The sequence below is a fragment of the Salipiger sp. PrR002 genome (assembly GCF_010500775.1).
In the GTDB taxonomy this organism is placed as follows: Bacteria; Pseudomonadota; Alphaproteobacteria; order Rhodobacterales; family Rhodobacteraceae; genus Salipiger.
The window spans coordinates 1-83,899 of sequence record NZ_JAAGOU010000020.1 but is presented as its reverse complement, the minus strand read 5'-3'; the positions used below and the strand labels follow the sequence as shown (position 1 = coordinate 83,899).

The 83,899-nt window shown below is 64.7% G+C and carries 84 protein-coding genes, 2 tRNA genes and 1 pseudogene; 38 read left to right on the top strand and 49 right to left on the bottom strand.

Annotation, left to right across the window (positions count from 1 at the left end; all coding sequences use genetic code 11):
* Positions 1–71 precede the first annotated feature (71 nt).
* From G0A00_RS18195 to G0A00_RS18115, 16 genes and pseudogenes are all read right to left on the bottom strand, one after another.
* A complete protein-coding gene (locus G0A00_RS18195) occupies positions 72–1,028 on the bottom strand; it encodes an ATP-binding protein (RefSeq protein WP_164185249.1) in 957 nt (318 codons plus the stop codon).
* Entirely contained in the window at positions 1,025–3,178 is a 2,154-nt protein-coding gene (locus tag G0A00_RS18190; protein WP_164214221.1) for a Mu transposase C-terminal domain-containing protein, read from the bottom strand. Before G0A00_RS18190 ends, G0A00_RS18195 begins: the two co-directional genes overlap by 4 nt.
* Positions 3,175–3,975 carry a hypothetical protein gene (locus G0A00_RS18185; protein ID WP_164185251.1) on the bottom strand — a complete coding sequence of 267 codons (801 nt, stop codon included), beginning with the start codon at positions 3,973–3,975 and terminating at the stop codon, positions 3,175–3,177. The genes G0A00_RS18190 and G0A00_RS18185 overlap by 4 nt, the downstream gene beginning before the upstream one ends.
* Before the next feature lie 182 nt (positions 3,976–4,157).
* Entirely contained in the window at positions 4,158–4,394 is a 237-nt protein-coding gene (locus G0A00_RS18180; protein ID WP_095881164.1) for a helix-turn-helix domain-containing protein, read from the bottom strand.
* 80 nt (positions 4,395–4,474) lie between these two features.
* Positions 4,475–4,687 carry a hypothetical protein gene (locus G0A00_RS18175; RefSeq protein ID WP_164185252.1) on the bottom strand — a complete coding sequence of 71 codons (213 nt, stop codon included), beginning with the start codon at positions 4,685–4,687 and terminating at the stop codon, positions 4,475–4,477.
* An 8-nt stretch (positions 4,688–4,695) separates the two neighbouring features.
* The gene (locus G0A00_RS18165) at positions 4,696–5,745 is read right to left on the bottom strand and encodes a hypothetical protein (RefSeq protein ID WP_203595429.1); all 1,050 of its coding nucleotides are present in this window, start codon (positions 5,743–5,745) and stop codon (positions 4,696–4,698) included.
* Positions 5,742–6,065, bottom strand: a pseudogene (locus G0A00_RS18160) (DUF3883 domain-containing protein); the annotation flags it as partial. The pseudogene G0A00_RS18160 and the gene G0A00_RS18165, both read right to left, overlap by 4 nt.
* Before the next feature lie 81 nt (positions 6,066–6,146).
* A complete protein-coding gene (locus G0A00_RS18155) occupies positions 6,147–7,796 on the bottom strand; it encodes a DUF262 domain-containing protein (protein ID WP_164185254.1) in 1,650 nt (549 codons plus the stop codon).
* A complete protein-coding gene (locus tag G0A00_RS18150; RefSeq protein ID WP_164185256.1) occupies positions 7,787–8,782 on the bottom strand; it encodes a hypothetical protein in 996 nt (331 codons plus the stop codon). Before G0A00_RS18150 ends, G0A00_RS18155 begins: the two co-directional genes overlap by 10 nt.
* Complete coding sequence (locus tag G0A00_RS18145) at positions 8,779–10,035, bottom strand: AAA family ATPase (protein ID WP_164185258.1); 1,257 nt, start codon at positions 10,033–10,035, stop codon at positions 8,779–8,781. The genes G0A00_RS18150 and G0A00_RS18145 overlap by 4 nt, the downstream gene beginning before the upstream one ends.
* Before the next feature lie 304 nt (positions 10,036–10,339).
* The gene (locus G0A00_RS18140) at positions 10,340–10,894 is read right to left on the bottom strand and encodes a metallophosphoesterase (RefSeq protein WP_164185260.1); all 555 of its coding nucleotides are present in this window, start codon (positions 10,892–10,894) and stop codon (positions 10,340–10,342) included.
* 196 nt (positions 10,895–11,090) lie between these two features.
* Positions 11,091–11,165, bottom strand: a tRNA-Gln gene (locus G0A00_RS18135).
* A gap of 75 nt (positions 11,166–11,240) precedes the next feature.
* On the bottom strand, positions 11,241–12,353 hold the full coding sequence (locus tag G0A00_RS18130) for a GGDEF domain-containing protein (RefSeq protein ID WP_235953349.1): 1,113 nt from the start codon (positions 12,351–12,353) through the stop codon (positions 11,241–11,243).
* Complete coding sequence (locus G0A00_RS18125) at positions 12,350–12,958, bottom strand: heme NO-binding domain-containing protein (protein ID WP_164185262.1); 609 nt, start codon at positions 12,956–12,958, stop codon at positions 12,350–12,352. Before G0A00_RS18125 ends, G0A00_RS18130 begins: the two co-directional genes overlap by 4 nt.
* Before the next feature lie 185 nt (positions 12,959–13,143).
* Complete coding sequence (locus G0A00_RS18120; protein ID WP_164185264.1) at positions 13,144–13,857, bottom strand: HAD family hydrolase; 714 nt, start codon at positions 13,855–13,857, stop codon at positions 13,144–13,146.
* Entirely contained in the window at positions 13,854–14,135 is a 282-nt protein-coding gene (locus tag G0A00_RS18115) for a DUF3572 domain-containing protein (RefSeq protein WP_066107822.1), read from the bottom strand. Before G0A00_RS18115 ends, G0A00_RS18120 begins: the two co-directional genes overlap by 4 nt.
* 219 nt (positions 14,136–14,354) lie before the next feature.
* On the opposite strand from G0A00_RS18115, the gene G0A00_RS18110 reads away from it, so the two are divergent.
* Positions 14,355–15,746: a diguanylate cyclase gene (locus tag G0A00_RS18110; protein ID WP_164185272.1), complete on the top strand. Its 1,392-nt coding sequence runs from the start codon at positions 14,355–14,357 to the stop codon at positions 15,744–15,746.
* Positions 15,747–15,788: 42 nt separating this feature from the next.
* On the opposite strand, the gene G0A00_RS18105 is transcribed toward G0A00_RS18110, so the two are convergent.
* The 5 genes from G0A00_RS18105 to hisD all read right to left on the bottom strand — a co-directional run bounded on the left by G0A00_RS18105 (position 15,789) and on the right by hisD (position 19,586).
* Positions 15,789–16,325: a periplasmic heavy metal sensor gene (locus G0A00_RS18105; protein WP_164185266.1), complete on the bottom strand. Its 537-nt coding sequence runs from the start codon at positions 16,323–16,325 to the stop codon at positions 15,789–15,791.
* Positions 16,326–16,327: 2 nt separating this feature from the next.
* The gene (locus tag G0A00_RS18100) at positions 16,328–16,699 is read right to left on the bottom strand and encodes a hypothetical protein (protein WP_083191314.1); all 372 of its coding nucleotides are present in this window, start codon (positions 16,697–16,699) and stop codon (positions 16,328–16,330) included.
* Positions 16,692–17,285 carry an RNA polymerase sigma factor gene (locus tag G0A00_RS18095; RefSeq protein WP_164185446.1) on the bottom strand — a complete coding sequence of 198 codons (594 nt, stop codon included), beginning with the start codon at positions 17,283–17,285 and terminating at the stop codon, positions 16,692–16,694. The genes G0A00_RS18100 and G0A00_RS18095 overlap by 8 nt, the downstream gene beginning before the upstream one ends.
* Before the next feature lie 74 nt (positions 17,286–17,359).
* A complete protein-coding gene (locus G0A00_RS26565) occupies positions 17,360–18,079 on the bottom strand; it encodes an EF-hand domain-containing protein (protein WP_235953376.1) in 720 nt (239 codons plus the stop codon).
* Positions 18,080–18,299: 220 nt separating this feature from the next.
* A complete protein-coding gene (gene hisD, locus G0A00_RS18085) occupies positions 18,300–19,586 on the bottom strand; it encodes a histidinol dehydrogenase (protein ID WP_164185447.1) in 1,287 nt (428 codons plus the stop codon).
* 146 nt (positions 19,587–19,732) lie between these two features.
* Here hisD and G0A00_RS18080 point away from each other — a divergent pair, with 146 nt between their 5' ends.
* Positions 19,733–20,701 carry a LysR family transcriptional regulator gene (locus G0A00_RS18080; protein WP_164185449.1) on the top strand — a complete coding sequence of 323 codons (969 nt, stop codon included), beginning with the start codon at positions 19,733–19,735 and terminating at the stop codon, positions 20,699–20,701.
* A 214-nt stretch (positions 20,702–20,915) separates the two neighbouring features.
* Here G0A00_RS18080 and G0A00_RS18075 read toward each other — a convergent pair whose 3' ends face one another.
* Positions 20,916–21,680, bottom strand: coding sequence for an alpha/beta fold hydrolase (locus G0A00_RS18075; RefSeq protein ID WP_164185450.1), 765 nt, complete (start codon positions 21,678–21,680; stop codon positions 20,916–20,918).
* Between the two features lie 137 nt (positions 21,681–21,817).
* On the opposite strand from G0A00_RS18075, the gene G0A00_RS18070 reads away from it, so the two are divergent.
* Positions 21,818–22,183, top strand: a complete 366-nt coding sequence (locus tag G0A00_RS18070; RefSeq protein WP_164185452.1) for a hypothetical protein — start codon at positions 21,818–21,820, stop codon at positions 22,181–22,183.
* Here the strand turns inward: G0A00_RS18070 and G0A00_RS18065 are convergent.
* The 3 genes from G0A00_RS18065 to G0A00_RS18055 form a co-directional block, all read right to left on the bottom strand.
* A complete protein-coding gene (locus tag G0A00_RS18065) occupies positions 22,162–22,896 on the bottom strand; it encodes an NUDIX hydrolase (protein ID WP_164185454.1) in 735 nt (244 codons plus the stop codon). The two genes, G0A00_RS18070 and G0A00_RS18065, sit on opposite strands and share 22 nt — an antisense overlap.
* A gap of 53 nt (positions 22,897–22,949) precedes the next feature.
* Complete coding sequence (locus G0A00_RS18060) at positions 22,950–23,351, bottom strand: DUF983 domain-containing protein (protein ID WP_224906167.1); 402 nt, start codon at positions 23,349–23,351, stop codon at positions 22,950–22,952.
* A 293-nt stretch (positions 23,352–23,644) separates the two neighbouring features.
* A complete protein-coding gene (locus G0A00_RS18055; protein ID WP_235953378.1) occupies positions 23,645–23,992 on the bottom strand; it encodes a hypothetical protein in 348 nt (115 codons plus the stop codon).
* 429 nt (positions 23,993–24,421) lie between these two features.
* Between G0A00_RS18055 and lepA the strand changes: the two genes are divergently transcribed.
* Entirely contained in the window at positions 24,422–26,224 is a 1,803-nt protein-coding gene (gene lepA / locus G0A00_RS18050; protein ID WP_164185457.1) for a translation elongation factor 4, read from the top strand.
* A 127-nt stretch (positions 26,225–26,351) separates the two neighbouring features.
* Entirely contained in the window at positions 26,352–27,050 is a 699-nt protein-coding gene (locus tag G0A00_RS18045) for a hypothetical protein (RefSeq protein WP_164214220.1), read from the top strand.
* A gap of 82 nt (positions 27,051–27,132) precedes the next feature.
* On the opposite strand, the gene G0A00_RS18040 is transcribed toward G0A00_RS18045, so the two are convergent.
* Positions 27,133–27,582: a DUF4168 domain-containing protein gene (locus tag G0A00_RS18040; protein WP_164184313.1), complete on the bottom strand. Its 450-nt coding sequence runs from the start codon at positions 27,580–27,582 to the stop codon at positions 27,133–27,135.
* 448 nt (positions 27,583–28,030) lie between these two features.
* Here G0A00_RS18040 and G0A00_RS18035 point away from each other — a divergent pair, with 448 nt between their 5' ends.
* On the top strand, positions 28,031–28,699 hold the full coding sequence (locus tag G0A00_RS18035; RefSeq protein WP_164184312.1) for a class I SAM-dependent methyltransferase: 669 nt from the start codon (positions 28,031–28,033) through the stop codon (positions 28,697–28,699).
* Between the two features lie 38 nt (positions 28,700–28,737).
* On the opposite strand, the gene G0A00_RS18030 is transcribed toward G0A00_RS18035, so the two are convergent.
* From G0A00_RS18030 to G0A00_RS18020, 3 genes are all read right to left on the bottom strand, one after another.
* Positions 28,738–29,505: an SDR family oxidoreductase gene (locus G0A00_RS18030; RefSeq protein ID WP_164184311.1), complete on the bottom strand. Its 768-nt coding sequence runs from the start codon at positions 29,503–29,505 to the stop codon at positions 28,738–28,740.
* Positions 29,502–30,239: a GntR family transcriptional regulator gene (locus G0A00_RS18025; RefSeq protein WP_164184310.1), complete on the bottom strand. Its 738-nt coding sequence runs from the start codon at positions 30,237–30,239 to the stop codon at positions 29,502–29,504. Before G0A00_RS18025 ends, G0A00_RS18030 begins: the two co-directional genes overlap by 4 nt.
* A gap of 582 nt (positions 30,240–30,821) precedes the next feature.
* Positions 30,822–31,691, bottom strand: a complete 870-nt coding sequence (locus tag G0A00_RS18020) for a MurR/RpiR family transcriptional regulator (protein ID WP_164184309.1) — start codon at positions 31,689–31,691, stop codon at positions 30,822–30,824.
* Positions 31,692–31,882: 191 nt separating this feature from the next.
* Here G0A00_RS18020 and G0A00_RS18015 point away from each other — a divergent pair, with 191 nt between their 5' ends.
* The 10 genes from G0A00_RS18015 (at position 31,883) to G0A00_RS17970 (ending at position 43,787) form a co-directional block, all read left to right on the top strand.
* Positions 31,883–32,614, top strand: coding sequence for an N-formylglutamate amidohydrolase (locus tag G0A00_RS18015; RefSeq protein ID WP_164184321.1), 732 nt, complete (start codon positions 31,883–31,885; stop codon positions 32,612–32,614).
* Positions 32,607–33,203 (top strand): TRAP transporter small permease subunit, encoded by a 597-nt coding sequence (locus G0A00_RS18010; RefSeq protein ID WP_066107875.1) that lies wholly within the window; start codon positions 32,607–32,609, stop codon positions 33,201–33,203. Before G0A00_RS18015 ends, G0A00_RS18010 begins: the two co-directional genes overlap by 8 nt.
* The gene (locus G0A00_RS18005) at positions 33,203–34,528 is read left to right on the top strand and encodes a TRAP transporter large permease subunit (RefSeq protein WP_164184308.1); all 1,326 of its coding nucleotides are present in this window, start codon (positions 33,203–33,205) and stop codon (positions 34,526–34,528) included. The genes G0A00_RS18010 and G0A00_RS18005 overlap by 1 nt, the downstream gene beginning before the upstream one ends.
* Positions 34,529–34,585: 57 nt before the next feature.
* Positions 34,586–35,623 (top strand): TRAP transporter substrate-binding protein, encoded by a 1,038-nt coding sequence (locus G0A00_RS18000; RefSeq protein ID WP_164184307.1) that lies wholly within the window; start codon positions 34,586–34,588, stop codon positions 35,621–35,623.
* 116 nt (positions 35,624–35,739) lie between these two features.
* Complete coding sequence (locus G0A00_RS17995) at positions 35,740–37,104, top strand: glutamine synthetase family protein (protein ID WP_235953254.1); 1,365 nt, start codon at positions 35,740–35,742, stop codon at positions 37,102–37,104.
* Between the two features lie 10 nt (positions 37,105–37,114).
* Positions 37,115–38,494 carry an aldehyde dehydrogenase family protein gene (locus G0A00_RS17990; RefSeq protein ID WP_164184306.1) on the top strand — a complete coding sequence of 460 codons (1,380 nt, stop codon included), beginning with the start codon at positions 37,115–37,117 and terminating at the stop codon, positions 38,492–38,494.
* Positions 38,491–39,636, top strand: a complete 1,146-nt coding sequence (locus G0A00_RS17985) for an iron-containing alcohol dehydrogenase (RefSeq protein WP_164184305.1) — start codon at positions 38,491–38,493, stop codon at positions 39,634–39,636. Before G0A00_RS17990 ends, G0A00_RS17985 begins: the two co-directional genes overlap by 4 nt.
* Positions 39,637–40,106: 470 nt before the next feature.
* Positions 40,107–41,348, top strand: coding sequence for an FAD-binding oxidoreductase (locus tag G0A00_RS17980; protein WP_164184304.1), 1,242 nt, complete (start codon positions 40,107–40,109; stop codon positions 41,346–41,348).
* Positions 41,345–42,394, top strand: coding sequence for a hypothetical protein (locus tag G0A00_RS17975; RefSeq protein WP_203595428.1), 1,050 nt, complete (start codon positions 41,345–41,347; stop codon positions 42,392–42,394). Before G0A00_RS17980 ends, G0A00_RS17975 begins: the two co-directional genes overlap by 4 nt.
* A complete protein-coding gene (locus G0A00_RS17970) occupies positions 42,372–43,787 on the top strand; it encodes an FAD-binding oxidoreductase (RefSeq protein ID WP_164184319.1) in 1,416 nt (471 codons plus the stop codon). Before G0A00_RS17975 ends, G0A00_RS17970 begins: the two co-directional genes overlap by 23 nt.
* A 54-nt stretch (positions 43,788–43,841) precedes the next feature.
* Here G0A00_RS17970 and G0A00_RS17965 read toward each other — a convergent pair whose 3' ends face one another.
* The 7 genes from G0A00_RS17965 to truA all read right to left on the bottom strand — a co-directional run bounded on the left by G0A00_RS17965 (position 43,842) and on the right by truA (position 50,076).
* On the bottom strand, positions 43,842–44,171 hold the full coding sequence (locus G0A00_RS17965) for a GYD domain-containing protein (protein ID WP_066107904.1): 330 nt from the start codon (positions 44,169–44,171) through the stop codon (positions 43,842–43,844).
* Positions 44,172–44,320: 149 nt separating this feature from the next.
* Complete coding sequence (locus tag G0A00_RS17960; protein WP_164184303.1) at positions 44,321–44,725, bottom strand: hypothetical protein; 405 nt, start codon at positions 44,723–44,725, stop codon at positions 44,321–44,323.
* A 96-nt stretch (positions 44,726–44,821) separates the two neighbouring features.
* Entirely contained in the window at positions 44,822–44,983 is a 162-nt protein-coding gene (locus G0A00_RS17955; RefSeq protein ID WP_164184302.1) for a hypothetical protein, read from the bottom strand.
* A gap of 231 nt (positions 44,984–45,214) precedes the next feature.
* Entirely contained in the window at positions 45,215–46,615 is a 1,401-nt protein-coding gene (gndA, locus tag G0A00_RS17950; RefSeq protein WP_164184301.1) for an NADP-dependent phosphogluconate dehydrogenase, read from the bottom strand.
* Positions 46,616–46,897: 282 nt separating this feature from the next.
* Positions 46,898–47,824 (bottom strand): ornithine carbamoyltransferase, encoded by a 927-nt coding sequence (argF, locus tag G0A00_RS17945; RefSeq protein WP_164184300.1) that lies wholly within the window; start codon positions 47,822–47,824, stop codon positions 46,898–46,900.
* Between the two features lie 94 nt (positions 47,825–47,918).
* Complete coding sequence (locus tag G0A00_RS17940) at positions 47,919–49,097, bottom strand: aspartate aminotransferase family protein (RefSeq protein ID WP_164184299.1); 1,179 nt, start codon at positions 49,095–49,097, stop codon at positions 47,919–47,921.
* Between the two features lie 208 nt (positions 49,098–49,305).
* Entirely contained in the window at positions 49,306–50,076 is a 771-nt protein-coding gene (truA, locus tag G0A00_RS17935) for a tRNA pseudouridine(38-40) synthase TruA (RefSeq protein WP_164184298.1), read from the bottom strand.
* Positions 50,077–50,295: 219 nt separating this feature from the next.
* Here truA and G0A00_RS17930 point away from each other — a divergent pair, with 219 nt between their 5' ends.
* The 4 genes from G0A00_RS17930 to G0A00_RS17915 all read left to right on the top strand — a co-directional run bounded on the left by G0A00_RS17930 (position 50,296) and on the right by G0A00_RS17915 (position 54,051).
* Entirely contained in the window at positions 50,296–51,723 is a 1,428-nt protein-coding gene (locus G0A00_RS17930; RefSeq protein ID WP_164184297.1) for a YcjX family protein, read from the top strand.
* On the top strand, positions 51,720–52,199 hold the full coding sequence (locus tag G0A00_RS17925) for a GNAT family N-acetyltransferase (RefSeq protein ID WP_368667713.1): 480 nt from the start codon (positions 51,720–51,722) through the stop codon (positions 52,197–52,199). Before G0A00_RS17930 ends, G0A00_RS17925 begins: the two co-directional genes overlap by 4 nt.
* On the top strand, positions 52,196–53,233 hold the full coding sequence (locus G0A00_RS17920) for a YcjF family protein (RefSeq protein ID WP_164184296.1): 1,038 nt from the start codon (positions 52,196–52,198) through the stop codon (positions 53,231–53,233). Before G0A00_RS17925 ends, G0A00_RS17920 begins: the two co-directional genes overlap by 4 nt.
* A 119-nt stretch (positions 53,234–53,352) precedes the next feature.
* Positions 53,353–54,051 (top strand): VIT1/CCC1 transporter family protein, encoded by a 699-nt coding sequence (locus G0A00_RS17915; protein WP_164184295.1) that lies wholly within the window; start codon positions 53,353–53,355, stop codon positions 54,049–54,051.
* A 231-nt stretch (positions 54,052–54,282) separates the two neighbouring features.
* Here the strand turns inward: G0A00_RS17915 and G0A00_RS17910 are convergent, their stop codons facing one another.
* Positions 54,283–54,534 (bottom strand): hypothetical protein, encoded by a 252-nt coding sequence (locus G0A00_RS17910; protein ID WP_164184294.1) that lies wholly within the window; start codon positions 54,532–54,534, stop codon positions 54,283–54,285.
* Positions 54,535–54,990: 456 nt separating this feature from the next.
* Here G0A00_RS17910 and ileS point away from each other — a divergent pair, with 456 nt between their 5' ends.
* Positions 54,991–57,909 carry an isoleucine--tRNA ligase gene (ileS, locus tag G0A00_RS17905; RefSeq protein ID WP_164184293.1) on the top strand — a complete coding sequence of 973 codons (2,919 nt, stop codon included), beginning with the start codon at positions 54,991–54,993 and terminating at the stop codon, positions 57,907–57,909.
* A 121-nt stretch (positions 57,910–58,030) separates the two neighbouring features.
* Here ileS and G0A00_RS17900 read toward each other — a convergent pair whose 3' ends face one another.
* The 3 genes from G0A00_RS17900 to G0A00_RS17890 form a co-directional block, all read right to left on the bottom strand.
* Positions 58,031–58,531 (bottom strand): hypothetical protein, encoded by a 501-nt coding sequence (locus G0A00_RS17900; protein WP_164184317.1) that lies wholly within the window; start codon positions 58,529–58,531, stop codon positions 58,031–58,033.
* Between the two features lie 295 nt (positions 58,532–58,826).
* Positions 58,827–59,348, bottom strand: coding sequence for an acyloxyacyl hydrolase (locus G0A00_RS17895; protein ID WP_164184292.1), 522 nt, complete (start codon positions 59,346–59,348; stop codon positions 58,827–58,829).
* Between the two features lie 134 nt (positions 59,349–59,482).
* Positions 59,483–59,938 carry a low molecular weight protein-tyrosine-phosphatase gene (locus G0A00_RS17890; RefSeq protein WP_164184291.1) on the bottom strand — a complete coding sequence of 152 codons (456 nt, stop codon included), beginning with the start codon at positions 59,936–59,938 and terminating at the stop codon, positions 59,483–59,485.
* A 76-nt stretch (positions 59,939–60,014) separates the two neighbouring features.
* On the opposite strand from G0A00_RS17890, the gene G0A00_RS17885 reads away from it, so the two are divergent.
* The gene (locus tag G0A00_RS17885; RefSeq protein WP_164184316.1) at positions 60,015–60,704 is read left to right on the top strand and encodes an NAD-dependent deacylase; all 690 of its coding nucleotides are present in this window, start codon (positions 60,015–60,017) and stop codon (positions 60,702–60,704) included.
* A gap of 3 nt (positions 60,705–60,707) precedes the next feature.
* On the opposite strand, the gene G0A00_RS17880 is transcribed toward G0A00_RS17885, so the two are convergent.
* The 5 genes from G0A00_RS17880 to G0A00_RS17860 all read right to left on the bottom strand — a co-directional run bounded on the left by G0A00_RS17880 (position 60,708) and on the right by G0A00_RS17860 (position 66,265).
* Complete coding sequence (locus G0A00_RS17880; RefSeq protein ID WP_164184290.1) at positions 60,708–61,145, bottom strand: copper chaperone PCu(A)C; 438 nt, start codon at positions 61,143–61,145, stop codon at positions 60,708–60,710.
* Between the two features lie 202 nt (positions 61,146–61,347).
* Positions 61,348–61,638, bottom strand: coding sequence for a 50S ribosomal protein L28 (rpmB, locus tag G0A00_RS17875; RefSeq protein ID WP_066107943.1), 291 nt, complete (start codon positions 61,636–61,638; stop codon positions 61,348–61,350).
* A gap of 117 nt (positions 61,639–61,755) precedes the next feature.
* Positions 61,756–62,757: a methylmalonyl Co-A mutase-associated GTPase MeaB gene (gene meaB, locus G0A00_RS17870; RefSeq protein ID WP_164184289.1), complete on the bottom strand. Its 1,002-nt coding sequence runs from the start codon at positions 62,755–62,757 to the stop codon at positions 61,756–61,758.
* Between the two features lie 120 nt (positions 62,758–62,877).
* Positions 62,878–65,325, bottom strand: a complete 2,448-nt coding sequence (hrpB, locus tag G0A00_RS17865) for an ATP-dependent helicase HrpB (RefSeq protein ID WP_164184288.1) — start codon at positions 65,323–65,325, stop codon at positions 62,878–62,880.
* Between the two features lie 139 nt (positions 65,326–65,464).
* Positions 65,465–66,265, bottom strand: a complete 801-nt coding sequence (locus tag G0A00_RS17860; protein WP_164184287.1) for a lytic transglycosylase domain-containing protein — start codon at positions 66,263–66,265, stop codon at positions 65,465–65,467.
* Positions 66,266–66,824: 559 nt separating this feature from the next.
* Here G0A00_RS17860 and G0A00_RS17855 point away from each other — a divergent pair.
* The 12 genes from G0A00_RS17855 (at position 66,825) to G0A00_RS17800 (ending at position 77,768) form a co-directional block, all read left to right on the top strand.
* Positions 66,825–67,016: a Flp family type IVb pilin gene (locus G0A00_RS17855; RefSeq protein ID WP_164184286.1), complete on the top strand. Its 192-nt coding sequence runs from the start codon at positions 66,825–66,827 to the stop codon at positions 67,014–67,016.
* Between the two features lie 173 nt (positions 67,017–67,189).
* On the top strand, positions 67,190–67,375 hold the full coding sequence (locus G0A00_RS17850) for a hypothetical protein (protein WP_164184285.1): 186 nt from the start codon (positions 67,190–67,192) through the stop codon (positions 67,373–67,375).
* Between the two features lie 334 nt (positions 67,376–67,709).
* Positions 67,710–68,567, top strand: coding sequence for a Flp pilus assembly protein CpaB (gene cpaB, locus G0A00_RS17845; RefSeq protein WP_164184284.1), 858 nt, complete (start codon positions 67,710–67,712; stop codon positions 68,565–68,567).
* A 236-nt stretch (positions 68,568–68,803) separates the two neighbouring features.
* Positions 68,804–70,222, top strand: coding sequence for a type II and III secretion system protein family protein (locus tag G0A00_RS17840; protein ID WP_164184283.1), 1,419 nt, complete (start codon positions 68,804–68,806; stop codon positions 70,220–70,222).
* A gap of 37 nt (positions 70,223–70,259) precedes the next feature.
* Positions 70,260–70,886, top strand: a complete 627-nt coding sequence (locus tag G0A00_RS17835; RefSeq protein WP_235953255.1) for an OmpA family protein — start codon at positions 70,260–70,262, stop codon at positions 70,884–70,886.
* Positions 70,887–71,089: 203 nt separating this feature from the next.
* Positions 71,090–72,331: an AAA family ATPase gene (locus G0A00_RS17830; RefSeq protein ID WP_164184281.1), complete on the top strand. Its 1,242-nt coding sequence runs from the start codon at positions 71,090–71,092 to the stop codon at positions 72,329–72,331.
* Between the two features lie 12 nt (positions 72,332–72,343).
* Positions 72,344–73,792, top strand: a complete 1,449-nt coding sequence (locus G0A00_RS17825) for a CpaF family protein (RefSeq protein WP_164184280.1) — start codon at positions 72,344–72,346, stop codon at positions 73,790–73,792.
* A gap of 5 nt (positions 73,793–73,797) precedes the next feature.
* Positions 73,798–74,763, top strand: coding sequence for a type II secretion system F family protein (locus G0A00_RS17820; protein WP_164184279.1), 966 nt, complete (start codon positions 73,798–73,800; stop codon positions 74,761–74,763).
* A gap of 9 nt (positions 74,764–74,772) precedes the next feature.
* The gene (locus G0A00_RS17815; RefSeq protein WP_164184278.1) at positions 74,773–75,744 is read left to right on the top strand and encodes a type II secretion system F family protein; all 972 of its coding nucleotides are present in this window, start codon (positions 74,773–74,775) and stop codon (positions 75,742–75,744) included.
* Between the two features lie 4 nt (positions 75,745–75,748).
* Positions 75,749–76,333: a tetratricopeptide repeat protein gene (locus G0A00_RS17810; RefSeq protein WP_164184277.1), complete on the top strand. Its 585-nt coding sequence runs from the start codon at positions 75,749–75,751 to the stop codon at positions 76,331–76,333.
* 57 nt (positions 76,334–76,390) lie between these two features.
* Entirely contained in the window at positions 76,391–77,251 is an 861-nt protein-coding gene (locus G0A00_RS17805) for a lipopolysaccharide assembly protein LapB (RefSeq protein WP_164184276.1), read from the top strand.
* 10 nt (positions 77,252–77,261) lie between these two features.
* Complete coding sequence (locus G0A00_RS17800; protein WP_164184275.1) at positions 77,262–77,768, top strand: prepilin peptidase; 507 nt, start codon at positions 77,262–77,264, stop codon at positions 77,766–77,768.
* 10 nt (positions 77,769–77,778) lie between these two features.
* Here G0A00_RS17800 and G0A00_RS17795 read toward each other — a convergent pair whose 3' ends face one another.
* Positions 77,779–78,702, bottom strand: coding sequence for a pyrroline-5-carboxylate reductase (locus G0A00_RS17795; RefSeq protein ID WP_235953250.1), 924 nt, complete (start codon positions 78,700–78,702; stop codon positions 77,779–77,781).
* Between the two features lie 65 nt (positions 78,703–78,767).
* Here G0A00_RS17795 and G0A00_RS17790 point away from each other — a divergent pair, with 65 nt between their 5' ends.
* From G0A00_RS17790 to G0A00_RS17780, 3 genes are all read left to right on the top strand, one after another.
* Positions 78,768–80,075, top strand: coding sequence for an ATPase (locus G0A00_RS17790; RefSeq protein ID WP_164184274.1), 1,308 nt, complete (start codon positions 78,768–78,770; stop codon positions 80,073–80,075).
* A gap of 102 nt (positions 80,076–80,177) precedes the next feature.
* Positions 80,178–80,254: transfer RNA gene (locus tag G0A00_RS17785), tRNA-Met, on the top strand.
* Positions 80,255–80,528: 274 nt separating this feature from the next.
* Positions 80,529–80,735 (top strand): AlpA family transcriptional regulator, encoded by a 207-nt coding sequence (locus tag G0A00_RS17780; RefSeq protein ID WP_164184273.1) that lies wholly within the window; start codon positions 80,529–80,531, stop codon positions 80,733–80,735.
* Between the two features lie 9 nt (positions 80,736–80,744).
* Here G0A00_RS17780 and G0A00_RS17775 read toward each other — a convergent pair whose 3' ends face one another.
* The 3 genes from G0A00_RS17775 to G0A00_RS17765 form a co-directional block, all read right to left on the bottom strand.
* A complete protein-coding gene (locus G0A00_RS17775) occupies positions 80,745–81,110 on the bottom strand; it encodes a hypothetical protein (protein WP_164184272.1) in 366 nt (121 codons plus the stop codon).
* 95 nt (positions 81,111–81,205) lie between these two features.
* Positions 81,206–81,562, bottom strand: a complete 357-nt coding sequence (locus tag G0A00_RS17770; RefSeq protein WP_164184271.1) for a hypothetical protein — start codon at positions 81,560–81,562, stop codon at positions 81,206–81,208.
* Between the two features lie 105 nt (positions 81,563–81,667).
* Entirely contained in the window at positions 81,668–82,072 is a 405-nt protein-coding gene (locus tag G0A00_RS17765; protein ID WP_164184270.1) for a hypothetical protein, read from the bottom strand.
* 538 nt (positions 82,073–82,610) lie between these two features.
* Between G0A00_RS17765 and G0A00_RS17760 the strand changes: the two genes are divergently transcribed.
* A complete protein-coding gene (locus tag G0A00_RS17760; protein WP_164184269.1) occupies positions 82,611–83,867 on the top strand; it encodes a hypothetical protein in 1,257 nt (418 codons plus the stop codon).
* Positions 83,868–83,899 lie beyond the last annotated feature (32 nt).

Here is an 83,899-nt window from a genome sequence, read left to right as displayed (position 1 = left end):
CCTCGCGATCAGCGACGCTCACGGCTTCCTACACCACGCCGCGGGGCACTATCCCTTTTGTAATTGCACGTTCATAGCCCCCTTCGCCCGTCCAAGCTGACATCTGTGGGTATGCTGACGAAATCTTCGGCGATGAACGGATTCATCTCTGCCAGGCAGTCGAAGCGTTGCGCATGGGTGGACCGGAAATGCTCAATCTCTAGCACCTTGTCGCGAGCGACCAAAGCCGCTTTTAGAGCCAAGATGCAGATTTCACAAAGTTCGCCGAAGGCGTAATAGGAGGCGTGAAGCAACCTCTCGGCAAAGTCCCGTGTCTTCACGCTTTTGCCGAGCTCTAGCCCCATCCCCCGACAATAGCGCGCCAGAACCTTTATTGCCCGAGACGCATCGATGCCGGGATCGAGATCAGTCATGTGCACAACACTGTACCGGCGCTTGAACTGCTGGTCCGAGTTGAGGATTTCCGCGAACTCCGGGGTGCCGATCAGGATGGGGATGACCTGTCCTTTCTGAGGCTGCACCAGTGATTTCAATGCGTCACGCATGGACTGGCGGTCCTTGGCGCCTGCGGCACGCACATGCTGGATTTCGTCCAAGACCAAAACTTGCGTCTGTAACCTCTCGATGTAGGCGGCAACGTACTGCCATATGTCCTCGGCGGAATCGCGAGCCTTTGGCGTCCAACCATATTCCAATGAAATCAGCATGCGGAGCTTGCGAAGGGTTACATCGTCCCGGAGCGGAACGAAAACATGGCCGCGCGGAGAATGACCTACGGCCGTTCTGTGTAGACCGAGGGTTTCGAGCGAATGCAGGACGCTCTTGGTCTTGCCGGTCCCGCTCCGGCCTAAAACAACGACGCCTCTGGCGTCGAAGGGGTGTCCAAGTTCTTTCGCCGCAAGGAACTCCCGAAGAGAACCTTCTATCTGACACGCGATGCGTTGCGCGTCAGAATTCTCGATGAAGATGTCGCGGCGCAATGCCTGGACACTGCGATCGACGTCGCTCGGCTGAAGGACGAGTGTCATAGATCACCTCCTTCCTGCCACCAGGTGGTGTCTTCGTCCGGATCTCCGTCATCGTCAGGAACATCAGTAGAGGGAGAAAGAGCTTCGACCGATGGTGCATCACTTTGTCCGACGTCAGGATCGCCTATGATGTAGCCGATCCCGTCAGTGGAGCGTTCCAGCCCCTCCAAGTCCGGCCCCTCGTTTTCGATGACCGAGAGCCCGAGGTAGAGCTCCTTTTCCAGGCGCTCCACGTCCTCTGCGGTGGTCTGTTGCGGCAGCACGCCCATGATACGCATGGCTTCATTCGCCCGAGAGCGCATTGCCTGAAGCGCATCCCATATGGTGTCGGCAGCAAGGGCCGCCTGCCCAGCGTAACGGCGTCGCAGAATCCGTCCGACGGCAACCCATTCGTCGAGTTTCACCCCGTGAAAATTCTCGACGCTGCACTCAACCTCAAGCCATTCCTTGTCGGTCCAGACGCTGATCGTGCCAATGTCATTGGGGTCCAGATAAAGCGCAACTTTGGCGTTCTGAGGCCGACGACGCAGCTTCTGAAGCATCCCAGAGTTGTAGGCAACCCCGAGAACCGAGAGGCCTTTGGCTGTTACCTTTCGCTCCAGCGATATTCCGAAAGCCCGGCGCCGCATGGTGGCGGGCAACTTTGGCGGAAGCCCGACTGTGCCGCCGAGACGCTCCAAGGCCGCCGCAGGCGTTTCCCCAAGGAGGCCAGTGTGAGGTGTGTTGTGATAGACATCGACAATGTAGCGGATGAAGAGCAGCGCCAGTTGGTCGTCAGTTAGAACGGCCGTTTCTTCTGTCGGATAATCGCCGCGCTCTTTCGGGTTCGAGAAAGTCCTTCCCGGCACATAGGGCATGGCGCGATGCGCCAGCGTCAGAAAAGATCGCTCGATTACCCCTCGTAATTGAGGCTCGCCGACGTTGGGGTAACTGTAGGAGGCGTATGTCTCATTGACCGCTCGAGTCGTCGCACCTGCGCGGAAGGCAGATCCGGTATCGCTTTCGATGCCTTCAAACGGAAATCCTCGCCAGGCGGACTTCGCGCCTGCGGCAGCTGCCAAATCCGACTTATCTCGTGTCGACATTTCCAGCGCCCGAATGGCTAATGCTGAACTCTGTGTCGACGCGATGAGCAAGCCCACGATGTATCTGGTCGCGACGTCCAGGACGACGTAAAGCCATCGACGCCCGCGTGGCAGCCGGTCGATCGTCTTCTGATCAAGCCCCTCTCTGATGGGCCCATTCAAGATAATCGTACGCGCATCCATCTCCCACTCGTCCACTAGGAATCCCTGACCAGGGCGGGTTGCCCGATTGGTCTTGCCAACACCCAAGTAACGGCGCTTTGCGATCGCGCGGCCCTCACGGCCAGCGTCGACCTCCAAACGATCAAAACGCTTCAGCCATTCCCACAGTGCTGTCTTGCCACGCGTTTGGAGCAGCGGAAGCATGGAGGCCTCTCGTCGTTCGTTTTCCCGACGCACCGCGTTGATCGTGTTCTCAACGACTTCACGGCCCGTGTGGCGCTGGTTCTGCAGATACTCTCTGAGGTGTCGTTGGATGAAAAGGTAGCTTTCCTGGTCGATATCGACCTTGGAGGCCCTCCCGCGCTTATCGATGAGCGCATCCATGCGGCCACCCGCTTTTTGGACAGCGCGATACCACCGCAGGATGCTTGCCGGGGATGCGTCGAAACCAAAGCCGTTGCCGTTGGAACTAAAATACTTAGCCCTATAGATCTCGTGGAATGTCTTCCACTCCTCTGCGGCATAGGCCTTGATCTGCGGGTAATGCTGCTCGACGCTATAAGGACGAAGGATAAGACCGCCCTCGGAGTACCTCTTGGCCAGGCCACAAACGAAAAACCACCGATTGCAGACGAGCGTCTGGTTCGTCGGCGTTAACGCTGAGAGGCAAGTATAGGGCTGAGGCCGAGACTTTGCTTCATCCACGCTTTTGGGAAGCTTTTCGTAATTCCAGTCTGGTCGCTTCATGATGTCATGCAGGGTGGCCCAAGAAAACCTCTCGACTGCGGCCGACCCGTCATCTCGTCGGAAGAACGCGTGCTGGTCGTCGGCCTCCTGGAAGAAATATGGGACCGAGTTGATGTGGTAGCGTGTGACCCTGCCGAAGTTCATTCGGATTGTCATTGCGGCCTCCGAACGATCGAGTGAAGGTTGATGCTTCCGCTGCTAATCAAGCCCAAGCGCTGTTCAAAGATAGCTCGGTACGCAGCACGGAAACCCCGTGAGCCGGTACGGCTGAGAATTATCAGATCAGCGATGGTTAGCTCCCCGTCGAGCTTTGCCACGGTCTCTCCAAGGCGCGCGTCAGCATCAGCATCCGGGCACAGCGCAAAGCGTAGATAGGTGGCGGCGTTCACCGCTGCAGTACGGGAGAAGCACTGCTCCGTCACCAAGCGCAGTTCATCCGCCACTTCGGGCACCGCTGCGCATCGGATTCGCGTTAAGTCGGACAGGAAACGGCCAGATGCCAAGCGTGACGTGGGCTTCACCGCCACAGCGACTTTACGCCCGGTTTTGTGGGTGATCACCAGATCTAAATAGTGGATGCCTATGGACCCGTCTCCGCGACGGAACCTGACCGGACCCACTTGCTCCCGAACTTGAAGAACCGACGGGTTAGTGAGCGTTAGAGCAAGATGATGATACTCGGTTTGGCTGTCCAGGCCATAGATCCGCGGCAAGCGCGTCTCAAGGTCGGGAAACACCGCAAAAATACGGCAGGCATTTCTGGATCTCGGATTGATTGTACGCTGACCTCGGTAGCCAAGCACGGGGCTATCTTCACGGAAGATTTCCCCGAGATCATCCGGAAACGCTTCTGTCGGGCCATAGGCCCTACGGAAGGCTTCTGGCATCCCGGAGAGGTCGCGACCGACCGGCGTGACCGGCGCGTATAGACTGCGTTCGATTGGCATATTCATGGCAAAGCATCCCTGTTTCCGGGCCGTTCGGCACCGGATTGCGAGGACACGCAGGAGCAAGCCGCTCACGCGTGCCTGTTGACTTTTCGCTGGTGTGGTGGGATGAAAGAAGGGACCAACCTACCAAGGGCTCTGCACGCTTCGCGCTGCGGGGCCTTTGTTCTTTCATCGAGATCGATGGTTTAGGTCATTGAGGCTTCTCCTTCGGGTTGGGCGAGAAGCGAAGCCAGTTCCTCGGGGTCCTCGCCAAGCAGGCGCGCGATTTCAGTTATGACCGGAAGGCTCTTCCGGTGACCGCCAATGACCAGGCTGATCGTAGAAGGATTGCGCCCGAGATGGGCCGCAAGTTCTTTGATCGTAAAGCCTGCCTCTATCCGCAGACGACATTTGATGATCTCGGCTGCGCCGTGGATTTTCATGTGCGAACCTTGGGCAATTCTAATTGACGGATGCCCGAATCATGTGGGTTCGCGATTCGCAAGTCAACTGGGGGAGCGAATCATTCCTGTTTGTTTTCAATGGGATGTCTAAAGTCATTTTGACATTTAACATGTCTACCGGGTGAAAGCAGAATTTGCTTGGCCGATCCGCGACATTCGATGAAAAATCGAGCACCACCGACCAGGCGTGACATTGACCGCTTCATGTCGAGAAGGTGGTCGCGGACATTCGCGCTGTTGTCGCCCAGCCCGCCATGCTGCGCGTAAGCCATGATGCCACCTAGCTGATCGGGAGACCTGGGCGTCCGGCTCCACAAACGGGGCAACGGCGCTGGAAAATATCAGACCCGTTTGCCCCGTACCGATGGTCGCAGCTTTGGCACCTTAAGATATAGGTGACCTGATTATGGTCGTTTCCCGGCAGGTCGGTGCGCGTCACGACCTCCTGCAGGTTGCGATTTATGAAGCCAGGCTCTGTCGTTTTGCCCCCGGAAGCGGTGCGCTTCTTGCGTGGTTCGCTCTTGGTCATCTGTGGCGGCCAAGATGCTCCCAAGATCCATCCCTCCACCAACCCGGTAGCTGCAATCGGATCAGGCATGGGAGCCGCCAGCGCATTGACGATCTCACCGCACTGATCTGCCTCCTGTAACCAGCGTGCAATCGCATAGGCATCATGCTGGTCCGGGGTTCGCTCCTCCTTGGGGTAAGCGGCGCTCCAAAGCCTCGGATAGGCCTCGGCGATCACTGACGTGCCCGCAGCCGGGGTCCATCCATCGAAGGGCCAGAAGTGTAACTCGGGCCGCTTTGCCCGAATTTGCCGCAACCATGGAATGCCCGCGTGGGTCGACTTGGCGACCGCCCCCTGCACATCGAAATGAAACACAGACTTGGCCGAACCAGTCGCTTCTTCCGTCAACCGGCGCCAGCGTCGTTCGCCCGTCCGCGCACCACCATTTCCGACATGCCCGTGCCGGACGAAATCAACATAGGTGTGGGGTTGATCGGTGGGCCAATGCAGGCAGAAGTCATCAAGGAAGGCTGGCCAATCCGGCTCCAATCCATGGCGCTCGAAATAACGCATCGGGAAAGAGAAGGCGTGATCGATGCCGACGATCGTGGGACAAACGCTATCAAGCTCTTGTTGTAGCCACTCCGCCAGCCCTCTTCGGGTCCAGTATTTCTTGGGACCCGGTGGAGGCAAGACTTCATGCGCCTCGCCGTCGCCGACGGTTTCATAGACCCTCAAGCCCTTCAGGCTGGCCTCGGCGGTCTCAGCCCCCGAATAATCAATACCGATCGTGCGGGCGAACATGCGGTGGCTTTGCGTCATTGAAAACTGGCCTGGAAGTTGGTGGCGGTGAGCGTGACATGAGCGTCGAGCGGCGGCCTCAGCTCAAAGGCCTGAGGAGCGCGCGCGAAATCGTAGAGACGGAACAGATACCAGTCGTCGCGGCGCTCGGCGGCGACCTCCAGCTCGTTCCGTGAGATGTGGAATGGCGTGCGCTCCCACCCATTGGTCGTCTTTACCTCGATCAGACGTTCGCGCCCCTCCGGGCTGAAGCTCGCGATATCATAGCCCGCGCCGTCGCCATCCTCCTTTGCGACCCAGCGAACACGCCATGCCAAATCGTCACGATGGTGATGCTTGAGCACTTGGAGCCTGATGGGAAACAAGGTTTTTGAACGCGGAGCCGCATTGAAAAACAGGTTCATACTTTTAGCCTGTCAGTATTACGGCGTTATAGAAACTCCCATTTCGATAAGGTGCGGCTGATAGAAGTCCTTTTCAACCGACGAAATCTTTTCCTCCCTAAGAGCGACGAATTCTTGGTGGCGTCCGTTTTTAACCGCAGCCAACATCTCTTCAGAAAGCAAAAGTTTCGAAGCTGTCGTCTCAGAAATACTGGCAGAGTTTAGCTCATCTCTCAACTTTGCTGCGTCTGCCGGAGCTACGAGGAACCGATTTGCATAGCTCGAATAAATTATCTTCTTGGGATCAGTTCGCGGCAGCAGCTGGACCAGAGCTTCCCTACCGTACCTCGTAAGCAGTTCGTGCCCCTTCAGCCCGGCTTCGGTGCGCCCCAGATCTGACCAAGTCACGGAGTAGGCCTCCGCTAAACGTTGAGCAAAAGCCTTGGCTCTCACTGACCTAAAGTCAAATTTTCGATTTAGCCTTTTAACTTCGAATGGATCGAAGCTGCTCAGCTGCCACACGTCATCAGCCAAGCCCCTTTCAAGGTCTTGTCTAGCTTTCTCGATTCGGTCTCCAGACATGCCCGCAAAATACTCGCAATAAGTTGTCGTCCAAAACCATGAGGTTAAACGTTCCACTTGACGATCAGAAAGGATAGGAAAGTTGCGGAATGAGTTTGTTATCAGGACTAACTGAAAGGCGTAGGGTAGGAGATCAGGCCTGCTAATACCACAGTGCTCTTTAAGAAACTGTATCGATCTCTTGCAAGCCGTACCTACGCGAGCGACAACGTCTGGATCATCTTTAAGCGCCGCGCCAATTTCGTCAGCATTTTTAACATATACGCCGAACCCCAAAGCAATCTTGCATGCTTTCAGTAAGATATCATCGTCTAGGCCAGACCAGCCTAATTCCGATAGATCAGCGCTTTTAACTTCCCGTATTCTCGCATTAAGATCGAAATTCTGGCCCCAGCTAAGCGCATGAATCATATGGGCTTCGCTCATTGCCCTACCTTGACTATTCAGTCTCTGGAATGTCCTCGTTGCCATCTCGATGTCTTCAGTGACAATCGGTATAACTGGAACCTTATAATCTCTAAACGCGGAAACTAAGCGGTCACATTTCTCGAGATTTTCGTCCACTTCTGCGTCCGTACCCTTTAAGCCTCTCTGGAAACGCAGCATCCCTACACTGTCAAAGAGTAGGTTAAGTGGCAAAGTTTCGCCATGACGAGAGAGATGCAGATCCTCAGACTTAACAAAATCATCGACAGAGAAGTCGTAGTGAACCTCAAAGTTCTCTGTCGGCGGCTCTCCATCTGGAGACAAAAACTCATCAGCTTCGACGTCAATGTCGGTCACTGGCGAAAGAGCACCAAGCAAAGTCGAAAGCCTTTGGACTCCGTCAAGAAGATACTGAGGGATCGATGATTTGGAGCGAATCTTGAACGGTCCTAAATTCTCATAGCATTCAAGCTTCTGCTCGTTGGCCCTCCAAACCATTACTGCACCCATAGGGATGCCATCCCTAATGCTACGCAGTAACTCAAGGCGATCCTCCCAACTCCATACGAGTGGGCGTTGAAACTTGGGAACTTGGATGGTTCCTTCGCGAATCTCCTCGAGAAGTTTGCTTAAGAAGGTGACGTGCGGGTCGGAATGATAGCTTGGAGTTCTCATCTGCATTGCACCAGAATTTCATTTATCATACCGTTGACCTCTCCCCAAGCGTCAGAGTCATTAACTGTCTGAGCGTTTTGCACCCAATCCGCAGCGTATAAATCCCCAGCTAAGTTATCGCCAAAGCCCTCATTAAGTGTGCAGAGGTCGCCATCCGAAACGTCACTGTAGAGGGTAATAGCTCCGGCTTGGATTCCATCTTTGTCCACTTTTAGGCCGCGCTTCATATGGAAATGACTGCGCTGCTCAAGGTTGAGTTTGCAATAAGAGGTAAATATTTTCTTCTTATTGCTCCTGGCCGACTTTGGTGACTTATTCACCCACGTATTCAGCCAGTCTCGTGACAGGTAATTCTCGATCGCACGGCGCCGCAGCACGTGTGAAAACACACCATGCCTGTCACATACATCCTTTGCTATCATAGCCTCTTTCGAGGCCGCATCTGGGGAGGGCGCATCGGAGTCGAAGACTGCAGAGCAATTCAAGTAATTTACTCTTCTCTCATTGGCGTAATATTCCACCTTCTTAGGAAGTTCCGTAATCCCGCCGCAGTGCTCGAATGAGAATAAGTTTGCCGCTTCCAGCTCGCGAATTTTATTAAATTGATCATGGGTGGAAAATGTAAGTAAGAAATCTCGGTCCGCACCATTGTTCTCGACAAAGACTTTAAACGGCTCGTAAATGAGACGCTCGGCGGCACTCAAGTCAAGTACCAAGCTCTCGCGATCGTAGCATTGATCAGTATCATTACAAACCAGCACGCTGTATTTCGCCGACTCAAGCGCTTCAAGACTTATGCTTGTATCTAGTGCTACTCGCCAGTTCTCTTGGAGGGATGCTCCGAGGCCTTCAAACCATTTTAGATATGCTTCATCTTCTGGATGGCACACGTACAGGCGATGGCGGCCTTTGAGAGCTATATTCGCCATGAAAATGAGTGACATTGTGCCGTTATCGCTAACAAAGCAACTCCTGTTTAGCTCAAAAATCATCTTTCGATCTTCTTACGTGTTTCAAAGATTTCACGCGCTATTTTCGAATTCTTTCGATAGACATCAATGGGCCAGTTATCTTTAATCGGGCGTGCACCTTCATCAAGCTCGATAACTTCAACGACAGCTCCCATTTCTGTGCCGCGTACCCAGTGAATCGCGATGTCATTCGGGCTGACCTCGCCCCTCGCAACCGCTAGCTGCAATCCGAGCAACAGGTTCTCAGAATGAGTCTCGACCAAAATGCTGCAGTTCTCATTCTCTGAAATTACTCGACAAAACAGGTCCGCAAGGTGTGCGTGAGCGTCTGGATGGATATGAAGCTCAGGGTGCTCCAGAGAGATAACAGGATTTGATCCCAAGACATTATGCTGCGCAAGGGTTAGCAGACTGACCACAGGAAGGACTTGCCCCATGCCTTCACCGGTATCGATGATGTCTACGTCAATATTTAGATCGGCATTTGGATGAAGCGTAAAGCGATGTCCGGATTGGTTTCCTATAGTTATCTCACTCCGTACAAATAAGTACCCTGTCGCCTTCTGGTACCAATTCGAAATATCGGCGATCACATCATCATCGGCGGATTGAAGTCTGGAAACCACTCCATCACCGCGATATGATATTTTCCTCGCAGGCGTGGTTTCGGTATGAAATCTACCCGGCACGGTGCAATCAGGTGCGAGGGATACGAAATTTCGACTGAATTTCCTCAGCTCGTGTGCTAGCGGCGCTAGGAACGGCGCAAGCCGCTCCGAGTACTTCAGCGGAACAAGACCATCAAATGTGATTTCTTCGTCGAAGATCTTCTCTTGATCGTCGAAAAAAGCGTAACTACTCAAAGCATTTTCAAGAGGAAGCCCATAGGGGTTCCAATCTAAAACAATAGATTTAGAGTTTTCAAATGCATTAATCTCAAGCCTCTGAATGATCTGAGAGTTCTTTTCCCGCACCTCAAATACAGTGAAGTTGACTTCAAAATGCTCAAAAGCCAAGCCAAACTCGAGCCTTTGAGAAGAGTTATATTTCGACAAAATGCTTTGAAAATTGGATCCTCGGATAGCGTCCGACCCTAAGTTAATTGGCGCGAAGCTCGTTCCATCCGTCGAATCCGCGAGTATCTTCAAAAATCTCAATGCCGCACTTTTGCCCGCACTGTTGTACCCGTAGAAAAGAGTAATTGGGCGGATTTTGAACTCAGCTCGCCGAGCAAAGGCTTTATAATTTTCTAAATCAAGACACTTTATGGACATTTTTGATTGGTCACTTCTTGCTCAGGAGACGCATATCCACCCTGTACGACAAAAAAGAACTGAATCTTTCAGAACATCACCAATGAGTATCTACTTGCACACCCAGATGGTCGACACTTCTATCTTCAGCTCCGCGTGGATGGAAAGGGTTCCAGATTACGCGTTTTACTTTCCATTCAGCACGATAGACACTTACAGTAGTTTCACAGCTCGCACCAGAGTACTCGGCTGCGAAAGAGCCGCCGATGTTTTGCACTAGAAGCATTGGGAAACGGTGCTTGGGCCGCTCTGCAAGATGCAATTGTTAGCCGAGCTCCTTTCCATGTTCGACATCCGACCAGTGCTTGTTGACGGGCATACGGGCTGCCCGCTTTGCCATTTCTTCAATCTGGATGGGTCGAAAACCCCACTGATCGACGCCCACGTTCACGCTGTTTCGCGATCCCGCCCATTGGTCATGGACATGGCCAAACAGCTGCAGGGCGCCTCTGCGTGCGCCGTTCCAAGTGATCATCGGATAGTGGCACAGGACGAGGCTATGTTCGCCGTCCTGGATCCCGGCCATGTACTCTGTGCTGGCCCAGGGGAGCGAGATTACTGCTTCGTCGTCGTGATTGCCGATGATCAGATGCTTGCGGCCGGGCAGGCTGTGAAACCAGCTCTCAAACTGCGCCGTATCGTCAGCGCGACCGAAGGCGAAATCTCCCAAGATCCACAGGTCATCATCATGCGCGACGCAGGCCTGGAAGTTGGCGATCAGGGCCGCGTTCATCTCCGCGGTTGAGGCGAAGGGGCGCTTACAGAAGTCGATGATGCGGTGGTGGCCGAAGTGCAGGTCGGCCGAATACCAGTTGGCCATACCTATGCCCTCCGTGTTCGTCACCGCTCAGTTTAGAGGCGAGATCACACCGGCGCAAATGCCTGTTAGTTCGGAAGGATTCTGGACGGTGAGACGTTCGGAATGTCAGCAGATGCCAGTCTTGCCCGGGCAAGATGCCAAGTAGAACCGGATAGGTTCCAATCTTCGGCGAACGTCACACACTTTCTGAGGGAATTGGCTGGGGCGGTAGGATTCGAACCTACGGTGCGCGGTACCAAAAACCGGTGCCTTACCACTTGGCTACGCCCCAACCGTGGCGCGGGATTTACGCCAGAGGTCGGAGGGGCGCAACCCCCTTCTGGAAAATTTCTTGGTCTTTTTTACTTCACCTAGCGGCAACCCCATCGCGACCCTCTGGCTTTGGCCCGTCGCGCCCGGGATCGCGCTCTGGCGCGCCCCTCAGCGCATTGCCGTGCCCGCGGGTGGCACCCTCCGGCGGGCGCCGAAAGAACGCGTGCTGTCCGCGGCCCGCGCGCTTGGCGGCGTAAAGCGCTGTGTCGGAATCCTCGAGCAGCGCGCCGGCGCTGCCATAGCGCGCAGCCTCCCCATTGGCAGCGATTCCGATGCTGGCCGAGATCTGCGCGCGATCTTCTCCCAAGGCCACCGGCGCCTCCAGACGACGGATCAGATGCTCGGCCAGATCCGACAGCCGCTCGGCGTCGGTGAGCCCAACGAAGATGATGATGAATTCATCGCCCCCCACTCGCGCCACCGTGTCGTCACGCCGCGTGAGCTCAAGCATGATCCGCGCCACCTGCTGCAGCACGCGGTCCCCTGCCCCATGGCCCAGCGTGTCATTGACCTGCTTGAAGAAATCGAGGTCCACATGCATCAGCGCGAATTCGGCATCCCGGCGCAGCAGTTCTGCCAGCGCGTGGGTCACCGCGCGGCGATTGCGCAAGCCGGTCAGAGGATCGGTGAAGGCGCGCTGCTCGGCAGCCAGCATCGCCCCTTGCAGACGCCGGTTGAGCGTGCGCGAGGCCTCCATCGCGGCGGATTTCGCCTCGACAAGATAGAGCATGTCTATGGCCAGATCGGTCGGGGCGAAGTCGCTGCTGGTCAGCGCGTGATCGCGCACCGCCTCGACCACGCCAATACCGAACGACAAGTTGAGCACCGCCCCGCCGCCCGTGTCCGGCAGCGCAAGGCCGCGCAGACTGCCACGGCGCTCTTCGGCGCGACCGGTGAAGCGAAGATGCAGCTTGCGTCCAGACGCCGCGTGAAGCTGGGTGATGTCGGTGATCCGGCGCGGACGGAAAATCTCGAGGATGCTGCTGAAGTGCTGGCCGCTGAAGTCTGCCCCCATCCGCTCTGTGCCCCCGCGCAGCACGCGGCGCAGGGTCGGACCCAGCGCGACGATCCGGCCGCTCGCATCCAGACGCAGGTGCATGGGACAGAGCGCATCGAGCGTGGTCTGTGGCAGGCTCAGCTCCATCATCGGCGGCGCCCTGCCCCATGCGCGCCCAGATCGAACCGGCGCCCCTCGGCAAAGGCGGTCTCGATCACCGTGATGTCGATGAGCTCACAGCTTCCGCTTCCGTCGCGCAGATCAAGCAAGGCGAGCGCGCCGTAATCATCCGCCATGGCGCGCAGCACACCAGCCATGACATGGGAAAACCCGGTGCTCGCGGGCGGCCTGCAGTGACAGATCAGCGTGAACTGCCGGGAGGCCACATCGCGCAATTCCAGCATCGGCAGATCAAGGTCAGGCACCGCGAGTCGCGCGCGCCCCGGCAGTTCCTCGAGCGAGTGCAGGAAGTCGATGAAATCCTCACCGCCGTAGCGCATCAACCGGCGCAGTCCCTCGTTGTTGGGATGGGTGATGAGATAGGTGCCGATGTCCTCGAGCATGACATTGCGCGATTTGCCGAGTTCGGCTTCGGCGGCCTGCAGAACGCGCCCGACAAGCTGCGCCTCATAGTCGAGCATCGCCTCGAAATCCGGCAGTTCGAGACGCGCGCGGGTCGCGATCTCTCGCCAGAGGTCGGGCCCATAAGTGTCCTGCAAAAAGCACTGGAGTGTGCGGGCGACCAGCCCGTGCATCCGCCCATCCTCCTGTCTTTGGGGTTTCCATTGCGATCCTTGACGGCGATCCTTGAGGGCGATCCTCGAGCGCGATTGTCGAACCCGTCTCAAAGCAGGCCTGCCACCAGACAGGCCCGCCAGAACTTTAGCGCAGAGAGATTAATGGAGCGGTAAACCGTCAGGGACTGGGCAGATGTCCCTGATCAGGCGACCTCAGACTTCAGCCACATGGGCAGATGGCCGATATCCGGCAGCACCACATCGGCGTGGGGAGAAAGATCGTCAGCCTCCGCAGGACCGGTGAGCACGGCAACGGTCATCATTCCCGCAGCCCGTCCGGCCTCGAGATCATGGGTGCTGTCACCGACCATGACCACCCGCGCAGGCTCCAGCCCAACAGCCGTGGCAAAAGCCAGCAGCGGCTCTGGCGAAGGTTTCGCGCCATGGCCGCTGTCAAAACCGGCGATGAAGTCAAAACTCTGCGCCACCCCTGCCCCGCGCAGTTGCGCCAGCGCCGAGGTCTCGCTGTCGTTGGTCATGACCCCAAGCCGCAGACCCTCGCGCGCCAGCCCTTCGAGCAGCGGCAGCAGCGGCACGGCCTCCGACAGCGGCGCGCGCGCCGCCTCGGCCGCGAGATAAGCCTCGATCTCGCCGACATCGGCACGCCCCAGCCCGCGGGCCAGACATTCGGCGGCCTCGCGATTGGTCCCGGCAATCACCGGGCTGTCCTTGAAGAAAGACTCGGTCTCGAGGTCAAAGCGCAACTCCCGCGCCATGGCGGAGATGAACGCGGCCTCGCCCCCGGCAAGCTGCCGCATCACCGTCAGCGCCCAAGCGTTCCAAGTGCGGGCAAAATCGAACAATGTGCCGTCCTTGTCGAACAGCACCCCGTCGGCGCGGCGGCGCAACGGGCTCATGTCCAATGCACTTCGCCGCCGCCGGGCATATGCTGGCGCGCCTGAAACGGCACATCATAGGCATGGCCGCTTTCGTCGCAGAACGCCCGCACCCATGCGTCGTCCATCAGCAGGAAATCCAGCACGGCGCCCTGAAAGCCCGGATCGGAGAGATTCGAGCGAAAGTCGTCGATCGAGGCCCCGGTCGCCCCGAGGAAGACCGGCAAGAGCTCGTCATTGGCGGCCAGCCATGCGGCGGCCTGCAAGCCGATCAGTTCTGCTTGGTCGCGGCCCAGCATCTTCGCGTCTCTCCCGGATTTCGAAAGGCTTTTTTAACCAGTTTTCATAAAGACTGAGCGCGCATTCGGATGCAAGCCCCGCCCGCGACGCGCAGGTGCGGGCGCTTCTTAGGGACCCAACGGGACGAATGGAACCATGCCCCGCGCTGGCTGGAGGAGGCCGCGGGCGGGCATTAGCGCGAAGGGCGCCGCGCCGCGGCAGGAGAACGATTGGACGAGATGACAGGACGGATCCTCATCGCCGAGGCGACCGCCGAGCAGCGCATCCTGCTGCGGGCCAAGCTGGCTTCAGCCTTCTATACGGTCACCACCGCCGAGAGCGGCGCCGAAGCGCTGCGGCTCGCCGCCGCGACCCCGCCCGATCTGGTGATCGCGGGCAGCATGCTGCCGGATATGTGCGGCACCAGCTTCTGCACCCGGCTCCGGGCGCTTGGCGGTCACCGCGATACGCCGCTTGTGCTGCGCTCCGACGAGGACCGCCCCGAAGAGCGGCTGGCGCTGCTCGCCGTCGGCGCGGACGATGTCATTGCCCGCAGCGATGGCGAGGTGCTGCTGGCCCGGTTGCGCAATTTGCTGAGCCACGCCCGCACGTGCGACGAAATGCGGATGCGCGACGACACCCAGCGCGCCTTGGGTCTGGCCGAAGCGCCGCAAGGGTTCAGCAGGCCGCCCAAGATCACGCTGCTTCCGCTCACAGCCGACCCGGCCCTCGATGCCACCGCGGCGCAGCTTCGTATCGCGCTCGACGCGCAACTGCGCACCGCCGAGCCGGCGCGGATCTTGGCGGCGCGCGCGCCCGCGTCAGAGGCGATCATTCTCATCGACACCGGCTGCGGCGCTGGCAGCGGGCTCGCGCTCTTGTCGCAGCTGCGCATGCAGCGGCGCGGGCACCCGCCCTGCATTGTCTATGTCACCGGACCCGGTCAGCCGGAGATCACCGCCAAGGCGCTCGACCTCGGGGCCGACGATGTGATGTCGGGCGGGCTCGATCCGTTGGAACTGGCCCTGCGCCTGCCGCGTCTGATCAGCCGGGCGCGGCGGGTCCAAAGCCACCGAAAGGCGCTGCGCAAAGGGCTGCGCGCCGCGGTCACCGATCCGCTCACCGGGCTCCACAATCGCCGCTATGCGCTGCCGCATCTGGCACGAATGCTGGAACAGGCGCAGCAGCAGGCCGAGCCGCTGGCGATCCTTCTTGCGGACCTCGACCATTTCAAATCGGTGAACGACCTCTGCGGGCACCCGGTGGGCGATCAGGTGCTCGCGGCCACGGCGCGAACCTTGGCGCGCGATCTGCGAAGCGCCGACCTCGTCGCGCGCTTCGGGGGCGAGGAATTCCTCATCGCGCTGCCGAACACCGATGCCGCGCAAGCGCTTGCCACCGCAGAGAAGCTGTGCAGGCGGGTCGCGACACAGCCGCTTTGCGCCCCGCAGGTCACCATCAGCATCGGTCTGGCCCTCAGCTTCGGACCGGACACCGCGGAGGATGCCCTAAAACGAGCGGACCAAGCGCTCTACCGTGCCAAACACGCCGGGCGCAATCAGGTGCATCTGGGCCGCCCCGCGCTCGCGCGCCCTACCCTGCAGGACGCGCCGCGCGCCCTGCGGCGCTGACGGGGCGTTTATGCCGGACAGAACCGCCCGTCCGGCGCGCGATCAGTCGCGCTTTTTCGGAGGCAGGCGTTTCGCCAACTCGTCGAGTTTCAACTCAAGCCGATTGGCATAGGCGGCGCGCTCGTCGGGCGACAGCCCCGAGACATAGTCCACCAGCACCTGCTGGCCCATCTTCTGGCGTTCCGCCGCCCGCGCATCCTGCTGGCTGAGCAGCTGCTCAAAGGCCGCCCGGTCAAAAGGCTCGGCGCGCAGCAGTTCCAGCGTGTCGCGATAGGCGCGGAACGGTGCCGGGCGCTGCTCGTCACCATGCTTGCGCTCGAAGGAGGCGAAAAGCTCGCGCCCCAATTCGCGGCGCTGCGAGTCAGAGAACGCAGACGTATAGGGCGCGATAAAGTCGCGGCCGCGCGGCGGCCCGTTGCGATCGGGTCCGCCGTGGCGCAGCACGCCGCCCGCGACGATCCCCACAACCGCGAGGTTCAGCGCCAGCGAGCCGAGCAGCAGCCAGCGCATCCAGCGCGGCGAGCGGCCAGTGCTGCCGCCAGCCTGCGAGCTCGCCGGTTTCGGTGTTTCAGATGCCATTCTCAAAGTCCCAACATCGCGTAGTCAAAGCCGCTCGACGGGTCGAGCGCCGAGAGTGTGCTGCTGGTGTCGTAAGAGATCAGCGTCGACATCGCATCGGGCGAGGCAACGCCGATCCACACACCTGCAGCGCAGGCCGCCGCGAGCCCGGCCATCGCGGGCCAGCCTCCGAAGGCGCGCAGCGCGGCGCGCCAGCCGCCGCCGCGAGAGGCAGCAGCACGGGGCACGTCAGCCGGGCGCGGAGCGGGCTGCTCGGCGAGCGCCAGCGCCTCCATACGCGCCATCCAGTCGCCCGAGGGCAGCGCGGCGTCGCGCCGTTCCGCCTCGAACAGGGGGCCGAGATCCCCTTCTTCTATCCTGCGCTCGTCAGTCATCGTCGTACCCCAGCTCTGCGCGCTTTCCGGCCAGCAGACCCTCGAGCGCCTTGCGGCCACGCGCGGTAAGGCTTTCCACCGCGCGCACGCCAATCTCCATGATCCCGGCGATCTCGGGGTTCGAAAGCCCCTCGAGATGCCGCAAGACCACCGCCTGCCGCTGCCGTTCCGGCAGCGCGTCCAGCGCTTCTTGCAGGGCGCCTTCGCGGGCGCGGCCCTGCAGCGCTGCCTCGGCCCCGGGGGCCGGATCGGCAGGCTCGGCGATCTCGTCCAGATCCACCGTTCCGCCGCGGCGACGACGAATCCGGTCGATGCAAAGATTGGACACGACCCGGTAGAGCCATGTCGAGACCTTCGCTTCGCCGTCGCGCCAGCCCGGCGCGGCGCGCCACAGCCGCAACAGGGCCTCCTGCGCCACATCTTCCGCCTCGGCCCGGTCGCCCAGCATCCGGACGGCATGGCCAAAGGCGCGCGGCGCAAGGCGCTGAACCAGCGCCCGTGCCGCGGTCTGATCACCGGCGGCATAGGCCGCCAGCAACGCCTCGTCGCTTGCTTCGCTCATGGCATCAAAGGGCATCCGGTCCATTCCTCTGCGCTAGCCCGAAGCGCCGGGCTGCGCAATGGCCGGGGGGCCGCAACACGCGGCCCGCCCGGTTCCGTTCAGTACTGCCAGAAGTCCTGCATGCCGCCGCCGCGCGGACCTTCGCCGCCATGCGGGCCGCTGCCGTCCTGCGGGCCGCGCTTGAAGCCCATGCCCTTCTGACCGCCGTGGCCGCCGGGGCCGCCATGGCCCTGCTCGCCGCGGAACTGGCCACCCTGACCGCCGTCATGGCGCATCATCCGGTCGTTGCCGCCGCGCGGACCTTCGCCGCCGGGGCCCTGACGCATCGGGCCAGCCTGTGCCAGTTCGTCCTGACTGACTTCGCCGTTCTCATCCGCATCGAAGCGGTCGAAGAAGCCCATCGGCCCCTGCGCCTGCATCTCTTCGAGCGTCAGTTTGCCATCTTCATCAGCGTCGAACCGCTCGAGCATGCGCTGCTCCATGCGCGCCTTGCGCATCTCCAGCTGCTGCGCTTCGCGCGCCGCCTTGCGGGCATCGGCAAAGGCGATCAACTCGTCGCCTTCCAATTCACCGTTGCCATCGGCATCCGCCACCGCATAGGCGTCGGCAAAACCTGCCGCCGGGCCATTGGCCGCGAATTCGTCGCGGCTGATGCTGCCGTTGCCATCGGTGTCGAAGGTCTCGAACATCTGCGTCATGGGCGCCGGGCGATCGCCACGGGGGCCCATCGGCTTGGCGTCGGTTGCAGCAAAGGCAAGGCTCGCCGTGCCCAGAACCACAAGGGCGGCACCGGTCATCAGTTTGTTCATGCGTGTCATCGCTGCGATCTCCTCATTCATCGCTACTTTCGCCGGAGGCCTCAGTGCCTGCCGATCACAAGCTTTTACGCAGCGCCGGAAAGGTCCCGTCGCTGCGAGAGAAGAAATTTTCGCGGGTTTATGCGGGCCGGGCAAAGGGATGCCATAAATACACTATTTATCAGCATCTTGGAGGCACATCACAGGGCCGTGACTGGCGCCATCTATCTGCGCCGCCCCCTCATCCGACCGCGCGCAGCGGTGCCGGCGCGAGCCGCGCCTCGGCGCTGCGGGCATGGCCTTCCATCCCTTCGGCGCGGGAAATTCCGGCGCTGGCGCGGGCGAGATCGGGCAGCGCCTGCGGGTCCGCTTCCTGCCATGTCACGCATTTGAGGAACTTATGCACCGACAGCCCGCCTGTGTGCCGCGCCGCGCGGCCCGTGGGCAGCACATGGTTTGGCCCTGCCGCCTTGTCGCCGAAGGCAACCGTGGTCTGAGCGCCCAGAAACAGCGAGCCATAGGCGCGCAGCCGCGCGCGCCACCACGGCAGGTCGCGGGCCTGCACATGCAGATGCTCGGGCGCATAGTGATCCGACAGCGCCGCCAGTTCCTCACGGCCCGGCACCAGCATCACCTCGCCAAGCTGCGCCCAGGCCTCGCGCGCGGCGCTCCGGTTGGGGTCGGGCAGCGTCTGCGCAAGGCGCGGCAGGCGCTCGATCACCGCTTCGGCCAGCGGGCGGTGATCGGTGGCCAGCCAGACCGGCGAATTGCCCCCATGCTCGGCCTGCCCCAAAAGATCGAGCGCGACCAGATCCGGATCGGCGGAGGAATCGGCAAGGATCATCACGTCGGTGGGCCCGGCGACCATGTCGATGCCCACCGGCCCGAACAGCTGCCGCTTGGCCTCTGCGACGAACTGATTGCCCGGCCCCGCAAGGATATCCGCCTCTGGCTGGCCGAAGAGGCCAAAGGCCATCGCGGCGATGCCCTGCACCCCGCCAAGCGTCAGCACCTCGTCCACCCCCGCCACATGCAACGCATGAAGGATCGCCGGATGGATGCCCTCCGGTCCCGGCGGCGAGCAGGCGATGACCGTCTCGACCCCGGCGGCCCGCGCGGTGGTCACCGTCATCAGCGCCGAGGCGATATGCGCATAGCGCCCGCCCGGCACGTAGCATCCGGCACAGCCCACCGGGATCAGCCTTTGCCCGGCGCGCAGGCCGGGGCGCAGTTCGACCTCGAACTCCTGAACCGAGGCACGCTGCGCCTGCGCAAAAGCGCGGATGTTGGCATGGGCGTAGGCGATATCTTCCAGCAGCGAGACCGGCAGCGCCCGCTGCGCCTCGGCCAGCCGCGCGGCGGGAACGAGGATCTCACCCTGCCAGCCGTCCAGCCGCGCGGCGTAGTCGCGCGCCGCCTCGGCACCTTCGCTGCGCAGCCGCGCCAGCATGATCTGTACGATGTCGGCGGTATCGGCGGCAGAGCGCGGCGGCAGGCCGGGAGCGGATTTGAGATAGGTTACGGACATGGGAGGAATCACTGGCCTGTCGCTTGGGAGTTTCGGATTTTGTAAATCTGTGCGAGGGTCGACCCGAGCCCGGGCCGCGCCCGGACCAAGCCATGGCGCAGTCGGGCACCGGCACAGCGGCGCCACAGCGAATGAGGGACGAGCCGATGCTGATGAAGGGGATCACCCTGCGCGGGCTGGAGGTGTTCGAGGCGCTGGCCGCCAGCGGCTCGGTGGCGCAGGCCGCCGAACGCACCGGGCTCAGCCAGCCTGCAGTGAGCCAGCAGTTGCGCAATCTCGAAACCGCGCTTGGTGCCGATCTTGTCGATCACGGACGCAGGCCGATGCAGCTGACCCCGGCGGGACGCTCGTTCCTGATGCGCACGCAGGCGGTGTTGGGCCAGCTGCGGCTGGCGCAGAACGAGCTGACGGTGATGGATCTGACCCATCTGTCGCAGCTCAACCTCGGCGTCATCGACGATTTCGACAATGATCTGACGCCGCAGTTGGTCACCATTCTGGCCGAGAATATGACCCGCTGCCGCTTCAAGCTGGTGACCGCGCCAAGCCATGAGATCATGCAGGCGATGACCGATCGCCACCTGCATATCGCCATCGCTGCCAGTCCCGGCACGGCGGCGCAGGGGGTGATCGAATACCCGCTGGTGCGCGATCCCTTCGTGCTGGTGGCGCCGCGCGGCAAGGCGCGCGAGGCGGGCGGCACCGAGGCGCTGATGTCGGCGCTGCCGCTGCTGCGCTACGACCGCGACCAGTTGATCGGACGGCAGATCGAAACGCATCTGTCGCGGCTCAAGCTCGACTTCCCCGAGCGGTTCGAGATCGGCGCCCATCTGTCGCTGATGACGCTGGTGGCACGCGGCGTCGGCTGGGGCATCACCACGCCGCTCGGCTTCATGCGCGCGGCGCGGGTGCACGACCGGATCGAGGCGCATCCGCTGCCCATCAAGCCCTTCTCGCGCACCATTTCGCTTTTCGCCGCCGCCGATTGGGCCGACCGTGTGCCGCGCGACGTGGCGCGCACCATGCGCCAGTTGGTCTCGGATCTGGTGATCAGCCCCGCGCTGCGCCAACTGCCCTGGCTCGACGGCAGGCTGCACCTGCTCGAAAGCGACTGAGGGCTGCGCGCGCATAGGGGCTTTCCTTTCCGAACATAAGGCTTTCGGAAACTACAAGCCGCCCCGCCCTCCCCTGAGCAAGGGAAAGACAGGGATTTTTCGGAACGGGAATGCCTAGATTTGGGAAATCCGAATTCCCGACCCGCAGCGCCCGCAAATCGGGCAGCGAGCCGCGCCTCGGGCGATCAGATCACAGGCGGCTCTCAGACGATTTTCAGGCGGTCAGATCGAGGAAAGCCCGCACCGCCGCTTCGAACTCGCGCGGTTTCTCGGCGTGCAGCCAATGACCGCAGCCCGGCAGCTTTGCGAATTTCGCGTTCGGAAACAGCTCTTTGATCCGCGGCCTGTGCTCGGCCTGCACGTAGTCCGAGTTCGCCCCCGACAAGAACAGCGCCGGCCCGTCGAACTGACCGTCGATCTGCGGAAACCCGATGATCTTCGGCATTTCCGCGTCCAGCACGTCGAGGTTCAGCTTCCAGCGCTTGTTCTGCAGGTCGAGCGACTGGGTGAAGAAGCTGCGCAGCGTCGGATCGGAGATATGCGCCGCCAGTTGGTCGTTCGCCTCGGACCGCTTCTCGACCTGCGTCAGGTCCACGGCGCGCATGGCCTCGATATTTCCTGACTGGCTGTGCGTATAGGTCACCGGCGCGATGTCGGCGAGAATGGCCCGGTTCACCAGATCCGGGCGGGTCAGCGCCAGCACCATGACCGCCTTGCCGCCCATGGAATGGCCCAGCACGTCGGCCTTGCCGCCAAGGCTCTCGATCACCTCGGCGATGTCAGCGGCCATGTCGGGATAACTGTGGCTCTCGCTGCGCGGGCTGTCGCCGTGGTTGCGCTGGTCCACCGCGATCACCTCCCGCCGGTCCGACAGCCGCTTGGCGATCACGCCCCAGTTGCGGGCGGAGCCAAAGAGCCCGTGGACGATGACGAGCGGCGGAAGGTCGGTGGCAGAGCCGTGGCGGATCATGTTCAGCATGCGCCCTGTCTAAGCCGCGGGCGCGGGTGGGAAAAGGCCAAAAGCGTTGGGTCCGCGCCGCCAAATCTCTTCGAAGAGATTTGCAACTTCCTTCGAAGGACGTTGCGCGGGCCCGGCAAATCTCCGACTGTGCGCCTATGGATCAGGACCTTCAAATCGGCGCACGTCTGATGCCGCTCTTCGAAAGCCGCCTCGGGCTCGGCAAGGGCAGTTTCGAGAAGCGCGCAAGCCGCGCCGCGCATCGCCTGCCGCGGTGGGCACGGCGTGATCTGGCGCAGCTGCGCGCGGCGCAGGGCATGACCGGCCACCCCAAGCTCGCCAAACAGATCGATATGCAGGCGCTGCGCCGGGCCGAAACCCGCGTCGCCGCCCACCTTGAAGGCATCGACGCTAAGGCCCGCCGCCGCTACTGGCAGCTGGGCGTTCTGGGCGGGCTGATATTCAACCTCGCCCTGCTCGCGGCGCTGCTTTTTGCGGGATATTACCTTCTGATACGCAGCTGACGGCGCGGACGGTCGCTTTCGGGCTGATCCGGCGCGCGACCCCGTAGGCGCAGGAAGAGGCTTTCCTCGTCATCATTGCGGAAGAACGGCACCGAGCGCGGCGGCTTGCGATCTTCGACGCGGGCGGCAACCTCGGCCAGCACCACCTCGGTGATGAACGGCAGATCGAAGCGGCGCACCTCGTCGAGCGGCACCCATTGCAGGTGCGACAGCTCATCAGAAGCGGCAGAGAAATCATCGGGATCGCTGCACAGCGCCTCGGCCTCGACAAGGAAGAAGCGCGCGTCGAAACGCCGGGGGCGGCCCGGCGGGGTGATGGCGCGGAACACGAATTGCAGCGCCGAGGCGTCGGGGCGGTGGCCGGTCTCGGCAAACCCTTCCCAGCCCTCCGGCGCAACCGGCCATTTGCCCGGCCAGCCAAGGATCTGCCCGGTCTCTTCCCAAAGCTCGCGGATCGCCGCCGCCGCCAGCGCATTGGCACGGCCCGCGGGCGCATCCTCGGCCAGCCGCGCAGCGCAGAGCGCGGGCAGCGGACCGGCCAGTTTCACCTCGGCGTCGACCTCGTCCACCGCGCCGCCGGGAAACACGAACTTGTTGGGCATGAAGGCCGCCGCCGCGCCGCGCTGGCCCATCAGGATGCTGGGGCGGCTGTCCCGGTCGCGCAGCACGATCACCGTGGATGCGTCGCGGATCGCTGTCTTGTCGCTGCTCATGCCTCTGCCCTGCCTTCCTGCGGTCTTATCGGCGGGGACGTCGTTGCGCGGGCTCAGGGCTCGCGCGCAAAACCATGCATCTCGCGCGCCCATTGGAAGCCCACGATCGCCCCCTTCAGTCGCGGCAGAAGGTAGAGGGAAAGCCCGATGCAGCCAATAAGGAAGATCGTGATCAGGATCAGCGGCTCGGGCCGCCACGTGGTGAACACCCAAAGCAGCGCCGGCGCCATGATGTGGCCGACGATGAGGATCGTCAGATAGGCCGGGCCGTCGTCGGCGCGATGGTGATGCAGGTCCTCGCGGCACACGGGGCAATGATCGCGCACCTTGAGATAGGAGCGCAGAATCGGCCCGTTGCCGCAGCTCGGACAGCGCCGACGAAAGCCGCGCCAGACGGCGGGCCATGTCTCACGCTCGGCGCTCGCGGTGGCGGAGCCGGCGGGTTTGGCCGGCATGCCGGTCTCCGGCGGCAGATGGGACATAGGAGGCACCTCGGTTTGCATCGCACAAAGGTGGCGCATGGGCCCTCACGTTTAAAGAGGACAGAGGCGCGCAGCGGCGTGTTGTCGCAAATGTCGGGCCGCAGATGCAGCTTTCCAAGGGTTTTGCCGGGTGGGCCGGGTGGCGCGGTCGCGTAGAATGCGAAGCGTTCAGGGGCGTCAGCGTTTAGCGCCGCGCCCTGAGGTCAGAGGTCACAATGCATTGGACGTTGAGCCCGTTCAGCCCCAGCCACCGCGCCTACGGGCGATCAAATCCCGCGGCACAGGCTTTCGGCGCGATTGACGAAGGCCGAATAGCGCTTCCAGAAATCGCGGTCCGAGCTGCGGTCGGACTGGCGCACTTCCTGCGCGCGATGGGGATCGCGGTAGAAACCGACGGCCTTGCGCTGATCACCGGAACTGAGTTCGGTATCCGCCGCTGCCTGCACGCACCCGCAGAGCGCCCGACTGCGCGCCTTGCGATCGGAATTCATGCACGCCTTGCTGACCGGTCCGGTCGCAAAGCGCGTCACGTCATAGTCGCGCGAGCCGCCGCCGCAGCCCGCCACGAACGCGAGAATCGTCACCAGATAAATTGGCTTCATCCGCCTGCCCATTCGCTGCCCTTGCCTGTGCCTCCGGGGCTTTGCGCCCTCCTCATCGAGGCTTTGCACCAGAATGCCCCATGTGCACGGGTTTTTCAATTCACCGATTCGTTGCTGGACGCAGCGATCATTGGCCCTAATGCGATTGTCCTGCCGCTGTTTTGGGGGGGCGCTGCCCCCTCTTGGCCTGCGGCCAATTCACCCCCGGCGTATTTACCAAAGAGAAGAAGGGGCTAGCCTTGCGCCATGGGGGTTTGCGCCCATGCAGAGCGTGTGGGAGCGGGTGCCGATGTGCTGCGCGAGCAATGCTGAAACGGCGGGCGATCGCGTGCCGAGACGACCGGGCCGGCAGCGCGTCGCCACCACGAGGGGCGTGACGCCGCGCAGGCCCGCGCGCGCGGGCTTGACCGGGCGCGAAAACCCTTACATATCGACCCAATCATGACCGATCTCGCGCATATCCGTAACTTCTCCATCGTTGCCCACATCGACCACGGGAAATCCACCCTGGCCGACCGGCTGATTCAGCTCACCGGCACCGTCGCCGAACGCGACATGCAGGAGCAAATGCTCGACTCGATGGATATCGAGCGCGAGCGGGGCATCACCATCAAGGCCAACACCGTCCGCATCGAATATCCGGCGCAGGACGGAGAGACCTATGTGCTGAACCTCATCGACACGCCCGGCCACGTCGACTTCGCCTATGAAGTCGCGCGCTCGATGCATGCGGTCGAAGGCTCGCTGCTGGTGGTCGACGCCACGCAGGGGGTCGAGGCGCAGACGCTGGCCAATGTCTACACCGCCATCGACGCCGACCACGAGATCGTGCCGGTGCTCAACAAGGTCGACCTGCCCGCCGCCGAACCCGACCGGGTGAAAGAGCAGATCGAGGATGTGATCGGCATCGACGCCTCCAACGCCTGCCTGATCTCGGCCAAGACCGGCGTCGGCATCCCCGACGTGCTGGAAGCCATCGTGCAGCGCCTGCCCGCCCCCAAGGAAGGCGACCGCAACAAGCCGCTGAAGGCGATGCTGGTGGATTCCAAATACGACCAGTATCTCGGCGTGATCTGTATCGTGCGGATCATCGACGGCGTGCTGAAGAAGGGCGACCGCATCCGCATGATGAAGACCGGCGGCACCTATGATGTCGACGATGTCGGCGTCTACCGCCCCAAGATGACCAACGTGCAGGAACTCGGCCCGGGCGAGATCGGCTATCTAAACGCCTCGATCAAGCAGGTCCGCGACACCCGCGTCGGCGACACGATCACCCATGAGAAGAAGCAATGCGCCAACCCGCTGCCGGGCTTCAAACCCTCGGTGCCGGTGGTGTTCTGCGGACTCTTCCCGGTGGATGCGAATGACTTCGAGGACATGCGCGACGCCATCGAGAAGCTGGCGCTGAACGACGCGTCCTTCACCTTCGAGATGGAAACCTCGGCGGCGCTCGGCTTTGGCTTCCGCTGCGGCTTCCTCGGGCTGCTGCACCTTGAGGTCATCCGCGACCGTCTCGAGCGCGAGTATGGCATCGAGCTGATCACCACCGCGCCGTCGGTGATCTACCACCTCTACACCAAGGACGGCGAGCGCCGCGACCTGCACAACCCCGCCGACATGCCCGACATGTCGACCGTGGATCACATCGAAGAGCCGCGCATCAAGGCCACCATCATGGTGCCCGATGAGTATCTCGGCGACGTGCTGAAGCTGTGCCAAGAGCGCCGCGGCCTGCAGATGGACCTGACCTATGTGGGTGGGCGCGCGATGACGGTCTATGACCTGCCGCTCAACGAGGTGGTCTTCGACTTCTACGACCGCCTGAAATCGGTGACCAAGGGCTATGCCTCCTTCGATTACGACATGATCGGCTATCGCGAGGACAACCTCGTGAAGATGTCGATCCTGGTGAACGACGAGCCGGTCGACGCGCTGGCGATGATGGTGCACCGCGAGCGCGCGGAGATGCGCGGCCGTGCCATGTGCGAGAAGCTCAAAGAGCTGATCCCGCGCCACATGTTCAAGATCCCGATCCAGGCAGCGATCGGCGGCAAGGTGATCGCGCGCGAGACCCTGTCGGCGATGCGCAAGGACGTGACCGCCAAATGCTACGGCGGCGACGCCACCCGGAAGAAGAAACTGCTCGAGAAGCAGAAGGCCGGTAAGAAGAAGATGCGGCAGTTCGGCAAGGTCGAGATCCCGCAGGAGGCCTTCATCTCCGCACTCAAGATGGACAGCTGACCCGGGGCAAACCCGGTTTGGTTTGGAACGGCAGGCCGGGGCGAATGCGCCCCGGCCTTTCACGTTGGGCCCCGCGCGGGGCCGCGCTACATCCCCTCTTCACCGCCATCTGCATGGAAGCTTTCCGATGCCCGCACCGAAGATCCTGAGACCCTGCATGGGCGCCACCGTGGCGCTGCTGGTCTCCACCGCCTCCCTGTCCGCCGCGATCTGCGACTACCGGCCCAGCCGGCTGGTCGGCGACGCCGTGGGCGATGCTGCGCGCGCCGCGACCGATGCGGCCCGGCAGGTGACCGGCACGGCAGGCGAAGGCGGCTTTTACACGCTGGTCAATGCCACCAGCGGGCTCACGCTGCTGGGCGGCAAGCTGGCCGCCTCGGGCGGCGCGGCGGGGCTGCTGGAGGGTGGCGGCGCGGCCGCAGCCGCGGCGGCGGCCAACCCGGCGATCTGGGTTCCGGCGCTGATCCTCGGCGCGGGCGGCGCGGGCTATGAGGCCACCTGCGCCTATTTCGTCGACGAGCGCATCACCGATTACGACACGGTGCTGATGATCATGCGCGATTTTGAGGCCCATGCCGACCCGCGCTTCTTCCGTCTCGAAGAAGACACGCTGACGCCCTTCATCGAGGTGCAGGACGAGACCGGCACACGCGCCGCCTATAAGATCGAGGATCTCTACATCGTCGACGGCATGCTCAAGCACCGCAACTGGGGGCCGAACCGCAAGATCGGCCGGGTGGTCTTTGTGCCTGATGATGCGCCCAGCGAAACGCTGCCCGAGGCGCAGATCGAAACGCAAACCGAAGAGGCCGCGCCGCTAGAGTGAGGCGCAGCCAAATGCGCCTTCCCCCGCACGAAAAGAGCCGCCCCCGAAGGGACGGCTCGCAATGACCGGTATGTGAGGGGGGTCACTCAGTCATTGTCTCGGGGCTGGCGGGCGTGCGCTCCTGCAGCATCGCCATGATGCGCTCGTTGAGCTGCGGGTCGGCCTGCGCCGCCTGACCGATCTCGTTGTAGGTGTTGACGTCCATGCCGTCGGTCTCGTTCACCGCGTCGGCCATCTCGGCCTGCGCTTCCTCGACCAGCTTCTGCTTCCCTTCGGGCTCTTCCACGCCCTCGATCTGCATCATGTAGTCCTGCTGCACCGCCTGCACCTGCGTGGCGGCATCGACAAAGGCGGTCAGCTGCTCGTCGCTGAAATCAGCCGCCGGTGCCGGGGTCTCGACCGGAGCCTGGCTTTGCGCCGGGGCTTCTGCGGGGGCTTCGGGCGTGGCGGTCTGCGCCATCACCGGAGCCATGGGGGCCGCAACCAGCGCTGCGATGACAGTGGACTTGAGCAGGGTCGACTTGAGTTTCATAGAAGTCTCCTTCCGTTTGCCTGTCGACGCGGGGGTATCCCGCGGCGTTGAGGCTGAGCTAGGCGTCAAACCCGGTCGTTTCAAAGCCCGCCGCGCCAAAACCCGATGATGCGGCAAGGACTTGCCGTCAGGCCGCCATGGCGGCGGCGGCGCTCTGCCCGTCAAATCGCGCTTGCGGAACATCGCCGTTCGAACAGCGAAGAACGGGCGGTGAGACGCCCAGTGGATCACAGCCGCTTGAGGCACCCTTTCATGCGGAGCGTGGACACCCAAAGAGGCGACATTCGCGCTGAAACGCGCATCCCGCGCCGCCAGCGAGGCGGGCCGCCGCACCCGATCGCGGGCACGCCTCTGCCAAATCGCGGTCCTGTGCCTCGCGCCCCGGCTAACGCCATGTTATGCCCTGACTGTCCCGCGTGTTTCGGGACGGTGATGCAGGGAGGGCATCTTGGATCCACGCGCCGCCACAACCGTCTACGCCCGCTGGGCCCCGATCTACGATCAGACGTTCGGAGCCATCACGCAGGCCGCGCGCCGCGCCGCCTGCCGCCGGGTCGAAGGGCCCGAGGGCACCACGGTTCTTGAAGTCGGGGTCGGCACCGGTCTCTCGCTGCCGCTGCTGCCGCGCCACATGAAGGTGACTGGCGTCGATTACAGCGCCGAGATGCTGGCGCAGGCCAAGCGCCGCGTCGCCCGGATGCAGCTTCCGCATATCGCCGCCCTGCAGCGTATGGATGCGCGCGAGCTTGAGTTCGCCGACGGCAGTTTCGACCGGGTGGTGGCCATGCATATGATCTCGGTGGTGCCCGAACCCCAGCGCGTCATGCGCGAGATGGTGCGGGTGCTCAAACCCGGCGGTCAGCTCATCATGTCGAACCATTTCGCCCGCAAACAGGGGCCGCTGGCGCATCTGTCCCGCCGCACGGCGAAATTCGCCGACCGCATCGGCTGGCACTCGGATTTCGACATTTCGGTGGTGCTGGACACGCCGGGGCTTCGGCTGGTCGAGCGGCGGGCACTGCCGCCGGTGGGAATGATGACCCTGCTGGTGCTCGAACGCACCGAAGAGGCGATTGCCCCCTGCCCGGCCAATACGGCAGCCCAGCCCCAGGGGTAAACCGGGGCTGAACTTTCGGAGCTGAACCGCAGCCCGCGTTACGCGAGCATCTGGCAATCGCCGCAGATCGACACCGCCTGCCCCGAGATGGTGCGCCCGCGCGGGCTGGCGAGGAACAGGATCTGGTCGGCGATCTGCTGCGGCTCCACGTATTCCTTGAGCGAGGTATAGGAAAACGCCGCCGCCTCGACCTCGTCGAAGCTTTTGCCAAGCCGCTGCGCCTTGGACTCCAGAACCCGGCGCTGGCGGTCACCGGCGACGATGCCCGGCAGGATCGCATTGGCCCGGATGCCGCTGCCGCCAAGTTCGATCGACAGCGACTTGGTAAAGCCGATCACCCCCCATTTCGCCGCCGCATAGGGCGTGCGCAGCGCAAAGCCGACGCGCCCGGCCATGGACGACAGGTTGATGATCGAGGCATTGCCGCTTTCGCGCAGCGCCGGCACCGCGTGCCGCACGCAGTGGAACTGCGAACTGAGACAGACCGTCAGGCAGCGCTCCCATTCCGCCGGATCGATCTCCTCTACCGGCCCCGTCGGTCCGGCGATCCCGGCGTTGTTGACCAGCACGTCGAGACCGCCAAGCTCGGCGATGGCCGCCTGCATGAAGCTCTCGATCTGCGCCGGATCCGAGACGTCGCAGCGCTGGCGCCAGACCTCCTCCGGCAGCGCGGCAAGCGCCGCCTCGTCGATGTCGCAGGTGGCCACACGCGCGCCTTCGGCCAGAAACCCCTCGACGATGGCCCGCCCGATGCCCTGCGCGCCCGCGGTCACGATGACCCGCGCGCCTTCAAGTTCCAAATTCACGGTAACAACCTCCTCCTGCTGTCTTCCAATTCCTCCTCCGCGCGCGCCCGGATCAGTTCCGAGGCCACGCGGATGTCTTCGGTCACCGCCAGCGCCGCCGCCTCAGCGTCGCGCGCCTCCAGCGCCTCGCACAGTTGCCGGTGGTGGCTGCGCGAATGGTGCGTGCGCGAGCGCGTCATCTCCTCTTCGAGCGGCAGGCTGTTCACCCCGATGTCGTAGTTGATGATCGGCCCGGCCTTGAGCCAGAGCATGCGGATCACATCCATAAGCACCGGCGATCCCGCCGCGCGATACAGCGCGAAATGCAGGTCCTTGTTGGCCGCCACCGGCTCGGCGGTGCCATAGGCGCTGTCGAGCAGTTCCTCGAACCGCGCCGCCAGCGCCAGAATCTCTTCGATCTGCTCGGGCGTGGCGCGCTCTGCCGCGAGCCGCGCCGCCTGCCCTTCGGTGAGCATGCGCATCTCGGTCAGATCCTCGAACTCCGCGGCACTGATCAGCGGCACCTGCACCGCGCGCTTCGGCTCGACCAGCAGCGCGCCACTGGCGGCCAGCCGACTCACCGCCTCACGCACCGGCATCATCGACACGTCCAGCCGCTCGGCCAGATCGCGCAGCGAAATGCGATCGCGCGGCTTGAGTTGGCCCGAAAGCAGCATTTCGCACAGCGTTTCATGCACCTGATCGGCCAAGGTGCGCGGCCGTTGCTGCGGCGGATTCTCTGAAATTTGCCCCATGTCCCCTAACTCCCCGTTGACTCTTACCAAGCCCTTCTGCAACTGTGATCTCAGATCACACCAGAACGGACAAGACCGCAACTGTAGATCGCGTGGCAAGGGAGGAAAGACTGCCGCACGAACTCGGGTCACCAGAATCTGGTGTGATCTCTTCAAAGACGCGCGGGGGAGGACATCGCCGCGCCCTTACGCAGACTTGAGGCACATCCAGATTTGGCCGGACGCCGCAAGGTGACCATCACTTGCGCCGCGATCGGGACGGAGGCTTTGGCCTTCCCACACGGCCCGCATGGCACACCCCAAGGGAGCCTGTTTCTCCCAGCCTGCCCCCGTCGCCCCTCACAGCGCCGGGGGCTTCTTTTGTCTGGGGTAAGAGCCGGGCGAGCGGCGGGCGAGCGCCTGCCCGGAACAAGGCCGAAGGCCGCCGGGCCAGCGCCGGCCCGTCCCCACGGGCTGGCGCTTTGCCACCTTGCACGGCGCTCGGAAGTCACGCGGATTTGGCAGGGATAAAGCGCAGACCTCAAGCGTTGCGGCGCCAACCCACGGACCAGCACCGGCCCGGCTATCGTTGCGCCCTCCCCCTCACGGCTTCCTGAACAGCCGCGTCAGCTCGAACAACTCGTCCAGCCGCTCGAACCGCTCGCGCGCATCGGGCCAGCGCTCTTCCTGCGCCGCGGCGACCAGCGCCTCGACCAGCGACAGCGTGGAGATGTTCGAATCCCACGCCGAGGGGATCTCGACCCAGCAATTGAACGCGTGATCGGCGACGCTGGAGATCGGGCTCGCCCATTGATCGGTGATCAGGATCACCTGCATGCCGCGCGCCCGCGCGATTTCGGCGAGCCGCAACAGGTTCTCTTCATAGCGGCGGATGTCGAAGATCAGCAGCGTGTCGCCTTCGGTCATGTCCAGCACATAGTGCGGCCATGTGGCGGAAGAGGAGGTCAGATGCGTCACCCGCGCGCGGATCGCCTGAAAGTGGGTGAAGGCATATTCCGCCAGCGACCGGGTGATCCGCCCGCCAACCACGTAGAGCCGCCCGTCGGTCGAGGCCAGCCGCTTGGCCGCCGCATCGAACTGGGCGGCATCGATATTGGCGAAGGTCTGGCGCAGGTTCTGCGTCACCGCCTCGGCAAACCGGTTGAGCAGATGCGACTCGGGCGCCTCCGAGGCCCAGACCGCGCGGCGCGCCTCGGGGCCCGAGACCTTGGCCTGCAGTTCCGACAACAGCGCCGCATGGAAGGCCGGATAGCCCTTGAAGCCCAGCTTCTGCACCATCCGCGCCACCGTCGGCGTCGAGACCCCGGCGTTGGAGGCCGCAGCGGTGATCGAGGCGATTCCCGCGCCGGGATAATCGTCGAGCAAGGCCTGCGCGAACTTGCGCTCCGAGTTGGTCAGATGCGCGTAATGCTCACGAATGAGCTGGCGCACGGTGCCTGTCGGGCTGGTCAACGGCGGCTCCTCTTCGTCTGAGGTCCAAAATTTGAGCAGATATTCAGGGCCCTTCGCGCCCCCCCGGTGTTGCGGGAACCCGCTCTGAAAAAATATTGACGCATTACGAGCCTCGTGGAAAGGTTTTTCCAAACACGAGGGGGACAGCCGTGCAGCAAGAGGACGCGACCGCATTCGAGGTGCGCAGGGCCATGGGAAAAGGCCCGGCCCTGTTCCTGTGCGAACACGCCTCCAACGCCATTCCCGCACGCTACGACGGGCTCGGCCTTTCCGAGGCCGACCGGCTGAGCCACGCCGCATGGGATCCGGGCGCGCTGGCGCTTGCCGAGCGGATGGCCGAGGCGCTGGATGCGCCGCTGGTGGCAGGCGCGGTCTCGCGGCTGGTCTATGATCTCAACCGCCCGCCCGAGGCGCCCTCGGCGATGCCCGAAAAGACCGAGACCGTCGAGGTGCCCGGCAACCGCTCGCTTGATGAGGCCACCCGCGCGCAGCGCGCACGCGACATCTACGACCCGTTCTGCGCCGCCGTGACCGGCGCCGTGGTCACCCGCAAGACGCTGGGCACGCCCTTTGCCCTTGTCACCGTGCACAGCTTCACACCCACATGGTTCGGCATCCAGCGCGAGGTCGAGATCGGCATCCTGCACGACGAAGACAGCCGCCTCGCCGATTACATGCTCGAAGAAGCGACCCGCCTGCCCGGTCGCCGCATCGCCCGAAACGATCCCTATGGCCCCGAGGACGGGGTGACCCATTCGCTGAAACTGCACGGCATGGGAAATGATTTGCCGAACGTGATGATCGAGGTCCGCAACGACCTTCTTGCCGATGAGACCGGCATCGAGACCATCGCCGGCGAACTGCTGACCCTGCTGCGCCCAGCGCTGGCGGGACTAGGACTTACGGAGACGAACAATGCCTGAGGCCATGGTCTCTTATGTCCGCATCATCGACCGGATGAACCGCCTCATCGGGCGGTTCGCCATGTATCTGATCTTTGTACTGATCGGCGTGCTGCTCTGGTCGTCGGTGTCGAAGACCTTCTTCACCCCCACGCTTTGGACGCTGGAGACCGCGCAGTTCATCATGGTCGCCTATTACGTGCTGGGCGGGCCCTATTCGATCCAGATGGGCTCGAACGTGCGGATGGACTTTTTCTATGGCGACTGGTCGCCGCGCCGCAAAGCGATGGTCGATGTGATCACCATCTGGTTCCTGCTGTTCTACCTCGGCGTGCTGCTCTGGGGGGCGATCAGCTCCACCGCCTACAGCTTTGGCTATTTCGGCACCGAGCCGTTCAAGTTCTTCGGCCAGCTGATCTGGGCCTTCGTCACCGGCGGGCCGGACGCGGCGGGTGAGCTCATGGGCTATCTCGAGCGCAGCCCGAGCGCGTGGCGCCCCTACGTCTGGCCGGTGAAAGTCATCCTGTGCTTCGGGGTCACGCTGATGATCCTGCAATGCGTCGCCGAGTTCTTCCGCGACATCGCCCGCATCCGCGGAGAGGAAATCTGATGTCGCAAGACCTGATCGCTATTGTCATGTTCTCGGGCATGCTCGGCCTTCTGCTGACCGGCCAGCGCGTGTTCGGCGCCATCGGCTTTGTTGCCGTGCTGGCTGCGCTGTTCCTCTGGGGGGATCGTGGCGGCTTTGATCTGGGCTTTGCCGCCTCGATCAAGCTGATGAAATGGTATCCGCTGCTGACGCTGCCGATGTTCATCTTCATGGGCTATGTGCTGTCGGAATCGAAGATCGCCGATGACCTCTACAAGATGTTCCACGTCTGGATGGGCGGGCTGCCCGGCGGTCTGGCGGTGGGCACCATCGGGCTGATGGTGCTGATCTCGGCGATGAACGGCCTTTCCGTGGCGGGCATGGCCATCGGTGCCACCATCGCCCTGCCCGAGCTGCTGAAACGCGGCTACGACAAGCGCATGGTCACCGGGGTGATCCAAGCCGGGTCAAGTCTGGGCATCCTCGTGCCGCCCTCTGTGGTGCTGGTGCTCTACGCAATGATCGCGCGCCAGCCGGTGGGGCAACTGTGGCTGGCCGGGATCATTCCGGGGCTGGTGATGGCCGCGGGCTTCGTCATCTACATCATCATCCGCTGCCGCCTGAACCCCGCGCTCGGCCCGGTGCTGCCCAAGGCAGACCGCGATATCCCCATGTCGGAAAAGCTGCGCCTGCTAAGCGCGGGCCTGCTGCCGCTGATCATCTTCGCGGTGATGATGGTGCCCTTCGTCAACGGCTGGACCTCGCTTGTGGAAAGCTCGGCCATCGGTGCCATCGCCGCCTTCCTCGCCGCGGTGATCAAGGGCCGGATGACCCGCGAGGTCTTCGAGACCTCGGTGCGGCAGACGCTCGGCGTGTCGTGCATGTTCATGTGGATCATCCTTGCCGCCCTCGCCTTTGGTGCGGTGTTCGACGGGCTGGGCGCGGTCAAGGCGATCGAGACGCTGTTCACCGAAAAGCTGGGCCTCTCGCCGTGGATGATCCTCATCCTGATGCAGCTGAGCTTCATCGTCATGGGCACCTTCCTCGACGATACGGCGATGCTGGTGATCGTGGCCCCGCTCTATGTGCCGCTGGTGGGGGCGCTCGGTTTCGATCTGGTGTGGTACGGTGTGCTTTACACGATCACCTGCCAGATCGCCTATATGACACCGCCCTTCGGCTATAACCTCTTCCTGATGCGCGCCATGGCCCCGCCCGAGATCGGCCTGCGCGACATCTATACTTCGATCATCCCCTTCGTCGGTGTGATGACCGTGGTGCTTGCCATCATCATGATCTTCCCCGAGCTCGCCCTTTGGCTGCCGGACCTGGTTTACGACAAGTAAAAAAGAGACCCCCGCAAAGAGGGGCGCATACTTCAACCATCCAACAGGAGAGACAAGATGACCCTGACACGACGCAAGATCCTCAGCGGGGCCGCCCTCGCCGCTCCGGCGGCGCTGGCAGCGCCCTCCATCGGCCGCGCACAGGAACCGATCAAATGGCGCTTCCAGACCTACGCGGGCGCCGCCCTCGGCGAGCAAGTGACCAAGCCGATCATCGACTACATCAACACCGCCGCACAGGGCGAACTGGAGATCGAGCTTTACTACGCCGACCAGATCGTGCCCACCGGCGAGCTGTTTCAGGCGCTGCAGCGTGGCACCATCGACGCCGTGCACTCGGATGACGACTCCATGGCCTCGCCGACCCCGATGCGCGTCTTCGGCGGCTACTTCCCCTTTGCCACCAAGCACATCCTCGACGTGCCGGTGCTTTTCGAGCAGTACGGCCTCGCCGACATCTGGCGCTCGGAGTATGAAAAGGTCGGCGTCACGTGGCTCTCGGCCGCCGGTCAGGACCCGTGCAACTTCAACACCAAGAAAGAGATCACCAGCCTTGCCGATCTCGACGGGCTGAAGCTCTACACCTTCCCCACCGCTGGCCGCTTCCTGAGCCAGTTCGGCGTGGTGCCGGTGAACATTCCCTATGAGGATGCCGAAGTTGCCGTGCAGACCGGCGAGCTTGACGGCATGGCGTGGTCGGGCATCACCGAAGACTACACCGTGGGCTGGGCGGAAGTGACCGACTACTTCCTCACCAACAACATCTCGGGCGCGTGGATCGGTTCGATCTTCGTCAACCAGCAGCGTTGGGCCGACCTGCCCGAGCACCTCAAGACGCTGGTGATGTCCGCGATCAAGGCCGCCGACACCTACCGCAACCAATGGTACTGGGGCGGCGAAGCCAAGCTGCGCGCCACCGGCGACAAGCTGCAGCTGCGCTCGGTGCCGCCGGAGGAATGGGCCGAGGTCGAGAACGCCGCCAAGGAGTTCTGGAAAGAGATCGCGCAGGAAGGCGAAGTGCACGCCAAGGTCGTGTCGATCTTTGAAGAGTACAACGGCGTGATCAACCAAGCGGGTCCGCCCTACACCTTCTGATCCACTTCCCTTACGACACCCGGCCTCCGCGCATCTTGCGCGGGGGCCAGCTCTGTAGAACCAAGAGACGACGATGCCGCGATACCGTCGCGGCCTGCCCAGCAAGGAGCCCCGGAATGGCTGCCCCAATGACTCTCGACCAACTCAAGGATGCCGCCAAGAGCGGTGAGATCGACACCGTGCTTGCCTGCATCATCGACATGCAGGGCCGTCTGCAGGGCAAGCGGTTCCACATCTCGAACTTCCTCGAGCAGGCGATCAACGAGACCCATTGCTGCAACTACCTGCTGGCGACAGACCTCGTGATGAGCACCCCCGAAGGCTTTGCCTCGACAAGCTGGGCCTCGGGCTACGGCGACTATGTGATGAAGCCCGATCTCGCGACGCTGCGCCCCGTGCCGTGGCTCGAGGGCACCGCGATGATCCTGTGCGACGTGATGGATCACCACACCCACGCCCCGGCCTTCGAGTCGCCGCGCCAGATCCTGCAGGCGCAGATCGCCCGCGCCGAGGCCATGGGCCTCACCCCGATGATGGCGACCGAGCTGGAGTTCTTCCTCTACGCCCGCTCCTTCGACGAGATCCGCCACAGCGGCTGGCGCGATCTCGAGACGCTCTCGCCCTACAATCAGGATTATTCGATCCAGCTCACCAGCCGCGAGGAATACGTGCTGCGGCCGATCCGCAACCATCTCTATGCTATGGGCGTGCCGGTGGAATGCACCAAGGGCGAGGCCGAGACCGGGCAGGAAGAACTCAACATTCGTTACGCCGACGCGCTGGCCTGCGCCGACCATCACGCGCTGGCCAAACACGCGGTCAAAGAGATCGCCCATCAGCACGGCCATGCCGCGACCTTCATGTCGAAGTGGCAGGCCGACAAAGTCGGCAGCGCCGCGCATATCCACCAGTCGCTGTTCGCGGGCGATGACAACGCCTTCTACGACAAGGACGGCGCGCATGGCATGTCGCAGACCATGAAGCATTACGTCGCGGGCTTGCTGAAATACGCGCCCGACGTGACGCTGTTCATGGCGCCCTACATCAACAGCTACAAACGCTTCACGCCGGGCACCTTCGCCCCCACCAAGACCGCGTGGAGCATCGACAACCGCACCGCCGGGTTCCGCCTCGTCGGCGAGGACAGCAAGGGCGTGCGCATCGAATGCCGCATCCCCGGCTCGGACATGAACCCCTATCTCGCCTGCGCCGCGCAGCTGGCGGCGGGCCTTGCGGGGATCGCAGAGAAGCTCGAGCTGCCCGACCCGGCACAGGGCGATGTCTACGGCATGGACGATGTGCCCGACGTGCCCAGCACCCTGCGCACCGCCATCCTCGCCTTTGACGGCTCGAAGATGATGCGCGACGCCTTCGGTGATAAGGTGGTGGATCACTACGCCCATGCCGCCAACATCGAGCAGCAAGATTTCGACCGCGCCGTCACCGACTACGAGCTGGCGCGCGGCTTCGAGAGAGCGTGAAGAGGACACTATGACAACGCTGAACTGCATTTCCCCCATCGACGGCTCGGTCTTTGCCTCGCGCGAGACCCTTTCGCTGGAGATGGCCCGCGAGGCCGCGGCATCGGCCCGCGCCGCGCAGGCCGCATGGGCCGCCCGCCCGCTGGCCGAGCGTATCGAACTGGTGATGAAGGGCGTCGCCGAGATCGGCGCGCAGAACGATCAGATCGTGCCCGAACTGGCGCAGATGATGGGCCGCCCGGTCCGCTACGGCGGCGAGTTCGGCGGCTTCAACGAGCGCGCCTCGCATATGGCAAAGATCGCCGCAGGCGCGCTGGCGGACATCGAGGTTGGCGAGGATGCCACCTTCAAGCGCTACATCAAGCGCGTGCCGCATGGCGTGGTCTTCGTGGTCTCGCCGTGGAACTACCCCTATATGACCGCGATCAACACCGTGGCCCCGGCGCTCATCGCGGGCAACAGCGTGGTGCTGAAGGGCGCGACGCAAACCCTGCTGGTCGGCGAGCGGCTGGCCAATGCGTTTCACCAGGCGGGCGTGCCCGAGGCGGTGTTCCAGAACCTCTATCTCGACCATGACACCACGTCCGAGCTCATCGCCGAAGGCGCCTTCAACTTCGTCAACTTCACCGGCTCGGTCGGCGGCGGCAAGGCCATCGAACGCGCCGCGGCGGGCACCTTCACCGGCCTCGGGCTGGAGCTTGGCGGCAAGGATCCGGGCTATGTGATGGAGGATGCGGATGTGGACGCGGCGGTCGATACGCTGATCGACGGCGCCATGTTCAACTCCGGCCAGTGCTGCTGCGGGATCGAGCGGATCTACGTGCACGAAAGCCTTTTTGACGCCTTCGTCGAAAAGGCCGTGGCGGTGGTCAAAGGCTACAAGCTCGGCAACCCGCTCGACGAGGCGACCACCATCGGCCCGATGGCTAACGTCCGTTTTGCGGATGAGGTGCGCGCGCAGATCAAAGAGGCGCTGGAGATGGGCGCCAAGGCGCATATCGCCCCCCTCCCCGAGGATGACGGCGGCGCCTATCTGACGCCGCAGATCCTCACCGATGTCAGCCACCAGATGCGGGTCATGCGCGACGAAAGCTTCGGCCCGGTCGTCGGCATCATGCCCGTCAAGGACGATGCCGAGGCCATCGCCCTGATGAACGACAGCCCCTTCGGCCTCACCGCCTCGCTCTGGACGCAGGACGTCGAGCGCGCGCAGAGGGTTGGTGATGCCATCGAAACCGGCACCATCTTCATGAACCGCGCCGACTACCTCGATCCCGGCCTGTGCTGGACCGGCTGCAAGCAGACCGGGCGCGGCGGCGGCCTGTCGGTCATCGGCTATCACAACCTCACCCGCCCCAAATCCTACCATCTCAAGAAGGTGACGAAATGAGCCTCACCGCCAATTGGTCCTACCCCACCGCCATCAAGTTCGGCGCGGGCCGCATCGCGGAACTGCCCGCCGCCTGCGCGCAGGCGGGCATCACCAAGCCGCTGCTGGTCACCGACCGCGGCCTTGCTGCCCTGCCGGTCACCGAAAGCACCATCGCGGTGCTGGAAACCGCGGGCCTCGAATGCGGGCTTTTCGCCGACGTCGATCCCAACCCCAACGAGCGCAACCTCGCTGCGGGCGTCGAGGCCTATAACGCGGGCGGCTATGACGGGGTGATCGCCTTCGGCGGCGGCTCCGGCCTCGACCTTGGCAAATGCGTGGCCTTCATGGCCGGGCAAAGCCGCCCGGTCTGGGATTTCGAGGATATCGGCGATTGGTGGACCCGCGCCGACGCCGCCGCCATCGCCCCCATCGTTGCCGTGCCGACCACTGCAGGCACCGGCTCGGAAGTCGGGCGCGCGGGCGTGCTGACCAATTCTGAGACCCATGAGAAGAAGATCATCTTCCACCCCAAGATGCTTCCCGCCGTGGTGATCTGCGATCCCGAGCTGACCGTCGGCATGCCCAAGGCGATCACCGCCGGCACCGGGCTCGACGCTTTTGCCCATTGCGTCGAGGCGTTCTCCTCGCCGCACTACCACCCCATGTCGCAGGGCATCGCCCTTGAGGGCATGCGGCTGGTGATCGACTACCTGCCCCGCGCCTATGCCGATGGCACCGACATTGAGGCGCGCGCGCAGATGATGAGTGCCGCCGCCATGGGGGCCACCGCCTTCCAGAAGGGCCTCGGCGCGATCCACGCCATGAGCCATCCCATCGGCGCGCATTTTGGCACCCACCACGGCACCACCAACGCGGTCTGCATGCCCGCCGTGCTGAAGTTCAACGCGGACGCGATCCGCGAGCGCTTCGACAAGGCGACGGGCTATCTTGGCCTCGAGGGCGGCTTTGACGGGTTCTGCGCCTTCGTGGACGAGCTCAACGACAGCCTCGGCGTGCCCAAGGGGCTGACCGCGCTCGGCGTGACCGAAGCGTCGATCCCCGAACTGGTGAAAGGCGCGATCAAGGATCCCTCCTGTGGCGGCAACCCGATCGAGCTGACCGAAGAGAACCTCGAGGCGCTGTTCCGCGCGGCGATGTGAGCGGGCTAAGTGACCGGGGTCAGGTGAACTCCAAGGGCCGGGGCGAAAGCTCCGGCCCTTTGCGTTTCTCACACGACGAAAGAAGGCGCCGGGCGAGCGATGGCCCGTGGGGTGGCGCCGCCACGATTGAGGTCGGCGCTTTATTCCGGCCAAGCCCGGAAGACACCCGAACGTTGTGCTCCGTGACCAAAGCGCCAGCCCGCCCGGACGGGCCGTCGCTCGCCCGGCGCCTTCGGCTTGATTCCGGGCGACAGTACCAACTCCAGCCCCGATCTCTTGCGCTACACGCACGCCACCGACGGAAGGGACAGCCATGCATGCGCCCATGCCCTTCATCCTCATAGCTCGCCCCCGCATCGGTCCCACACGCGCCATTGCCCCCCTTGCACAAGCTGCCGCAACGGCGCCTTATGGCGCGCGATGAAATCACCACCCCCAAGGGCGGCGAACACGGGCGCAGGGAGCCGAAGATGAAGAAGACGGTGGCAGTGATCGGTGCGGGGATTGTCGGCGTCAGCACCGCGATTGCGCTGCTGCGCGATGGCCACGAGGTTGTGCTGATCGATCGCGAGGGCCCGGCCACGGGCACCAGCCACGGCAATGGCGGCGTGCTGGCGGCGGCGGCGGTGCTGCCGGTGCCCGGCCCCGGTCTCTGGGCCAAGGCCCCGAAAATGCTGCTCGATCCCGACCAGCCGCTGTTCCTGCGCTGGCCTTACCTGCCGAAGCTGCTGCCATGGCTGCGCCGCTACATGGGCGAGGCCAATGCCGAGGCCGCGCTGCGCCGCGCCCGTGCCATCGCGCCCCTCATCGGCGACAGCCTTGCCGACCACCAGGCGCTCGCCACGGGCACCCCCGCCGAGAAATGGCTGGTGCCGGGCGATTACGTCTACGCCTACCCCGACCGCGCCGCCTTCGAGGCCGACGCCTTCACATGGCAGACCAAAAGCGCGCTCGGCTTTGCCCATGAGGTGCTCGAAAACGGCGCCTTCCAGCGCTACGATCCGGCGATGAGCGAGAGCTTTGCGCTGGGGGTGCGCCAGCCGGATCATGGCCGCATCACCGACCCCGGCGCCTATGTGAAGGCGCTGGCGACCCATGCCCAAAGCCTCGGCGCGCGGCTGGTGATCGGTGAGGTCACGGATTTCGCCGAAGAGAACGGCGCGCTGACCGGCTTGCGCATCGGCGGCGAGACCCTGCCCTGCGATGCCGCCGTGATCACCACCGGCGTCTGGTCCGGCCCACTGGCCAAGCGTCTGGGCGTCGCGGCCCCGCTGGAGAGCGAGCGCGGCTATCACCTCGAACTGTGGGATCCCTCGATGATGCCCCGCGCCCCGGTGATGTTCGCCGCGCAGAAATTCGTCGCCACCCCGATGGAGGGCCGCCTGCGGCTGGCGGGCATCGTCGAGTTTGGCGGGCTCGACGCGCCGCCCTCGAAGGCGCCTTTCGAGCTGCTGCGCCGCTGCATCGCCAAGGCGATGCCCGAACTGACGTGGAAACATGAGGTCGAATGGATGGGCCATCGCCCCTCGGTCTCGGACTCGCTGCCGCTGATCGGCGCGGCGCCGGGGCTCAGCGGCGCGTTCCTTGGCTTTGGTCATGACCATGTGGGGCTGACCGCCGGACCCAAGACCGGCCGCCTACTGGCGCAGCTGGTCAGCGCGCAGCGGCCCAATATCGACATCGCGCCCTTCTCGCCGGACCGTTTCGCGTGAGCCCACTGCCCTTTCTTGCCCGTCACGCACGCTGGCTGATGCTGATCGGTCTGACCTTCGGCATCGCCGTGCCGGAAGTGGCGCATCTTGTGCGGCCTTGGCTGTCGGAACTGGTGGCGGTGATGCTCTTCACCGCCGCCCTGCGCATCGGCCCGCGCGCGGCGCTTGGCGCGGCCCGGCACCTGCGCGGCAACCTTGGCGCCACGCTCGCATTCCAGCTGATCGCGCCGCTGGCGCTGGTGGCGCTTATGGCGCCCTTTGGCCTGCTGGACAGCCCCGCCGCGCTGTCGGTGATCCTGATGCTCGCCGCCGCGCCGCTTGCCAGCAGCCCCAATCTGACGCTGATGGTCGGCGGCGATCCCGGCCCGGCGCTGCGGCTGCTGATCTTGGGAATGCTGGTGCTGCCGCTGACCACGCTGCCGGTCTTTGCCCTGCTGCCCGCGCTCGGCGGCGCGACGGGCATCCTCGGCACGGCGCTGAAACTGCTGGTGGTGATCCTGCTGGCCACCGGCATCGCCTTCGCCCTGCGCCCGTGGCTGCTGCCCGATCCCGGCCCCCGCGCCTTGGCACAGCTCGACGGAGCCTCGGCGCTGCTGATGACGGTGATCGTGCTGGCGCTGACCTCGGAAATCCGGCCCGCCCTGCTCGAGCGGCCCGGCGAGCTGTTGGCGTGGCTGGCGCTGGCCTTCGTCGCCAACCTCGGGCCGCAGGTGCTGGTGGGCTGGGCGCTCGCCCGTGCGGGCCGCCGCGAAGGGCTCGAGGCGCTGGCGATGATCGCCGGCAACCGCAACATCGGGCTGTTCCTCGTCGCCCTGCCCACCGGCGTCACCGACCCGCTGCTGCTGTTCATCGGCTGCTATCAGGTGCCGATGTTCCTGACGCCGCTGCTGATGGCACCGCTCTACCGCCGCTTCGCCCGCATCGCGGCAACCCGCGCAGGGCTTGGCATCGCCGGTGAGCGCGGTATCACGGGCGCAGGAAACGGAGACCGCAATGCCCCAGACTGCAATTCCCCTGTCCGACATGCCGCTCAATGCCGCCGATGACGGCTTTGCCGAAACCCTGAGCCGCGCGCTGCCCAAAGACACGCTTCGCCGCGCCGAGCCGCGCTACCTCGAAGAGCCGCGCGGGCGCTGGCAGGGGGTGTCGCGCTGGGTGGCGCTGCCGCGCACCGTCGAAGAGGTCTCGACCATCGTCCGCGCCTGCAACGCGGCGCGCGTCGGCGTGCTTCCCTATGGCGGCGGCACCGGGCTGGTGGGCGGGCAGATTGCCCCCGACGGCCCCGCGCCACTGCTGATCTCGCTGGAGCGCATGTCGGCGGTGCGCGCCGTCTACCCGCAGGAAAACGTGCTGGTCGCCGAGGCGGGCGCGGTGCTGGCCGATGTGCAGAGCGCCGCGCAGGACGCCGGTCGGCTGTTCCCGCTCTCGCTCGCCTCAGAGGGCACCGCGCGCATCGGCGGGCTGCTCTCGACCAATGCCGGCGGGCTCAACGTGCTGCGCTACGGCAACGCCCGCGAGCAGGTGCTGGGGCTGGAGGCCGTGCTGCCCGATGGCTCGATCTGGCACGGGCTGAAGCGGCTGCGCAAAGACAACACCGGGTATGATCTGCGCGGGTTGCTGGTCGGTGCCGAAGGCACGCTGGGGGTGATCACCGCCGCCGCGCTGAAACTGTCTCCGATCCCCGCCAGCACCGGCACCGCGCTGCTGGCCGTCGAAAGCCCCGCCGCCGCGCTGGACCTGCTGGCCTTGGCCCGCGAGCAGCTTGGCGAGATGGTCAGCGCGTTCGAACTGATCGGGCGCATGAGTTTCGATTTCCTCGCCGAGGCCCTGCCGGGCCTGCGCCAGCCGTGGCCCGAGGCTCCGGCTTGGTGCGTTCTCGTCGATCTGGGGCTGGCCCAGGGCATGGACCCCGAGACGGCGCTCGAGACGCTCTTTGCCGCCGGGATGGAGGCGGGGCTGGTCAGCGACGGGCTCGTCGCGCAGTCGCAGGCGCAGGCGCAGCAGTTCTGGGACATCCGCGAGCGCATCCCCGAGGCCAACCGCCATATCGGCGCGATCGCCAGCCATGACGTCTCGCTGCCGCTGAGCGCCCTGCCCGAGTTCATCGAGACCGGGCTGGACCGGCTGGCGCAGCTTGGCGATTTCCGGGTCAACTGCTTTGGCCATCTCGGCGACGGCAACCTGCATTACAACGTCTTCCCGCCGAAGGGCCGCAAGAAGCAGGAGTATGAGAGCCAGCGCGCCGACGTGCAGCGCTGCGTGCATGATCTGGTGAACGAGATGGGCGGCTCGGTCAGCGCCGAGCATGGCATCGGGCGGCTGAAGGTGCCCGATCTGGAGCGGTACTCCGACCCTGCGAAACTGGCGGCGATGCGGGCGATCAAGGCGGCGCTCGACCCTGCGGGCATCATGAACCCCGGCGCCGTTCTTCGGGCTTAATAAGGCGCCCCAAAGCAGGGGCGGCACAGCGCCGCCCCCATCATGCGCGCCGCCTCATCCCGGCGATTTGTAGCTCTGCGCCGCCTTCCCGGCCTTCTTTTGCATGTCCATGAGTTCTTCGGCGGAAAACGCCCGGACGGTCTGGATGTTGCTCACCATCCCCGAGGCTCCAACCCCCATCAGGCTGGCCAAAAGATCGTGCACGTCAGACACGTCGACGATCACCATCCAGTCGGTCGCGCCGGTCGTGGCGTAATAGGCAAGCATCTTGCCACCCGTGGCCTCGACCACCGAACGTGCGCCCTCGGCGCGGTCGCTGGGCTCGGCGATCATGCCTTTCAAGGCCGCCGCCGTGTAGCACCCTGTCACTATGAATGTTGGCATAACGACTCCTCCGGGGAAGGACCCGCGGGTCGTCCTTATGCACTATGCAGACCGGTCCGGCCCGCATCCTCCCTGCCTTGGTTATACCACAGTTGCGCGCCCGGCGACATCAGCGCCGCGGCACCGCCGACCCCAGAGCGCCCCGCGGGTCAGCCGCAGCTGCGGCTTCCGCTGCGCGCCGCACGTTGCGCGCGGATGCTGTCGAGCGCGTCTTCGATCTGCGTGCCAGACTGCACCGCCTCTTCGGCGGTCACATCGTCGCGCGCGTTGCGCTGGCGCAGCACGCTGGCCGCATCCATGGTCCGCCCGGCATTGCGCAGCAAGATCACCCGCTGTAACTCGCTGGCGCTGGTGCTGCCGCCGCGCGCCGCCTCGGTACTGGCGAGCGTGGCCAAGGCCTCGTCATGGCGGCAGGCGATGGCAAGCTCGGTGGAGGCATCAAAGCTCTGAGGCTGCGCCACCACCGCGGGATCGGTGCAGGCCGCAAGCAGGATCGGAAGGGCAAGCACGGCCCCTTTCAGGCCGGTCACCCCGGAGGTCAGGCGCGAAAACATGGTCTTTATCCTCGTTACTCGGGGCCCGGCCGGAACACCCGCAATGCAGTTCTCAACATCACCGGGCACAAGGCAAGCGCACGCGCCGGGACGGGTCTATTGCGGCCCGAAGACGTCGTAAGAGACCGTCTCGCGCGCCGTCTCGATCGTGGCGCTCAGCGCCAGACGCTCTTTTTCAGAACCGGGCTGCACCAAAATCACGAAGAGCGCGCCAAGCAGACCCAGCCCGCCCAGCAGCTCGTATTTCATCGACAGCATCGGCTCCGCCTCATCTCTTGCCCGGGGCCTGCCTTGGTCAAACTGGCCCGATCAAACTGGCCAGATTATGTCGGCCAGACCACCTCGGCAGAAATGCTGCGCGGGAAGCACGCTCAAATCAAGACCGCGCTCCGTGAAAAGGCAAGCTAGGCCGGAAACCGCGAGCGGCAACGCCGCGCTCCGGTCAGACACGTCCCGCGCACAGGCAGAGCCCCAGACGCGGGCAGCGGGTCAGTCCCACCAAGGGCCGTGATGCGCGTCCTGTCCGTCGACCCGGTCAAACCCGTGGCGCCCGAAGAAATCACGCTGTGCCTGAATTAGCGCCGCGGTGCCGCGCGGCTGGCGCAGCGTGTCCCAGAAGGCCAGCGCAGAAGAGAGAACCGGCAGCGGATAGCCCGCCGCGATCCCCTGCGACACCAGCCGCCGCAGCGCCGGGATGCCCGCCTCGAAGACCTCGGCAAAGCGCGGCGCGAGGAAAAGCTGCCCCTCGGGCGCGCCGTCGCGGAAGGCGCTAGCGATATCGTCCAGCAGCCTTGCCCGAATGATGCAGCCCGCGCGCCAGATCTCGGCGATACGGGCAAAATCAAGCTGCCAGTCATAGTCCTCCGAGGCCGCCGCCAAGATCCGAAAGCCCTGCGCATACTCAAGGATACGCGCCGCCAGCAGCGCCGCTTCCAGATCGTCAGGCTCGGGCGAAAACGCCTCGCGGTCGCTGCCGAGCGCCGCCCCGGCCAGCTCGCGCAGCGGCTTTTCCGCCGACCACGCCCGCGCCGCCACCGCGCCCTCGATCATCGTCGCCGACTGGCCGAGCTTGACCGCCTCGATCGCGGTCCAGCGCCCGGTGCCCTTCTGTCCGGCGCGGTCGAGGATGGCATCCACCACCGGCCCCGCGCCCAGCGCATCCTCATAGCCCAGCACCGTGCCGGTGATCTCGAAGAGGTAGCTTTCCAACGGCCCTTCGTTCCAGCGGGTGAACTGCGCGCCGATCTGCGCCGGCGCGAGCCCCGCGCCATTGCGCAGCAGGTCATAGACCTCGGCGATCATCTGCATGTCGGCATATTCGATGCCATTGTGCACGGTCTTGACGAAATGCCCGGCGCCATCGGGCCCCATGCGGTCGACGCAGGGCGCGCCGTCGAAACGGGCAGCGATCTTCGACAGGATCGGCTGCAGCCCCTGCCAGCTGTCCATCGCGCCACCGAACATCATCGACGGGCCATGCCGCGCCCCATCCTCGCCGCCCGACACGCCAAGGCCGACGAAATGCAGCCCATGCTCGGCCAGTTGCGCGGCGCGGGCGCGGGTCGCGTGGAAATCGGCGTTGCCCGCGTCGATCACCGTGTCGCCCGCCGCCAGCAGCGGGATCACATGGGTCAGAAACTCATCCATGGGCGCGGTCGAGGGGATCATCGCCAAAAGCAGCCGCGGCTTCGGCAGCGCCTCGATAAGCTGCTCCAGCGTGTCCAGCGCCTGCACCTGCGCCGCGAAGGGTTCGGCACGTTTCAGAAATGCCGTTATGGCATCTGCGCTGCGGTTCGAGACGGCGATGGAAATGCCATTGTCGGCCATGTTGAGCGCCAGCGCGGCCCCCATCGTGCCCAATCCGTAAATGCCGATCTGCGGGTCTGCCATGGAAGCCTCCTATGCGTTCTGCGCGAAAGGTAGCGATAACAGCCGCCATGACAAGCGACCAAGGCAAGCGCCCGCCCGGCGCCGCCGATGCACATGGGCTGTGCATGCCCAGTGCATGACTTGTGCCCCCTGCAAAAACCAAAAAAGCCGGGCGCTGCCACCCGGCTTCTTCTCTTTCAAAATACGCCGGGGGAGACCGCCGTCAGGCGGGCGGGGGCAGAGCCCCCTCGCCCAAGCATACGGCCCGAGCATACGGCCCAAACAAGCGGCCCGGGCCCGATATCAGCCGCCGACGCACCAGCGCATGATCGCCTTTTGCGCGTGGAGACGGTTTTCGGCCTCGTCCCAGATCACCGACTGCGGCCCGTCCATGACCTCCGAGGTCACTTCCTCGCCACGGTGCGCGGGCAGGCAATGCATGAAGAGCGCGTCCTTGCCCGCGGCCTCCATCAGCTTTTCGTTCACCTGATAGGGCCGCAGCATGTTGTGACGCCGCTCGCGGGCGCTTTGCGCGTCATGCATCGACACCCACGTGTCCGAGACCACCAGATCGGCACCCTCGACCGCCTTGAACGGGTCGCGTTCGATGGTCACCGTGGCGCCTTCGTTGCGCGCCAGCCCGACGAATTCCATCTCGGGATCAAGCTGCACCGGGCCGGTGAAGGTCAGATCGAAGCCAAAGCGTCCGGCGGCATGCAGGAAGGAGGCGCAGACGTTGTTGCCGTCGCCGCACCAGACCACCTTCTTGCCCTTGATCGGGCCGCGGTGCTCTTCGAAGGTGAGGATATCGGCCATGATCTGGCACGGATGGGTGCGGTCGGTCAGGCCGTTGATCACCGGCACGGTGGCGAACTCGGCCATCTCGGTCAGCACCGCTTCGTCGAAGGTGCGGATCATGATCATGTCGACGAAGCGCGACAGCACCCGGGCGGTGTCGGCGATGGTCTCGCCGTGGCCAAGTTGCATGTCGCTGCCCGAGAGCACCATGCTCTGCCCGCCCATCTGCCGCACGCCCACGTCAAAGGACACGCGGGTCCGGGTCGAGGGCTTCTCGAAGATCAGCGCCACCATGCGGCCCGCAAGCGGGGTTTCGTCATCGGCCATAGCCTTGGGGCGACCGTTGCGGCTGTCCTTGATGGCTTTGGCGCTGTCGATGATCGACCGCAGGTCCGCCGGGTCGGTTTTATGGATATCGAGAAAATGGTTCATCTGTCGGGTCTTTGTTGTTGGGCCGGGAGGTGGGGGCGCTGCCCCCGCCCGCCTTACGGCGGACTCCCCCGGGATATTTTTGCCAAGAGGAAGATCAGGCGGCGGCCTCCAGAGCGGCAGCCGTTGCGTCCAGACGGGCAACTGCCTCGGCGATCTCCTCCTCGGTGATGTTGAGCGGCGGCAGCAGGCGCACGATATTGTCGGCGGCGGGCACGGTGATCAGCTCCTGCGCATAGCCGGCCTTGACGAAATCGCCCGGGGCGACCTTGGTCTTGAGGCCGATCATCAGCCCCTGTCCGCGCACTTCCTCGAAGATGTCGGGATGGGCCGCGACGAGGCCTTCGAGCTTTTGGCGCATGAGGCCCGCCTTGCGGCTCACCTCGTCGAGGAAGCCCTCGGCGCAGATCACGTCCATCACCGCACCGCCGACGGCGCAGGCCAGCGGGTTGCCGCCATAGGTCGAGCCATGGGTGCCCGCGGTCATGCCCGAGGCCGCCTCTTCGGTGGCCAGCACCGCGCCCAGCGGGAAGCCGCCGCCGATGCCCTTGGCGACCATCATGATGTCGGGGGTGATGCCCGCAAACTCATGCGCGAAGAGACGCCCGGTCCGGCCCATGCCGCATTGCACCTCGTCGAGGATCAGCAGCACGCCGCGCTCGTCGCAGAGCTTGCGCAGCGCCTTGAGCTGGTCATCGGGCAGCGGGCGGATGCCGCCTTCGCCCTGCACCGGCTCGATCAGGATGGCGCCGGTGTGCTCGTCGATCGCTGCCTCGAGCGCCTCCATGTCGCCGAAGGGCAGATGTTTGAAGCCCGGCAGGATCGGCCCGAAGCCTTTGACCATCTTCTCGCTGCCCGCGGCGGCGATGCCCGCCGAGGACCGGCCGTGGAACGAGCCGGTGAAGGCGATGATGTCGGTCTTCTCGGGCTGGCCCTTCTCGTACCAGTATTTGCGCGCCATCTTCACCGCCAGCTCGCAGCTTTCGGTGCCCGAGTTGGTGAAGAACACCGTGTCGGCAAAGGTCGCACCCACCAGCTTGTCGGCCAGCGCCTGCTGCTGCGGGATCTCATAGAGGTTCGACACGTGCCACAGGTTGTTTGCCTGCTCGGTGAGCGCGGCCACCAGCGCCGGATGCGCGTGGCCCAGAGCGTTCACAGCGATGCCGCTGCCCATGTCGAGAAATCGGCGCCCGTCCTCCTCGATCAGCCAGCAGCCTTCGCCCTTCACGAAGTGAAGCGGCGCGCGCGAATAGGTCGGCAGGACGGAGGGGATCATTGGGTCTTCCTCTGCAATGAGGCCCGATTGGTGCCAAGGGCCCGGGGCCAAGTCAAGTTTTCAAAGGGGATGTCAGACGGACAAGCGTATGCGGCGCGCCCGGATTGGGCACGAAGGGAGGAGCTCAGGCTCGTCGGATTCGGATCACTTGCGTCATGGCGCTGCTCTTGCCGGGTTTCGCGGCGTAAATCAAGCACCTTACGCGGGCTCAGCTGCCGAAGGGATTGTCGGGATAGCCGACACCCATCAGATAAAGCCCATCGGGCGGGCACACTGGGCCGCAGGCGGCGCGGTCGGCGGCCTGCAGCGCCGCCTTCACATCCTCGGGCTGCCAACTGCCCGCGCCGACGCGCTCCAGCGTGCCGACAATCGAGCGCACTTGATTGTGCAGGAAGCTGCGGGCGCGCAGGTGGAAGTGGTATTCGGTGCCTCCGCCGGTCTCGACCGCTTCGATCCGGCATTCGTCCAGCGTCTTCACCGGCGAGGCAGCCTGACACATGGTCGAGCGGAAGGTGGTGAAATCATGCAGGCCGATGAGATGCGCCGCGCCCTCGCGCATCGCCTCCAGCGACAGCGGGTTCATCACCCGCCAGACCTGCCCCTTCTCCAGCGTCGCGGGCGCGCGGCGCACCAGCACCCGGAAAAGATAGCGCCGCTCCATGGCCGAGAAGCGCGCGTGCCAGTCATCCGCGACCGCGGCGCAGGCGCGGATCGCGACCGGCGCGGGCTTGAGATGGAAGTTCAGCGCCTCGCCCAGACGGAACGGATCCCAGACCTTCTCCATGTCGCAATGGGCCACCTGTCCGCGCGCGTGCACACCCGCATCGGTGCGCCCGGCGGCGGCGATCGTATGATCGCGCTTTTCGAGTTTCGCCAAGGCGGCTTCGATCGCCCCCTGAACCGAGGGCTGATCCGCCTGACGCTGCCAGCCCGCGAAGGGCCCGCCATCATATTCCACCAAAAGCGCGTATCTGGGCATGGCTTGCCCCTTACCCCGCCGCCGCGCGCCCAGCAATCCCCGCAAACCCACGCCACTTCCTCTTGGCACAAATATCCCGGGGGTGAGGCGCATAGCGCCGAGGGGGCAGCGCCCCCTCCACCCAGACCTACCCAAACCTGCAACCTCGGCCTGCAACACTGGCAACCGGGCGCATCCGCCTCTATCTGTTACATCAAACGCAGAACGAGGGGCTCCACTTTGGTCATCGGAACCATTGCCGACACGCTCAGCCGCAGCGTCGGCAACGTCAGTGACACGCTGTCTGAAACCTTCTTCGAGCCGGTGATCCGCCTCGGCGTCACCGGGCTGTCGCGGGCGGGCAAGACCGTCTTCATCACCTCGCTGGTGGCCAATCTGCTCGACCGCGGGCGCATGCCGCAGCTGGCTGCCGAGGCCGAGGCGCGCATCCTCGCCGCCTATCTGCAGCCCCAGCCCGACGACACGGTGCCGCGCTTCGACTATGAGACCCATCTCGCCGCGCTCACCGCGCGCACGCCGCATTGGCCCGAAAGCACGCGCGCGGTTTCCGAACTGCGGCTCTCGCTCAAGGTTCGACCCACGGGCATGCTGGCGGGGCTGCAGGGGCCGCGCACCCTACATCTCGATATCGTCGACTACCCGGGCGAATGGCTGCTTGACCTCTCGCTGCTCGAACAGAGCTTTGAGGCGTGGACCGACGCGACACTCAAACGCCTGCCGCAGCGGCCCGGCGCCGAGCCTTTTCTTGCGCTGATCGGCGGGGTCGATCCCAACGAGGAGTTCTCCGAGCCGAAAGCCAAGGCGCTGGCCGCCTCTTTCACCGAGGCGCTGAACATTGCCCGCGAGGCGGGGTTTTCGGACTGCACGCCGGGGCGCTTCCTGTTGCCCGGCGAGAAGGAAGGCAGCCCGGCGCTGACCTTCGCGCCGCTGCCCAAGCCCGAAGATCCCGCGCGCCGCGGGCTCTGGCGCGAGATGGAGCGGCGGTTCGAGGCCTATAAGTCGCAGATCGTCAAACCTTTCTTCCGCGATCACTTCTCGCGCATCGACCGGCAGATCGTGCTGGTGGATGCGCTTGGCGCGATCCACGCCGGGCCGCAGGCGCTGGAGGATCTGCGCCGCACCATGGCCGGGATCCTCGGCGCCTTTCGTCCCGGCCCCAACGCGTGGCTGACGCAATTGCTGCGCGGACGGCGGGTGGAGAAGATCCTTTTTGCCGCCACCAAGGCCGACCACCTGCACCACAGCCAGCACGGGCGTTTGACCGCGATCATGGAAGCGCTGACCCGCGAGGCCCGCGACCGTGCGCGGTTCGCCGGAGCCGAAACCTCGGCGATGTCCATGGCCGCGCTGCGTGCCACCGTCGAGCAGACGCTGCCGCATGAGGGGCGCGAGCTTGACTGTGTGCGCGGCACGCTGCTGAACCCCGACGGCACGCGCGGGCGGCAGGCGGCCTTCTACCCCGGTGCGCTGCCCGAGGATCCGGCGCATCTGCTGACCCCGGCGCGCGAAGGGGCCGAACAATGGCTGGGCGATGACTATGAGATCATGCGCTTCGCCCCGGCCCCGCTCACGCTGAAACCCGGCGAGGGTCCGCCGCATATCCGCCTCGACCGCGCGGCGCAGTTCCTCTTTGGGGACCGGCTGTGAGCGCGCCTGTCCCCACCTTGCGCGCGGCGCGCTCCACCGATGCGGGCCAGCTTGGTGCGATGATCTCCGACGCGGTGGCGGCGCACCCGTGGAAGCCGGTGCTGCACAGCGGCGCCGAAGACATCGCCCACGCCGGGCAGATGATCGCGCGCGGCTGGGTCACCGTGGCCGAGGCCGAAGACGGGCGGCTGCAGGGCTTTCTTGCCCGCGAGGAGGGCTATGTGCACGCGCTTTTCGTGACGCCGCAGGCGCAGGGAAGCGGCGTCGGACGGGCGCTGCTTGATGCGGCGAAAGAGGCCGCCGAACGGCTGGAGCTCTGGACCTTCGTTGCCAACACGCAGGCCCGGCGGTTCTACGAGCGCGCGGGTTTTGCGGTCATGCGCCGCGGCGACGGTTCGGCCAATGACGAGGGCCTGCCCGATCTTTTCTACGTCTGGGAGGCGCAGGCCTCCCCCAGCATGGAGGCCCGCGGATGAGCGACCTGCCCCCGAACAAACCGCCGCGTCAGGGCCCGATCCTGATTGATCTCGACGAGGATCAAGGACCGGCGGCCAGCCCGTCCGAGGCACCGCCGGTGCCCGAGCCCGACCTTCCCGGCCCGCAGGGGCAGGCGATGACCACCGCCGCGGCGCTCGCCGCCCGCCGCCCCTCGAAGCTGGCGCGCTGGTTCTGGGCTCTGGCGGGCACGCTGTTGACCACGCTGATCTCGATCGCCGCGTGGCGCTTCGTGACCGATCTCATTGCCTCGGTGCCGCTGCTGGGGCTGGCGGTGACGGTGCTCATTGGGCTTTTTGTGCTGGTCGCGCTGGCCATCGTGGTCAAGGAACTGGCGGCAATCTCGCGGCTTGCCAAGGTGGACGCGCTGCACCGCGCCGCCGATGCCGCGCTGGCTGCCGAAGACCTCAAGGCCGCGCGCAAGCTGGTGGGCGATCTGTCGTCGCTCTACGCGGGTCGCGAGGACACGCGCTGGGGACGGCAGCGGCTGAAGGAGCGCGGCGAGGAGGTCTTTGACGCCTCGGGGCTGATCGGACTGGCCGAGACCGAACTTCTGGAACCGCTCGACCGCGCCGCCCGGCGCGAGGTCGAGGCGGCGGCGCGGCAGGTGGCGACGGTGACCGCGCTGGTGCCGCTGGCGCTGGCCGATGTGATCGCCGCGCTCTCGTCCAACATCCGCATGATCCGCCGCATCGCCGAGATCTACGGCGGGCGCTCGGGCACGCTGGGCAGCTGGCGGCTGACGCGGGCGGTCATGTCGCATCTGGTGGCCACTGGCGCGGTGGCGATCGGGGACGACATGCTCGAGCCGGTGCTCGGTGGCGGCCTTTTGGGCAAGCTCTCGCGCCGCTTCGGCGAGGGGATGGTGAATGGCGCGCTGACCGCGCGGGTCGGCGTCGCGGCGATCGAGGTCTGCCGCCCCCTGCCCTTCATCCGCCGCAAGCGCCCGCCGGTGCGCGACATCATCCGCACCGCGCTGGCCGGACTGGTGATGAAGGACAGCAGCAAGGGCTGAGCGCGCCATCTGGCAGCTCCGTCCATCGCGGCGCAGGGTGATCAAAGGCAAGTTGATCAAAGACAAGGCGCGCGCGCTGCGGCAGGGTCACTCTATGCCCGCAAGCAGGAGCCAGCCGCATGACCAGCCAGCCCGACATCTCTACCGACCTGCCGCAGCCCGAGGGCCACGGACGGCTGCGCGACATCGTTTACGGTGCCATCGACGGCTCGGTGACCACTTTCGCCATCGTCGCCGGGGTGGCCGGGGCAGAGCTGTCGCCCTTCATCATCCTCGCGCTTGGCTTTGCCAATGTGCTGGCGGACGGGTTCTCGATGGCGGCGGGCAATTATTCGGGCACCAAGGCGGAACTCGACGATCTGCACCGGCTGCGGCAGGCGGAATGCGCGCGCATCGACACGGCTCCAGAAACGGCCCGCCGCGACCTGCGCGCGCAACTGGCCCGGCAGGGTCTCTCCGGTGAGGTGCTGGAGGCGGCGACAGCGCAGATCGCCGCCAACTCCGAGCATTGGTGCACGCAGCTGCTGGCCGGGGATCATGGGCTGTCGTCGGTGGACCCGCAGCCGATGCGCGCCGCGCTGGCCACGTTCGCCGCTTTCCTCGCCGCCGGGCTGGTGCCGCTTCTGCCCTTCGTTCTCGGGCTGGGGAACGCTCTGGAGGTGGCGACCGTGCTGACGCTCGCCTGCTTTTTCGGGATCGGCGCCTACAAGAGCCGCTGGTCGCTCAGCCCGTGGTGGCGCTCGGGCCTCGAGACGCTGGCCATCGGCGGCGTGGCGGCGGGCATCGCCTTTGTCGTCGGGCGGCTCTTCGCGCTTTGACGGCGCGCTTTAAGGGCGGCCAGCGCCGCGACAGCCCCCGAAGAGATCACGAAACCATCACCGGCGGCGCTGGCCTGAACAAACCCCGTTACGCGGGGCCAGTCGAAAGAGAAAGCCCCTGCCCATACCATCCGTGAGTGGCAGCGAAGCCGCTGCGGCTGGACAGGGGCGCACCAAACGCCAGCCACAATTGGCCAGCGCACGCAGGAAGCCGGCAGCGCCGGTGCCGCCTCACTCCCCCGGAACGGAGCTTATGGCTCCGCCCCCCGGCGCGGTGGCGGGGGCGTCCCCATCCCCGTGCACGCGCAGGGTTCCGATCCCGACCATCAGGCCGAGCACAAGCAGGACCGCCACCAGAAGACCCCCGGCAAAATTACCGAAGGCGCCGGTCTGCGGCGGCTCTGCAATACGCAAGGTCGGCTCTGCCCTCAGGGTCGAGCCATAGGCGCCGCCACGCGGCAGATCTTCGTCACGATAGGCCATCGAGCCTCCATGGGTTCGCTATGGGCGCATCCGGTTCGGGCCGCGAAAGCCCGGCGTGCGCCGCGTCTGCCCGTAACAACCTCATTTTGGTCCGGCGGGTCCTTCACTTCCTTCGTGATCGCGGAATTCGGCGCGCAGCCGCCAAATCACCCTTGGGGCATTGGCCGATCCCCGCCAGCGCCTCGGGCCAGGCGGCGCCAGAGCGCCGGACTGCCGCAGCGTCACCGGGGGATTTCCGCCCATGGCGTGTATTTCGGCACCAGCCTTGGGCACCGCGCGCAAGCTCTGGACCATCGCGAGTCGCTTGCCTATAAGGCGCGCATGATGCCCCGCAATGCGATCATCATTCGAATTACATGCCCGGCGCTCTGATCAATAGAGCCGCCGGGACAAGGCGTATGGACCGCCGCGCCGACCTTTCTCAGACATCCGACATCATTTCCGGGACCGCAGAACATGTGCGCCGACACCACCACCCAGACGCCTGACTACAAGGACACGCTGAACCTTCCGAAGACCGAATTCCCGATGCGCGCGGGCCTGCCCAAGCGCGAGCCGGAATGGCTGGAGCGTTGGGCCAAGATCGGCATCTACGACCGGCTGCGCGACAAGGCCGAGGACGGCACGCGCACGCCCTTCACGCTGCACGACGGCCCGCCCTACGCCAACGGTCACCTGCACATCGGCCACGCGCTGAACAAGACCATCAAGGACATGATCGTGCGCTCGCACCAGATGATGGGCCATGATGCGCGCTATGTGCCGGGCTGGGACTGCCACGGCCTGCCGATCGAGTGGAAGATCGAAGAGCAGTACCGCAAGAAGGGCAAGAACAAGGACGAGGTGCCGGTCATCGACTTCCGGCAGGAATGCCGCAAGTTCGCCGAAGGCTGGGTCGACATCCAGCGCGACGAGTTCAAGCGCCTCGGCATCACCGGCAATTGGGACGATCCCTATCTGACCATGGCGTTCCACGCCGAGCGGGTGATCGCGGAAGAGTTCCAGAAGTTCCTGATGAACGGCACACTCTATCAGGGCTCGAAGCCGGTCATGTGGTCGCCGGTCGAAAAGACCGCGCTGGCCGAGGCCGAGATCGAGTACCACGACCACAAGTCGCACACGATCTGGGTGCCGTTCAAAATCGTCTCGGGCGGCGAGCTTAATGGCGCGCGCGTGGTGATCTGGACCACCACGCCCTGGACCATCCCGTCGAACAAGGCCGTCGCCTATCACCCCGACATCGAATACGGCCTCTACGAGGTCACCGGCACCCCCGAGGAATGCTGGTGCTCGGTCGGCGATCTCTACGTCGTGGCCGACAAGCTGGCTGGCGACGTGTTCAAAGCCGCCCGCCTTGAGCCCGAGATGGTCTCGCGCAAGCGCAGCGTCTCGGCCGATGAGCTGTCTGGCATGACCCTCGCCCACCCGCTGCGCGGCGTCGACGGCGCCGAGGGCTTCTGGGACTACGACGTGCCGATGATCGACGGCGACCATGTCACCGACGACGCGGGCACCGGCTTTGTGCACACCGCCCCCAGCCACGGTGCCGACGACTATGAATGTTTCGTCAAGCGCAACTGGATCGACCGGATGACCCACAACGTGGGTGAAGAATCCGAGTTCCTGCCGCATGTGCCGTTCTTTGCCGGGCTGCGCGTGTTCGATCAGAAGGGCAAGGAAGGCAAAGCTAACAACGCCGTGATCGCCAAACTGGTCGAGGCTGGCGGCATCATCGCGCGTGGCCGCGTCACCCACTCCTACCCGCACAGCTGGCGCTCGAAAGCGCCGGTGATCTTCCGCAACACGCCGCAGTGGTTCGCCGCCATCGACCGCGACGTGCAGGACGGGCAGGACGAGAACGGCAAGACCATCCGCGATCGCGCCCTCACCTGCATCGATCAGGTGAAATGGACGCCGCAATCGGGCCGCAACCGTCTCTACTCGATGATGGAAGCGCGTCCGGACTGGGTGCTCTCGCGCCAGCGCGCCTGGGGCGTGCCGCTCACCTGCTTCACCAAAAAGGGCGCGCTGCCCACCGACGAAGGTTTCCTGCTGAAGGACCCGGCGGTGAACGCGCGCATCTGCGAGGCCTTCGAGACCGAGGGCGCCGATTGCTGGTACGCCGATGGCGCCAAGGAGCGCTTCCTCGGTGCGGATTACAACGCCGATGAATGGGAGCAGGTCTACGACGTGCTCGACGTGTGGTTCGATAGCGGCTCGACCCATGCCTTCGTGCTGCGTGACCGCGCCGATGGCACCAAGGACGGCATCGCCGACGTCTACATGGAAGGCACCGACCAGCACCGCGGCTGGTTCCACAGCTCGCTGCTGCAGTCGGTCGGCACCACCGGTCACGCGCCCTATCGCAACGTGGTCACCCATGGCTTCACGCTGGACGAGAAGGGCAACAAGATGTCCAAATCGCTCGGCAATACCATCGTGCCCGAAGAGGTGATCAAACAGTATGGCGCGGACATCCTGCGCCTCTGGGTCGCCCAGACCGACTACACCGCCGACCAGCGGATCGGGCCGGAGATCCTCAAGGGTGTGGCCGACAGCTACCGCCGCCTGCGCAACACCATGCGCTTCATGCTCGGCGCGCTTGGCCACTTCGAAGAGAGCGACCGGGTCGACGCCGCCTACATGCCCGAGCTGGAGCGCTGGGTGCTGCACCGTCTGGCCGAGCTCGACGAGGTGGTCCGTGAAGGCTACCGCGCCTATGACTTCCAGCACGTGTTCCAGCAGGTCTTCACCTTCTGCACCGTGGACCTGTCGGCCTTCTACTTCGACATCCGCAAGGACGCGCTTTACTGCGACGGCGACACCGCCCGCCGCAAGGCCGCGCGCACGGTCATGGATCTGCTGTTCCACCGTCTGACCACATGGCTCGCGCCGGTGCTGCCCTTCACCATGGAAGACGTCTGGCTGGACCGCTTCCCGGGCGAGCAAAGCTCGGTGCACCTGCAGGACTTCCCCGCCACCCCCGCTGACTGGCGAGATGCCGCGCTGGCCGAAAAATGGGGCAAGGTGCGCCTCGCTCGCCGCGCAGTCACCGCGGCGCTGGAAATCCAGCGTACCGAGAAGGTCATCGGCGCCTCGCTCGAGGCATCCCCGGTGGTGCATGTGGAGGATGCGGACATGCTGGAGGCGCTGAAGTCGGTCGCCTTCGAGGATATCTGCATCACCTCCGACGTCGCGCTCACCGCCGATCCGGCCCCGGCAGAGGCCTTCCGCATGGCCGATGTGCCGAATGTGGGCGTGGTCTTTGAAAAGGCCGACGGCGAGAAATGCCAGCGCTGCTGGAAGATCCTCCCCGATGTGGGCACGCACAGCTATTCGTCCACCTGCGCGCGCTGCGACGAAGCGCTGGGGTAAGCGCGGCGCCCCTGCCCGGCGCCGCTTTGGCGGTGCGGGCCGGGGTTTGCGTATTTGGCGAACAATGAAAGGCCGGGGTGGCGATCACCCCGGCCTTTCTGCAATTCAGCGGCGGCGCGGCTCAGCCGCCCTGATGCATCATCCGCTCGTGCACCGCCTGCATGCCGCGTGCGGCCATGTCCGAGACCTCGGCAGCATGGGTGTGCAGCGCTGCGACCATCTGCGGATCATCCGAGGTCTGGGTGACGATGATCCCGGCGTCCGTCACCTCGATCTGCGTGTCGATCGCCTCGGGGCGAGCGAAAAAGATGTCGAGCGTCGGGCTCTGGATAAAGACCTTGGGATCATCCCCGGCCTCGACCCTCGCGATCATCCCGGTGACATGGCTGATGAGCACGTCCATCACCTCTGGGTCGGAGGAGCGCGTCACCGTCCTGATGCCGTCCGGCAGATTGGTGACCTCGCGCGTGAAGGTGGGGAAATTACGGAACATGGTGGCAAGCTCAGCGCTTTCCTCGGGCGTGGCGTTGAGACCGCGCAGACCCGGCATGGTGACCTCATCATGCCCGGTGCCATCGGCGCCATGGCCATGCATCATGCCCGCGCCCGTCTGGCCCCCCATATGCCCCCCCGTGTGCCCCCCTGCGCCATGGCCCTGCATCTGGGCGTGCGCTGTGCCCGCCAGCAGGAGCGCGGCACAGGCGGCCAAAGGCGCGACATAGGCGGCTATGGACTGGGACATGCGATAGCAATGCGCGGACATTTGGGCTCTCCCCCTCTGAGGTCTGCGGCCCATGTTACCGCGCGTCCGCGGGCGCGCCAAAGCGATACGTTCAAATTGACGAATTTGTTAGGCCGTACAAAGAAAAAGGCGCCCACAAAGGGGCGCCTGTCTCAAGCTCGGCGGAAATGCGCGCTCAGCGGGTCGGGATGCTGACCCGGAACTGAACCGTCTCGATGCCGGGGTTGTTGTCGTAGATGTCGGCGTTCGAGCGGTGATCGTAGCTGAGGCCAAAGCGCCAGCCCATGCGGTTCTCGTAGCCCAGTTCGATCCCCGAGCGGAACTCGATCGGACCGCCAAGGTCAAACCCGCCGTTGTCGGCATAAAGCCCCGGCATGGCGTGCAATTCGGCGTAGAAGGGCGTGTTGCCGAGCGCCGTGTTCCACGTCGCACCATAGCCGATCCAGCTTTCGCCATCCTCGGCCAGCGACACGCCAATGGCCTGACCGAAGGGGCCGAACTTGCGACCGAAATCGTAGCGCAGATAGACCTCGGGCTTCGCTTCGGCGTGGCGCTCGACCACCGAGCCTGCCGAGAAGGCGAGCCGCGGCGAGGTTTCGCTGCTGCCGACGCAGCCGCTCGACGTGCCGCAATAGTTGACGCCCATGTCGCTGAGACCCGCGATCAGCATGAGCACCGCAAAGGTTCCGTTTGCCATTCTACTACCCTTCGATCTGCCCCGACGCCTGATGCGCCTTGATATTACCTAGCGTCTCAATGGCGCATGCCGCGCGGGCTGTCCACCCGCCGCAGCGCACACCATCTGAGGCGATCCTTCGGCGCAACAGCGCCTCAGCGCGAAAGTACGTCCAGCAGACCCTCTGCGGCGCGTTCGATAAGCTCGAGCGTGCCGTCAAAATCGCGTGTGTAGTAGGGATCGGGCACCTCGGTGGCGCCACTGCCCGGCGCGTAATCGGTGAAGAGGCGCAGCTCGGCCCCACCCTGTGCCGGGCGCAGGCGCTCAAGATTTTCGAGGTTCGACGGATCCATGGCGATGATGAGATCGAAGCGGTGGAAATCCTCGGCCGCCACCTGCCGCGCGCGCAGCCGCGACAGATCGTAGCCGCGGGTCCGCGCCGCGCGCTGCATCGGCCCGTAGGGCGGCTCGCCCACATGCCAGTCTCCGGTGCCGGCGCTGTCAATCTCGAGCGCGACGCCGCGCTCTGCGGCCCTCACACGCAGCACCCCCTCGGCTGAGGGAGAGCGGCAAATATTGCCCAAGCAGACAAAGAGGATACGGTAAGCCATGCGGGTCTCCTTCCGGGGCCGGTGATAGCCTGTCCACGCCGCAGGCGCAAAGCAGGAGACGGACAAATTGGCAAAGCTGGGCAAGATCGTCATTCTCACCGGGGCGGGCATCTCTGCCGAAAGTGGGCTGGGCACCTTCCGCGACGAGGGCGGGCTTTGGGCGCAGCACCGGATCGAGGATGTGGCCACGCCCGAGGGTTTTGCCCGCAACCCCACGCTGGTGCATGATTTCTACAACGCCCGCCGCGCGCAGGCCGCCGAGGCCACGCCCAACGCGGCCCATGCCGCCCTTGCGCGTCTGCAGCGCGAGCATGCGGGCGAGGTGATCCTTGTGACGCAGAACGTCGACGGGCTGCATGAGGCGGCGGGCGCCGCGGCGCTGCACATGCATGGGGCGCTTGAAGGCGCGCTCTGCGCCGTCTGCGGGTCTCGCTGGACGGCGCCGCTGGTCATGGCCCCTGCCGATCCCTGCCCTACTTGCGGGCGCGCCGCGACTCGCCCCGACATCGTCTGGTTCGGCGAGATGCCCTATTACATGGACGAGATCGCCGAGCACCTCGAAAGCTGCGATCTCTTTGCCGCGATTGGCACCTCCGGGCAGGTCTATCCCGCCGCTGGCTTCGTGCAGGAGGCGACCTATGCCGGAGCCCATACGGTGGAGCTCAACCTCGCCGACAGCGACGGCTCGCGGCTCTTTGCCGAGCACCGGGTCGGACCGGCGAGCCGGATCGTGCCGCTTTGGGTTGAGGACCTGCTGGCGGGCTGAAGCTCAGCGCTCCAGATCGACTGGCACGTCGACGCGAATCTCTTCGCCCGACTCGAACCCCAGCGTCAGGCCGATCTGCGTGCCCTGATCGAGCGGGTGGGTGAGGCCCATCAGCATGACGTGGTCGCCGCCGCGGGCCAGCGCGTGGCTACCACCGCCGGGAATCACCAGCCCGCCCTCGATCGGGCGCATCCGCATCACGCCATCCTCGCCTGCGATATGAGTGTGAAGCTCGGTCTTGGCGGCGGCGTCCGACTCAACCGAAACGAGTCGCTCGTCCTCGGGGCCGTCGTTGCGCAACGTCATGAAGATCGCGCCGGTGGGCGCCGAGGGCATGGCCGCGCGGGCGTAGGCATCCTCGACAATGATCTCAGCCTTGGCGTGTCCGGCAGCCACTGTGGACAGCGCGAGCGCCATCGCCGCAAAAAGGTTCACCTGCATGTTTAACATTCCTCCCCAAACACCGAAGCTTACAGCGGTTTCGTGAACCATCCCCAGAGGCGACGCAAGGGCATGACGTGGGGATAACTTTTGGGGAAGGTTCGGCAGCCGCGCAGAGCACAGCAGATCAACTACATGAAAACAAACGAAAACAGCCCCGAAGCGGGCTGCTTCGGGGCTGTGGAAATCTCTGTGGACCAGATTAGGCTTGCGCCGTCTGAGCCTTTGCGATTTCTTTTTTGACTTTCAGCGCGTTGGCGCTCAGTTCGGTGTCCTTCGCCTTGGCGAGGAACTTGTCGAGGCCACCGCGGTGGTCGACCGAACGCAGAGCGGAAGCCGAGATGCGCAGCTTAACGCCGCGGCCAAGGGTTTCCGACTGCAGAGTAACGTCGTTCAGGTTGGGCAGAAAGCGACGCTTGGTTTTGTTGTTGGCGTGGCTCACGTTGTGGCCCGTCATGGGGCCTTTGCCGGTCAGTTCGCATACGCGCGACATTTGGTCCATTCCTTCATGTCTCGGGGCGAAAGCGGGCCTTCCGCCAATATCAAAGGGCGCCGCTTTCACAGCGCCCGGAATCTGGTCGCGCTTCTCTAGCTCCAAGGCCGGTTGGCGTCAAGTGCCCTTCCCGGCAAAGGCCGGCAGATAAGTCCGGAGGATTTCATCTGCCGCGCGCGCGGGCACTATCTCTCCGGATTCGACGCGGCTTGCAAGCGCCTCCATGGCGCCGCGCACCGGCTCCTGACGCAACCGCGAGAGCAGCCCCTCGCGCACCTCTGCCTCGAACCAGTGGCGGGCCTGCTCGGCGCGGCGGGCGGCGAATTGACCGGCCTCGCGGCGCCAGCCCGTCAGTGCCTGCATCTCCTGCCACGCGGCCTCCAGCCCCGCCTCCTCGAGCGCCGAGACGGTGAGCGCCTTGGGAAAGCCGTCTGGGTCCTGCGGGCGCTTGCGCAGAAGCCGCAGCGCGCCGGCATAGTCGGCGCAGGTGCGCGTCGCGGTGGCCTTGAGGTCGCCATCGGCCTTGTTGATGAGGATGATGTCGGCGCTCTCCATGATGCCGCGCTTGACCCCCTGCAGCTCGTCGCCGCCCGCCGGGGCCAGCAGCAGCAAGAAGAGATCGGACATCTCGGCCACCATGGTCTCGGACTGCCCCACGCCCACGGTCTCGATCAGGATCACGTCGAAGCCCGCGGCCTCGCAGAGGCCAATCGCCTCGCGCGTGCGGCGGGCCACGCCGCCCAACTGGGATTGCGCCGGAGAGGGCCGGATAAAGGCGTTGCGGTCGCGCGAGAGGCGCTCCATGCGGGTCTTATCGCCGAGAATAGAGCCCCCCGACCGCGCCGAGGAGGGATCGACCGCCAGCACGGCGACCTTTAGACCCTGCCCCGTCAGCATCATGCCGAAGGCTTCGATGAAGGTGGATTTGCCGACGCCGGGCGTGCCCGAGAGACCGATGCGCAGCCCTTCCCGGCCCCGGCCCTGCCCGCGCAGCCGCTCCATCAGCGCCGTTGCCTGCGCCCGGTGATCGGCCCGCCCGCTTTCCACCAGCGTGATTGCGCGTGCCAGAGCGCGCCGCTCCCCGGCCTCGATCCGTGCTGCCAGATCCTCGATATCCATGCCACCTCGCTCCGTTTGTCCCGATTTGGGCCACGGGCGCGGGCAATGTCCACCCGCGCGGCAGCACCGCGCGGAAAAATCGCAGCAGATTTCCGCGGCGCTTGCGGCTCTTTGCCCCCATCAGCGCCCGCGCGGCTTGGCGCGCAGCGTCGGATCGGCCTCGCGCGGGTCTTCGGGCCATGGATGCTTGGGATATTGCGCCTTCATATCCTTGCGCACATCGGCATAGGACCCCTGCCAGAAGCCCGGCAGGTCCATTGTCGTCTGCACCGGGCGGCGCGCCGGTGACAGAAGAGTCACGCGCAGCGGCTGCTTGCCAACCCTCGGGTGCTCGCGCTGGCCGAACATCTCTTGGATGCGCAGGGTGATCTCGGGGTGCTCGCCGGAGTAGTCTATGGGGATCTCGCGCCCCAGCGGCGTAACGAATTTGCCCGGCACCGACGCATCAAGCGCCTGCATCTGCCCCCAGTCGAGCCGCGCCCGCAGCGCCGGCAGAAGGTCGAAGCGCTTCCAGTCCTCGGCGGTCTTCACCCCGGTGAGATAGGGCAGCAGCCAGTCCTCGAGCTCTGCCATTAGCGCCTCGGGGCCCATGTCCGGCAGGCCCAGCCCCGCCTCGCGGCCAATCTCGACCCGCGCACAGAAGCGTCGGGCGGCATCCGACAGCGCCAGCCCCAGATCGCGCACCCCCTCCAGCATGGCCTGCGCGATGGCCTCGGGAGGCGCCTCTTTCCACAGACGGTCGTCGAGCGCGATGGCCCCGAACCGCTCTTGCCGACGGGCAACGACGCGGCGCTCGCGCTTCGACCACGCGCAGACATCGTGCCAGGCGATCTGCGCGCCGAAGAGATCGCGCAGCTCGGATTCGGGGATCGGGATCGCCTGCCGGATGCGCGCCTCGCGCGGGTTGCCGTCGGTGTCGGTGACCACGATCAGGCGGGTGCCAGCCAGCGGGTCACCCTCATCCATCACCGCGCCCTTGCCGCCCGACAGCTGAAAGCGCGGCGCATCGCCCTTGCGGCGCAGACCGATCCGGTCGGGATAGGCCAGCGCCGCCTGCGCCGCGGGCGAGAGCGGATCGCCGGCGCTGCCTGCGCCGCCTGCGCGGGCGAGGCGCTTGGCCTCGGTCTTGATGCGCTCCAGCGCCGCGCGGTTCACCTCATAGGGGCGGCTCTGGCTGAAGCGGCGCAGATCGCGGATCGCCTCGAGCCGAAATCCAAGGTCCGAAGGCGCGCCGCGCAGCGGGTCACGCTCGGCCAGCAGTGCGGCAAGCGGCGCGGCCTCGGGCCCGGCGAGGCTGAGCATATGGGCCAGACGCGGGTGCAGCGGCAGGCGCGCCAGCGCGCGACCATGCTCGGTGATCCGGCCAGAGCCATCGAGCGCGCCAAGCATCGTCAGCAGCGCGCAGGCCTCGGCGTAGGCACCGGGGTGCGGCGCGGTGAGGAACGGCAGATCTTCGGGCGTGGCGCCCCAGAGCGCCAGTTCCAGCGCCAGCCCCGACAGATCGGCGGTTTCGATCTCGGCGGGAGGGAACGCCTGCAGCGCGCCCTCCTCACCTTTGGTCCAGAGCTTATAGGCGATGCCCTCGGCCACCCTGCCCCCGCGACCGGCGCGCTGCGTCGCCTCGGCGCGGGTGACTTTCTCTGTGACCAGACGCGACATGCCCGAGCCGGGATCGAAGCGCGCCCGGCGGGCGCGGCCTCCGTCGACCACCACGCGGATGTCCTCGATGGTCAGCGAGGTTTCGGCGATCGACGTGGCGAGCACCAGCTTGCGTCCCTGCGCCTCGGGCCGGATGGCGGCGCGCTGCGCGGCGAACTCCATGGCCCCAAAAAGCGGACGGATGGTCACATCCTTGGGCAGCCGCCCTTTGAGCAGCCCCTCGGTGCGGCGAATTTCCCCCTCCCCCGGCAGAAAGGCGAGAATGCCCCCGGTGGTCTCGCGCGCGGCACGCTCGATCAGCTCGGCCATCGCGGGCTCGAAGCGCTGGCCCTTGGGCACGGCGCGGTCGAGCCAGCGATCCTCGACCGGGAAGCTGCGGCCCTCGGAGGTGATGACCGGCGCTTGCATCAGCTCGCCCACCGGCCCCGCATCGAGCGTCGCCGACATGGCCAGCAGCAGCAGATCGTCGCGCAGCGCCCCGGCGATCTCGAGACAGAGCGCCAGTCCCAGATCGGCGTTGAGCGAGCGTTCGTGGAACTCGTCGAAGATCACCGCGCCAATGCCCGCAAGCTCTGGGTCGGCCTGAATCATCCGGGTGAGAATGCCCTCGGTCACCACCTCGATCCGGGTGGCTTTGGAGGTCTTGCTTTCGCCGCGGATACGGTAGCCCACCGTCTCGCCCGCGGCCTCGCCCAGCGTCTCGGCCATACGCGTGGCGGCGGCGCGCGCGGCAAGGCGGCGCGGCTCGAGCATCAGGATGCGGCCCTTGGTGAGCCCCGCTTTGAGCATCGCCAACGGCACGCGGGTGGTCTTGCCAGCGCCCGGCGGCGCCTGCAGCACCGCGCGGCCCTCGGCACGCAGGGCGGAAATGAGATCGGGAAGAGCGGCGTCGATGGGCAGATGATCCATGCGCGCGGTTATGCGGGATCGGCGCGGGCGCGTCGAGGGGCTGGCGGTGGTCGCACTCGCCTCGACGCGTTTGTTGGGGGCGCTGCCCCCGCCGCGCTGCGCGCGCCTCCCCCGGCGTATTTGGAAAGAGAAGAAGAGCTCAGTTGGCGCTGACGCGGAAGACGCAGCCGTCCGAGATCAGTTGCGGCGGCGTGAGGCAGAGGCCCTTGGCCACGGTGAAGGCGGCCAGCACCTTGGGCACATAGTCGCGGGTTTCGGCGTAAGGGGGCACGCCCTGATACTGCGGGATGGAGTTTTCGCCGGCGTTATATCCGGCCAGCACGAGGATCGGATCGCCGTCGAACCGCTCCATCAGGAAGTCGAGGAAAGCCACACCGCCCTTGATGTTCTGCACCGGATCGAGCGCATTGGCGACACCGAAGCGCGCGGCGGTGGCGGGCATCAGCTGCATCAGCCCCTGCGCCCCGGCACGGCTGACCGCATCGCTGCGCCCGCCCGATTCCACCGCCATCACCGCCAGCGCGAGCGCTGGGGACACGCGCGATCCGACCGTGGCGCCGAGCAGGTCGCGGCCGTAGCGCGCGGCGATGTCCTGCAGCTGCTGCAGCCGCGGCGCGTGCACGCCGCCGCCCTGTGGCGGGCTGGCGAGCTTGAGCAGCGCGGGCTCCAGCCGCCCCGGACCGGTGGCCGCCAGTTCCGGCGAGACCGCCTGCCAGAACCATGCGTAGGTGCCGCCGCCCTCGGCGCGCCCCCCCGCGGGCGGCGCCTCTGCCTCCGGCCCGCGCGCCAGCGGCACGGGTTTCGGCGGGGCTGGCGCGATCTGTACGGTGATCCGCTTCTTTGTGCCGGGTTTCGGAGGCGTCACTCGCTTGGCCGAGAAATCGGCGAAGGGCGCGGGCTGCTCCGCATATGACGAGATAGCAGAGAGGCTCACGAGCATCGCAAGCCCCGCGGATGCGAGTAGTCTGCTTTTGGGTGTCACCTGTCTGCCCGCCCCGTCCTGCTGTCTTGCCTGTTTGCCTTGCTTCACCGTCAATGGCCCTGAAATCATCGTTGAGCCATCTGTCTGCGACGCCAGCGAGCCGGCGTGCAGTCTTTAAAGTCCTGCCTCATGTCGCACGATCCTCTGCCCTGCGGCGGATCGAGTCGGTTTGTTGCGCCGGACCAAGGCCCAACGGCATTGCCAAATGTCGCACAGAACGGCTGAGCAACCAAGTCAAGCCACGGAAACGGCTCGCAATCGTGGCAAATCCCCCCTCTCATGGCGTGCTTTTGCCAGAAATGCCGCGGCATTTTCGATTTTATCACTATATATCAGTGCATTGACGAAATTTTCCACGATCAACCCCACGACCGCAAAACAATCCGATTGCGCCAAATTCCCGCCTCATTCCAAGGGCTTTATAGCTTCATGCCGCGAGGGACTGGGCAATGAGAGAGGCCCGCGATTGGGACCGCGCCGGTTAAAGGAAGCAAACTGGATTTTCGGAGAGAGACACATGCTTAAGTTCATCAAAAACTTCCGTAAGGACGAAGACGGCGCAGTAACCGTGGACTGGGTCGTGCTGACCGCAGCCGTGGTGGCCATGGCGCTCGGCGCCTACTCGATGATCGGCGACAGCGCCAACGCGCTGCTGTCCGCGACCGGCGACGCCGTTGGCGATCACGAGACCGAGCTGTTCGGCAGCTGATCAGGCGCGCAACCGCGCATGAGATTGTATCGCCGGGCAGGCAGCCCGGCGATACCACCTCGGCAGCGTCCCGGAGGTCTGATCACTTGACCGCTCCCGCGCCTGCTGACACGCCTGTGCCCGCTGATCCCGTGCGTGCAGATAAGCCCGTGCGTGCCGACAAGGATGATATGATGCGCAAGTTCCTGAGACGCTTTGCAAGCAATGAGGCCGGCGCAGTCACCGTCGACTGGGTCGTGCTCACCGCTGCGGTGGTGGCTCTTACCGGGATCGTCGCCTATGCGACGCGCAATTCCGCCGCGGATCTGCTTGGGGCCGCCGGAACCGCCGTCGAAGAAGAAGCCAGCATCTTCGACTGACCCTTCCCGTCGCCATCCGAAGGATCGGCGCTTTCGCGGTGCTGAGCAGGCACCGCTTCACCTTTTTTTCACCGCCCGCGCAGGGCTTTCCTCCGGCTGCACCCTTTGGGCGCGGTCCGATCTGCGTTTGAGCCGCTGACCTTTGATCCGAGGCCCGGTCAGCCTCGTCCTGATCTCACCCTCGCCCCGCAACTGCCGCGGTGAAAGCCCAGAACGGGCCAGTTTTCAACACAATCCTCGGGCATCTTCGGTGACTGGTAGCGCGCAGGAAACAGCCTGACGTGCGCAACAGGATGCACGGGCCGCACGCGGCCCTGTCGCGAAAGGGTATGACATGCGACTGCTTTTCGGACTGGTTCTGATCGCGGGGCTCGGGCTTGCCGGCTTCGCTGTCTATATGGCGCAGAATTATATCGGCAGCTATCAGACCGCGCTGAAAGAAGAGCGCGCGAAATCGGTCGCAGCCGTGCCCACCAAGAAGATCTATGTGACCACCCGCGCCATCGCGCACGGCCAAATCGTCACGCCGGACGACGTCAAGCTGGCACCTTGGCCGGTTGAGATCATGCCCCAAGGCGCGTTCGACGCCGAAACGCCGCTGTTTCACGACGGCGATGCGCCGCGCGTGGCCATGCGACCGATCGAGAAGTTCGAAGCGGTGGTGCCCGCCAAGATCAGCGAACCCGGCGGCGACGCGGGCCTGACCTCGCGGCTGGAGCCGGGTCAGCGCGCCTTTGCCATCAAGGTCGACGTGCATTCGGGCGTGTCGGGCTTCCTGCGTCCGGGTGACCGCGTGGATGTCTACTGGACGGGCCGTGTCGCCACCGATGACCTCAACCGCCCGCGCGGCGAGTTCACCAAGCTGATCCAGACCGGGGTGCGCCTGCTCGCCATCGACCAGACCGCCGATATGGAGGATGCCGATGTGAACGTGGCGCGCTCGGTCACCGTGGCGGCCAGCCCGCAGCAGATCGCCTCGCTGGCGCAGGCGCAAAGCACCGGCCGCCTCTCGCTGTCGCTGATGAATGCCAATGACACGACCGTGGCCGAGGCTATTGAAGTGGACCAGCGCGTTCTGCTTGGCTTCGCCCAGAACCAGGCTGAGCCCGAGCAAAAGCGCCCGCAGGTCTGCACCACCCGTGTGCGCCGCGGCGGCGAGGTGGCGGAGATCGCGATTCCCTGCACCAACTGACAGGTTTTCAGGGGGTTGCTGCCACAGCAGACCCCCCCGAAACTCGGAGACGACCCCGCGGGACGCCCTTTGGCGTCCCGTTTTCGTGAACGGAAACGCCAAATTGTTGCCATGGATCCACAACAGGAGACGCAGCGAACCCATTGATTATTGCATAAAATCGGCAACGCGCGCAGAGTGATGGGAAATGCGGGCACAAAGACCCGCCTCCGAGGCGTGATCGAAAGGCAGGTCACATGACAGCTGACAGCATCTTCAAGGCGGCCCTGCTTGGGCTGGCGCTGAGCGTGAGTGCCCTTGCCCCTTCGGCACAGGCCGACAGCCTGCGCGTCGTCCGCACCGGCACCGAAAGCGCGCTAAGTGTTCCAATGAACCGCGCCGTCGTGGTGGAGAGCGACACGCCCTTTGCCGAGCTTTCGATCGCCAACCCTGCCATCGCCGACATCTCATCGCTTTCGGATCGTACGATTTATGTGCTGGGCAAGACGCCGGGCACGACGACGCTGACGATTCTCGATGCTGAGGGGCAGTTGATCACCAATGTCGACGTCCGCGTCGCCGCCGATGTGACCGAGTTCAAAGAGCGCCTGCGGCAGATCCTGCCCGGCGAAAAGATCGAGGTGCGCACCGCCAATGACGGCATCGTGCTGTCCGGCACCGTCTCGAGCACGCAAAAGCTGCAACGGGCGCTGGACCTTGCGGAACGCTACGCGCCAGAGCGGGTATCGAACCTGATGTCGGTGGGCGGCGTGCAGCAGGTGATGCTGAAGGTGCGTTTCGCCGAGATGCAGCGCTCGGTCGCCAAGACCCTGCGCAGCTCGCTTTCGGTGGGCGGTGACCTGCTGGGCGGCGATCTCGGGCTCAACTCCGAATCCGGCAGCTGGCTGCAGAACGAGAACGAGCTGGGCTCTGCCCTAACCCTTTCGGAAGACACCGAGGGCGCCGCGCTCTTTGGCTTCAACGCTGGCGGGCTCGAAGTGGGCATCCTGCTTGAAGCGCTGGAATCGAAAGGCGTTGTGCGCACGCTGGCCGAGCCGAACCTGACGGCGCTTTCGGGCCAAGAGGCCAAGTTCCTTGCGGGCGGCGAATACCCGGTGCCCGTGGCGCAGGATGAGGGCTCGATTTCGGTCGAGTTCAAGCCCTTCGGTGTCGAGCTGAACTTCATTCCGCGCGTGGTAGACGGCGATCTCATCAACCTTGAACTCAAGGCCGCGGTCTCGTCGATCGACAGCACCAATGGCCTCGATCAGGAAAGCATTCGCATCGACGCCTTCCGCCGCCGCGAGACCTCGACCACCGTCGAGATGCGAGATGGCGAGAGCTTTGCCATCGCGGGCCTGCTGCAGGATGATTTCACCGACCTCAACGGTCAGGTGCCGTGGCTTGGCGATGTGCCGGTGCTTGGCGCGCTGTTCCGCAGCGCCGAATACAGCCGCCAGCAATCCGAACTGGTGATCATCGTCACGCCGCATCTGGTCACCCCGACCCGCGGTCAGGCTCTGGCGCTGCCGACCGACCGTGTCCGCCCGCCCTCCGAACGCGATCTCTTCCTTTATGGCCGTACCACCGACGAGGGCAAACGCCCGGTCAGGGGCGCGGCGGGCGAAGTCGCCAAGCAGGACTTCAGCGGCTCTTACGGCTATGTGATGGATTGATCTGATGCGGGCAGGACTGGTGCGGACAACACGGACGATGATCAAAGGCGGCACCGCCGCCCTCGTGCTGGCGCTTGTCGCGGGCTGCTCGCCACGGGAAACCGGCTCTGACGTCGATGGTGGCAACTTCGGCAATGCCACGATGAACAACTCGCTGGTGATGACCGGTCAGCAGAGCTACGTGCACGACCTTTCCAGCCGCTTTGCCTCCGAAGTGCCCAGCATGGTGAACTTTGCCTTCAACAGCACGGTTCTCGATGCCGCCGCACAGCAGGTGCTGCGCCAACAGGCCACGTGGATCCGCCAGTTCCCCGAGGTTCGTTTCCGGGTCTACGGACACACCGATCTTGTGGGCAACGCCGCTTACAACAAATCGCTCGGTCTGCGCCGGGCGCAGGCGGTGGTGCGGTTCCTTGCGACCCAAGGCATCTCGACCTCGCGGCTCGAGGCCGTTGTCTCCTTTGGCGAGACACAGCCGCTGATCGTCACCGAGGGCCGCGAGCGGCGCAACCGCCGCACCGTGACGGAAGTATCGGGCTTCGTGCAGGACCACCCCAACCTGCTTGATGGCAAATACGCCGAGGTGATTTACCGCGAGTATGTGCGCAGCGCTGCGCCGGCCAGCACGGTGAGCGGCACCTCGCTTTCGGGCGGCGGCGAATAAGCCGCTCCCGCTGGGGCCATCGTCCAAGAATACCGTACAATTACGGTTTTTCGGTCAAAATGTCGCCTCACTTGACCGACAATTTCTGCTTTAGCGGGGCGGTCCCGGCTCAGTCTCGAGTCGGTCCGCGCAGCGGACGGATGTGCACGAGCGCCTGATGCGCCCAGCCCGCCGCCTTCCCGCCAAAGGCAGAGGAAAGAAGCATGACGAGCAAACTCGAGCGGCAGAGCGCCCCCGCACCGATCCAGGCCTGCACGGTCAGCCGGGACGTGCAGAACTTTGACCTGCTTATCGAGGATATGGAATCGCTGCTGGGCGAGGGCTGGGGCGATCTCGGCTTTGGAGAGGCGCTGACCTTCCTTGGACAGCCAGACGCCGACACGCTGGAATTCATCGCGCTCGCCATCGACAGCGAGGACGAAGACAACCTTGCGATGCTCTGCAAGATCATTGGCCGTGCGACCGAGCGCGGCATCAAAGTTGTTCTGATCGCCGAGGATGTGACACCCGCGGCCCTGCACCAGCTGCTGCGTGGCGGGGCCGACGAGTTTGCCCCCTACCCGCTGCCCGAGGGCGAACTGGCCAACGCCGTCGCCCGCCTGCGCGCGCGGTCCGAAGCGATAGCCGCAGCGCCCGCGCCGGAACGCACCAAGAAGCTCAAAGGCGGCGGGGACGGTGTGCTCGTGGCGGCGCAGGGCCTCTGCGGCGGGACCGGCACCACCACCTTCGCGGTGAACCTTGCCTGGGAACTTGCCACGGTGCGCGGCGACGCTCCGCCCCGGGTCTGCCTGATCGACCTCAGCCTGCAGTTCGGCACCGTCGCCACCTATCTGGACCTGCCCCGCCGCGAGGCGGTTCTGGAACTGCTCAGCGATATTCCTTCGATGGACGGCGACAGTTTTGCTCAGGCGCTGACGCCCTACGAAGACCAGATGCAGGTGTTCACTTCGCCGCCGGACATGCTGCCGATGGACATGCTCTCGCCGACCGATGTGAAGGCGCTGCTCGACGTCGCGCGCGAGCATTTCGATTTTGTGGTGATCGACCTGCCCAAGGCGATCTCGGATTGGACCGACACCGTGCTGACCGAAGCGCAGGTGTTCTTCGCGCTGGTCGAACTGGACATGCGGTCGGCTCAGAACGCGCTGCGCCTGAAGCGGGCGCTGCAATCCGAGGATCTGCCCTTCGAAAAGATCCGCTTTGTCCTGAACCACGCCCCGAAATTCACCGACCTTCAGGGCAAGACACGCGCCAAGCGCATGGCCGAAGGTCTGGGCATCGACTTCAGCGTGCTGCTGCCCGACGGCGGCAAGCAGGTGCAGATGGCTTGCGACCACGGCATGCCGCTGGCCCGTCAGGCGGCGAAGAACCCGCTGCGTAAAGAAATCGCCAAACTGGCCGCCGAGCTCTACGCCATCGGCCAATCCGACGCGGAAGCCGCGTAATAGGAGCCCGCCATGTTCTCGCGCTATAAGAAGACCCCGTCGAAGCCTCTGGCAGAGGCCGCGGTCGCCGCTGAGGCCCAAGCAACCGCCGTCGCAACGCCTGTTGCCGCCCCCAAGCCGCAGCCGATGCGCAAGGCAAAGCCGCAGCGCGCCGCCGAGGCGGCACCGCAGGATCGAGAAAAGAAGCGCAAGGAACGGCTTGGCGAGATCAAGCTGGAGCTGCACCGCGCGCTGCTCGACAACCTGAACCTTGCCGCCATCGATCAGGCCAGCGAGGGCGAACTGCGCGAGGAGATCGCCGCGATCGCCACCGAGTCGCTGCAGGAAAAGGGCATCGTGCTGAACCGCGAGGAACGCAGCACACTGAACCAAGAGCTGTATGACGAGGTCAAAGGTCTGGGGCCGCTTGAGACGCTGCTGAAGGACGACACCGTCTCGGATATTCTGGTCAACGGCCCGCGGCAGATCTTCGTCGAACGCAACGGTAAGCTGCAGCTCTCGGACGTCACCTTCAAGGATGAACGCCACCTGATGCGGATCATCGACAAGATCGTTTCCGCCGTGGGACGCCGGGTCGATGAATCCAACCCTTATGTCGACGCCCGCCTTGCCGACGGCTCGCGTTTCAACGCCATGGTGCCCCCCATCGCGGTGGACGGCTCGCTGGTGTCGATCCGTAAATTCAAAAAGGACAAGCTGGGGATCGACGATCTGGTGAACTTCGGCGCCTTCACCGAGGAAATGGCTGTCTATCTGCAGGCCGCCGTCGCCACCCGCCTCAACGTCATCGTCTCGGGCGGTACCGGCTCGGGCAAGACCACCACGCTCAACGCGCTGTCATCCTTCATCGACGACAGCGAACGCATCCTGACCATCGAAGACACCGCCGAACTGCAGCTGCAGCAGACCCACGTGGGCCGGATGGAAAGCCGCCCGCCGAACGTCGAGGGCAAGGGCGCGGTGACCCCGCGCGACTGCCTCAAGAACGCGCTGCGGATGCGCCCCGACCGCATCATCGTCGGCGAGACGCGCGGCGAGGAAGTGATCGACATGCTGCAGGCGATGAACACCGGCCACGACGGCTCGATGACCACGATCCACGCCAACAACCCACGCGACGCCATCTCGCGCCTCGAGAACATGATCGCCATGGCCGGGGTCGAGATGCCGCTGAAAGCCATGCGCAGCCAGATTTCCTCGGCTGTGCACCTCCTCGTGCAGGCCAGCCGCCTGCAGGACGGCTCGCGCCGGATGACCTCGATCACCGAGATCACCGGCATGGAAGGCGACGTGATCTCGATGCAGGAAGTGTTCCGCTACCAGCGCGTCGGCCTCACCCCCGAGAACAAGATCCTCGGCCATTTCACCGCCACCGGCGTGCGCAGCCACTTCTCCGAGCGCTTCCGCATGTGGGGCTATGACGTGCCGCCCTCGATCTACGAACCCTTCCGCCCGGAGTAAGCGCCATGCTGAGTGCAGAACCGATCATCTACGGCCTGATCTTCATCGGCGTTCTGGTGCTGGTCGAGGGCGTCTATCTCGTCGCCTTTGGCAAATCCATCAGCCTCAACAGCCGGGTCAACCGCAGGCTGGAAATGCTGAACAAGCACGACAGCCGCGAAGAGGTGCTGGCCAAGCTGCGCAAGGAGATGGACCAGCATCTCGACCGGCGCGGCATCCCGCTCTATTCGCTGCTGGCTGATCGCGCGCAAAAGGCCGCGCTGGCCTTTACCCCGCAGCAACTCATGCTGATGATGGTCGGCGTCAGCGTCTTTGCCTTCTTCGGCCTGACCATCGGCACCGAAGCAACCCTGCCGGTCCGGCTGATCATGGGGGTGGCGATCGGCGTTGGCGGCGTCTTCATCTGGGTGAACAACAAAGCCAAGAAGCGCCTCGCCATGATCGAGGAGCAACTGCCCGACGCGGTGGAACTGATGGTGCGCAGCCTGCGCGTCGGCTACCCGTTCAGCTCTGCCATCACCATCGTGTCGAAAGAGATCAAGGACCCGCTGGCCACCGAATTTGGTGTGATCTCGGATGAGGCCACCTATGGCCGCGACATCGGCGAGGCGCTCAAGCATATGGCCGAGCGGCTCGACATGCAGGACCTTCGCTTCCTTGCGGTGGCGGTGACCATCCAGCAGCAGTCGGGCGGCAACCTCGCCGAGATCCTCGACGGTCTGGCCAAGGTGATCCGCGCCCGTTTCCGCCTGTTCCGCCGCGTCAAAGCCATCACCGCCGAGGCGCAATGGTCCGGCAAGTTCCTTTCGGGCTTCCCGCTGGTGGTGCTGCTGGCGATTCAGGTTCTCGATCCGCACTATTACGACGAGGTGCTCGATCACCCGCTCTTCATCCCCTGCTGTTTTGCCGTGGCCTTCTTCCTGACCGCCAACCTGCTGGTCATGCGGATGCTCGTGAACATCAAAGTCTGAGGCCCTCACATGCTCGACACGCTCAACACGTTGATCACCGCCAAGCTCGGCCCCGCCGGACCGCTGATGGTCGTCGCTGGCCTTGCTTTTTTCCTGATCCTCGCCAGCATCCCGCTGATGCTGCGGTCGCGTCCCGATCCGATGGACAAGCTGCGCGAGACGTCGCGCAAGAAGATGGAGAAGGAAACCCGCGCCGTGCTTCGCGACACGCGGCGCAACGAGAAGCTCAACAAATACGCGCAATATCTCGAGCCGCAGACCGCCGAAGAGCTGGGTGCCATGCGCATGAAGCTCATGCAGGCAGGCTATCGCTCGCGCGATGCGGTGCGCATCTACTACCTCGCGCAAATGGTGCTGGGACTGGGCCTTCTGGCCATCGGTTCGGCCTATTACATGTTGGTGCTCGGCACGCCCGACGCGCCGCTGCACGAAAAAATGCTGTTCATGATCGGCCCGGGTGCCGCGGGGTATTTCGCGCCCAAATACTGGGTCACCCGCCGCGTCGAGGAACGCCGCCAGCAGATCGTCGAAGGCTTCCCCGACGCGCTCGACATGATGCTTGTCTGCGTCGAAGCCGGTCAGTCGCTTGACCAGTCGATCCGCCGCGTCTCTGGCGAGTTGCGCGCGTCCTATCCGGCGCTGGCCGACGAGTTCGAGATCATCAGCAACGAGATGAAGGCCGGTAAGGAGAAATCCGCCGTGCTCAACGACATGGGCGAGCGCTGCGGCGTGCAGGATGTGTCGTCTTTTGTCACCGTACTCAACCAAGCCGCATCCTTCGGCACCTCGATCGCCGACTCGCTGCGCATCTACGCCGCCGAAATGCGTGACAAAAGGGTCATGCGCGCCGAGGAAAAGGCAAACAAGCTGCCGACAAAGATGACGCTGACCACTATGATCCTCACGGTGCCGCCGCTGCTGATGATCCTCGTGGGTCCTTCGGTGGTGGGCATCTCGAACATCGGTAGTCTCGTCAAATAGGCCCATGCCGCGCGCACTGACGCTCATATTCATTCCGCTCATCTTGGCCGCCTGCTCTTCGGGCGGCCTTGGTGCGTTCGGGCGGGGTGACACGCTGGAACAAGAGCCCGGCACTCCCTTCGCCCCTGCCCTCGATCCCAGAGGCTCCGAGGTCGATCAGTTGCTCGTCGGGCACCGGCTGATGCAGGCGGGACAGGCAGAACTGGCGCTGGAGGCCTACACCCGCGCCGCGGGCAAGCATGGGCTCACCGCAGAGGTGCTCAGCTCGCTTGGTTCGGCCAACCTTGCGCTCGGTCGGCTCGGACAGGCCGAGACCCTGCTGCGCCGCGCCGTCGAGGTCGAACCCGAATGGCCCGCGGCTTGGAACAACCTTGGGGTCGCGCTGATCAACTCCGGCCAGACCTCGGAAGCCGCCGAGGTGTTCCGCCGGGCCTACGCGCTGGATAACGGCGAAAGCGACGAAATCCGCGACAACCTGCGCTTGGCGCTCGCAAAGCTGGACGATACGGGTTATGATCCGGCGCAAAATCAAGACTATAGGCTGATCCGCCGGGGCGGTGGCGATTATCTGATCCGGCACGGCGGCTAAGCCCTTGGCCTGAAAACAGGCCCCAGACGAGGCAAGAGCAGCAAAAGGACGCAGAAAATGCGCCACCCGAACGTTTTGATCGCCTGCGCGGCGGGTCTTATCGCCCTGTCCGCCTGCAGCAAGGACATCGACAAAGACGCCGTGGACCGCGAGTTCACCGGGGTGAACGCCATCGACGGCGCAGGCCTTACCGAAGTGATGCTGAGCGCTGGCGACCCCGAAGAGGCCGTGGCCTATTTCTCGCGCAGCGCCGACCAGCAGCCCGAACGCATCGACTTTCAGCGCGGCCTTGCAAAATCTCTCGTCCGCGCCAAGCGCTATCCCGAAGCCGTCACCGCGTGGACGCAGGTCGTCGCGCATCAAGGGGCCCGCAACGAAGACAGCGTGGCGCTTGCAGATGCGCTGATCCGCAACAACGACTGGGACAGGGCAGAACAGGTGCTGGGCACCATCCCGCCAACCCATGAGACCTTTGAGCGCTATCGGCTCGAAGCGATGATCGCCGACAGCCACCAGCAGTGGCAAAAGGCCGACAGCTTCTACGAGATCGCCACGGGTCTGACCACCAAGCCCGCCTCCGTGCTCAACAACTGGGGCTATTCGAAGCTGAGCCGTGGCGATTACGCCGACGCCGAAAAGCTCTTTGGCGACGCCATCCGCCGCGATCCCAAACTCTTCACCGCCAAGAACAACCTCGTGCTGGCCCGTGGCGCGCAGGGCAACTACACGCTGCCGGTGATGGATATGACCCAGATCGAGCGCGCGGAACTGCTGCAGACGCTGGGCCTTGCGGCGGTGAAACGCGGGGATGTGGAGATCGGCAAAGGCCTGCTGCGCGACGCGCTTGAAACCCATCCGCAGCATTTCGAAGCGGCCGCCCGTGCGCTGGACGCCCTCGAAGCGCCCGTGGTGAACTGAGGTTGGGGAGGTGCTGGTGATTTCCGCATCCGCTGCGCTCTGGTTCCTCCCGCTGGTGCTGCCCATCTGCCTCTGGGTTTGCTACACCGATATGAAGTGGATGAAGATCCTCAATAAATCGGTGATCGCGCTCTTCGTGGTCTTCGTCGTTGTCGGCCCCTTCGTCCTGCCTCTGGGCGATTACGCATGGCGCTACGTGCAGCTGATGGCCGTGCTTCTGGCAGGCATCGCGCTGAACGCCGGTGGGGCCGTTGGCGCGGGCGATGCGAAATTCGCCGCCGCCGCCGCGCCGTTCATCCACCTTGGCGATCTGCGCTTTGTCATGGCGCTTTTTGCCGCGACGCTGTTTGCCGCTTTCGTCAGCCACCGGCTGATGCGCGCCACGCCGCTGCGCCGCCTCGCGCCCGGCTGGGCCAGCTGGGAAAGCGGCAGCCGCTTTCCCATGGGGCTGGCTCTTGGCGGCACGCTGGGCCTCTATCTGCTTTTGGGTGCCCTCTATGGGGCCGAGCCCGCCTGAGCGGCGGCCCCTACCCCGCGATCTCGCGCGTGCGCGCCACGGCAGCGTCCAGCCCCGCATCGACGGCATCCTGAAATCCCGCCTCCTGCATCGCCAATAGCCCCGCCGCCGTTGTGCCCGCGTAGTCGATCATGCCGCGCACATGCGTCGAGGCGGTTTGCGGATCCCCGGCCAGCATCTCGCCCGAGGCCAGAAACAGCTGGCGCACCGCCATATCCGCCACCTCGGGCGCGACACCCCGGCGTTCGGCGTAATCGGCCATGGAGGCCGCAAGCTGCGCGACGAAGCCCGGCACCGGCCCGGTCATCGCGGTGAAGATCTCGATCTGCGCCTCATCGGGCACTTCGGCGGTGCTGCCACATGCGCCCAGCAGCCGGTCCACTTGCGCGCGATCCTCGGCGGACAGCGCACCGCACCACGGCGAGAAAGCCAGCCGCCGTGCAGCGGCCGGGCTCGACATGGCGCGCACGACCCGCTCGGCGCCGGTGTGCTCGGCGATCCGCGCGGCGCTGACACCGGCCATGACAGAGATCACCAGCTTGCCCGACGCGTCGATCTCCAGCGCGCCGAACTGCGCGGGCGGCACCGACAGGATCACCACATCGCAGGCCGCGACCAGCACCTGCGCCTCGGCGGTCGCCTGCACCCCGTCCGGCAGCCCCTCGGCACGGCCCGAGCGGTTCGAGACCCAGAGCGCCTCCGCCGCGACCTCCCCGCTTGCAAGCAGCCCGGTGACAAGGCTCCGCCCCAGCATCCCCGTTCCCCCGATCACACCTACCGTCACCTGCGCGCCCATCGTCATCTCCTGATCCTGCGTCATCCTGCTTCGGGCGCCAGCCTCGCGCAGCCGGTCGCGCGACACAAGCCGCCGCGCCTTTGCACCGCCGCTCCTGCGCCGCTGCAATTCCCGCCCCAAGTCAAGCTCTTGCCACAATGATGCGGCTTCCTGTGCGGCAAGAAGGATGGCGCCGCGCAGGCCAGATCAGGGATCACCGACCGATGAACATGCAAACCACCAGCGTGATCGCGCCCCCGGCGCCGAAGCGGCTTGAAGACATGGTGCTTCCGCGCACGATGATGCGCGACATTGTCCTCAAGACCATGTTCCGCAACAACACCAATAAGGTCACCGATCTAGCCCATGCGATCTGCTTGCCGATCGTGATCACCCAAGAATTGGTCGATCTCGCGCGCAGCCACGGGCTCATCGAAGCCATGGGCACCCGCGGCGAGACGGGCAGCAGCGAGATGAACTATCAGCTGACCGACAGCGGCAAGGCGCGGGCGCTGGATGCGCTCTCGCAGTCGGAATACTTCGGCCCCATGCCGGTGCCGCTTTCGGCCTATCGCGAGCAGGTGAAGCGCCAGTCGATCCGCAACATCCAGATGACCCGCGAGGCGCTGACCGGCGCAATGGGGCATCTCGTGCTGCCCGACGATCTGATCTCGCACCTTGGCCCGGCGGTGAGCGCTGGCCGGTCGATCCTGATGTACGGCCCGCCCGGCAACGGTAAATCCTCGATCTCGAACGGCATCCGTGCCGCGCTTGGCGATCGGATCTTCGTGCCGCGCGCCATCGAATATTCCGGGCAGGTGATCACCGTCTACGACCCGATCGTGCATTCCGCCGCCGAGAGCGACATCGAGGACCCCACCCGCCTGCGCCGCAACAACCGCTTCGACACGCGCTACGTGCTGTGCGACCGGCCCACGGTGATCACCGGCGGCGAGCTGTCGCTGGACATGCTCGATCTGGTCTACAACCCCACCGCCCGCACCTATCAGGCGCCGCTGCAGCTGAAATCCACCGGCGGTCTGTTCATCGTCGACGACCTTGGACGTCAGGCCGAACCGCCGCAGAAACTGGTCAACCGCTGGATCGTGCCGCTGGAGGAAAACAAGGACATTCTCGCCCTGCAATCGGGCGAGAAGTTCGAGGTTCCTTTCGACACGCTGGTGATTTTCTCGACCAACTTCCATCCCAACGAAATCTTCGACAAAGCCGCGCTGCGCCGGATCTTCTTCAAGATCAAGATCGACGGCCCGAACCAGCAGGACTTCCTGAAAATCTTCGCCATGGTCGCCCGCAAAAAACAGATGGTGCTCGACGAGGCCTCGCTCGTGCACCTGCTGAAGACCAAATATCCGACCATCGACAACGTCTATGCCAACTACCAGCCGGTGTTCCTGATCGACCAGATGAAGGCGATCTGCGACTTCGAAGGCTGGCCTTACAAGATGACCCCCGACCTCGTCGACAGGGCCTGGGCGAACCTCTTCGTGCGCGACGAAACCATCGTGAAATAGGGTCTCTGGCGCCGGTCCAAAAAAGTTGGAAATTTCCGCTGCGGCAGGTGTTTTTTCCGCTTGACGATACCGCGCCAGAACCATATTCAGCCCCCACTTCTTGGCGGAGTAGCTCAGTTGGTTAGAGCAGCGGAATCATAATCCGCGTGTCGGGGGTTCAAGTCCCTCCTCCGCTACCAAATTCCCCCTGTATTATCGGTGACTTCCTCCTATATGGCGTTGATGCCTGTCGGGCGTAAAGCCGTCTGGGGTAGCGCCGGGGTGGCAAGATGGCAGGGCTGCTTTCTCAGCACCCGTTTCAAAACACGGAATGATCCGGGCGCGAAGCCGATGGGACAAGCCCTCATCGCGTCCAGCATCCGGAAAAGTTTTTTCGTCCAACCCGCCATGATTTCTTTTGGGCCGTCATAAAACGGTCCGATCTCCCCTCCGCATAGAGACAAGGAGATCATCATGCACATCACGTCGCCCACCCCCGACACCCTCGTCGGGATCGCCACTCTTGTGGACATCCTCCAGCGGTCGCGCGCCAGCATCTACAGGGACATCAAGAACAAGACGTTCCCTAAACCTCTGAAACTGGGTAATTCCTCCCGCTGGAGGTTGTCCGAGGTCATGGCGGTCATCGACCGTCTCTCGGACGATCGCGCCGAGGACTGAGAGGGCGGATTAAGTCGCGGCGAGGCGGGCGCAAAGGTCCGCCACTCGCGCCCCGGACCAGCGAACCGCGTTGTAGACATCGAAGGTCGCGCGGCCCGAAGTGGCCAGCGCGTCGATCTCCCGAAACGACAGCATGTTCAGGGAGAGAGCAACCTCTGCCATCTCGGCCATAACGGCCGACCTTGCGGGCAGCGGGGCAGCGCAGAGGCCGACGAGTTCGGCCAGTGCGTCGGCCCCCTCCTCATCCCCCAGAACAGACAACAGGTCGTAGAGCGCCATGCCGTCTCGGCGAATGAAGTCGACCACGTCGAGAACAGCGTCTTCGCGCCGCTCTTGCGCCGTTACGACGCGACTGGTGGTGGAAAGTATATTCATGCATGTCTCCCTGACGACAGTCCGGGGCGAGGGCCGCGAAAGATCAGCTGTCGTCGTCAAGGGGGCCAGCGCCGGCGGGTGCGGGCCCTGGAAGTCTAATGTCCCAGCCGTGCACGCAGATCACCGAGCCGGGCACCGTAGAAACGCACGGCCGCGTCGAGGTCCGCAGGAGCTCCGCCGCTGACACAGGCTTCGTCCAGATCACCAGCGCCGATCCCGGCCAACTCTGACAAAACAAGGTCGATCTCTGCGCGCATCGCGGGCAGATCACGGATGTCGCAGGCAACGCTTTCCGTGAGGCGGATGAGGGCTTGGCTCGCAGCCTCTCGGCGGCAGGTGACGAGCAGTTCATGCAGCGCCGTGGCTTCAATGGAAAGAAAACCGGCGATGCACCGGTATCGTTCGTTCATTTCAGGCTCGATCACATGGCAGATCAGAGTAGTCTCGGACATGGTGGCTCCCCCACGACGGCCTGCGGGCAGAGGCCGCGCATCGGATGCTGTCGGTCAATCGCCGCCGGCCAGGAGCGGACCGGCGACGTCGGGGACGGCGCGGAATTACGCCGCCGCCGAGAAGCGCGCTGCCCACGGATGATCCAGGTCCGTCCTATCGATGGCGTCGCGCAAACCGTCGTTGAGGAGGCAGATCTCCTCGACAATCGGTGATGCGGGATCAATGAGAGCGAAACGTGCACACTCCTCGCTGTCGCGGTCGTCCACGTTCTCGAGCGCGAGGATGTCCAGCAACGCGTGCAGCTGGCGCATGTCGCGCCGCGCGAGAGGGGCGGCACCTGCAAGAGCGTCCGCCACCTCGAGGGCGAGGCGCTCGCCTCGGCGCCCGGCGAGAAGTTCTGCCGCACGGATCAGCGCTTCCCGATGTTCTTCGGCAAAGGCACGCAGCGGTGAGGTATCACCGACAACTGCTGGGGATTCGATTTCGCAGGAACGTTGTTCGTCAAACATGACGATCTCCGTGTTCGGGGAGCCGGCAAATTGGCCGGGGTCAAGATCTTCCTGCTTGCAGCATCTCCTCTCGACGCGCCTCTCAGGCCGGCTGTCCGCTCCGGCTCTCCCCAAGGAGCCGGAGCGCGTCGGGCGGCCATGAGCGCGCCGGCTCCCATCAGTCTTGTCGCTGCCCCCATGTTGGCTGCTGTTCGTTCGCGGGGGTCCTGGGGGTGACGCAGCCCCCTGGCCGGGGCCGGGGAGGCCCGAGCAGCGGGGAGGTGTCGGAGGGGAGAGTGCGGAACGACTGCCCTCTGACCCGCCGGAGGCGCCGGAGTGCAGGGGTGGCGAACGCCCTGCCGCTGTCCTCGCAGGACCGCCTCCCCGGCGTGAGGGGCCCTCGGAGAGCCGCGCGTAGTGAGTCCCGGAGGGGCGGTCTCGCACTACGCATAGTCGGACACTATGCCTGATGCGCCCACCTTCAGCGGGCGTCGCAGACATTCCCGGAGGGGCACCCTTCTTACCTATTTCCCCGTCGCCTCGAACAAAGGAGACGGCGATGAAAGGTTATCAATTCGCGCGCATGGAGACGTATTCAGTGCAAGGCGCGCCCGGGAACAAATCGACGGGAGCAAAATTCCGCAAGAGCGGCGAGCGGGCCTGGACGACGGAAGAGGTGCTGGACGAAGCCGAACGGAAACCCTGGGCGTCGTTCCATGTCGATCCTGACGGCCCCCCGCCCCAGATCCTGCCTGGGATGGTCAGCACATTTGCCGCAGCGCGCGCGGCGCACGCCGAAGCATCAACGTTAAAGGAGACCTATCTCCGCAGAGGCAAGAAGGCGAAGCGCAAGCTGCGGGCCGACGCCCGCACGCTCTATTCCTCGGTCGTATCCCTGCCGACGCTGACGAAAGATGCGCTTGCCGATTCCGCCCTTCGGGACGAATGCGTCGATCTGCTCACGGCGGCGATGGAGCATGAGAAGAAGACCATCGAGAAGGTCGGTGGGGCTCTCCTCATTGGGGTCATTCACTGGGACGAGGATCATGTCCACGCGCATTACCTCGCGATCGATCCTCGACTTGGCCGGGTCGATGGGCTCCATCCCGGCAGAGCTGCCAAAGCCGCCTTCAACGAGGCCCACGCCGAAAAGAAGGCGAATGACCGCAAAGCCATCGGTCAGGGTGCTAACCGTGCTTATCGCGCGGCCATGCGACAGTGGCAGGACGACTTCTACGAAGCGATCTTCGACGGCGCCGGTCTGCTCCGGTTCGGGCCCAAGCGATACCGTATGACGCGTGCCGAGTATCAGAAGGCATTGGCGGTGAAAGACCGGCAGGCCAGGGATGAGAAACGGAGGACCGAGAGTGCCGCGACGTTCAACGAGCAGGTTACCGCTATCGAAAATGAGAAGATCGCTCTCCTCGTCCGTGAAACCGAAGCGGCGAAGATGTCGGCGCAGGGCCGCGCGGAAATTATCCGCGCGGAAGAACTCGCATCGTCGGTCACCGGAAGGACCGAGGCGCTCGAATGCGGGATGAAGGCCATAGAAGCGCGCCAGATCGACTACCGGCCCTGCACGGAGAAACGCCGGGAAGGACTTCAGTTCGGACCGCAAGCTCCTGAGGCTGAGGAAGAACGTCGCTCACTCAAGGACCGGATTATGCCGGCGTTCGATGCCCTCGTCGGCTTTGCTCGCCGGGTATTCGGCGTGCGCCGGCGGGAAGAGGCTCAGGAGGCGAAGCCCGCGGAACTGCGGCGCCGCGCTGCGATCGTGGAAGCGTCAATGTCCAAGTCTAGGCTCAGGATGCATTGATTTCGCGGGAACAGCATGATTCACGGCTTTGA

What these genes read in the sequence shown, in the direction of transcription:
- G0A00_RS26565 (WP_235953376.1), bottom strand. Translation starts at nt 18,079, where the DNA reads ATGACACGCATGAACAAACTGATGACCGGTGCCGCCCTTGTGGTTCTG.
- G0A00_RS17825 (WP_164184280.1), top strand. Translation starts at nt 72,344, where the DNA reads ATGTTCTCGCGCTATAAGAAGACCCCGTCGAAGCCTCTGGCAGAGGCC.
- G0A00_RS17915 (WP_164184295.1), top strand. Translation starts at nt 53,353, where the DNA reads ATGACCAGCCAGCCCGACATCTCTACCGACCTGCCGCAGCCCGAGGGC.
- G0A00_RS18185 (WP_164185251.1), bottom strand. Translation starts at nt 3,975, where the DNA reads ATGAATATGCCAATCGAACGCAGTCTATACGCGCCGGTCACGCCGGTC.
- G0A00_RS18000 (WP_164184307.1), top strand. Translation starts at nt 34,586, where the DNA reads ATGACCCTGACACGACGCAAGATCCTCAGCGGGGCCGCCCTCGCCGCT.
- G0A00_RS18125 (WP_164185262.1), bottom strand. Translation starts at nt 12,958, where the DNA reads ATGCACGGGCTGGTCGCCCGCACACTCCAGTGCTTTTTGCAGGACACT.
- G0A00_RS18045 (WP_164214220.1), top strand. Translation starts at nt 26,352, where the DNA reads ATGCCCGCACCGAAGATCCTGAGACCCTGCATGGGCGCCACCGTGGCG.
- G0A00_RS18130 (WP_235953349.1), bottom strand. Translation starts at nt 12,353, where the DNA reads ATGATGGAGCTGAGCCTGCCACAGACCACGCTCGATGCGCTCTGTCCC.
- G0A00_RS18180 (WP_095881164.1), bottom strand. Translation starts at nt 4,394, where the DNA reads ATGAAAATCCACGGCGCAGCCGAGATCATCAAATGTCGTCTGCGGATA.
- G0A00_RS18165 (WP_203595429.1), bottom strand. Translation starts at nt 5,745, where the DNA reads ATGACGCAAAGCCACCGCATGTTCGCCCGCACGATCGGTATTGATTAT.
- G0A00_RS18080 (WP_164185449.1), top strand. Translation starts at nt 19,733, where the DNA reads ATGCTGATGAAGGGGATCACCCTGCGCGGGCTGGAGGTGTTCGAGGCG.
- G0A00_RS17815 (WP_164184278.1), top strand. Translation starts at nt 74,773, where the DNA reads ATGCTCGACACGCTCAACACGTTGATCACCGCCAAGCTCGGCCCCGCC.
- G0A00_RS18140 (WP_164185260.1), bottom strand. Translation starts at nt 10,894, where the DNA reads ATGGCCAACTGGTATTCGGCCGACCTGCACTTCGGCCACCACCGCATC.
- G0A00_RS17770 (WP_164184271.1), bottom strand. Translation starts at nt 81,562, where the DNA reads ATGTCCGAGACTACTCTGATCTGCCATGTGATCGAGCCTGAAATGAAC.
- G0A00_RS18100 (WP_083191314.1), bottom strand. Translation starts at nt 16,699, where the DNA reads ATGACTGACGAGCGCAGGATAGAAGAAGGGGATCTCGGCCCCCTGTTC.
- G0A00_RS18175 (WP_164185252.1), bottom strand. Translation starts at nt 4,687, where the DNA reads ATGGCTTACGCGCAGCATGGCGGGCTGGGCGACAACAGCGCGAATGTC.
- G0A00_RS17995 (WP_235953254.1), top strand. Translation starts at nt 35,740, where the DNA reads ATGGCTGCCCCAATGACTCTCGACCAACTCAAGGATGCCGCCAAGAGC.
- G0A00_RS17880 (WP_164184290.1), bottom strand. Translation starts at nt 61,145, where the DNA reads ATGCAGGTGAACCTTTTTGCGGCGATGGCGCTCGCGCTGTCCACAGTG.
- G0A00_RS17965 (WP_066107904.1), bottom strand. Translation starts at nt 44,171, where the DNA reads ATGCCAACATTCATAGTGACAGGGTGCTACACGGCGGCGGCCTTGAAA.
- G0A00_RS17760 (WP_164184269.1), top strand. Translation starts at nt 82,611, where the DNA reads ATGAAAGGTTATCAATTCGCGCGCATGGAGACGTATTCAGTGCAAGGC.
- G0A00_RS18105 (WP_164185266.1), bottom strand. Translation starts at nt 16,325, where the DNA reads ATGGCATCTGAAACACCGAAACCGGCGAGCTCGCAGGCTGGCGGCAGC.
- G0A00_RS17830 (WP_164184281.1), top strand. Translation starts at nt 71,090, where the DNA reads ATGACGAGCAAACTCGAGCGGCAGAGCGCCCCCGCACCGATCCAGGCC.
- G0A00_RS17985 (WP_164184305.1), top strand. Translation starts at nt 38,491, where the DNA reads ATGAGCCTCACCGCCAATTGGTCCTACCCCACCGCCATCAAGTTCGGC.
- G0A00_RS18010 (WP_066107875.1), top strand. Translation starts at nt 32,607, where the DNA reads ATGCCTGAGGCCATGGTCTCTTATGTCCGCATCATCGACCGGATGAAC.
- hrpB (WP_164184288.1), bottom strand. Translation starts at nt 65,325, where the DNA reads ATGGATCATCTGCCCATCGACGCCGCTCTTCCCGATCTCATTTCCGCC.
- G0A00_RS18015 (WP_164184321.1), top strand. Translation starts at nt 31,883, where the DNA reads ATGGGAAAAGGCCCGGCCCTGTTCCTGTGCGAACACGCCTCCAACGCC.
- G0A00_RS17960 (WP_164184303.1), bottom strand. Translation starts at nt 44,725, where the DNA reads ATGTTTTCGCGCCTGACCTCCGGGGTGACCGGCCTGAAAGGGGCCGTG.
- G0A00_RS17955 (WP_164184302.1), bottom strand. Translation starts at nt 44,983, where the DNA reads ATGCTGTCGATGAAATACGAGCTGCTGGGCGGGCTGGGTCTGCTTGGC.
- G0A00_RS18110 (WP_164185272.1), top strand. Translation starts at nt 14,355, where the DNA reads ATGACAGGACGGATCCTCATCGCCGAGGCGACCGCCGAGCAGCGCATC.
- G0A00_RS18195 (WP_164185249.1), bottom strand. Translation starts at nt 1,028, where the DNA reads ATGACACTCGTCCTTCAGCCGAGCGACGTCGATCGCAGTGTCCAGGCA.
- ileS (WP_164184293.1), top strand. Translation starts at nt 54,991, where the DNA reads ATGTGCGCCGACACCACCACCCAGACGCCTGACTACAAGGACACGCTG.
- G0A00_RS17850 (WP_164184285.1), top strand. Translation starts at nt 67,190, where the DNA reads ATGCGCAAGTTCCTGAGACGCTTTGCAAGCAATGAGGCCGGCGCAGTC.
- G0A00_RS17860 (WP_164184287.1), bottom strand. Translation starts at nt 66,265, where the DNA reads ATGCTCGTGAGCCTCTCTGCTATCTCGTCATATGCGGAGCAGCCCGCG.
- G0A00_RS18065 (WP_164185454.1), bottom strand. Translation starts at nt 22,896, where the DNA reads ATGAGCAGCGACAAGACAGCGATCCGCGACGCATCCACGGTGATCGTG.
- G0A00_RS18075 (WP_164185450.1), bottom strand. Translation starts at nt 21,680, where the DNA reads ATGCTGAACATGATCCGCCACGGCTCTGCCACCGACCTTCCGCCGCTC.
- gndA (WP_164184301.1), bottom strand. Translation starts at nt 46,615, where the DNA reads ATGGCAGACCCGCAGATCGGCATTTACGGATTGGGCACGATGGGGGCC.
- G0A00_RS17835 (WP_235953255.1), top strand. Translation starts at nt 70,260, where the DNA reads ATGATCAAAGGCGGCACCGCCGCCCTCGTGCTGGCGCTTGTCGCGGGC.
- G0A00_RS17890 (WP_164184291.1), bottom strand. Translation starts at nt 59,938, where the DNA reads ATGGCTTACCGTATCCTCTTTGTCTGCTTGGGCAATATTTGCCGCTCT.
- truA (WP_164184298.1), bottom strand. Translation starts at nt 50,076, where the DNA reads ATGCCCAGATACGCGCTTTTGGTGGAATATGATGGCGGGCCCTTCGCG.
- G0A00_RS17990 (WP_164184306.1), top strand. Translation starts at nt 37,115, where the DNA reads ATGACAACGCTGAACTGCATTTCCCCCATCGACGGCTCGGTCTTTGCC.
- G0A00_RS17810 (WP_164184277.1), top strand. Translation starts at nt 75,749, where the DNA reads ATGCCGCGCGCACTGACGCTCATATTCATTCCGCTCATCTTGGCCGCC.
- G0A00_RS18060 (WP_224906167.1), bottom strand. Translation starts at nt 23,351, where the DNA reads ATGCCGGCCAAACCCGCCGGCTCCGCCACCGCGAGCGCCGAGCGTGAG.
- G0A00_RS17840 (WP_164184283.1), top strand. Translation starts at nt 68,804, where the DNA reads ATGACAGCTGACAGCATCTTCAAGGCGGCCCTGCTTGGGCTGGCGCTG.
- G0A00_RS17970 (WP_164184319.1), top strand. Translation starts at nt 42,372, where the DNA reads ATGCCGCTCAATGCCGCCGATGACGGCTTTGCCGAAACCCTGAGCCGC.
- G0A00_RS17765 (WP_164184270.1), bottom strand. Translation starts at nt 82,072, where the DNA reads ATGTTTGACGAACAACGTTCCTGCGAAATCGAATCCCCAGCAGTTGTC.
- G0A00_RS17900 (WP_164184317.1), bottom strand. Translation starts at nt 58,531, where the DNA reads ATGGGGGGCCAGACGGGCGCGGGCATGATGCATGGCCATGGCGCCGAT.
- G0A00_RS17920 (WP_164184296.1), top strand. Translation starts at nt 52,196, where the DNA reads ATGAGCGACCTGCCCCCGAACAAACCGCCGCGTCAGGGCCCGATCCTG.
- G0A00_RS18095 (WP_164185446.1), bottom strand. Translation starts at nt 17,285, where the DNA reads ATGGACCGGATGCCCTTTGATGCCATGAGCGAAGCAAGCGACGAGGCG.
- G0A00_RS18025 (WP_164184310.1), bottom strand. Translation starts at nt 30,239, where the DNA reads ATGGGGCAAATTTCAGAGAATCCGCCGCAGCAACGGCCGCGCACCTTG.
- G0A00_RS17790 (WP_164184274.1), top strand. Translation starts at nt 78,768, where the DNA reads ATGAACATGCAAACCACCAGCGTGATCGCGCCCCCGGCGCCGAAGCGG.
- G0A00_RS17805 (WP_164184276.1), top strand. Translation starts at nt 76,391, where the DNA reads ATGCGCCACCCGAACGTTTTGATCGCCTGCGCGGCGGGTCTTATCGCC.
- meaB (WP_164184289.1), bottom strand. Translation starts at nt 62,757, where the DNA reads ATGGATATCGAGGATCTGGCAGCACGGATCGAGGCCGGGGAGCGGCGC.
- cpaB (WP_164184284.1), top strand. Translation starts at nt 67,710, where the DNA reads ATGCGACTGCTTTTCGGACTGGTTCTGATCGCGGGGCTCGGGCTTGCC.
- argF (WP_164184300.1), bottom strand. Translation starts at nt 47,824, where the DNA reads ATGAACCATTTTCTCGATATCCATAAAACCGACCCGGCGGACCTGCGG.
- G0A00_RS18115 (WP_066107822.1), bottom strand. Translation starts at nt 14,135, where the DNA reads ATGCTGGGCCGCGACCAAGCAGAACTGATCGGCTTGCAGGCCGCCGCA.
- G0A00_RS17910 (WP_164184294.1), bottom strand. Translation starts at nt 54,534, where the DNA reads ATGGCCTATCGTGACGAAGATCTGCCGCGTGGCGGCGCCTATGGCTCG.
- lepA (WP_164185457.1), top strand. Translation starts at nt 24,422, where the DNA reads ATGACCGATCTCGCGCATATCCGTAACTTCTCCATCGTTGCCCACATC.
- G0A00_RS18070 (WP_164185452.1), top strand. Translation starts at nt 21,818, where the DNA reads ATGGATCAGGACCTTCAAATCGGCGCACGTCTGATGCCGCTCTTCGAA.
- rpmB (WP_066107943.1), bottom strand. Translation starts at nt 61,638, where the DNA reads ATGTCGCGCGTATGCGAACTGACCGGCAAAGGCCCCATGACGGGCCAC.
- G0A00_RS17940 (WP_164184299.1), bottom strand. Translation starts at nt 49,097, where the DNA reads ATGATCCCCTCCGTCCTGCCGACCTATTCGCGCGCGCCGCTTCACTTC.
- G0A00_RS17820 (WP_164184279.1), top strand. Translation starts at nt 73,798, where the DNA reads ATGCTGAGTGCAGAACCGATCATCTACGGCCTGATCTTCATCGGCGTT.
- G0A00_RS17855 (WP_164184286.1), top strand. Translation starts at nt 66,825, where the DNA reads ATGCTTAAGTTCATCAAAAACTTCCGTAAGGACGAAGACGGCGCAGTA.
- G0A00_RS17980 (WP_164184304.1), top strand. Translation starts at nt 40,107, where the DNA reads ATGAAGAAGACGGTGGCAGTGATCGGTGCGGGGATTGTCGGCGTCAGC.
- G0A00_RS18190 (WP_164214221.1), bottom strand. Translation starts at nt 3,178, where the DNA reads ATGACAATCCGAATGAACTTCGGCAGGGTCACACGCTACCACATCAAC.
- G0A00_RS17780 (WP_164184273.1), top strand. Translation starts at nt 80,529, where the DNA reads ATGCACATCACGTCGCCCACCCCCGACACCCTCGTCGGGATCGCCACT.
- G0A00_RS18005 (WP_164184308.1), top strand. Translation starts at nt 33,203, where the DNA reads ATGTCGCAAGACCTGATCGCTATTGTCATGTTCTCGGGCATGCTCGGC.
- G0A00_RS18155 (WP_164185254.1), bottom strand. Translation starts at nt 7,796, where the DNA reads ATGCAGATGAGAACTCCAAGCTATCATTCCGACCCGCACGTCACCTTC.
- G0A00_RS17895 (WP_164184292.1), bottom strand. Translation starts at nt 59,348, where the DNA reads ATGGCAAACGGAACCTTTGCGGTGCTCATGCTGATCGCGGGTCTCAGC.
- G0A00_RS17775 (WP_164184272.1), bottom strand. Translation starts at nt 81,110, where the DNA reads ATGAATATACTTTCCACCACCAGTCGCGTCGTAACGGCGCAAGAGCGG.
- hisD (WP_164185447.1), bottom strand. Translation starts at nt 19,586, where the DNA reads ATGTCCGTAACCTATCTCAAATCCGCTCCCGGCCTGCCGCCGCGCTCT.
- G0A00_RS18040 (WP_164184313.1), bottom strand. Translation starts at nt 27,582, where the DNA reads ATGAAACTCAAGTCGACCCTGCTCAAGTCCACTGTCATCGCAGCGCTG.
- G0A00_RS18150 (WP_164185256.1), bottom strand. Translation starts at nt 8,782, where the DNA reads ATGATTTTTGAGCTAAACAGGAGTTGCTTTGTTAGCGATAACGGCACA.
- G0A00_RS18120 (WP_164185264.1), bottom strand. Translation starts at nt 13,857, where the DNA reads ATGAGCCCGTTGCGCCGCCGCGCCGACGGGGTGCTGTTCGACAAGGAC.
- G0A00_RS18055 (WP_235953378.1), bottom strand. Translation starts at nt 23,992, where the DNA reads ATGGGCAGGCGGATGAAGCCAATTTATCTGGTGACGATTCTCGCGTTC.
- G0A00_RS18145 (WP_164185258.1), bottom strand. Translation starts at nt 10,035, where the DNA reads ATGTCCATAAAGTGTCTTGATTTAGAAAATTATAAAGCCTTTGCTCGG.